Annotated in this window: 109 protein-coding genes, 2 tRNA genes and 1 pseudogene (1 of these 112 running past the window's edge); 65 read left to right on the forward strand and 47 right to left on the reverse strand. The window is 66.0% G+C overall.

The genetic code is table 11. The features are described from left to right. Positions 1-157: 157 nt before the first annotated feature. The 7 genes from miaB to AC1RDS_RS11320 all read right to left on the reverse strand — a co-directional run bounded on the left by miaB (position 158) and on the right by AC1RDS_RS11320 (position 6,946). The gene (gene miaB / locus AC1RDS_RS11290; RefSeq protein WP_092696938.1) at positions 158-1,492 is read right to left on the reverse strand and encodes a tRNA (N6-isopentenyl adenosine(37)-C2)-methylthiotransferase MiaB; all 1,335 of its coding nucleotides are present in this window, start codon (positions 1,490-1,492) and stop codon (positions 158-160) included. Between the two features lie 90 nt (positions 1,493-1,582). Beyond that, entirely contained in the window at positions 1,583-2,023 is a 441-nt protein-coding gene (locus tag AC1RDS_RS11295; RefSeq protein WP_167544058.1) for a hypothetical protein, read from the reverse strand. A gap of 109 nt (positions 2,024-2,132) precedes the next feature. Beyond that, positions 2,133-2,209: transfer RNA gene (locus tag AC1RDS_RS11300), tRNA-Met, on the reverse strand. A gap of 24 nt (positions 2,210-2,233) precedes the next feature. Continuing rightward, positions 2,234-3,013, reverse strand: a complete 780-nt coding sequence (locus tag AC1RDS_RS11305) for an enoyl-CoA hydratase (RefSeq protein WP_092696937.1) — start codon at positions 3,011-3,013, stop codon at positions 2,234-2,236. Between the two features lie 109 nt (positions 3,014-3,122). Beyond that, the gene (locus AC1RDS_RS11310; RefSeq protein ID WP_092696936.1) at positions 3,123-4,937 is read right to left on the reverse strand and encodes a M61 family metallopeptidase; all 1,815 of its coding nucleotides are present in this window, start codon (positions 4,935-4,937) and stop codon (positions 3,123-3,125) included. Positions 4,938-5,036: 99 nt separating this feature from the next. Then, positions 5,037-5,762: a DsbC family protein gene (locus AC1RDS_RS11315; protein ID WP_092697007.1), complete on the reverse strand. Its 726-nt coding sequence runs from the start codon at positions 5,760-5,762 to the stop codon at positions 5,037-5,039. A 50-nt stretch (positions 5,763-5,812) separates the two neighbouring features. Next, positions 5,813-6,946 carry an FAD-dependent monooxygenase gene (locus AC1RDS_RS11320; RefSeq protein WP_492227006.1) on the reverse strand — a complete coding sequence of 378 codons (1,134 nt, stop codon included), beginning with the start codon at positions 6,944-6,946 and terminating at the stop codon, positions 5,813-5,815. A 90-nt stretch (positions 6,947-7,036) separates the two neighbouring features. On the opposite strand from AC1RDS_RS11320, the gene AC1RDS_RS11325 reads away from it, so the two are divergent. The 8 genes from AC1RDS_RS11325 (at position 7,037) to AC1RDS_RS11360 (ending at position 17,275) form a co-directional block, all read left to right on the forward strand. Next, positions 7,037-7,906, forward strand: coding sequence for an MOSC domain-containing protein (locus tag AC1RDS_RS11325; RefSeq protein WP_092696935.1), 870 nt, complete (start codon positions 7,037-7,039; stop codon positions 7,904-7,906). A 94-nt stretch (positions 7,907-8,000) separates the two neighbouring features. After that, positions 8,001-9,095 (forward strand): redox-regulated ATPase YchF, encoded by a 1,095-nt coding sequence (ychF, locus tag AC1RDS_RS11330; protein WP_492227007.1) that lies wholly within the window; start codon positions 8,001-8,003, stop codon positions 9,093-9,095. Between the two features lie 152 nt (positions 9,096-9,247). Then, positions 9,248-9,964 carry an MgtC/SapB family protein gene (locus tag AC1RDS_RS11335; protein ID WP_092696933.1) on the forward strand — a complete coding sequence of 239 codons (717 nt, stop codon included), beginning with the start codon at positions 9,248-9,250 and terminating at the stop codon, positions 9,962-9,964. Positions 9,965-9,996: 32 nt separating this feature from the next. Further along, complete coding sequence (gene rarD / locus AC1RDS_RS11340) at positions 9,997-10,875, forward strand: EamA family transporter RarD (protein WP_092696932.1); 879 nt, start codon at positions 9,997-9,999, stop codon at positions 10,873-10,875. 278 nt (positions 10,876-11,153) lie between these two features. Continuing rightward, a complete protein-coding gene (locus AC1RDS_RS11345) occupies positions 11,154-11,903 on the forward strand; it encodes an ABC transporter ATP-binding protein (protein ID WP_092696931.1) in 750 nt (249 codons plus the stop codon). A 67-nt stretch (positions 11,904-11,970) separates the two neighbouring features. Then, positions 11,971-14,349 carry an ABC transporter permease gene (locus AC1RDS_RS11350; protein WP_492227008.1) on the forward strand — a complete coding sequence of 793 codons (2,379 nt, stop codon included), beginning with the start codon at positions 11,971-11,973 and terminating at the stop codon, positions 14,347-14,349. A 38-nt stretch (positions 14,350-14,387) separates the two neighbouring features. Beyond that, on the forward strand, positions 14,388-15,632 hold the full coding sequence (locus AC1RDS_RS11355; protein WP_287880405.1) for an efflux RND transporter periplasmic adaptor subunit: 1,245 nt from the start codon (positions 14,388-14,390) through the stop codon (positions 15,630-15,632). Between the two features lie 14 nt (positions 15,633-15,646). Further along, a complete protein-coding gene (locus AC1RDS_RS11360; protein ID WP_287880406.1) occupies positions 15,647-17,275 on the forward strand; it encodes a bifunctional aminoglycoside phosphotransferase/ATP-binding protein in 1,629 nt (542 codons plus the stop codon). Here the strand turns inward: AC1RDS_RS11360 and AC1RDS_RS11365 are convergent. Further along, a complete protein-coding gene (locus AC1RDS_RS11365) occupies positions 17,250-17,774 on the reverse strand; it encodes a YqaA family protein (protein WP_287880410.1) in 525 nt (174 codons plus the stop codon). The genes AC1RDS_RS11360 and AC1RDS_RS11365 overlap by 26 nt on opposite strands. 295 nt (positions 17,775-18,069) lie before the next feature. Here AC1RDS_RS11365 and AC1RDS_RS11370 point away from each other — a divergent pair, with 295 nt between their 5' ends. The 4 genes from AC1RDS_RS11370 to purH all read left to right on the forward strand — a co-directional run bounded on the left by AC1RDS_RS11370 (position 18,070) and on the right by purH (position 21,885). Continuing rightward, on the forward strand, positions 18,070-18,486 hold the full coding sequence (locus AC1RDS_RS11370) for a D-Ala-D-Ala dipeptidase (RefSeq protein WP_492227009.1): 417 nt from the start codon (positions 18,070-18,072) through the stop codon (positions 18,484-18,486). Positions 18,487-18,911: 425 nt separating this feature from the next. Next, positions 18,912-19,958, forward strand: coding sequence for a tRNA dihydrouridine synthase DusB (gene dusB, locus AC1RDS_RS11375; protein WP_092696927.1), 1,047 nt, complete (start codon positions 18,912-18,914; stop codon positions 19,956-19,958). After that, positions 19,955-20,188, forward strand: coding sequence for a Fis family transcriptional regulator (locus AC1RDS_RS11380; RefSeq protein WP_026437884.1), 234 nt, complete (start codon positions 19,955-19,957; stop codon positions 20,186-20,188). Before dusB ends, AC1RDS_RS11380 begins: the two co-directional genes overlap by 4 nt. Before the next feature lie 95 nt (positions 20,189-20,283). Then, positions 20,284-21,885 carry a bifunctional phosphoribosylaminoimidazolecarboxamide formyltransferase/IMP cyclohydrolase gene (gene purH / locus AC1RDS_RS11385; RefSeq protein WP_092696926.1) on the forward strand — a complete coding sequence of 534 codons (1,602 nt, stop codon included), beginning with the start codon at positions 20,284-20,286 and terminating at the stop codon, positions 21,883-21,885. Positions 21,886-21,964: 79 nt separating this feature from the next. Here purH and AC1RDS_RS11390 read toward each other — a convergent pair whose 3' ends face one another. From AC1RDS_RS11390 to thiD, 3 genes are all read right to left on the reverse strand, one after another. Next, positions 21,965-23,725 (reverse strand): alkaline phosphatase D family protein, encoded by a 1,761-nt coding sequence (locus AC1RDS_RS11390; RefSeq protein ID WP_092696925.1) that lies wholly within the window; start codon positions 23,723-23,725, stop codon positions 21,965-21,967. A 174-nt stretch (positions 23,726-23,899) separates the two neighbouring features. Further along, positions 23,900-25,210 carry a glutamate-1-semialdehyde 2,1-aminomutase gene (gene hemL, locus AC1RDS_RS11395; RefSeq protein ID WP_492227010.1) on the reverse strand — a complete coding sequence of 437 codons (1,311 nt, stop codon included), beginning with the start codon at positions 25,208-25,210 and terminating at the stop codon, positions 23,900-23,902. Beyond that, the gene (gene thiD / locus AC1RDS_RS11400; protein ID WP_492227011.1) at positions 25,194-26,141 is read right to left on the reverse strand and encodes a bifunctional hydroxymethylpyrimidine kinase/phosphomethylpyrimidine kinase; all 948 of its coding nucleotides are present in this window, start codon (positions 26,139-26,141) and stop codon (positions 25,194-25,196) included. Before thiD ends, hemL begins: the two co-directional genes overlap by 17 nt. Before the next feature lie 94 nt (positions 26,142-26,235). Here thiD and AC1RDS_RS11405 point away from each other — a divergent pair, with 94 nt between their 5' ends. The 7 genes from AC1RDS_RS11405 (at position 26,236) to AC1RDS_RS11435 (ending at position 37,403) form a co-directional block, all read left to right on the forward strand. Further along, on the forward strand, positions 26,236-26,409 hold the full coding sequence (locus tag AC1RDS_RS11405; protein ID WP_081679752.1) for a rubredoxin: 174 nt from the start codon (positions 26,236-26,238) through the stop codon (positions 26,407-26,409). A gap of 58 nt (positions 26,410-26,467) precedes the next feature. Next, positions 26,468-26,866: a response regulator gene (locus AC1RDS_RS11410; RefSeq protein WP_026437879.1), complete on the forward strand. Its 399-nt coding sequence runs from the start codon at positions 26,468-26,470 to the stop codon at positions 26,864-26,866. Further along, positions 26,866-27,231 (forward strand): response regulator, encoded by a 366-nt coding sequence (locus tag AC1RDS_RS11415; protein WP_492227012.1) that lies wholly within the window; start codon positions 26,866-26,868, stop codon positions 27,229-27,231. Before AC1RDS_RS11410 ends, AC1RDS_RS11415 begins: the two co-directional genes overlap by 1 nt. Before the next feature lie 14 nt (positions 27,232-27,245). Further along, on the forward strand, positions 27,246-27,773 hold the full coding sequence (locus tag AC1RDS_RS11420) for a chemotaxis protein CheW (protein WP_492227013.1): 528 nt from the start codon (positions 27,246-27,248) through the stop codon (positions 27,771-27,773). Between the two features lie 96 nt (positions 27,774-27,869). Beyond that, entirely contained in the window at positions 27,870-30,083 is a 2,214-nt protein-coding gene (locus AC1RDS_RS11425) for a methyl-accepting chemotaxis protein (protein WP_492227039.1), read from the forward strand. Between the two features lie 54 nt (positions 30,084-30,137). Continuing rightward, positions 30,138-36,149, forward strand: a complete 6,012-nt coding sequence (locus AC1RDS_RS11430; RefSeq protein ID WP_492227014.1) for a hybrid sensor histidine kinase/response regulator — start codon at positions 30,138-30,140, stop codon at positions 36,147-36,149. Positions 36,150-36,236: 87 nt separating this feature from the next. After that, entirely contained in the window at positions 36,237-37,403 is a 1,167-nt protein-coding gene (locus AC1RDS_RS11435) for a PilT/PilU family type 4a pilus ATPase (protein WP_092696918.1), read from the forward strand. Positions 37,404-37,436: 33 nt separating this feature from the next. Here the strand turns inward: AC1RDS_RS11435 and AC1RDS_RS11440 are convergent, their stop codons facing one another. Next, positions 37,437-38,915, reverse strand: a complete 1,479-nt coding sequence (locus AC1RDS_RS11440) for a cryptochrome/photolyase family protein (protein WP_492227015.1) — start codon at positions 38,913-38,915, stop codon at positions 37,437-37,439. A 21-nt stretch (positions 38,916-38,936) separates the two neighbouring features. Here AC1RDS_RS11440 and AC1RDS_RS11445 point away from each other — a divergent pair, with 21 nt between their 5' ends. From AC1RDS_RS11445 to AC1RDS_RS11470, 6 genes are all read left to right on the forward strand, one after another. Continuing rightward, positions 38,937-39,536: a YqgE/AlgH family protein gene (locus AC1RDS_RS11445; protein WP_092696916.1), complete on the forward strand. Its 600-nt coding sequence runs from the start codon at positions 38,937-38,939 to the stop codon at positions 39,534-39,536. Continuing rightward, entirely contained in the window at positions 39,533-39,952 is a 420-nt protein-coding gene (ruvX, locus tag AC1RDS_RS11450; RefSeq protein ID WP_092696915.1) for a Holliday junction resolvase RuvX, read from the forward strand. The genes AC1RDS_RS11445 and ruvX overlap by 4 nt, the downstream gene beginning before the upstream one ends. After that, positions 39,949-40,470, forward strand: a complete 522-nt coding sequence (gene pyrR, locus AC1RDS_RS11455; RefSeq protein WP_092696914.1) for a bifunctional pyr operon transcriptional regulator/uracil phosphoribosyltransferase PyrR — start codon at positions 39,949-39,951, stop codon at positions 40,468-40,470. Before ruvX ends, pyrR begins: the two co-directional genes overlap by 4 nt. A 2-nt stretch (positions 40,471-40,472) precedes the next feature. Beyond that, a complete protein-coding gene (locus AC1RDS_RS11460; protein WP_026437869.1) occupies positions 40,473-41,435 on the forward strand; it encodes an aspartate carbamoyltransferase catalytic subunit in 963 nt (320 codons plus the stop codon). Positions 41,436-41,514: 79 nt separating this feature from the next. Then, positions 41,515-42,810, forward strand: a complete 1,296-nt coding sequence (locus tag AC1RDS_RS11465; RefSeq protein WP_092696913.1) for a dihydroorotase — start codon at positions 41,515-41,517, stop codon at positions 42,808-42,810. Positions 42,811-42,816: 6 nt separating this feature from the next. Then, complete coding sequence (locus tag AC1RDS_RS11470; protein WP_092696912.1) at positions 42,817-43,554, forward strand: lysophospholipid acyltransferase family protein; 738 nt, start codon at positions 42,817-42,819, stop codon at positions 43,552-43,554. A gap of 115 nt (positions 43,555-43,669) precedes the next feature. Here AC1RDS_RS11470 and AC1RDS_RS11475 read toward each other — a convergent pair whose 3' ends face one another. Then, a complete protein-coding gene (locus AC1RDS_RS11475) occupies positions 43,670-44,734 on the reverse strand; it encodes an ABC transporter ATP-binding protein (RefSeq protein WP_492227016.1) in 1,065 nt (354 codons plus the stop codon). A 105-nt stretch (positions 44,735-44,839) separates the two neighbouring features. Between AC1RDS_RS11475 and AC1RDS_RS11480 the strand changes: the two genes are divergently transcribed. Further along, the gene (locus AC1RDS_RS11480; RefSeq protein WP_092696910.1) at positions 44,840-46,468 is read left to right on the forward strand and encodes an ABC transporter permease; all 1,629 of its coding nucleotides are present in this window, start codon (positions 44,840-44,842) and stop codon (positions 46,466-46,468) included. A gap of 162 nt (positions 46,469-46,630) precedes the next feature. Next, positions 46,631-48,043 (forward strand): phospholipase D-like domain-containing protein, encoded by a 1,413-nt coding sequence (locus AC1RDS_RS11485; RefSeq protein WP_287879770.1) that lies wholly within the window; start codon positions 46,631-46,633, stop codon positions 48,041-48,043. Between the two features lie 77 nt (positions 48,044-48,120). On the opposite strand, the gene AC1RDS_RS11490 is transcribed toward AC1RDS_RS11485, so the two are convergent. Beyond that, positions 48,121-48,984, reverse strand: a complete 864-nt coding sequence (locus tag AC1RDS_RS11490; RefSeq protein ID WP_287879773.1) for a patatin-like phospholipase family protein — start codon at positions 48,982-48,984, stop codon at positions 48,121-48,123. A gap of 135 nt (positions 48,985-49,119) precedes the next feature. Between AC1RDS_RS11490 and AC1RDS_RS11495 the strand changes: the two genes are divergently transcribed. Then, on the forward strand, positions 49,120-49,851 hold the full coding sequence (locus tag AC1RDS_RS11495; RefSeq protein ID WP_492227017.1) for a CDGSH iron-sulfur domain-containing protein: 732 nt from the start codon (positions 49,120-49,122) through the stop codon (positions 49,849-49,851). On the opposite strand, the pseudogene AC1RDS_RS11500 reads toward AC1RDS_RS11495, so the two are convergent. The 3 genes and pseudogenes from AC1RDS_RS11500 to AC1RDS_RS11510 form a co-directional block, all read right to left on the reverse strand. Then, a pseudogene (locus tag AC1RDS_RS11500) lies at positions 49,736-49,981 on the reverse strand (IS256 family transposase); the annotation flags it as partial. The gene AC1RDS_RS11495 and the pseudogene AC1RDS_RS11500 overlap by 116 nt on opposite strands. 27 nt (positions 49,982-50,008) lie before the next feature. Next, the gene (locus AC1RDS_RS11505) at positions 50,009-50,341 is read right to left on the reverse strand and encodes a hypothetical protein (RefSeq protein WP_492227018.1); all 333 of its coding nucleotides are present in this window, start codon (positions 50,339-50,341) and stop codon (positions 50,009-50,011) included. A 91-nt stretch (positions 50,342-50,432) separates the two neighbouring features. Further along, entirely contained in the window at positions 50,433-50,909 is a 477-nt protein-coding gene (locus AC1RDS_RS11510; RefSeq protein ID WP_492227019.1) for a hypothetical protein, read from the reverse strand. Between the two features lie 56 nt (positions 50,910-50,965). On the opposite strand from AC1RDS_RS11510, the gene AC1RDS_RS11515 reads away from it, so the two are divergent. Next, positions 50,966-51,040, forward strand: a tRNA-Arg gene (locus AC1RDS_RS11515). 369 nt (positions 51,041-51,409) lie between these two features. Here AC1RDS_RS11515 and AC1RDS_RS11520 read toward each other — a convergent pair. Genes AC1RDS_RS11520 through AC1RDS_RS11545 form a run of 6 tightly spaced genes read right to left on the reverse strand, consistent with a single transcriptional unit; the run spans position 51,410 to position 60,405 of the window. Then, a complete protein-coding gene (locus AC1RDS_RS11520) occupies positions 51,410-55,585 on the reverse strand; it encodes a translocation/assembly module TamB domain-containing protein (protein ID WP_492227020.1) in 4,176 nt (1,391 codons plus the stop codon). After that, a complete protein-coding gene (locus tag AC1RDS_RS11525; RefSeq protein WP_492227021.1) occupies positions 55,585-57,465 on the reverse strand; it encodes an autotransporter assembly complex protein TamA in 1,881 nt (626 codons plus the stop codon). Before AC1RDS_RS11525 ends, AC1RDS_RS11520 begins: the two co-directional genes overlap by 1 nt. A 4-nt stretch (positions 57,466-57,469) precedes the next feature. Further along, positions 57,470-58,657: a vWA domain-containing protein gene (locus tag AC1RDS_RS11530; RefSeq protein ID WP_092697003.1), complete on the reverse strand. Its 1,188-nt coding sequence runs from the start codon at positions 58,655-58,657 to the stop codon at positions 57,470-57,472. A gap of 18 nt (positions 58,658-58,675) precedes the next feature. Then, entirely contained in the window at positions 58,676-59,278 is a 603-nt protein-coding gene (locus tag AC1RDS_RS11535; protein WP_092696904.1) for a GNAT family N-acetyltransferase, read from the reverse strand. 2 nt (positions 59,279-59,280) lie between these two features. Continuing rightward, positions 59,281-59,511: a hypothetical protein gene (locus tag AC1RDS_RS11540; RefSeq protein ID WP_092696903.1), complete on the reverse strand. Its 231-nt coding sequence runs from the start codon at positions 59,509-59,511 to the stop codon at positions 59,281-59,283. Between the two features lie 39 nt (positions 59,512-59,550). After that, entirely contained in the window at positions 59,551-60,405 is an 855-nt protein-coding gene (locus tag AC1RDS_RS11545) for an AAA family ATPase (protein ID WP_026437852.1), read from the reverse strand. Between the two features lie 104 nt (positions 60,406-60,509). Between AC1RDS_RS11545 and AC1RDS_RS11550 the strand changes: the two genes are divergently transcribed. Beyond that, positions 60,510-61,172 carry a c-type cytochrome gene (locus AC1RDS_RS11550; RefSeq protein ID WP_092696902.1) on the forward strand — a complete coding sequence of 221 codons (663 nt, stop codon included), beginning with the start codon at positions 60,510-60,512 and terminating at the stop codon, positions 61,170-61,172. A 512-nt stretch (positions 61,173-61,684) separates the two neighbouring features. After that, positions 61,685-62,578, forward strand: a complete 894-nt coding sequence (locus tag AC1RDS_RS11555) for a universal stress protein (RefSeq protein WP_492227022.1) — start codon at positions 61,685-61,687, stop codon at positions 62,576-62,578. Positions 62,579-62,595: 17 nt separating this feature from the next. On the opposite strand, the gene AC1RDS_RS11560 is transcribed toward AC1RDS_RS11555, so the two are convergent. Then, the gene (locus AC1RDS_RS11560; protein ID WP_492227023.1) at positions 62,596-63,030 is read right to left on the reverse strand and encodes a DUF1841 family protein; all 435 of its coding nucleotides are present in this window, start codon (positions 63,028-63,030) and stop codon (positions 62,596-62,598) included. 174 nt (positions 63,031-63,204) lie between these two features. On the opposite strand from AC1RDS_RS11560, the gene AC1RDS_RS11565 reads away from it, so the two are divergent. Further along, complete coding sequence (locus AC1RDS_RS11565; protein ID WP_208859676.1) at positions 63,205-63,426, forward strand: hypothetical protein; 222 nt, start codon at positions 63,205-63,207, stop codon at positions 63,424-63,426. Positions 63,427-63,474: 48 nt separating this feature from the next. Here AC1RDS_RS11565 and AC1RDS_RS11570 read toward each other — a convergent pair whose 3' ends face one another. Then, positions 63,475-64,272 carry an IclR family transcriptional regulator domain-containing protein gene (locus AC1RDS_RS11570; RefSeq protein ID WP_092696899.1) on the reverse strand — a complete coding sequence of 266 codons (798 nt, stop codon included), beginning with the start codon at positions 64,270-64,272 and terminating at the stop codon, positions 63,475-63,477. A 92-nt stretch (positions 64,273-64,364) separates the two neighbouring features. Between AC1RDS_RS11570 and AC1RDS_RS11575 the strand changes: the two genes are divergently transcribed. The 6 genes from AC1RDS_RS11575 (at position 64,365) to AC1RDS_RS11600 (ending at position 69,751) form a co-directional block, all read left to right on the forward strand. Continuing rightward, entirely contained in the window at positions 64,365-65,066 is a 702-nt protein-coding gene (locus AC1RDS_RS11575) for a 3-oxoacid CoA-transferase subunit A (RefSeq protein ID WP_092696898.1), read from the forward strand. 29 nt (positions 65,067-65,095) lie between these two features. Next, the gene (locus AC1RDS_RS11580; RefSeq protein ID WP_092696897.1) at positions 65,096-65,740 is read left to right on the forward strand and encodes a 3-oxoacid CoA-transferase subunit B; all 645 of its coding nucleotides are present in this window, start codon (positions 65,096-65,098) and stop codon (positions 65,738-65,740) included. A 29-nt stretch (positions 65,741-65,769) separates the two neighbouring features. Then, positions 65,770-66,972, forward strand: a complete 1,203-nt coding sequence (pcaF, locus tag AC1RDS_RS11585) for a 3-oxoadipyl-CoA thiolase (protein ID WP_348682553.1) — start codon at positions 65,770-65,772, stop codon at positions 66,970-66,972. 10 nt (positions 66,973-66,982) lie between these two features. Next, positions 66,983-67,777, forward strand: coding sequence for a 3-oxoadipate enol-lactonase (gene pcaD, locus AC1RDS_RS11590; protein WP_492227024.1), 795 nt, complete (start codon positions 66,983-66,985; stop codon positions 67,775-67,777). A 32-nt stretch (positions 67,778-67,809) separates the two neighbouring features. Beyond that, positions 67,810-68,544, forward strand: coding sequence for an SDR family oxidoreductase (locus AC1RDS_RS11595; protein WP_492227025.1), 735 nt, complete (start codon positions 67,810-67,812; stop codon positions 68,542-68,544). Positions 68,545-68,740: 196 nt separating this feature from the next. Beyond that, positions 68,741-69,751 carry a Bug family tripartite tricarboxylate transporter substrate binding protein gene (locus AC1RDS_RS11600; RefSeq protein WP_092696893.1) on the forward strand — a complete coding sequence of 337 codons (1,011 nt, stop codon included), beginning with the start codon at positions 68,741-68,743 and terminating at the stop codon, positions 69,749-69,751. Between the two features lie 100 nt (positions 69,752-69,851). On the opposite strand, the gene AC1RDS_RS11605 is transcribed toward AC1RDS_RS11600, so the two are convergent. Continuing rightward, a complete protein-coding gene (locus tag AC1RDS_RS11605) occupies positions 69,852-70,493 on the reverse strand; it encodes a trimeric intracellular cation channel family protein (RefSeq protein ID WP_492227026.1) in 642 nt (213 codons plus the stop codon). Between the two features lie 80 nt (positions 70,494-70,573). Further along, positions 70,574-72,445: a glutathione-regulated potassium-efflux system protein KefC gene (gene kefC, locus AC1RDS_RS11610; protein WP_287876378.1), complete on the reverse strand. Its 1,872-nt coding sequence runs from the start codon at positions 72,443-72,445 to the stop codon at positions 70,574-70,576. Between the two features lie 186 nt (positions 72,446-72,631). On the opposite strand from kefC, the gene AC1RDS_RS11615 reads away from it, so the two are divergent. From AC1RDS_RS11615 to AC1RDS_RS11625, 3 genes are all read left to right on the forward strand, one after another. Then, complete coding sequence (locus AC1RDS_RS11615) at positions 72,632-73,270, forward strand: LysE family transporter (protein ID WP_092696890.1); 639 nt, start codon at positions 72,632-72,634, stop codon at positions 73,268-73,270. Positions 73,271-73,378: 108 nt separating this feature from the next. Beyond that, complete coding sequence (locus tag AC1RDS_RS11620) at positions 73,379-73,996, forward strand: nucleotide-binding protein (protein ID WP_092696889.1); 618 nt, start codon at positions 73,379-73,381, stop codon at positions 73,994-73,996. 78 nt (positions 73,997-74,074) lie between these two features. After that, positions 74,075-74,539 carry a MaoC family dehydratase gene (locus AC1RDS_RS11625; protein WP_287876384.1) on the forward strand — a complete coding sequence of 155 codons (465 nt, stop codon included), beginning with the start codon at positions 74,075-74,077 and terminating at the stop codon, positions 74,537-74,539. A 398-nt stretch (positions 74,540-74,937) separates the two neighbouring features. Here the strand turns inward: AC1RDS_RS11625 and AC1RDS_RS11630 are convergent, their stop codons facing one another. Next, positions 74,938-75,237: a DUF4148 domain-containing protein gene (locus tag AC1RDS_RS11630; protein ID WP_092696887.1), complete on the reverse strand. Its 300-nt coding sequence runs from the start codon at positions 75,235-75,237 to the stop codon at positions 74,938-74,940. Positions 75,238-75,247: 10 nt separating this feature from the next. After that, the gene (locus tag AC1RDS_RS11635; protein ID WP_167544055.1) at positions 75,248-75,466 is read right to left on the reverse strand and encodes a hypothetical protein; all 219 of its coding nucleotides are present in this window, start codon (positions 75,464-75,466) and stop codon (positions 75,248-75,250) included. On the opposite strand from AC1RDS_RS11635, the gene AC1RDS_RS11640 reads away from it, so the two are divergent. Further along, positions 75,447-76,400, forward strand: coding sequence for a LysR family transcriptional regulator (locus tag AC1RDS_RS11640; RefSeq protein WP_492227027.1), 954 nt, complete (start codon positions 75,447-75,449; stop codon positions 76,398-76,400). The genes AC1RDS_RS11635 and AC1RDS_RS11640 overlap by 20 nt on opposite strands. Here AC1RDS_RS11640 and trmL read toward each other — a convergent pair. Together trmL and AC1RDS_RS11650 are read right to left on the reverse strand one after the other, a co-directional pair. Beyond that, entirely contained in the window at positions 76,389-76,892 is a 504-nt protein-coding gene (trmL, locus tag AC1RDS_RS11645) for a tRNA (uridine(34)/cytosine(34)/5-carboxymethylaminomethyluridine(34)-2'-O)-methyltransferase TrmL (protein WP_092696885.1), read from the reverse strand. The two genes, AC1RDS_RS11640 and trmL, sit on opposite strands and share 12 nt — an antisense overlap. Before the next feature lie 57 nt (positions 76,893-76,949). Then, entirely contained in the window at positions 76,950-77,672 is a 723-nt protein-coding gene (locus AC1RDS_RS11650) for a phosphoribosyltransferase family protein (RefSeq protein ID WP_492227028.1), read from the reverse strand. Positions 77,673-77,707: 35 nt separating this feature from the next. On the opposite strand from AC1RDS_RS11650, the gene AC1RDS_RS11655 reads away from it, so the two are divergent. The 8 genes from AC1RDS_RS11655 (at position 77,708) to AC1RDS_RS11690 (ending at position 83,965) form a co-directional block, all read left to right on the forward strand. Next, a complete protein-coding gene (locus tag AC1RDS_RS11655; protein ID WP_287876393.1) occupies positions 77,708-78,610 on the forward strand; it encodes a class I SAM-dependent methyltransferase in 903 nt (300 codons plus the stop codon). A 69-nt stretch (positions 78,611-78,679) separates the two neighbouring features. After that, positions 78,680-79,186, forward strand: coding sequence for a DUF2244 domain-containing protein (locus AC1RDS_RS11660; RefSeq protein ID WP_348682433.1), 507 nt, complete (start codon positions 78,680-78,682; stop codon positions 79,184-79,186). 58 nt (positions 79,187-79,244) lie between these two features. Beyond that, positions 79,245-80,414, forward strand: a complete 1,170-nt coding sequence (gene coxB, locus AC1RDS_RS11665) for a cytochrome c oxidase subunit II (RefSeq protein WP_092696882.1) — start codon at positions 79,245-79,247, stop codon at positions 80,412-80,414. Between the two features lie 30 nt (positions 80,415-80,444). Further along, positions 80,445-82,064 carry a cytochrome c oxidase subunit I gene (gene ctaD / locus AC1RDS_RS11670; RefSeq protein WP_092696881.1) on the forward strand — a complete coding sequence of 540 codons (1,620 nt, stop codon included), beginning with the start codon at positions 80,445-80,447 and terminating at the stop codon, positions 82,062-82,064. An 11-nt stretch (positions 82,065-82,075) separates the two neighbouring features. Beyond that, a complete protein-coding gene (locus tag AC1RDS_RS11675) occupies positions 82,076-82,186 on the forward strand; it encodes a cytochrome oxidase small assembly protein (RefSeq protein WP_208859679.1) in 111 nt (36 codons plus the stop codon). 10 nt (positions 82,187-82,196) lie between these two features. Next, positions 82,197-82,814: a cytochrome c oxidase assembly protein gene (locus tag AC1RDS_RS11680; RefSeq protein WP_026434743.1), complete on the forward strand. Its 618-nt coding sequence runs from the start codon at positions 82,197-82,199 to the stop codon at positions 82,812-82,814. Further along, positions 82,811-83,029 carry a DUF2970 domain-containing protein gene (locus AC1RDS_RS11685; protein ID WP_287876399.1) on the forward strand — a complete coding sequence of 73 codons (219 nt, stop codon included), beginning with the start codon at positions 82,811-82,813 and terminating at the stop codon, positions 83,027-83,029. The genes AC1RDS_RS11680 and AC1RDS_RS11685 overlap by 4 nt, the downstream gene beginning before the upstream one ends. Positions 83,030-83,083: 54 nt before the next feature. After that, the gene (locus AC1RDS_RS11690; RefSeq protein ID WP_092696879.1) at positions 83,084-83,965 is read left to right on the forward strand and encodes a cytochrome c oxidase subunit 3; all 882 of its coding nucleotides are present in this window, start codon (positions 83,084-83,086) and stop codon (positions 83,963-83,965) included. Positions 83,966-84,031: 66 nt separating this feature from the next. Here the strand turns inward: AC1RDS_RS11690 and AC1RDS_RS11695 are convergent, their stop codons facing one another. Continuing rightward, a complete protein-coding gene (locus tag AC1RDS_RS11695) occupies positions 84,032-84,253 on the reverse strand; it encodes a twin transmembrane helix small protein (protein ID WP_287876402.1) in 222 nt (73 codons plus the stop codon). Positions 84,254-84,268: 15 nt separating this feature from the next. On the opposite strand from AC1RDS_RS11695, the gene AC1RDS_RS11700 reads away from it, so the two are divergent. From AC1RDS_RS11700 to AC1RDS_RS11720, 5 genes are read left to right on the forward strand one after another with little or no spacing between them, the layout of a single operon-like run. Beyond that, complete coding sequence (locus AC1RDS_RS11700) at positions 84,269-85,039, forward strand: SURF1 family protein (protein ID WP_287876404.1); 771 nt, start codon at positions 84,269-84,271, stop codon at positions 85,037-85,039. After that, a complete protein-coding gene (locus tag AC1RDS_RS11705) occupies positions 84,981-85,724 on the forward strand; it encodes a redox-active disulfide-containing membrane protein (protein ID WP_492227029.1) in 744 nt (247 codons plus the stop codon). Before AC1RDS_RS11700 ends, AC1RDS_RS11705 begins: the two co-directional genes overlap by 59 nt. After that, on the forward strand, positions 85,721-86,905 hold the full coding sequence (locus tag AC1RDS_RS11710; protein WP_492227040.1) for a COX15/CtaA family protein: 1,185 nt from the start codon (positions 85,721-85,723) through the stop codon (positions 86,903-86,905). The genes AC1RDS_RS11705 and AC1RDS_RS11710 overlap by 4 nt, the downstream gene beginning before the upstream one ends. Beyond that, a complete protein-coding gene (gene cyoE, locus AC1RDS_RS11715; protein WP_287876406.1) occupies positions 86,902-87,798 on the forward strand; it encodes a heme o synthase in 897 nt (298 codons plus the stop codon). The genes AC1RDS_RS11710 and cyoE overlap by 4 nt, the downstream gene beginning before the upstream one ends. A 5-nt stretch (positions 87,799-87,803) precedes the next feature. Further along, positions 87,804-88,415, forward strand: coding sequence for an SCO family protein (locus AC1RDS_RS11720; RefSeq protein WP_287876408.1), 612 nt, complete (start codon positions 87,804-87,806; stop codon positions 88,413-88,415). A 44-nt stretch (positions 88,416-88,459) separates the two neighbouring features. On the opposite strand, the gene AC1RDS_RS11725 is transcribed toward AC1RDS_RS11720, so the two are convergent. Next, positions 88,460-89,455: a Bug family tripartite tricarboxylate transporter substrate binding protein gene (locus tag AC1RDS_RS11725; RefSeq protein WP_492227030.1), complete on the reverse strand. Its 996-nt coding sequence runs from the start codon at positions 89,453-89,455 to the stop codon at positions 88,460-88,462. A 223-nt stretch (positions 89,456-89,678) separates the two neighbouring features. Then, positions 89,679-90,620 (reverse strand): RNA polymerase sigma factor RpoH, encoded by a 942-nt coding sequence (gene rpoH / locus AC1RDS_RS11730; protein ID WP_492227031.1) that lies wholly within the window; start codon positions 90,618-90,620, stop codon positions 89,679-89,681. A 218-nt stretch (positions 90,621-90,838) separates the two neighbouring features. On the opposite strand from rpoH, the gene cutA reads away from it, so the two are divergent. Next, a complete protein-coding gene (cutA, locus tag AC1RDS_RS11735) occupies positions 90,839-91,177 on the forward strand; it encodes a divalent-cation tolerance protein CutA (protein WP_492227032.1) in 339 nt (112 codons plus the stop codon). A 3-nt stretch (positions 91,178-91,180) separates the two neighbouring features. On the opposite strand, the gene ftsY is transcribed toward cutA, so the two are convergent. Next, positions 91,181-92,509, reverse strand: coding sequence for a signal recognition particle-docking protein FtsY (gene ftsY / locus AC1RDS_RS11740; protein WP_092696870.1), 1,329 nt, complete (start codon positions 92,507-92,509; stop codon positions 91,181-91,183). A 28-nt stretch (positions 92,510-92,537) separates the two neighbouring features. Here ftsY and AC1RDS_RS11745 point away from each other — a divergent pair, with 28 nt between their 5' ends. The 4 genes from AC1RDS_RS11745 (at position 92,538) to coaD (ending at position 96,775) form a co-directional block, all read left to right on the forward strand. Continuing rightward, a complete protein-coding gene (locus AC1RDS_RS11745; RefSeq protein WP_092696869.1) occupies positions 92,538-93,974 on the forward strand; it encodes a M16 family metallopeptidase in 1,437 nt (478 codons plus the stop codon). Positions 93,975-93,995: 21 nt separating this feature from the next. After that, complete coding sequence (locus AC1RDS_RS11750; protein WP_287876420.1) at positions 93,996-95,363, forward strand: M16 family metallopeptidase; 1,368 nt, start codon at positions 93,996-93,998, stop codon at positions 95,361-95,363. Then, on the forward strand, positions 95,360-96,073 hold the full coding sequence (gene rsmD, locus AC1RDS_RS11755) for a 16S rRNA (guanine(966)-N(2))-methyltransferase RsmD (RefSeq protein WP_287876422.1): 714 nt from the start codon (positions 95,360-95,362) through the stop codon (positions 96,071-96,073). Before AC1RDS_RS11750 ends, rsmD begins: the two co-directional genes overlap by 4 nt. A 201-nt stretch (positions 96,074-96,274) precedes the next feature. Continuing rightward, on the forward strand, positions 96,275-96,775 hold the full coding sequence (gene coaD, locus AC1RDS_RS11760; RefSeq protein ID WP_287876424.1) for a pantetheine-phosphate adenylyltransferase: 501 nt from the start codon (positions 96,275-96,277) through the stop codon (positions 96,773-96,775). Positions 96,776-96,788: 13 nt separating this feature from the next. Here coaD and AC1RDS_RS11765 read toward each other — a convergent pair whose 3' ends face one another. The 6 genes from AC1RDS_RS11765 to AC1RDS_RS11790 form a co-directional block, all read right to left on the reverse strand. Next, a complete protein-coding gene (locus tag AC1RDS_RS11765; RefSeq protein WP_287876426.1) occupies positions 96,789-97,871 on the reverse strand; it encodes a zinc-binding metallopeptidase family protein in 1,083 nt (360 codons plus the stop codon). A gap of 173 nt (positions 97,872-98,044) precedes the next feature. Then, a complete protein-coding gene (locus AC1RDS_RS11770; RefSeq protein WP_026434725.1) occupies positions 98,045-98,362 on the reverse strand; it encodes a BON domain-containing protein in 318 nt (105 codons plus the stop codon). Between the two features lie 105 nt (positions 98,363-98,467). Continuing rightward, a complete protein-coding gene (locus AC1RDS_RS11775; protein WP_287876429.1) occupies positions 98,468-99,022 on the reverse strand; it encodes a ferritin-like domain-containing protein in 555 nt (184 codons plus the stop codon). A gap of 38 nt (positions 99,023-99,060) precedes the next feature. Then, a complete protein-coding gene (locus AC1RDS_RS11780; RefSeq protein ID WP_287876431.1) occupies positions 99,061-99,450 on the reverse strand; it encodes a hypothetical protein in 390 nt (129 codons plus the stop codon). A 70-nt stretch (positions 99,451-99,520) separates the two neighbouring features. Beyond that, the gene (locus AC1RDS_RS11785; RefSeq protein ID WP_092696998.1) at positions 99,521-99,685 is read right to left on the reverse strand and encodes a DUF1328 domain-containing protein; all 165 of its coding nucleotides are present in this window, start codon (positions 99,683-99,685) and stop codon (positions 99,521-99,523) included. Positions 99,686-99,907: 222 nt separating this feature from the next. After that, entirely contained in the window at positions 99,908-101,272 is a 1,365-nt protein-coding gene (locus AC1RDS_RS11790) for a sensor histidine kinase (protein ID WP_287876433.1), read from the reverse strand. A 120-nt stretch (positions 101,273-101,392) separates the two neighbouring features. Between AC1RDS_RS11790 and AC1RDS_RS11795 the strand changes: the two genes are divergently transcribed. Then, on the forward strand, positions 101,393-102,025 hold the full coding sequence (locus tag AC1RDS_RS11795) for a response regulator (protein ID WP_092696861.1): 633 nt from the start codon (positions 101,393-101,395) through the stop codon (positions 102,023-102,025). Positions 102,026-102,129: 104 nt separating this feature from the next. Here the strand turns inward: AC1RDS_RS11795 and AC1RDS_RS11800 are convergent, their stop codons facing one another. From AC1RDS_RS11800 to gpmA, 4 genes are all read right to left on the reverse strand, one after another. Then, positions 102,130-102,546: a response regulator gene (locus AC1RDS_RS11800; protein ID WP_092696997.1), complete on the reverse strand. Its 417-nt coding sequence runs from the start codon at positions 102,544-102,546 to the stop codon at positions 102,130-102,132. Positions 102,547-102,661: 115 nt separating this feature from the next. Continuing rightward, positions 102,662-103,414 carry a HesA/MoeB/ThiF family protein gene (locus tag AC1RDS_RS11805; protein ID WP_287876437.1) on the reverse strand — a complete coding sequence of 251 codons (753 nt, stop codon included), beginning with the start codon at positions 103,412-103,414 and terminating at the stop codon, positions 102,662-102,664. A 76-nt stretch (positions 103,415-103,490) separates the two neighbouring features. Further along, complete coding sequence (locus tag AC1RDS_RS11810) at positions 103,491-104,933, reverse strand: S41 family peptidase (protein ID WP_492227033.1); 1,443 nt, start codon at positions 104,931-104,933, stop codon at positions 103,491-103,493. A gap of 120 nt (positions 104,934-105,053) precedes the next feature. After that, positions 105,054-105,797 carry a 2,3-diphosphoglycerate-dependent phosphoglycerate mutase gene (gene gpmA / locus AC1RDS_RS11815; RefSeq protein WP_287876439.1) on the reverse strand — a complete coding sequence of 248 codons (744 nt, stop codon included), beginning with the start codon at positions 105,795-105,797 and terminating at the stop codon, positions 105,054-105,056. A 72-nt stretch (positions 105,798-105,869) separates the two neighbouring features. Here gpmA and AC1RDS_RS11820 point away from each other — a divergent pair, with 72 nt between their 5' ends. The 4 genes from AC1RDS_RS11820 to AC1RDS_RS11835 all read left to right on the forward strand — a co-directional run bounded on the left by AC1RDS_RS11820 (position 105,870) and on the right by AC1RDS_RS11835 (position 108,251). Continuing rightward, on the forward strand, positions 105,870-106,277 hold the full coding sequence (locus AC1RDS_RS11820) for a rhodanese-like domain-containing protein (RefSeq protein WP_092696857.1): 408 nt from the start codon (positions 105,870-105,872) through the stop codon (positions 106,275-106,277). Positions 106,278-106,355: 78 nt separating this feature from the next. After that, the gene (gene grxC, locus AC1RDS_RS11825; RefSeq protein WP_092696856.1) at positions 106,356-106,616 is read left to right on the forward strand and encodes a glutaredoxin 3; all 261 of its coding nucleotides are present in this window, start codon (positions 106,356-106,358) and stop codon (positions 106,614-106,616) included. Between the two features lie 107 nt (positions 106,617-106,723). Beyond that, positions 106,724-107,182, forward strand: a complete 459-nt coding sequence (gene secB, locus AC1RDS_RS11830; RefSeq protein ID WP_026434713.1) for a protein-export chaperone SecB — start codon at positions 106,724-106,726, stop codon at positions 107,180-107,182. A 55-nt stretch (positions 107,183-107,237) separates the two neighbouring features. Continuing rightward, positions 107,238-108,251: an NAD(P)H-dependent glycerol-3-phosphate dehydrogenase gene (locus tag AC1RDS_RS11835; RefSeq protein WP_287876444.1), complete on the forward strand. Its 1,014-nt coding sequence runs from the start codon at positions 107,238-107,240 to the stop codon at positions 108,249-108,251. 245 nt (positions 108,252-108,496) lie between these two features. Here the strand turns inward: AC1RDS_RS11835 and lysA are convergent, their stop codons facing one another. Both lysA and panC read right to left on the reverse strand, forming a co-directional pair. Continuing rightward, positions 108,497-109,750, reverse strand: a complete 1,254-nt coding sequence (lysA, locus tag AC1RDS_RS11840; RefSeq protein WP_287876446.1) for a diaminopimelate decarboxylase — start codon at positions 109,748-109,750, stop codon at positions 108,497-108,499. Between the two features lie 255 nt (positions 109,751-110,005). Continuing rightward, positions 110,006-110,301, reverse strand: the end of a protein-coding gene (panC, locus tag AC1RDS_RS11845) for a pantoate--beta-alanine ligase (RefSeq protein ID WP_492227034.1). Its footprint extends 559 nt past the window's final position; only the last 296 of its 855 coding nucleotides appear in the window; its start codon lies off the right edge, out of view; it ends in the stop codon at positions 110,006-110,008.

Below are 110,301 nucleotides of genomic sequence, written 5' to 3' on the forward strand. Positions count from 1 at the left end.
GGTTCGGATATTTTTGGCCTCTGGCGCTTGTGCAATAAGCGCTTGCAGCTATCAAAAAAATCAAAAACCGGCGCGGCGCCGGTTTTTTTGTGCCTGTACGCAGGGTTCATGCTCTCTCATATCAAGAGCTGATGAACGATCGCAAGGTGTTCGCTTTTTAAGCAGTCTCGTGCGTCAGCACATCGCCACGCAGCGTGTAGGCCTTGGCCTCGGTGATGGTCACATCCACCATCTGGCCCACCAGGCGGGGTTGGCCCACGAAGTTGACCACACGGTTGCACTCGGTGCGGCCCATCAGCTCGGTGGCGTCGCGCTTGGAGGCCCCTTCCACCAGGATGCGCTGCACCGTGCCCACGCGGCTTTCGCTGATGGACTTGATGTTGGCGTTGATGACGCCCTGCAGGTGCTGCAGGCGGCGCAGCTTCACGTCGTGCGGCGTGTCGTCGTGCAGGCCGGCGGCGGGTGTGCCGGGACGCGGGCTGAAGATGAAGCTGAAGCTGTTGTCGAAGTGGATGTCGTCGATCAGCTTCATCATCTTGGCGAAGTCGTCTTCCGTCTCGCCGGGGAAGCCCACGATGAAGTCGCTGCTCATGGCCAGGTCGGGGCGGATGGCGCGCAGCTTGCGCACGGTGCTCTTGTATTCCATGGCCGTGTAGCCGCGCTTCATGGCCATCAGGATGCGGTCGCTGCCGTGCTGCACGGGCAGGTGCAGGTGGCTGGCCAGCTTGGGCAGCTTGGCGTAGGCCTCGATCAGCCGGGGCGTGAACTCGTTGGGGTGGCTGGTGGTGTAGCGGATGCGTTCGATGCCCGGAATGTCGGCTACGTATTCGAGCAGCAGGGCAAAGTCGGCAATCTCTGCCGTATCACCCATCTTGCCCAGGTAAGCGTTGACGTTCTGGCCCAGCAGGGTGATCTCTTTCACGCCCTGGTCGGCCAGGCCCGCCACTTCCACCAGCACATCGTCCAACGGGCGGCTGACTTCCTCGCCCCGGGTGTAGGGCACCACGCAGTAGCTGCAGTATTTGCTGCAGCCTTCCATGATCGACACAAAGGCGCTGGCGCCCTCGACGCGCGCGGGCGGCAGGTGGTCGAACTTCTCGATTTCGGGAAAGCTGATGTCCACCTGGGGCCGGTTCAGGCGCTCGCGCTGGTTCAGCATGTCGGGCAGGCGGTGCAGGGTCTGCGGGCCGAACACCACGTCCACATAGGGGGCGCGCTTGATGATTTCGGCGCCTTCCTGGCTGGCCACGCAGCCGCCCACGCCGATGAGCACGCCTTTCTCCTTGAGGTGCTTGATGCGCCCCAGGTCGCTGAACACCTTTTCCTGCGCCTTTTCGCGCACCGAGCAGGTGTTGAACAGGATCAGGTCGGCCTCGTCCACGTTCTGGGTAGGCTCGTAGCCCTGGGCGGCGCCCAGCACGTCGGCCATCTTGTCCGAGTCGTACTCGTTCATCTGGCAGCCGAAGGTTTTGATAAAGACTTTTTTGGACATGGCAATTTCACAAAAGGGAATGCACGCCACGGCACGCAGGGGCGCCAGGGCGTGGACTGCGCACCACCGGGCGGCCGGTGGGCACGGTGGCTATTTCGGGTCCGAATCGGCGCGGAAGTTGCGTTCGACGGTGTCGCTGCCCTTGCGTGGCTGGCTGGCCTCCGCCTTGGTGAGGATCCAGGCGGAAAGCAGCATGCCCGTGCTGGGCTCGATGGTGTAATTCACCTGGAAGCTCTGCCCCACCACCGTGTGGGCCATGACCAGCGTGTTCTGGGGGCTCAGCAGCCGCATGCCCGGCGCCATGCGGATGGCGCGCCCGTTCAGGGTGGCGTCGGATGTTCCATTGATCGTGAGATGGCCGCGCAGCGCAGCTTCAGGAAAGTTGCGCACCATGCCCACGCCCGCAGGCACCTGGGCCGTGGCAGGGGCCATGGCCAGCAGCAACGCAGTGCCCAGGGCACCCGCGAGGGCGCGGCCATTGCGGGGTGATCTGACTGAGGTGGACGGCGGATCGAAGCGGCAGCGGTTCATGGTGTGTATCCAGAGGCTGAATGGAAGAAGGAGCTGATTCTAGGCGGCCGCAAAGACCGCACGCCATGGAAAAAGCCCGCAACAGGTGACTGTTTGCGGGCTTTTGAATTGGTGGTGATAGGTGGATTTGAACCACCGACATCAGCATTATGAATGCTGCGCTCTAACCAACTGAGCTATATCACCGAAGAGCAATATTATAGAACAAATTTACTGGTGGGTGAAGTTTGCCGTGCGTTTGTTCACGAACGCATCCATGCCTTCCTTCTGGTCCTGGGTGGCAAACAAGGCATGGAACAGGCGGCGCTCGAACATCACGCCGTCCGACAGCGAGCCTTCGAAGGCCCGGTTCACCGACTCCTTGGCGGCCATCACCGCAATCTGCGAGAAGTTGGCAATGACCAGGGCCGCGCCCAGGGCTTCTTCCATCAGCTTGTCCAGGGCCACCACGCGGCTCACGAGGCCGGCGCGTTCTGCCTCCACGGCGTCCATCATGCGCCCGGTGAGGGCCATGTCCATGGCTTTGGACTTGCCCACCGCGCGTGGCAGGCGCTGCGTGCCGCCCGCGCCGGGAATGACGCCCAGCTTGATTTCGGGCTGGCCAAACCTGGCGTTGTCGGCGGCGATGATGAAGTCGCACATCATGGCCAGCTCGCAGCCGCCGCCCAGGGCAAAGCCGCTCACCGCTGCAATCACGGGTTTGCGGATGGCGCGGATTTCTTCCCAGTTGCGGGTGATGTAGTCGCCCTTGTAGGCGTCGGCAAAGCTGTATTTGGCCATGGCGCCAATGTCGGCGCCGGCGGCAAAGGCCTTTTCACTGCCCGTGAGGATGGTGCAGCCGATCTTTTCATCGGCATCAAAGGCCTTGAGCGCTGCGCCCAGCTCGTTCATGAGCTGGTCGTTCAGGGCATTGAGCTGCTTGGGGCGGTTGAGCGTGATGACGCCGACTTTGTCCGCTTCGGTGCGAACTTCAATGGTTTCGTAGGCCATGAAATCTCCTGAGTTGATGGGTTGTTCGGGCAATTCTGGAGGACTATACCGAAGCACGAAACCGTCAACAGGTACTCGGCAAAGGCGTTGCCCTGGACCTCCGCCAGCCTCAGCCCAGCCAGCGTCCCAGTGCGGCGTTGTCGGTTGCGGTGAGGCTGATCGTGTCTGGCGTTGTGGCAAGTGCTTTTCTGCCACGCAGGCCGGCTGGACCAGCCTTGGCAGAGGCAGGGGTCGGCAGTGCCAATGGCAGTTGCAGCAGGCGGCCATCGCGCGCCACCACGGCGGTGACCTGTGTCGCCGCACCGGCATAGAACGCCACATCCTCCAGCCGGGCGATGCGCCAGCCCTGGCCCTGCACCTCCAGGCCCAGCCATTCGTCGCCCGCAGCCAGCCCTGCCTTTTCGGCCGGCCCGCCACGCAGCACCGTCTTGACCTGCACGCTGTGGTTTTCCGTGACGCGCAGGCCCAGGCGTTGCGCCAGCTGGGGCTGTTCGGGCTTCAGCGCCACGCCGTGGACAGCCAGCAGGTCGGCGAGCGGCAGTTCGGCCGTGCCGTGCACCCACTGGTCGAGTTCCTGGTCCAAAGACCGCCCAGCCAGCGTGGCCAGCTCGGTGCGCAGGTCGGCCTCGGTCATGGGGCCGCCGGCGCAGCGCTGCCACAGGGCGCGCATCACATCGTCCAGCGTGGCCTTGCCTTCGCGGCGCAGCGTGAGGTCCAGGCACAGGGCGACCAGCGAGCCCTTGGTGTAGTAGCTCACGGTGGCGTTGGGGGTGTTTTCGTCCTGGCGGTAGTACTTGACCCAGGCATCGAAGCTGGCCTGCGCCACCGTCTGCACGCTGCGGCCGGGCGTCTGCAGGACCTGGTTGGTGGCCTTGGCCAGCAGCTTGAGGTAGGTGGCATCGTCGATCAGGCCCGCCCGGCGCAGCAGCATGTCGTCGTAATAGCTGGTGAAACCCTCGAAGAACCACAGCAGCTGGGTGTAGTTCTCCTGGCTGTAGTCGTAGCGCGCAAACTCTGCCGGGCGCAGGCGTTTGACGTTCCAGGTGTGGAAATATTCGTGGCTGATGAGCCCGAGCAGGGTGGTGTAGCCCTCGCTGGCACGGGCCTCGCCCGTGCGGGGCAGGTCGCGCCGGCCGCAGATCAGGGCCGTGGAGTTGCGGTGTTCCAGACCGCCGTAGCCGTCCTGCACGGCGTTGAGCATGAACAGGTAGCTCTTCATGGGCGGCTTGCCCTTGCCGTGCCAGAAGCGGATGGCGGTCTCGCAGATCTTCCGGGTGTCGGCCAGCAGGCGTTTTCCGTCGAACGATGGTGCGGCACCGGCCACCACGAAGCGGTGGGGCACACCACCGGCGGTGAAGCGTCCGCTCCAGAAAGTTCCCATTTCGACCGGGCAGTCCACCAGCTCGTCGTAGCCGCTGGCCACGTAAACGCCAAAGCCCTTCCTGTCGACAGCCTGCGGGGCGAGGCCCGTGGCCACGGACCAGTGGGCGGTGGCCGCATTGCTGGCGATATCGAGCGCATGGAGCGCATCTTCCTGGCCGTGCACGCGCAGGCACAGGCTGGTGCCGTTGAAGAAGCCGCGCGCGGCATCCAGCCACGCCGTGCGCACCGAGGCGTCGTAGGCGCATACCTCGTAGGTCACGACGAGGGGGCGGTCGGTGCGGCAGGTGGCTTGCCAGCGGTGTTTGTCGAGCTGGGCCAGGGGCACGGCGCGCCGGCCCTGTTGCGCATCGAGGCGCTGGAGATTCTTGGAGAATTCGCGCACCAGGTAGCTGCCCGGTATCCACACGGGGAGCGACAGCTCCTGCTGCGCCTGCGGATGCGCCACGGTGAGCGTGACGGTGAACAGGCGGGCATGCAGGTCGGTGGCTTCCACGCGGTAATGAACGGGGGCCTGCGTGGAGCGGGTGCGGGAGGTGGGCATGGGGGGGCGTCGCGGAAGGCGGGTGCCTGGCGTCGATGCGCGCGTCACCCGCAGGGGTTTCGGGGCTGGAGGGGCGCATGGGCGGCCCCTCGCGTGAACTCAGTTGCTGCTGGTGGCGCTGCCCGCCTCGGCCAGACGCTTTTCCACATCCTGGGCGCTGATCGCTCCGGGAACGCGCGCGCCGTTCGCGAAAATCAGGGTGGGGGTTCCGGTGATCTTGTACTTTTTGCCGAACGCAAGATTGCGCTGCAAGGCACTGGTGTCGCAACTGGCGGTGTTGGGTGTCTTGTCGCGCAGCATCAGGTCATGCCAGGTGGCCGCCTTGTCTTTGGCGCACCAGATGTTGCGGGATTTTTCTGCCGAGTCGGGGCTCAGGATGGGGTAGAGAAACAGGTAGATCGTGATGTTGTCCACGCTCTGCAGATCCCGCTCGAAACGCTTGCAGTAGCCGCAGTTGGGGTCTTCGAACACCGCCAGCTTGCGTTTGCCATCGCCACGCACGATGGTGAAGGCGTCCTTCAGGGGCAGGGCCGCAAAATCCACCGCCGTGAGTTTGTTGATGCGGTCTTCGGTCAGATTGCGGCGCGCCTTGGTGTCGATCAGCTCGCCCTGGATTAGGTAATTGCCCTTGGTGTCGGTGTAAAAAATGTCGGTGCCGATGCGCACTTCGTACAGGCCGGGCATGGCCGTGGTGCGGACCTCGTCGATTTTTTCCATTTGGGGAATGCGTTCCGCCAGTGTTTTGCGGATGGTGGCTTCCTGGGCGGAGGCTGTGAAACTCAGGGCGAAAGCGGCCGCGGCCAGCAGGGTGGGGATCAATTGCATCGTGTTCTCGGTCAGTGTTGTCGCGGCGGCTGCACGCGCAGCCACAGGTGTCAGTGGGTTCCCATGGCCTGGCGGGCCATCCATTCCTTCAAGGGGCCGCTGTGCTCGAAGCCCTTCATGCCCCAGTTGCGCAGTGCTTGCCACGGAGCCTCGGTGCGTGCAAAAAGCTGTTGCAGGCTGTCCGTGGCCAACCCCATGGGCAGCATCGTCGCCTTGCGCTCGCGTTCGTAGCTGCGCAGCAAGCGCAGGTCGGCCACGCTGCGCCAGTAGTCGCGCCCATGCAGCACGCGAGCCAAGGCCTGCGCATCCGCCAGCCCCATGTTCAGCCCCTGTCCTGCCAGCGGATGCACGTTGTGGGCCGCATCGCCGGCCAGCACCCAGCTGCGAGGCTGGCTGCCCTGGCCGGGCAATGCGCCGCACCAGCGGCTGGCACGCGCCTGCTGCAGGGGCCAGGCGGCCCGTTCACCCTGCAATTGCAGCGTTCCCAGTGCACCCTGGCTGGCGATTTCGAGGCGCTGGGTGAATTCCTGCGGCGCCAGTGCCAGCAACTGGGGTACCTGTTCCTTGAGGACAGACCACACCACCGCTACAGAGTTCCCCTGGGCACCGTCCAGTGGCAAAAAAGCCAGGATGCCGTCCGGCAGAAACCACTGGCGGGCGACCTGTCCGTGGGGGCGCTCGCAGCTCAGCCGCGTGGCGATGGCGTGCTGTTCGTAGGCGGTGACTTCGAATGCCACGCCAAACTCGCTGCGGGTGCGGCTGGCCCGGCCCTCGCACACCACGGTCAGGGTTGCGGGGACCGGCTCGGACACTATCTCGACCTGCGGCTGGTAGCGCACGGCTTCCGCCAGGCGGGCCTCCAGCGCCGGGACGTCCACGATCCAGGCCAGCGCCTCGACGCCCTGGGTGGCCGTATCAAAGTGCACTGCGCCACCCTGATCGCCAAAAACCTGCATCTGTGCAATCGCCGTGGCATGGGCCGGATCGGGCCAGCTGCGCAGGGAATCGAGCAGCTGGCGCGATGCCGCATTCAGCGCGTAGGCCCGCACGTCGCCCGGGGGCGCCACCGAAGGAGAGGGTGCAGCCACCAGCGCAACGCGCAGCCTCTCGCGGGCCAGCAGCAAGGCCAGGGTGCGGCCCACCACGCCGGCGCCACGGATACAGATGTCAAAGGTTTTCGCCATGGGGGCATTGTAGGAGGGGGCCATGGGCCAGACGGCGCGGCACAATGGCCCATCCCCGGCCCTTGGTGCTGCCGACTGGAGCCTGCTCGCGTGACTTCTCTCCCTGAATCCGATCTCTCCGGCACGATCTCGCGCCTGTTCGTTTACCCGGTCAAATCCTGCGCGGGCATAGCGGTGCAGGAGGCCTTGCTCACCGAGACGGGTCTGGACCTCGACCGCGCCTGGATGGTGGTCGATGCGCAGAGCATGTTCCTGACCCAGCGCACCGTGCCCCGCATGGCGCTGGTGCGCCCCCAGCTCAAGACCTTCGAACTGGTGCTGCGCGCGCCGGGTATGCTGGCGTTGCACCTGGCCCTGGATGCCGTGGACGGCCCCACCACCGTGAAGGTATGGAGCGATACCGTACCCGCCTGGGACATGGGCCCTGTGGCGGCGCAGTGGTTCAGCGATTTCCTGGGCCAGCCTTGCCGCCTGGTGCGCTTCGACCCGGATCACCGCCGCCTGTCGGGCATGGACTGGACCCAGGGGGTGGAAGCGCCCAACCAGTTTGCCGATGCATTCCCTTTGCTGGTCACCAGCGAGGCATCGCTGGCCGGGCTGAATGCGCGCCTGATGGCCGCCGGGCAGGCCAGCGTGGGCATGGAGCGTTTCCGGCCCAACGTGGTGCTGGCGGGGCTGGAAGCGCACGACGAAGACCGCGTGGACAGGGTGCGCGTGGCGGCGGAGCACGGCGAAGTGCATCTGCAGCCCGTCAAACCGTGCGCGCGCTGTCCCATACCCAACATCGATCCCGCCACCGCGCACAGCAGCCCGGCCGTGACCGACGCACTGCAGGCGTACCGCCAGGATGCGCGCGTCGGCGGCGCCATCACCTTCGGCATGAATGCCATCGTGCGCCAGGGGGCGGGGCAGGTGCTGCGCGTGGGGCAGCGCGTTGCCGCGGATCTGTGCTTCGAATGAGCGGCGCCCTCTGTCCACAGGGTATGCGCGGCAGGGCTTTGCCCCAGGCCCGTAAAATCCGGGGTTTGTCTCCAGAACACCAGAAAGCCCTGCCATGAGCCTCCAATGCGGCATCGTGGGCCTGCCCAACGTCGGCAAGTCCACCCTCTTCAACGCGCTGACCAAGGCTGGCATCGCCGCCGAGAACTACCCCTTCTGCACCATCGAGCCCAATGTGGGCGTGGTGGAGGTGCCCGATCCGCGCCTGCAGCAGCTCGCCGAGATCATCTCGCCTGAGCGCATCGTGCCGGCCATCGTCGAGTTCGTGGACATCGCCGGCCTGGTGGCGGGCGCCAGCCAGGGCGAGGGCCTGGGCAACCAGTTCCTGGCCCATATCCGTGAAACCGACGCCATCGTCAACGTGGTGCGCTGCTTCGAGGACGACAACGTGATCCACGTGGCAGGCCGGGTGGACCCGATCTCCGACATCGAAGTCATCCAGACCGAGCTGTGCCTGGCCGACCTGGGCACGGTCGAGAAGTCCCTCAACCGCTACACCAAGGCCGCCAAGTCGGGCAACGACAAGGACGCCGCCAAGCTGGTGGCGCTGCTCACGCGCATCCAGGCCGCGCTCAACGAAGGCAAGCCCGCCCGCAGCGTGGAGATCACCAAGGAAGAGCAGCCCCTGCTCAAGTCCCTGTGCCTGATCACGGCCAAGCCCGCCATGTTTGTCGGCAACGTGAGCGAAGATGGTTTCGAGAACAACCCGTTCCTCGATCGCCTCAAGGAATACGCCGCCAGCCAGAACGCTCCCGTGGTGGCGATTTGCGCCAAAATGGAAGCCGAAATGGCTGAGATGAGCGACGAAGATCGCGACATGTTCCTGGCCGAAATGGGCCAGAGCGAACCCGGCCTGGCCCGCCTGATCCGGGGTGCCTTCAAGCTGCTGGGTTTGCAGACCTATTTCACTGCCGGCGTGAAGGAAGTGCGCGCCTGGACCATCCACATCGGTGACACGGCACCGCAGGCCGCTGGCGTGATCCACGGCGACTTCGAGCGTGGCTTCATCCGTGCCCAGACCATCGCCTTTGACGACTTCATTGCCTACAAGGGCGAGCAAGGTGCCAAGGATGCAGGCAAGATGCGCGCCGAAGGCAAGGAATACGTGGTCAAAGACGGCGATGTGCTGAATTTCCTGTTCAACGTCTGATCCCCGGGCGCATGGCGCCCGCCTGGGTCACACGGCCTGACATGTTCCGGTGGCGGGTGGCTCGGATCATCCGCCCGGGCTCGGAGTTCGTCTGCGTATTTTTCAGGCAACCCGCCGGCGCTGCCGAACCACGATATGGAGGGGTGAGATTGATGGAGGCACTGCACAACATTCGCCTGGAGTCGCTGATCGATACGCTGGTGAGCCTGACGGCTGCGTTCGTGCTGGGAGGGCTGATTGGCCTGGAGCGCCAGTACCGCCAGCGCACGGCGGGGCTGCGCACCAATGTGCTGGTGGCCGTGGGGGCCGCCGTTTTTGTGGATATGGCCAACCGCCTGCATGGGCATGAGGGCGCTGTGCATGTGGCGGCCTACGTGGTGTCGGGCATCGGCTTCCTGGGGGCCGGCGTGATCATGCGTGAGGATGGCAATGTGCGCGGCCTTAACACCGCGGCCACGCTCTGGGGGTCTGCTGCCGTGGGGGCGGCGGCGGGTGCCGATCTGGTCCTGGAGGCCATGCTGGCGACCTGCTTCGTGCTGGCGGCCAACACCTTGCTGCGCCCCATCGTGAACACCATCAACCGCAAGCCGCTGGATGACGAATCCGTGGAGGTGACCAACACGGTGTATGTGATTGCCGCGCGGGCACACCAGAAAGTCGTGCTGGCCAGCCTGGAGGATGAGCTGGCCCACTGCAGCTACCCGGCACGGGACCTGGAGATCCACGCCTTCGGGCAGGAGGAGGTGGAAATCGAAGCCGTTCTGGCAGCCACTTCCGTGGATGGCGAGGTGATGGATGCCCTGGTGCAGCGTCTGACCGCCGTGCCGGCGGTGCGGCAGGCTTTCTGGAGCCCCAGCACCTCGGAATGAGCGGTGTGCTGCCTTGCAAGAAATGAAGTGACATGTCCTCTGGCGTGATATTTGCCGCCCTGGCGTATGTGGCCTGGGGCCTGTTTCCGCTGTATTTCCGGCAGGTGGCCCATGTGCCCGCGCTGGAGGTGGTGGTGCACCGCACCGTGTGGTCGCTGGTGTTCGTCTTCGCCGTGCTGGCCGTGCGCAGGCATTGGGGCTGGATGCGCGCCCTGTGGGGCCAGCCCAGGGTGCTGGGGGCGTTCGCGGTGTCGGCGCTGCTGCTGTCGGGCAACTGGCTCACCTATGTCTGGGCGGTGCAGAACCAGCATGTGGTGGATGCCAGCCTGGGCTATTTCATCCTGCCGCTGGTGAATGTGGCGCTGGGTTTTGTCTTCCTGCACGAACGGCCCCGCCCCGGGCAGTGGCTGGCCGTGGCGGTGGCGGCGGCCGGTGTGCTGTGGCTGGCGGTGCAGGCCGGGCGCGTGCCGTGGATTGCGCTGGTGCTGGCCCTGAGCTTTGGTTTTTATGGGCTGATGCGCAAGGTGGCCACGCTGGGCGCGCTGGAGGGTCTGGCGCTGGAGACCATGATGCTGGCGCCGGTGGCGGCGGCCGCGCTCGCCATCTGGTCTGCGCAGGGGCAGGGCGCGCTGGTGCAGGGGGATATACCCACCATGGCGTGGCTGCTGGTGGCCGGCCCCCTGACCGCTGTGCCGCTGCTGTTGTTTGCCGCGGGCGCGCGCCGGATTCCCCTGGCCACCATGGGCATCCTGCAGTACATCTCGCCCAGCCTGCAGTTTGCGCTGGGGGTCTGGCTGTTCAACGAGCCGCTCCAGCCGGCGCGTCTGGTGGGTTTTGTGCTGATCTGGGCGGCCCTGCTGGTGTACAGCGTGGAAGGGGCCTGGACGCGCCGGGGCCGTGCCGCACCCTGAGCACGGAACCAAAGCATGGGGCCCGAAATTCTGAATCGAATAAGCTTCTATCGCTTATGAAATAAGCGCTGGTAGCTGTTTTTTTCAGGAGTCAGGGTGCCGCCATCGCGGTGCTGTTGGCCACGGGCTGGTTGCGTGATGTTCGCTGTCCACAAGGCGAACCTGTGTGGCGGCTGCCGTTTTGTGCCCATCGCTTGACCCAGGGTGGTTGACACGCATCAAGCAGTGCCCACACTGTGCGGCATTGTCCTGATGCCCGGCGCGCAGCGCTGCCTTCCATGCCCGATGCCCTTGTCAATCCGCCCGTGGTGCCACCACCCGGTGCCGCCGTGGTGTTCCACGCGCGCAATCTGTGCAAGTCTTACCAGACGGGGGAGGTGCGGGTGCGGGCGCTGCACGACGTCAATCTCGACATCGTGCGCGGCGAGTTCGTCGTGCTGCTGGGCGCCTCGGGCAGCGGCAAGTCCACGCTGCTCAACATCCTGGGCGGGCTGGATGTGCCCACCAGCGGCGAGGTGCGGTTTGCCGACCACGCCCTGAGCGGCGCCAGCGAGAGCGAGCTCACCACCTACCGGCGCGAGCATGTGGGCTTCGTGTTCCAGTTCTACAACCTGATCCCCAGCCTGACGGTGCGCGAGAACGTGGCGCTGGTGACCGACATCGCACCGCACCCCATGCCCATCGACGAGGCCATTGCCCTCGTCGGGCTCACGCCGCGCCAGCACCACTTTCCGGCGCAGCTCTCGGGCGGCGAGCAGCAGCGCGTGGCCATTGCGCGCGCCATCGTCAAGCGCCCCGAGGTGCTGCTGTGCGACGAGCCCACCGGCGCGCTCGACTACCAGACCGGCAAGATGGTGCTGGAGGTGATCGCCCGCATCAACGCCGAGCTGGGCACCACGGCCGTGGTCATCACGCACAACGCCGCCATCGCCGCCATGGCCGACCGCGTGGTCTACCTGGTGGATGGCACCATTGCGCGCATCGAGCGCAATGCGCACCGGCGCTCGCCTTCGGAGCTGTCGTGGTGAGGGCCCGGAAGCCGTCCCCACGCTCGCCCACTGTGTGTGCGTGGCACCCCCTCGGCGGCAACACAGCATGAAAGCCCTCGACCGCAAGCTGCTGCGCGACCTGCGCCGCATGTGGAGCCAGGCTCTCACCATTGCGCTGGTGGTGGCCAGCGGGCTGGGGGGCTTCATTACCACCTTGTCGGCGGTGGATTCGCTGGCGCTGGCGCGCGACCAGTTCTATGCCCAGGGCCACTTTGCCGATGCGTTCGCCACCGTCAAGCGCGCGCCGCTGGCGCTGGCCGACGTGTTGCGCGGCGTGCCCGGCGTGGCCGATGTGCAGGTAACGGTGGAACAGGTGGTGCGCGTGGAGATCGCCGGGCTGGTCGATCCCATCATCGGCCAGCTCATCGGCGTGGACCTGCGCCAGCCGCCGCGCATGAACCGGGTCACGGTGCGCAGCGGCCAGGCGTTGGCCCCGCCCGGCGCGGGTCAGGGCCGCAGCGACAGCACCATCGATGCGCTGGTGTCCGAAGGTTTTGCCCGCGTGCGCGGCCTGCGCCCGGGCGATGAGGTGACGGCGCTGATCAATGGCAAGCGCCGCCAGCTGCGCATCGTGGGCACGGCGCTGTCGCCCGAGTACATCTTTGCAGGCATGGCTGGCATGCCCGACCTGCGCGGTTTCGGCGTTTTCTGGGTGGACCGTGAGGCGCTGGCCGCGGCCTACGACATGCAGGGCGCCTTCAACCGTGTGGCCGTCAAGCTGGCGCCGCAGGCGTCGGAGCCCGCCGTGCTCGATGGCCTCTCACGGCTGCTGGCGCCCTATGGCGGGCGCGATGCCCGGGGCCGCGAGGACCAGGCCTCGCACGCCATGCTCGACAACGAGATCAAGGAGCAGCGCGTGATGGGCACCCTGCTGCCCGCCATCTTCCTGGCCGTTGCGGCCTTTTTGCTGCATGTGGTGCTCTCGCGCCTGGTGGCCACGCAGCGCGAGCAGATCGCCGCGCTCAAGGCGCTGGGCTATCCCAACAGCACCATTGCCGGGCATTACCTCAAGCTGGTGGGCGTAATCGTGGCGGTGGGGCTGGCGCTGGGCGTGGCCCTGGGCAACGGGCTGGGCACGATGCTGACGGGCCTGTATGCCGAGTTCTTTTTCTTTCCGGTGTTCGAACATCGCATTGCGCCCTGGCTGATCCTGGTGGGGGCTGGCGTCACGGGCGGCACCGCGCTGCTGGGCACGCTCAGCGCAATCGGGGCCACCGTGCGCCTGGCCCCGGCCGAGGCCATGCGCCCGCCCGCCCCGGGCCAGTACCGCCGCACCACGCTGGAGCGCCTGGGGGTGCGCCGCATACCCGCTGGGCTGCGCATGATCCTGCGCAACATGGAGCGCAAGCCCCTGCGCACCACGCTCACCATCGGTGGCACGGCCGCTGCGGTGGCCATCGTGGTCATGGGCAATTTCTTTCGCGATGCCATCGATCACATCGTGGACACCACCTTCCACATCGCGATGCGCAGCGATGTGAATGTCTGGATGACCGAACCGGTGGATGCGCTGGCCCGCCTGCAGCTGGCGCGCTTGCCCGGTGTGACGGGTGTGGAGCCCGCGCGCAGTGTGGCGGTGCGCATGGCCTACGGCCACCGCAGCGAGCGGGTGGGGCTGCAGGGCGTGGCCCCGGATGCACAGCTGTTGCGCATGGTGGATGTGGAGGGCCGCCAGAGCACCGTGCCCGAGGCCGGACTGCTGCTCACCGACCGCCTGGCCGACAAGCTGGGCGTGCGCGTGGGCGACAGGGTGCGCGTGGAGGTGCTGGAAGGCCGGCAGCGCACGCTGTATGTGCCCGTGCAGGCCACCGTGCGCGAAATGATGGGCCTGAACGCCTACGTGCAGCGCGATGTGCTCAACCAGTGGCTGCAGGAAGGCGACGTGGCCTCGCAGTTCAATGTGGCGCTGGAGCCCGGCTCCGAGGCGCGCTTTCTGGAGGCCACCAAGGCCCTGCCGCGCGTGGCGGGCGCCTTCAGCAAGGCCACGCTGCTGCGCAACATGCAGGACGTGAGCGCACGCAATGTGCGCATCATGAGCACCATCCTCACGCTGTTCGCGGCCGTGATCGCCGTGGGCGTGGTCTACAACAATGCGCGCATCGCGCTGGCCGAGCGCACCTGGGAGCTGGCCAGCCTGCGCGTGCTGGGCTTCACGCGCGGCGAGGTGTCGGCGCTGCTGCTGGGCGAGCTGGCCATTGGCATTGCCCTGGCGCTGCCGTTGGGCATGGCCATGGGCTGGGGGCTGGTGCATCTGCTGGTGGAACTGCTCAAGAACGACCAGTTCCTGTTTCCGGTGGTCATCAGTGCGCGCACCTATGCCTGGGCAGGGCTGTGCGTGGTGGCGGCGGGGGTGGCCAGCGCCCTGGTGGTGCGCCGGCAGATCGACCGGCTGGACATGGTGGGTGCGCTCAAGACGCGGGAATGACACAGGCAACCAACAATGCAGGCAAGGGGAAGACGGCAATGCAGAAGAAAACGGTGATCTGGGGTGGCGGGACGCTGGTGGTGCTGGGCGCCTTGCTGGCCTGGGCATTTGCACCCCGGCCGCTGCCGGTGGAGACGGCGGCCGTGGTGCAGGGGCGCTTCGAGGCCGGTATCGACGAGGACGCGAAAACCCGCCTGCGCGACCGCTACAGCATCTCGGCCCCGCTGGCCGGTCGGCTGGCGCGCATTGCGCTGCGCGAGGGCGATGCCGTGCGGGCGGGTGACGTGGTGGCGCGCATCACCCCCGGCCTGCCGGCACTGCTGGACGAGCGCAGCCTGCGCGAACAGCAGGCCCGCGTGACGGCCGGCCAGGCCGGTGTGCAGCGCGCCGCCGTGCGCATCGAGCGCAGCCGCGTGGCGCTGGAGCAGGCCCGCCATGACCTGCGCCGCAGCGAGCAGCTGGCGCAGCAGGGCTTTGTGGCCCCCGCGCGGCTGGATACCGAGCGCCTGGCGGTGCAGGCGGCCGAGAAAGACGCCGACGCCGCGGTGCAGGACCAGCAGGTGGCCCGCGCCGACCTGGCCCAGGCCCGTGCGGCGCTCGACGTGGTGCAGCGGCCCGGCGGCACGCAGGTTGGCAAAGCCTTCGAGGTGCTGACCCCTGTGGCCGGCCGTGTGCTGCGCGTGGCGCAGGCCAGCGAGGGCGTGGTGGCGCTGGGCGCCGTGCTCATCGAGGTGGGTGACACCGCGCAGCTCGAAGTGGTGGCACCGCTGCTGTCCACCGATGCGCTGCAGGTACACCCCGGCAGCCCCGTGCGCATTGAGCGCTGGGGTGGCCCGGGCGTGTTGCAGGGGCGCGTGCGCAGCGTGGAGCCGGTGGCGTTCACCAAGGTCTCGGCGCTGGGAGTGGAGGAGCAACGGGTCAACGTGCTGATCGACCTGACCAGCCCCCCCGCGCAGTGGGCCGCGCTGGGCGACGGCTACCGCGTGGTGGCGCGCGTGCTCACGCGCGAGGCGCAGGACGCCACCCTGGTGCCGGTGAGCGCGCTGTTCCCGCTGCCCGCCAGCGCCGATGCCGCAGCGCCCCCCATCGCGGATTCCACGGAGTTCCGCATGGCGGTGTTTGTGGTCGATGGAGGCCGGGCGCGGCGCGTGCCGGTGGTGCTGGAGGCGCGCGGCAGCACCCATGCCTGGGTGAAAGAGGGGCTGCAGGCGGGTGCACAGCTGGTGGTGTACCCGCCCGCTGCGCTGGCCGATGGCGCCCGCGTCAAGGTGCGCACCCCCTGACGAAGGGTGGGCCCATGTACCCTGAATCCCTTGTGAAAGCCTATGCCGCCGCCGAGCAGCGCCTGCGCCAATTGCAGCGCAGCCCCGAGGCTTTTGGCCACCCCACCGGTACCGTGGAGTGGATCGAAACCCATATCTCCTGGCTGCTGCTGGCGGGTGATTTTGTCTACAAGTTCAAGAAGCCCCTGCAGCTGGATTTCCTGGACTTCAGCACCCCCGCGCTGCGGCGCGCCGCCTGCGAGGAAGAGCTGCGCATCAACCGCCGCACCGCGCCCGCCCTGTACCTGGGCCTGGTGGCGCTGAGTGGTGCCGCAGGCAGCCTGCGGTTGCACCCCGCCGAAGCAGCCCCGGCCGATGCCGAACCCGCCGTGCGCATGCGCCGCTTTGCGCAGGAGGCGCTGCTGAGCCACCTGCTGGAGCAGCAGCGCCTGCTGCCTGCCCATATCGACGCCCTGGCGCAGCAGGTGGCGCAATTCCACGCCAGTGCAGCCGTGGCCCTGCCGCAGCAGGGCTGGGGCACGGCCCGGGCGGTTACCGCGCCGGTGCACGACTGCCTGGCGGCGCTGCAGCCGCAGGTGGCGCAGTGGGTGCCCGACCTGGTCCTCGCGCTGGCGCAGGTGGCGCAGTGGTGTGCCGCACAGGGCGCCGCGCTGGAGCCAGTGTTTGCGCAGCGCCTGCAGGCCGGGCGGGTGCGCGAATGCCATGGCGACCTGCACCTGGCCAACCTGGTGCTGATCGACGGACAGCCGCAGCTGTTTGACGCGATCGAGTTCAACCCGGCGCTGCGCTGGATCGACTGCGTGGCCGACATCGCTTTCCTGGCCATGGACCTGGAGGCGCGCGGCCGCGCCGACCTGGCCTGGCGCTTTCTGAATGCCTGGCTGGAGCACACGGGCGACTATGCCGGCCTGCCGGTGCTGCCGTACTACCGCGTGTACCGTGCCCTGGTGCGCGCCCGCGTGGCGGGCATGCGGCTGGCGCAGGCGCAGGGTGAGGCGCGTGCCGCCAGCCTGCGCGAGGTGCAGCGCTATCTGGCGCTGGCGCAGCGTTTCGTCCAGCCCCTGGCGCCCGAGCTGTGGCTGGCGCATGGTTTTTCGGGTGCGGGCAAGAGCACGCAGTCGCAAGCCCTCATCGCCGAGCGCGGCGTGGTGCGCGTGCGCGCCGATGTGGAACGCAAGCGCCTGTTCGGCCTGGCGCCACAGGCATCGAGCGCGGCGGTGCCGGGCGGTATCTACACGGCCGAGGCCTCGCGGCGCACCCACGAGGCCCTGGCGCAGGCGGCCCGCTGGGCACTGGATGCGGGCCACACGGTGCTGGTGGACGCCACCTTCCTGAACCCCGCGATGCGCCAGCGCTTCATGGCCCTGGCGCGGCAGGCGCAGGTGCCCTGCCGCATCCTCGCGTTCGAGGCGCCCCTCGCGGTGCTGCGCGAGCGGGTGCGCCGCCGCCAGCAGACGGGGGGCGACGCCTCGGAGGCCTCGGTACAGGTGCTGGAGGCGCAATGGGCTGCCGCCCAACCGCTTTCGCCCGCCGAGGAAGCGATCACGGTGCATGTGGACACCACCAGGCCGGTGGATTGGAATGCGTTGCTGCCGCCCGCTGGTGCCTGCGCGGGCGCTAGAACGCCAGGTGGCCCGGCATGAAATACAGCAGCACGCTGGTCATGGCCAGGTAGCGAAAGAATTTGCCCACTGCCATGTAGGCCAGGCAGGGCCAGAACGGCAGCTTGAGCCAGCCCGCCACGGCGCACAGCGGGTCGCCCACCACGGGCAGCCAGCTCAGCAGGCAGGTCTTGGCCCCCCATTTGCGCAGCCAGATGCGCGCGCGGCGCTCGGTGCGGCTGAGCGCGCGCGCCGGTTGGGAGTCGGCGCTGGGGGGCTGGCCGGCGCGCCGGTGGCGCCGCGCCGCATCCCAGGTGCGGTGCGCGCCCAGGCCCATCCACCAGCTCACGCCGCCGCCCAGGGTATTGCCCAGCGTGGCCACGGCGATGGCGGGCCAGTACAGGTCGGGGTTGAGCTTGATCAGGCCGAACACCGCGGGCTCCGAGCCCATGGGCAGCAGCGTGGCCGAAACGAACGAGACGACAAACACCGTGCCCAGCCCGAACTGCGGCAGAGCCAGCCATTGCAGCAACTGGTGCATCCAGATTTCCATGGGGGCAAGTGTAGGGCGGCATTGCGCGCGCCGCAGGCCCTGGGGATTCCGTCCTACAAGGCGCTGCGCTGTTGGGCCACGGCGCGGGTGCGCCAGGGTTTGTATCGTGGGCTGACTCCCGCCCTTGGCAATCACCGGAAGGCTTGCGATGCATATCACCCCCACGACGCCCCTATTTCCCTGCCGTACGTACTGGCTGTCACTGGCCGCTGGCATCTCACTGGCGGCCTGTGTGCAGAGCCCGCAGTCCGCGGCGTCTGGGCAGACGCCGCCTCTGGCGCACATGGCCTGGAACGCCGCGGAGGAGGGCTGCGCGGGGGACGAGCGCCTGCGGGCCGCCGTGGCCAGTGCACGCAGCGAGTTGCAGGCCCAGGGGCTGGTGCTGAAGACCGTGTGCCAGGCGTCGCAAGGCGCGCTGGCCGTTCGGGTGGAGGTGGCGAACGGCCTGCTGGCCAGCAAGGTGGTGCGCGGCCCGCTGGCCGAGGGCGAAGCGGTGGACATGGGCACTCCCGCCGGCGTCGGCGGCGCAGCGGCCGCTAGCCACAGCGCAGATTTTTCACCCGACGTGCAGCACAACCGCCAGTGGCTGCGTGCGCTCATGGCGCGCCACCAGCTCGATAATCTGCCGGACGCCTGGTGGCGTTATGCCCGGAAAGCGGCGCCATCGGCCGTGGCCGAGGTGGACCTGGCCGCGCGCTGAGAGCCTGTTCACGATCTCCCAGGGGTCGCGCAGCGGTCTTTGCGCGATGGGATGCAAGGCGCGGTGTGCAGTGGATAGCCCGGCTATCCACAAGCGCCGCAACGCCGCAGACCGCCCGCAAAGACCACTGCCCGATGGGTTGGAGCGAAATCGGGCGACAAGGCCGCCCCGGCCGCTTGCATGGGCACGAGCCCATGCGGCGCACCCGAAGCATCCACTCATCCCGATTGCGCTCCAACGCGATCCCCTGCGAGATCGTGAACAGGCTCTGAGTCCGCTGGCGCCAGAAGGCGCGGATGGAGGGCGGCACCGGCCATTTATTTCCGCTATCTGGCGGGGGCGTGCATTTCATTTGCTGAAAATTTGAGCAGCTACAATGCTGCCTCCTTTTTCAGCATCCGCTGCACGCCCATTCCTTCCCCTTCATGCAGATCGGCCACATCCCTTTGGCGAACCGTTTGTTCGTCGCCCCCATGGCGGGCGTCACGGACCGGCCGTTTCGCCAGCTGTGCAAGCAGCTCGGCGCGGGCTACGCGGTGAGCGAGATGGTGACCTCGCGCAAGGACCTGTGGAACAGCCTCAAGACCTCGCGCCGGGCCAACCATGAAGGCGAGCCCGGGCCGATTGCCGTGCAGATTGCCGGCACCGAGGCGCAGATGATGGCCGAGGCCGCGCTCTACAACGTGGACCGGGGCGCGCAGATCATCGACATCAACATGGGCTGCCCGGCCAAGAAGGTGTGCAACAAATGGGCGGGCTCGGCGCTGATGCAGGACGAGGCGCTGGCCGTGGAAATCGCCGCCGCCGTGGTGGAGGCCTGCGCCCCGCGCAACGTGCCCGTCACGCTCAAGATGCGCACTGGCTGGTGCCAGCAGCACAAGAACGCCGTGGCATTGGCGCGGCAGTTTGAAAAGGTGGGCATCCAGATGCTCACCGTGCACGGCCGCACGCGCGAGCAGGGTTACAAGGGCCAGGCCGAATACGACACCATTGCCGCAGTGAAGGCCGCCGTGCGCGTGCCCGTGGTGGCCAACGGCGACATCACCACGCCGGAAAAGGCCCGCGCCGTGCTGGCCGCCACCGGGGCTGACGCCCTCATGATCGGCCGCGCAGCGCAAGGCCGGCCCTGGATCTTCCGCGAGGTGGGCCACTTCCTGGCCACGGGCGAGCACCTGGCACCGCCGCTGGTGGCCGAGCTGCGGCGCCTGCTGCTGGAGCACCTGCAGGACCACTACCGCCTGTATGGCGAACTGACCGGTGTGCGCAGCGCGCGCAAGCACATTGCCTGGTACCTGCGCGCGCTGCCGGGCGGCGAGGCCTTGCGGCAGCACATCAATACGATAGAAGACTGCACCACGCAGTGGCAGGCGGTGGCCGACTACCTGGATGCCCTGGCGCAACAGATGGACCGGCTGCCGGCCGCCACCGATGTGGATGCGAATACACAAGAACAAGAGGGAATGGCTGCATGAGCAAGAAAAACATTGAAGAATCCGTGCGCGAAAGCCTGCAAGGCTACTTTCGCGACCTGGGCGGCGAGACGCCCGATGGCATGTACGACATGGTGGTTCGCCTGGTCGAGCGCCCGCTGCTGGAGGTGGTGATGCTCCAGGCCGACAACAACCAGTCGCGGGCCGCCGAATGGCTGGGCCTGAACCGCAACACCCTGCGCAAGAAGCTGGTCGAGCACAAGATGCTCTGATGCCAGGGTGTCATTTGCTATTTAATTTATAGCTTCTGGCGCTTGTTGAGTAAGCGCCAGTGCCTGTTTTTATTCAAACTCTATCCATCCACACCATGAACGCACTTCTCTCCGTCTCCGACAAGACCGGTATCGTCGAATTCGCCCAGGCCTTGCACGCGCTCGGCATCAAGCTCTTGTCCACCGGCGGCACCGCCAAACTGCTGGCCGACAAGGGCCTGCCCGTGACCGAGGTGGCCGAAGTCACCCAGTTCCCCGAGATGCTCGACGGCCGCGTCAAGACCCTGCACCCCAAGGTGCATGGCGGCCTGCTGGCCCGCCGCGAGTTGCCCGAGCACATGGCCGCTCTCAAGGAGCACGGTATCGACACCATCGACCTGCTGGTGGTCAATCTCTACCCCTTTGAAGCCACGGTGGCCAAGGCCGGTTGCACGCTGGCCGATGCCATCGAGAACATCGACATCGGGGGCCCCGCCATGGTGCGCAGCGCCGCCAAGAACTGGAAAGACGTGGGCGTGATCACCTCGGCGGACCAGTACGAGGCCGTGCTGGCTGAACTGAAGGCGGGCGGCAAGCTGTCTGACAAGCTGCGCTTTGCGCTGTCGGTGGCCGCGTTCAACCGCATCGCCCAGTACGACGGCGCCATCAGCGACTACCTGTCGTCGGTCGCGTTCGAAGCCGAAAAGCTGTCTGAAACCTACGTGCCCGCCCGCACCCAGTTCCCCGGCCAGAGCAATGGCATCTTCACCAAGGTGCAGGACCTGCGCTACGGCGAAAACAGCCACCAGCAGGCCGCGCTGTACCGCGACCTCTACCCCGCGCCCGGCTCGCTGGTCACCGGCGTGCAGCTGCAGGGCAAGGAGCTCTCCTACAACAACATCGCCGACGCCGATGCCGCCTGGGAATGCGTCAAGAGCTTCGAGGCCGCCGCCTGCGTGATCGTCAAGCACGCCAACCCCTGCGGCGTGGCCGTGGGCCTGGATGCCCTGAGCGCCTACAGCAAGGCCTTCCAGACCGACCCCACCAGCGCCTTTGGCGGCATCATCGCGTTCAACCGCGTGGTCGATGGCGCGGCCGCAGCCCAGGTCAGCAAGCAGTTTGTCGAGGTGCTGATGGCGCCCGACTTCACGGCGGAAGCGCTGGAAATCTTCAAGGCCAAGGCCAATGTGCGCCTGATGAAAATCGCGCTGCCAGCCCATGGTGGCCAAACCGACTGGGAACGCGGCCGCAACGCCATGGACGCCAAGCGCATCGGTTCGGGCCTGCTGCTGCAGACCGCCGACAACCACGAGCTGGCCCTGGCCGACCTGAAGGTGGTGACCACCAAGCAGCCCTCGAACGAAGAAATGCAAGACCTGTTGTTTGCGTGGAAGGTGGCCAAGTACGTCAAGAGCAACGCCATCGTCTTCTGCAAGGGCGGCATGACCATGGGCGTGGGTGCCGGCCAGATGAGCCGCCTGGATTCGGCCCGCATCGCCAGCATTAAGGCCCAGCATGCCGGCCTGACCCTGCAGGGCACGGCCGTGGCGAGCGACGCCTTCTTCCCCTTCCGCGACGGCCTGGATGTGGTGGTCGATGCAGGCGCCACCTGCGTGATCCAGCCCGGCGGCAGCATGCGCGACCAGGAGGTGATTGACGCCGCCAACGAGCGCGGCGTGGCCATGGTGTTCAGCGGCGTGCGGCACTTCCGCCACTGATCGGTTTCGATCAGAGCAACAAAAAAGCGGCCTCGGCCGCTTTTTTGTTGTCTGCGTTCCTGCCCGGAGCGCGGGGCGGTCAGGCCGCCACGATGTGCCCGCGTCCGCTGGCGCCGGCCAGCACCTTGAGTGACTTGTCGGTGCTGGCGGTGTAGTTGCGGCTGGTGATGGTGTTCACATACACCCAGTCGGCACGGCACTCGGTGGCCGTGGCGGTGAGCAGCATGTAGCCGCGGCGCGCGGTGTCGCAGTATTTCAGCGTCTTGATCAACTGCTGGAAGGCGCCCGCCAGCATGGCCGGGTTTTCCTTGGGCAGGTATTCCTCGAAGCCGGGCGACGACACCGACGAGGTGGCGAACTCCACGCCCACGGCGTTGCCGTTCATGTCGGCCAGTTCGTTGGCCCAGGCGTTGTGCGTGTCGCCCGACAGCACCACCAGGTTCTTGCCCAGGCTGCGGGCCGTGCCCAGCACGGTTTCGCGCGCGGCCTGGTAGCCGTCCCAGGCGTCGAGGTTGTAGGGGATGCTGGGCTGGGCCAGGATGGCCTGCTCGGCGGGGGTCAGCGTGGCGGGCGCAGTCTGGGCCTTGGCCACGAGGGCCGAGTATTGCGACAGCGACACCCCCGTGGCCGGGTTGTTGAAATGGAGCAGCAGGGGGGCGGGCACGTTCATGCGCCCCATCAGCACCTGCTGGCCCAGCACCTGCCAGGTGGCGCTGGAGGCAGCCATCTGCTGCTGCAGCCATTGGGTCTGTGTGCTGCCCATCAGCTGGCGCGCGGGGTTGCCCACGGCGGCGGTAAAGCCAGCGGCATCGATGCCGCTGGCGGTGATGTAGTTGTTGTAGTCGAGCTGCTCTTCGCGTCCGATGGCGCGCGTGTCCAGCATGTGCAGCGCCACCAGGTCGCCAAATTGAAAACTGCGGTAGATCAGCTCGGGCTGCGCGTTGCGGGTGGGCATCCACTCGTGGTAGGCCTGCATGGCGGCGGCCTTGCGTGTGGCAAAGCTGCCTTCGGTGGCGCTCTGGTGGTTTTCGGCGCCGTTGGCCCAGGTGTCATTGGCGATCTCATGGTCGTCCCAGATGGCGATCATGGGCGCCACGGCGTGCAGGGCCTGCAGGTCGGGGTCGGTCCGGTACTGCGCGTGGCGCGCGCGGTAGTCTGCCAGCGAGAGGATTTCGCCTGCGGGCTGTACCAGGCGGCCCAGCTGTTCGGCATTGGCCGAGGCATAGCCGCCGCGCGCGTATTCGTACAGGTAGTCGCCCAGGTGCACCGTGGCGTCCAGGTCGCTGCGGCGTGCGGCTTCGGCATACACATTGAAGTAGCCTGCCGGATAGTTGGCGCACGAGAACACGGCCAGCCTGACCTGCGCGACACTGCCCGTGGGCAAGGTGCGCGTGCGTCCCAAGGGGGAGCTGGCCGCGTAGGCGGTGAAACGGTAGTGGTAGGCCGTGGCGGGCTTCAGGCCGGTGGCATCGACCTTGACGGTGAAGTCGCGGGCTGCGGTGGCGGTGGCCTGTCCCTTGGCCACCACGGTGGTGAAGGCGGCATCGCTGGCCAGCTCCCATTGCACGGGGATGTCTGCTGTGGCACCCGCAGCCGGCGTCACGCGCGTCCACAGGATCACACGGTCGCTCAGCGGGTCGCCGCTGGCCACGCCGTGGACAAAGCGCACTTCCGGGTCGTCGCCGCCACCGCAGGCCGCCAGCGGCAAGGTGCCGAGCGCCGTGGCGCCCCAGGCCATCTGGCGCACGAAGCGGCGCCGGCCCGTGTCCGTGGCTGCCTCCGTGGCGGTAGCAGGCTGCAACAAGTTGGTCAGGGGCTTCTTGTCGTGGGGGCTGTGCATGGTGGAACGCTCGGGTTAAAGCCACCAAGGCTGACAGGCGCTTGTGACGGGGCTGTGAACGCCTGCACCATGCAAAAACCCCGTGGCAACGGGGTGCGTTGCCACGGGGTTGGTGGGAGAAAGCCAATGAGCGTTTTTGACTTGTGGCGCTTATCTGGGAAGCGCTATGCGCCCTTATTTTGTGAGCGTTCTGAAGACGTCGCGCGCAATGGACACGGTGTCGGCAATGTCCTGCGCCGTATGGGCGGCGCTCACAAAGCCGGCTTCGTAGAGCGCGGGCGCGATGTACACGCCGCGGCCGAGCAGGCCATGGAACAGCTGGTTGAAGCGCGCGCCGTCGGTCTTCAGCACTTGCGCGTAGTTCTGCGGCAACTCGGGCAGCAGGAAGAAGCCGAACATGCCGCCCTCGCAGTCGGCGCTGAAAGGCACGCCTTCGGCCGCCGCCGCTGCGGCCAGCCCATCGACCAGCGAGCGGGTACTGGCGCCCAGGGTGTCAAAGAAGCCGGGCTTCCTGATCTCGCGCAGCGTGGCCAGGCCGCAGGCCGTGGCCACGGGGTTGCCCGACAGGGTGCCGGCCTGGTACACCGCGCCCAGGGGTGCCAGGTGCTCCATGATGGCGCGCGAGGCGCCAAAGGCCGCCAGCGGCATGCCCCCACCGATCACCTTGCCCAGCACCGTGATGTCGGGCCGGAAGCCCGGGATGCTTTTGGCGTACACGCTTTGCGCGCTGCCCAGGGCCACGCGAAAGCCGGTCATCACTTCGTCCAGCACCAGCAATGCGCCATATTCGGTGCACAGCTCGCGGCAGCGGCGCATGAAGGGCACGCTGGCGCGCACGAAGTTCATGTTGCCGGCAATGGGCTCGATCATCAGACAGGCCAGGTCCTTGCCGTGCAGGGCGAAGGCCTCTTCGAGCCGGGCCACGTTGTTGTATTCGAGCACCAGCGTGTGCTGCACCACTTCGGGCGGCACGCCGGCGCTGGTGGCGTTGCCAAAGGTCGCCAGACCCGAGCCGGCCTTGACCAGCAGTGCATCGGCATGGCCGTGGTAGCAGCCCTCGAACTTGATGAGCTTGCTGCGCCCCGTGGCGCCGCGTGCCAGGCGGATGGCGCTCATGCCGGCTTCGGTGCCCGAGCTGACCAGGCGGATCATCTCCATGGAGGGCACCAGGCCCAGGATTTCTTCGGCCAGCTCGATCTCGCGCTCGGTCGGGGCACCAAAGCTGAAGCCTTCCAGCGCGGCTTTCTGCACGGCTTCGAGCACGGCCGGGTGGCCATGGCCCAGGATCATCGGACCCCAGGAGCCGATGTAGTCGATGAAGCGCTGGTCATTGGCGTCCCAGAAGTAGGCGCCCTGCGCGCGCTTGACAAAGCGGGGCGTTCCGCCCACGGCCTTGAAGGCCCGCACGGGCGAGTTCACGCCACCGGGGATGAGCGCCTTGGCGCGTTCGAACAGGGGGATGTTGAGGTCAGTGCTTGGTGTCATGGGGTGGCATCACAAAGCCTTCGAGGGCCTGTGTTTCGTCAATGGGTTCTTCTTCATCGCCATCGTCCTCATCGGGCTGGGCCCAGAACATGCGATCGGGAATGATGTGCCCCATTCCGGGGCGAAATCCGGCGTCCAGGCAGCGGTCAAGGTAGCTCAGTGCTTCGCTGGTGGCTTCGCCCAGATCGTTGCCACTGGCTACCAGCGCTGTGAGGGCGGCCGAAAGGGTGTCGCCTGCACCGGCAAAGGTGGCGTCGAACAGCTCGAACTTGCCGCTGCCCAGCACGGTCTGGGGCGAGGCCAGCACGTTCTCGACGAACTGCTCGGGCAGCGGTATGCCCGTGACCAGGGTGTAAGGCACGCCCATTTCGGCGGCGGCCCGGGCGATGTCGCGGGCGGTGGGGCTGCGGTCGCTTCGCCACTCGGGTAGCAGCCAGCGCCACAGCGTGCTGTGGTTTCCGACCAATACGGATGTCTGTGGCAGCAGCAGTTCGCGAAAAGCATCCAGGTACTGGTCGATCAGGTCGTCCTGCCACCACGACAGGTTGGGCATGTAGGCGATGACGGGGACCTCGTCATAGTCCGTGGTGATCTCGGTAATGGCGCTGATGTTCTCGGGGCTGCCCACAAAACCGATCTTGATGGCCTGCACCGGCAAGTCTTCCAGCACGGTGCGCGCTTGCTCGGACACGGCCTCGTCGTCAAAACTGAAGTGGTCGAAGATCTCGGCGGTGTCGCGAACGTAAGCGCCTGTAACGACGGCAATGGGGTGTCCTCCCACCGAAGCAATGGTGCTGATATCGGCGGTAAGACCACCCGCACCGCTGGGATCGCTGGCATTGAACACCAGGACGCAGGCAGGGCTGGCATCGTCCGCTGCCTGGTCGGAAATGTCCGCTATATCAGAAGAAGGGGGGGTATTTGTTGTCATGGGCCGGATTCGGCAGTGAGGGTGGCACAGAAGCAGCAACCCGGTGTGATGACTAGATACAATCGTTGCATTCTATGTGAAGGCCCAGTAAGCTGTGACTGACTTTAAAACTTGGATGTGTCTGATCTGTGGATGGATATATGACGAGGCGCAAGGTTCACCCGAGCACGGCATTGCGCCCAACACGCCGTGGGACCAGGTCCCCATGAATTGGACCTGTCCCGAGTGTGGTGCCCGCAAAGAAGATTTCGAGTTGGTTCAGATTTGAGACGCTTCAGCACCATCTGCTGCGGCGTTGTTTTTTTCTCCATCGGGAGCAGTGACAATTGACTACAGCAGGCGCAACTTTCAAAGTGCTCGTGGTGGATGACAGCAATACCATTCGCCGAAGCGCCGAGATTTTTCTCAAGCAGGGAGGGCACGAGGTCTTGCTGGCAGACGATGGGTTCGATGCCTTGGCCAAGGTGAATGACTACCAACCGCAGCTCATTTTCTGCGACATTCTGATGCCCAAGCTTGATGGATATCAGACATGCGCCATCATCAAGCGCAATGCGCGTTTTGCAGATACTCCTGTGGTCATGCTGTCCTCCAAGGATGGCGTGTTTGACAAAGCGCGTGGCCGCATGGTCGGTTGCCAGGAATATCTCACCAAACCCTTTACCAAAGACCAGTTGTTGCAGGCGGTGCAGCAATTCGGTAATTCCCAACAAGGAGCCATGTAATGCCTATTCAGAAAGTGCTGGTCGTTGACGACTCGAAGACCGAGTTAATGTTTCTGACCGACTTGCTGCAGAAAAAAGGCATGCAAGTGCGTACCGCTGAAAATGCCGAAGAGGCGTTTCGCCGATTGGCGGAAGAAAAGCCCGATTTGATTTTGATGGACGTGGTGATGCCGGGGCAAAATGGTTTCCAGCTGACCCGTTCCATTACGCGTGATCCCCTCTATGCGGATGTGCCCATCATCATGTGCACCAGCAAAAACCAGGAAACAGATCGTGTCTGGGGAATGCGCCAAGGCGCACGTGGCTACATCACGAAACCGGTAGATTCAGCCGAGCTGCAGGCCAAGATCGATGCGCTGAACTGAGGCGGTTCGCGTTCATGGCCAATCGCGAAGCACTGCGAGAACTCCAGACCCGTCTCGCCAGCCGTCTTCAGGCGGCAAGGGGTGAGGGAGTATCTGTTTCCTCCTGGCTGGCGGTCGAGGCTGCCGGGCAGGCTTATCTGTTGCCGCTGGGTCAATCGGGTGAAATTTTTCCCTGGATCGCGGTTCAGCGTGTCCCTTACACCCAGAAATGGTTTCTGGGTGTGGCCAATCTGCGGGGTGGTCTTGTGGGGGTGGTGGATCTGGCGGGGCTGCTGGGATCGACCATCGCGCGCAATGAGCAGGCCCTGTCGGAGGCCAGTCTGCTTGCTTTCAATGCTGCACTGGAAGTCAACGCGGCCCTCTTGGTGGATCGGCTTGCCGGGCTGCGGGGCACGGATGCCTTTGTCTCGTCGGAGCCACCGGCCCCGGACGCCCCCGCCTTTTTTGGCACCATCTATGTGGATTCGAATGGGACCCGCTGGCAGGAGATCAATCTTCAGATGCTGTCCCAAAATCCTGCTTTCCTGAGTATCAGTGCTTGAGTTTTTCTGTAAGGCTGCACCATGTCCGTCGTGAATCAATTTGGAAAACTGTTCAATCGCAAGCCCGAGGAGTCGGACAAGGTGCTGGGTGCCGGCATGGTGGATGGCCGGCACAATGCTTTGGAAGCGGGAACTGTCGAGGCCAGCGTGGTGCGGGAGTCTTACCAGACCGATGCCATGAACAGTGTGCAAGGTGATCCAGGTGGCGAGTCGCTGGAATCATCGGCGAACGAAACGGACGAAGACTTCATTTCCTTGCCGCTGCTGGGCCGTTCCACGGCGGCTGGCCACCAGCGGCGCTTGCTGGCGTTGTTGGCCATTGGCGTTGTGGCGCTGGCACTGATTGCGGGTTGGGTGCTGCGGCAGGCAGATCGCTCTGCCCAGCAGTTGGCTGCTACCGGTCAGTCGCTGATGCAGTCCCAGCGGCTTGCCAAATCTGTTTCGCAGGCGCTGGTGGGGAGTCCGCAGGCCTTCCCGGACGTGGTGGAAAGCTCTGGTGTTCTGGCCCGCAACGTGCGCGCACTGGGCACTGGCGACAGTGAGCTGGGCGTGCAGTCCCTGGGCGAACAGCTCCGGCCGGATCTGGAGGCCGTGAACCCGCTCATGGAGCGCGCGGAACGCAACGCCAGCGTGGTGATGGGGCAGCAGAAAATCCTTATGCAGGTGGGCGACGCACTGCGCACCATCAATCGCCAGTCGTCGGATCTGCTGGAAATCGCAGAAACCGTGTCGTCTCTCAAGCTGCAGCAAAACGCTCCGGCGGCCGAGATTTCCGCCGCCGGTCAATTGGTGATGCTGACCCAGCGTATTGGCAAGTCGGCCAATGAATTCCAGACCATGGAAGGCGTAAGCCCCGAAGCCGTGTTCCTGCTGGGCAAGGACTTGAATTCCTTCAAGGAAATTGCCCAAGGCCTGCTCAATGGAAGTCCGGAGTTGCGGCTGGCTGCAACCAAGGATGCGCAGACACGCGAACAGCTCGAAGCCCTGATCAAACTCTACGAAGAGACCCGTACGCAAGCCAGTGCCATTCTGGGCAACCTGCAAGGTCTGGTTTCTGCCCGGGAGGCCCAGTCGTCGATCATTGCCGATAGCGAGCCGCTGCGTCGCCAGTTGGAAGGCTTGCAGGACAAGCTTTCTTCGCAGACGGGCCTGGGGGCCGGGCAGTTTGCTGCCCTGGCGTTGGCGGGTTTGTTCGTGCTGCTTTGCGGTATCGGAATTTCCCGCGTTCAGCTGCTGGACAGCCGGGGTCGCCAGGTGGCCGCTGAAGTACAGCAAAAGGATGCAAAACGCCAGGAGCAGGAGGCCAAGCGCGTCAACGACGCCAACCAGGCCGCCATTTTGCGTTTGATGAACGAACTGCAATCCGTTGCTGAAGGTGATCTGACGCAGGAAGCCACGGTGACGGAAGACATCACCGGTGCTATCGCTGACTCTGTGAACTACACGGTGGAAGAGTTGCGCCAGCTGGTGGGCAGCGTGCAGAACACCGCCACCCGTGTGGCGCAGACGACGGCCCAGGTGGACAGCACCTCCACTGAGCTGCTGGCTGCTTCCAACGAGCAGCTGCGCGAAATTCGTGAAACCGGCCGGTCCGTTCTGGATATGGCAACCCGAATCAACGAAGTGTCCACCCAGGCGCAAGAGTCCGCTACGGTGGCGCGTCAGTCGCTGCAGGCGGCCGACTCGGGCTTGCAGGCTGTGCAGAACGCCATCGGTGGTATGAACTCGATTCGTGACCAGATCCAGGATACGTCCAAGCGGATCAAGCGTCTTGGTGAGTCGTCGCAGGAAATCGGTGAAATCACCGAGCTGATCTCGGACATTACGGAGCAGACGAACGTGCTGGCCCTGAACGCTGCCATTCAGGCCGCATCTGCGGGTGATGCCGGTCGCGGCTTCTCGGTGGTTGCCGAAGAAGTGCAACGACTGGCTGAGCGGTCCGCCGATGCAACCCGGCAGATTTCGGCCCTGGTGAAAGCCATTCAGACCGATACCCAGGATGCGGTGGCCGCCATGGAGCGTTCCACGCAAGGTGTGGTGGAAGGGGCTCGCCTGTCTGACAGTGCAGGTACCGCACTGACTGAAATTGACCGTGTGTCGCGCCGCCTGGCGGAGCTGATCGAGCAAATTTCGTCGTCCACGTCCCGGGAAGCTGTTCTGGCCAATGAAGTGGCAGACAACATCCAGCACATTTTTGCGGTGACCGAGCAGACGGGTGAGGGCACACGTACCACGGCACAACAGGTGCGCGAGCTCTCGCACATGGCTGAAGAACTGCGCCAGTCGGTGGCACGTTTCAAGATCGCCTGACGCAACCATCCAGCAGTCATCAACCAGCGGCTCACTGCAGCCGGGGACGAATTCATGCCATCTATTGATGTCAACAATGCACCGGCCGCGGATGAAATCCAGGGCGTTCAGGATCTGGGGCCTCTGGCATGGGTGCTTGACGAACTGCGCAAATCACTGGATGGAGCTGTCAAGGCAATGCGCCGTTTTGTGCGGGACGCAGAGCTGGCGCGAGAGTCCGATCTGGCCTCGTTGGATGCCGGAGCCTTGCGTATTGCGCGCCAGCAGCTCCATCAGGCCAGCGGAGCGCTTGAAATGGTGGGCATGGGTTCGCCGGCCCTGGTCTTGCGAGCCATGGAGTCGGCCGTACAAAAGTTTGTGCAACGCCCTGAGCAATGCACAGACGATGCTGCTGCGGTGATCGAGCGTGCCAGCTTCGCCCTCATCGAATATCTCGAAAACGTGCTGGGAGGCAAGGCTGTTTCTGCGGTCGCCCTTTTTCCTCAGTACCGAGACGCCCAGGCGCTGGCAGGGGCCGAGCGTGCGCACCCCGCAGATCTGTGGCCGGCGGAGCGTCGTTTCCGTGAGCCGGAAGATTCCGTGGCAGCCACGCCGTTGCCATACGGCCCCGAGGCACGGGCGCGCCTAGATTCTGCAGTATTGAAAATCGTCAAATCGGGCGATCAGTCGGCCGCGACAAGCATGCGCGAAATCTGCCTGGGTTTTGCTGCGGCCCAGTCCGACCGCCAGTCGCGGGCTTTCTGGAAGATCTGTGCCGGTTTCTTCGAAGCACTTGGCGCAGGGCTGCTGGCGCCCGACGTCTACGTGAAGCGGGTGGCGTCGCGCGTGCTGATGCAGTACGCCACCTTGGCCAAGGGCGACGATGCCATTGCTGATCGCTTGGTCCAGGATCTGCTTTTCTTCTGTTCACAGGCGAATCTCGCGGGCGGTGAGGCGGATAAGGCGCCGGCTCTCGAAGCCGTCAGAAAATCCTTTGGTCTGGAGCGATTCAAGCCGGTGGATTATGAAATCGCGCGTTTTGGCCGGTTTGACCCGGCCTTGCTGGCGCAGGCGCGCAAGCGCATCGCATCTGCCACCGAAACCTGGTCCGCGCTGGCAGGTGGAGACCGCAACAAGCTCAAGCCGGCAGCGGATCAGTTCAGTCTGGTTTGCGACTCGCTGCGCAAGCTGCATCCGGGAAGCGAAAGTCTCGCCGCAGGCCTGACGCGGGCCCTTGAGTCCACAACCCGCTCGGGGGAACCGCCGTCACCAGCGCTGGCAATGGAGGTGGCAACTTCAGTGCTTTACCTGCAGGCCGCGTTTGAGGAGCTGGATGCGGATGACGGACTGATGGAGTCGCGTGCAGAGCGCCTGGCGCAGCGGCTGGACGCTGTGGTCGCGGGCGCGGAGCCAGAGCCGCTTGAACTCTGGATGGAAGAGCTGTACCGCCGGGTCAGCGACAACCAGACAATGGGCAGTGTGGTGGATGAATTGCGTTCCACACTGGGTGAAGCCGAGAAAGCGCTGGACCAGTTTTTCCGGAATTCCCAGGATACGGAGGTGTTGGCGGCAGTGCCGGGCCACCTGGCGCAGATGCGTGGCGTCTTGTCCGTTCTGGGACTGGAGCAGGCATCGCTGGCGGTGGTGCGCATGCGTGACACCGTGGAGCACTTGCTCATCAATGACATTCCTGAAGAAGATCGACAGCCAGCGTTTGAAAAGCTGGGCAACAGCCTGGGAGCGCTCGGATTTCTGATTGACATGCTGAGCTACCAGCGCACGATGGCGCGCAAGCTCTTTGTTTACGATGAAGAGCTCGGGGAGTTGCGTATCCTGGTGGGCAAAACCCGCGCCCGTGCCACCGATGATGTGGCAGAAGCACCGGCCAAGATGGAGGAGCGTGCGGCTCCGTCTCTGCCGGATGTGGTACCACGTTTTCCTGCGCAGGAGCAGGCTGCGGTGGCAGCGGCGTTGGCCCAGATACCTGATGCCGGTCCCCAGCCAGAGGCGGCAACGGAAGTGCTGTCAGCGGATATTTTCTTTGATCTCCCGTTGCCGGAGGATCTTCCTTCTGCTGCATCCGTCCCTCCCTCCGTCGCAACCCCTGCATCAGCGACCGCGTCAGAGCCTGGATTGGACGATGAGTTGCTGGGCGTTTTCCTGGAGGAGGCCCGTGAGGTGGTGGCTACAGGTCTGGCAGCCATTGAAGTGCTGTCCGAAGAGCCAGCCAATCTGAGCGAGCAAACCACCTTGCGTCGTGCGTTTCATACCCTCAAGGGCAGCTCGCGCATGGTGGGGCTCCATGATTTCGGCGAGGCGGCCTGGTCCATGGAGCAATTGCTGAACGCCTGGCTGGCCGAGCAAAAGCCCATGCAGCCCAATTTGCTGCAGTTGTCGTCGGATGGCTTGCAGGCGTTTGGCCGCTGGGCCGATGATATCTCTGCAGGATCTGCGTTGGTCTGGGGGGCTGAAGCATTCCGCCGTTCCGCCGATGCCATGCGCCTTGACGGCACTTTGCTGCCGCTCATGGCGCGGGGGGCGGCCGTGGCGCCAGTCGAAACAGACGCTGTCGCGACAGCCGTCCTGCCCGAACCGCAGGCTGGCGTGGACGCGGTGGACGCAGCGCTTGCCGTCGCCGCCGTGCCTGAGCCATTGCTGGCGGATGGCGCCGAAGCGGAGACGGAAGCGGAATCGGCTGCAGAAAGTCTGGCGTTGGATGCTTCTGCGGCGACCGTGACGGAAGACATCGATTTCTCCGTGTTCTCCGAGGCCCTGAACGAAACTGGGGCCACGGCGGAGGTGGTGAGTGAGTCCATCCCTCTGGACCTGGAGTTGCCCGATTGGGTGCCAGCGCCTGATGTGGCCATGGATGCCGCCTCCGGCGATCTGCCTGCCACGGTTGCAGGCCCGGACGATGGGGGCGCATCTTCGTTGTTGTCCGGCGATGTGCCGGAGTTCCTGGCGGACGCTGCACAGGATGCCAGCCTCGCTGGCACGGGTGTGGATGTGAGCTTGCCAGAGGCTGGGCTTGAGCCTTGCGTCGTGCCAGCCTCGGAGCCCGAGGAAGAAACGCCGACGGATGAGGCGGTCAAGGTGATCGAGACCTTGCGAATCGGTATCCCCCTGTACAACGTGTACCTCAATGAGGCTGACGAGTGGTCGCGGCGACTGGTTACCTGTATGCAAGAGTGGGCGCTCGAGTTGCATGAGCCTTTGCCGGACATGGCAGTGGCTCTGGCCCATTCGCTCGCTGGCAGTTCGTCTACCGTGGGGTTCTCGGCACTGTCCGACCTGGCCAGGGTGGTCGAGCACGCGATGCAGCATGTCCAACTGCAGTCTGGTGGTACCGTCGAACAGGCCGAAGCGTTCATGGCCGCCGCGGACGATATTCGCCGTCTTCTGCACCAGTTTGCGGCAGGGTTCCTCAAAGAGCCGAACGAAGCAGTATTGCAGCAGCTGCGCCAGATACTCGAAACCGAGGTGGCCAATACCCTGCCACCTCCGGAAGATGAGTTCGATGACATCGCTCTTCCGAAGGATGGCGTACCGGCTGCCAGCGTCGGTCCTGACTTCGTTGTACCGGAGCTGCCGATTGCGAAGGCGGCGGAAGTGGCCGCTGCTGGATATGTGGCCCCGGCGCTCTCCGTGGTGGGAAGTGACCATGACCAGCCCATCGACGATGCCATGGCCCATGGCGTCTCCGAGCGGTCGGATGTGGATGATGACATTGACGCCATTGACGTCATTGATCCCGATCTGTTCCCCATCTTTGAAGAAGAAGCCGCGGAACTGCTGCCCCAACTGGGTGGCGCATTGCGACAGTGGGCATCCCGTCCGGACAATCTCGGTGCGCGCAACGAGGTACTGCGGGCCTTGCACACCCTCAAGGGCAGTTCCCGCCTTGCCGGTGCCATGCGCCTGGGAGAGATGTCCCACCGACTCGAATCGGCCATCGAACAGCTGGACATGGAGTCTGTCACGACGGACCAGATTGAACCGTTGCTTGCGAGTTTTGATGGATTGCAGGCGAACCTCGAGTTCCTGCGCGCCGTCGGTGCGCACGGGGCAGCTGGCGCTGACGGCTCTTCCCCTGCGGTTCCGAGCGATCTGGGTACCGCTGCGAATGGTTCAGGTGCCATCTTGGCAGCTGTGTCGCCTCCAAAGCCCTCGGTAAGGCTTCCAGGGCCCTCGCAGCTGGCCCCTGTGCGCGTGGCGGCCAACCAGTCGGTGCGTGTGCGTGCGCAATTGCTGGACCGCCTGGTGAATCAGGCGGGCGAGGTCATGATCAGCCGCTCGCGTCTGGACGCGCGTCTGGGTCAGTTCCGCAGTTCACTGGCGGATCTTTCGGGCAACCTGGACCGCCTGCGTCAGCAGCTGCGTGACATCGAGGTGCAGTCCGAGTCGCAGATGCAGTCGCGACTGGCACTCTCGAAGGATTCCGCCGCCGGATTTGACCCGCTGGAGTTCGACCGTTTTACGCGGGTACAGGAACTCACGCGCATGATGGCCGAGTCGGTGAACGACGTTGCCACCGTGCAACGCAACCTGCAGCGTGCCATGGAAGGCGCCGAGGACGACCTGATCGCTCAGGGCCGCCAGGCGCGTGAGTTGCAACGCGATCTCTTGCGCACACGCATGGTGGAGTTCGAGGGCATCGCCGAGCGTCTGTATGCAGTGGTGCGCCAGGCATCCAAGGAAACCGGCAAGCAGATCAAACTCGACATCACGGGTGGTTCCATCGAAATGGACCGTGGCGTGCTCGATCGCATGACGCCCGCCTTCGAGCATTTGCTGCGCAATTGCGTGGTGCATGGCATTGAAGCATCCGAGGTCCGTGTGGCTGCGGGCAAGCCTGCATCGGGCACTATCACCGTGGATTTGCGCCATGAAGGCAATGACGTATCGGTTGAGTTCCGGGACGATGGCGCCGGTCTGGATCTGCAGCGCATCCGAGCAAAGGCCATGGCCCAAGGGCTCGTGCCGGTCGACGCGGACATCAGTGATGCCGAAGCGGCCAACCTGATCTTCATGCCAGGCTTTTCCACTGCATCCGAGGTGACAGGCCTGGCGGGACGCGGCATCGGGATGGACGTCGTGCGTTCGGAAATCAATGCCCTGGGTGGCCGGATTGAAACCTCGACCGAATCGGGCAAGGGTGCCGCCTTCCGCATGGTGCTGCCTTTGACCACTGCAGTGACGCAGGTGGTGATGTTGCGTGCGGGAGATCTGGTCATCGGCGTGCCGGCCAACGTGGTTGAAATCGTGCGGCGTACTACTGCTGCAGATCTTGAGGAAGCGTATCGCACAGGTTACTTTGACGATGGTTTCGAACCATTGCCATTTTTCTGGGTCGGTGCCTTGCTTCAGGCTTCAGCGCGCAGCAGTGAAGCCGCCGGCAAGACGCGGCCTGTGGTGATTTTCCGCAGTGCGTCGCAGCGCATCGCCATGCATGTGGATGAAGTGCTGGGCAACCAGGAAGTCGTGGTGAAGAACCTGGGCGCCCAACTGTCGCGCCTGCCAGGCCTGGCCGGCATGTCGGTGCTGGTTTCTGGTGCCGTGGTGCTGATCTACAACCCGGTGGCGCTGTCCACGGTGTATGGCGACCAGGTTCGTGCAGCCAGTGCCGGCCTGCCCGCCATACTGGAAGCCGAAAGTCCTGACGCCGGCAAACCGCCCGCTTCGATGCTCGCAGGCCCCACCCAGGTGCCTTTGGTGCTGGTGGTGGATGATTCCATCACCGTTCGCCGTGTCACGCAGCGATTGCTGCAACGTGAGGGCTATCGGGTGGCGCTCGCTGCCGATGGCCTGCAGGCCCTGGAGCGCTTGCAGGAAGAGCGTCCGACGGTGGTGTTGTCCGACATTGAAATGCCGCGCATGGACGGATTTGACCTGGCACGCAACATCCGGGCAGACAGTGCATTGAAGGGGTTGCCGATCATCATGATCACATCCCGCATCGCAGAAAAGCACCGCGAGCATGCGATGGAACTGGGAGTCAACCACTATCTGGGCAAGCCGTACTCGGATGAAGAGCTGCTCAGCCTCATCCAGCACTACGCTCGGCTGGAGGCGACTGCAGAGGCATGATCTGGGTTGACTGGCCCGCAGGGGCCGGTCAATCGGTGCAGCCTTGCTGGCAGCGCCGATAAGATGCCAGCATGATCAGGAGACCCCATGGATTCGGTAACACCTGAGGCGGACAGCCGTCTGTTGTCCTGCCTTGCACTGATGGTGCGCGAAAGCGCTTCGGACCTGTTTCTCCTGGCAGGTGCGCCGCCCACACTCAAGCGGCAGGGGACATTCCTGCCCATCACCAAGGGTTCGGTGACGGCAGAGGATGTCCGGGCGATGGTCTATTCGATCATGGGCAAGGCGCAGATCGAAGAATTTGAAGCGTCGAAGGAGTGTGATTTCTCGTTCCAGACGCAGGACCAGGCCCGCTTTCGGGTGAATGTGCATCTACAGCGCGGCAATGTGGGCGTGGTCGTGCGCCATGTCACGGCCAGGATTCCCAGCCTTGACGAGTTGGGGCTGCCCCCCGTGCTCAAACAGCTGGCGTTTCTGAAAAGCGGGCTGGTGCTTGCCGTGGGGGCGGCAGGCTCGGGCAAGACCACCACGCTGGCCGCCATGCTCGACTACCGCAATGAGCACACTGCGGGCCATATCCTCACGGTGGAAGACCCCATCGAATACCTGCACACGCACAAGAAATCGCTGGTGACGCAGCGCGAGGTGGGGCTGGATACCGCGTCTTACGACGAGGCCTTGCGGCGCGCCATGCGGGAGGCGCCGAACGTGATCATGATCGGCGAGATCCGCGACCGGGCCACCATGCAGCATGCCCTGCACTACGCCGAGTCGGGGCATCTGTGCGTGTCCACCCTGCATGCCAGCAACGCCAACCAGGCGGTGCAGCGCATCCTCAATTTCTTTCCCGAGCCAGCCCACCGCCAATTGCTGATGGATTTGTCCTTGAACCTGCAGGCGGTGGCGGCACAGCGGCTGGTCAAGAGCGTGCAGGGCTCGGTGGTGCCTGCCATGGAGGTGATGCTGCTCACCCCCTATGTGTCGGAGCTGATCCAGAAAGGCCAGGTGGACGAGCTCAAAACTGCCATTGTGCGCAGTGGTGAGCAGGGCATGTGCACCTTTGACCAGTCGCTGTTCGAGCTGTATGAACGCGGCATCATTTCGCCGGACGAAGCCGTGGCCCATGCCGACAACCGTACCGATGTCACGCTGCGCCTGCGCCTGGCCTCGGGCACGCCCCTGGAGATGGACGGGATGCGCATGAGCGAGCAGAAGATCGAGGATGCGCCCCAACGCACCCGAGGCCCATTGTGATGGCCCCGGCCACGGTGGGCCCACGATGGGCAATCATCCCGTCTTGACGACTGCATAGCGCTGCAGCGTGCGCAGTCTGGCCGTGTCATGGTCGATCACCGGTTGCGGGTAGGTCTGGCCCAGCACCACGCCGGCCTCCGCCAGTTCCAGCGGGCGGGCCAGCCAGGGGGCATGCAAGGCCGCGTTCGGCAGCCGTGCCAGCTGCGGCAGGTAGCGGCGGATGAACTTGCCCTCCGGGTCGAACTTCTCGCTCTGGCTGACCGGGTTGAAGATGCGAAAGTAGGGCTGCGCATCGCAGCCGCTGGAACTGGCCCATTGCCAGCCACCGTTGTTGGCGGCCAGGTCAAAGTCATTGAGTCGCGCGGCAAAGTAGGCCTCACCCCGGCGCCAGTCCAGCCCCAAGTCCTTGACCAGAAAACTCGCCACCACCATGCGCAGTCGGTTGTGCATGTAGCCCGTCTGGTTGAGCTGGGCCATGGCCGCATCCACCAGCGGGTAGCCGGTGCGGCCCTCGCACCAGGCGGCAAACAGGGTGTCTGCCTCGGGGCCTGATTCCCACTGGATGGCGTCGTAGGCCGGCTTGAAGCTGTGGCCCGCCACATGGGGATGGTGGTGCAGGATCTGAAAGTAGAAGTCGCGCCAGATCAGCTCACTCAGCCAGGTGGTGGCGCCCGGGTTGCCTTCCTGCATCAAGCGGTGCGCGGTGCGCGCCAGCAGCCGGGGCGAGATGGTGCCAAAACGCAGGTGCACGCTGAGATAGCTGGGGCCCTTGATGGCCGGGAAGTTGCGCGTGTCGTCGTACCGCTCCATGCGCTCCAGAAAGTCGTCGAACAACTGCTGCGCGCCGCTGGCACCCGGGGGCAGTTGGCGCTGTGACAAGGCGGTGGTCTCGAACCCCAGTGACGCCAGCGTGGGGACAGGTTGGCCGTGTTCCAGCGGGCGAGCTGCTAGGCGGTGCGCATGGCGCTCCACAGGGTAGCTTTTCAGCTGGAAAGCGTCGATTTTCTTGAGCCAGGCATTTTTGTAGGGCGTGAACACGCTGTACGGCTTGCCGGTCTGTGTCAGCACCTCGCTGCGCTCCAGCAGGGTGTGGTCCTTGAAGGTGTGGAAAGCCCGTCCGGCAGCGGCCAGCCGCGTGCGTACGAGGCTGTCGCGTTCCAGGGCCTGGGGCTCGTCATCGTGGTTCGCAAACACGGCCTGCACGCCCAGGCTTTCGGCCAAGGCCGGAATGGCGTCACTGGCCACTGCGTGCAGCACGATCAGGCCCCCCTGCGTGTGGCCAGAGAGCGCGCGCAGTGATGCATCGAGTTCGACCAGTGACGCGCGGATGAACTCGACCCGCCGGTCCGCCCGCGGGAGGGTATCCAGGATCTCGGGGTCAAAAACAAAGGTGCAATACACCTGCTGGCACTGCGTGAGAGCGCGGTACAGTGCCGCCTGGTCGTGCGCGCGCAGGTCGCGCCGGAACCAGACAAGACCGCTGGGGTAAGAAGGCTCGGAGGAGGGCGCCATGTTCGCCGTTAAAATTGGAATATGTCTTTCGATTCTGCGCCCATCAACCTGACGCATCACTTCCTGATCGCGATGCCCGGTCTGGAGGATGAGTCTTTCTCGCGCAGCGTCATTTACCTGTGCGAGCACAGCGCACGCGGTGCGCTGGGCCTCATCATCAACAAGCCCTCGGACATCACGCTCAAGAGCCTTTTTGACAAGGTGGATCTGTCGCTGCGGCGCGAAGATCTCACCCGGGAACCGGTGTTCCAGGGCGGGCCGGTGCAGACCGAGCGCGGCTTTGTGCTGCATGAGCCCATGCTCATGGACAAGGCCGAAACCGACGAGTCGGCCTATGCCTCCACCATGACCATTCCTGGCGGCCTGGAGATGACCACTTCCAAGGATGTGCTCGAAGCCCTGTCCACCGGCGCAGGCCCCCGCCGCGTGCTCATCACGCTCGGCTATTCGTCGTGGGGTGAGGGCCAGCTCGAGTCGGAGTTGGCCGAAAACGCCTGGCTCACCGTGGCGGCCGATCTGTCGGTGATCTTCGACACCCCCGTGCCCGAGCGCTACGACCGGGCCCTGTCGCTGCTGGGCCTGCAGGCCTGGATGCTGTCGCCCGAGGCGGGGCACGCATGACCGGCTTGCCCGTTCAGCCCGCTGTTCCTGCGCATTTTCAGACCTTTCTTGCTTTCGATTTCGGCCTCAAGCGCACGGGCGTGGCCACGGGCAACCGGATGCTCAAGAGCGCCACGCCGCAGGCCACCATCAAGGCCGAGGGCGATGCCCGCTTTGTGCAGGTGGCGCAGCGCATCAAGGAATGGCAACCCGACGCCCTGGTGATCGGCGTGCCGTACCACCCTGATGGCGCGAGCCACGAAAACACCGAGCGCGCGCTCAAGTTCGGCCGCCAGCTGCGCGGGCGATTCGGTTTGCAGGTGTTCGAGGTGGACGAGCGCTACAGCACCACCGAGGCCATCGCGGGCGGTGCCAAGGACGCCGACGCTGCTTCGGCCTGCATCATCCTGGAACAGTTTTTGAGGAATCTTCCATGACCACTCCCTCCCAAGCCAGCGGGGGCAGCCTCGTGCTCGACGCCGAGGCGCTGTACCGCGAGCTGCTGCGCGGCGTGCGCAGCATGCTCACTCCCACCACGCGCCTGGCAGGCATCGCATCGGGCGGTGCCTGGCTGGCCGAGCGTCTGCAGAAAGACCTGGGCCTGGAAGGCCCGCACGGCGTGCTGTCCTCGGTCATGCACCGCGACGACTTTGCCCAGCGCGGCCTGTCGGCCAGTGCGCAGACCGCGCTGCCCTTCGACGTGAACGGCTCTGATGTGCTGGTGCTCGACGACGTGCTCTACACCGGCCGCACCATCCGCGCTGTCCTCAACGAGCTGTTCGACTACGGCCGCCCTGCCAGCGTGCGCCTGGCCGTGCTGGTGGACCGGGGCGGACGCGAGCTGCCCGTGCAGGCCGACTTTGCTGCCGCGCGCGTGGCCCTGCCCGCAGCCCAGTCGCTGGCCCTGGCGCGCGACGACAGCGGCACCTTCCAATTCCAAGTCAAAGAGGCCTGACCGTGCTGCACAAGCGCAACCCCCAACTCAACGACAACGGCGAACTCATCCACCTGCTGTCCATCGAAGGCCTGCCGCGCGACATCGTCACGCACATCCTCGATACGGCCGCCAACTTCGTCAGCGTGAACGACCGCGAGGTCAAGAAGGTGCCGCTATTGCGCGGCAAGAGCGTGTTCAACCTGTTCTTCGAGAACAGCACGCGCACGCGCACCACCTTCGAGATCGCGGCCAAGCGCCTGTCGGCCGACGTGCTCAACCTCGACATCGCGCGCAGCTCGGCAGCCAAGGGCGAGTCGCTGCTCGACACCATCGCCAACCTCTCGGCCATGGCGGCCGACCTGTTTGTGGTGCGGCACAGCGAATCGGGCGCGCCCTACCTCATTGCCCAGCATGTGGCGCCCCATGTGCATGTGATCAATGCGGGCGATGGCCGGCATGCCCACCCCACGCAGGGGCTGCTGGACATGTACACCATCCGCCACTACAAAAAGGATTTCAGCAACCTCACCGTGGCCATTGTTGGCGATGTGCTGCACTCGCGCGTGGCGCGCTCGGACATCCATGGCCTGACCACGCTGGGCTGCCCCGAGGTGCGCGTGGTGGGCCCGCGCACGCTGGTGCCGTCCGACATGGCGCAGATGGGCGTGCGCGTATGCCACACGCTCGAAGAAGGCATCAAGGACGCCGACGTGGTCATCATGCTGCGCCTGCAGAACGAGCGCATGAGCGGCGCGATGCTGCCCTCCAGCCAGGAGTATTTCAAGAGCTTCGGCCTCACGCCCGAAAAGCTGCAACTGGCCAAGCCCGATGCCATCGTGATGCACCCCGGCCCCATCAACCGGGGCGTCGAGATCGACTCCGCCGTGGTCGATGGCAAGCAGAGCGTGATCCTGCCGCAGGTCACCTTCGGCATTGCGGTGCGCATGGCGGTCATGTCCATCGTCGCGGGGAACGAAGCGTGACGCGTGGAATGAATACTCCTGTTTTCATAGCTGCTAGCGCTTGCCCTCTGAGAATTAGCAGCCAATTTGGCTTGAAATCATGAAAATCCTGATCCAGAACGGCCGGGTGATCGACCCCGCCTCGGGCTTCGACCAGACCTGCGACATCGCGCTGGCAGCGGGCCGCATCGTCGGGGTGAACCGCGTGCCACCCGACTTTGCGCCCAACCGCACCATCCATGCCGCAGGCTGCATCGTCTTGCCCGGCCTGGTGGACTTGGCCGCGCGCCTGCGCGAGCCCGGCCACGAGCACGAAGGCATGCTCGAATCCGAAATGGCGGCGGCCGTGGCCGGTGGCGTGACCAGCCTGGTCTGCCCGCCCGACACCGACCCCGTGCTCGACGAGCCCGGCCTGGTGGAAATGCTCAAGTTCCGCGCCGAGAAGCTGCACCAGTCGCGCCTGTTCCCGCTGGGCGCGCTCACGCGCGGCCTGGCGGGCGAGGTGCTGACCGAGATGGCCGAGCTCACCGAATCGGGCTGCGTGGGCTTTGGCCAGGCCGAGGTGCCGCTGGCCAGCACGCAGGTGCTGCAGCGCGCGCTGCAATACGCCGCCACCTTTGGCTACACCGTGTGGCTGCGCCCGCAAGAGATGCACCTGGGCAAGGGCGTGGCCGCCAGCGGCCCACTGGCCACGCGCCTGGGCCTGTCGGGTGTGCCCGTGGCGGCCGAGACCATTGCGCTGCACACCATCTTCGAGCTGCTCAAGACCACCGGCGCCCGCGTGCACCTGTGCCGCATCAGCAGCGCCGCCGGCGTGGAACTGCTGCGCCGCGCCAAGGCCGAGGGCCTCAAGGTCACGGCCGACGTGAGCATCAACTCGCTGCACCTCACGGATGTGGATATCGGCTTCTTCGACAGCCGCGCCCGCCTGTCGCCCCCGCTGCGCCAGCAGCGCGACCGCGATGCGCTCAACGCGGCGCTGGCCGACGGCACCATCGATGCGCTGGTGTCCGACCACACGCCCGTCGATGAAGACGCCAAGACCCTGCCGTTTGCCGAGGCGGAGCCCGGCGCCACCGGACTGGAGCTGCTGCTGAGCCTGGCGCTCAAGTGGTCGCAGGACAGCGGCGTGCCGTTCGTGCGCGCCCTGGCCACGGTCACCTCCGAGCCGGCGCGGGTGCTGGGCAGCGCTTTAGGCACCTTGCAGGCCAGCGTGGGCCAGATCGTCGAAGGTGGCGTGGGTGACCTGTGCATCTTCGATCCCCAGGCCGCGTGGACGGTGCAGGACGACGCGCTGCGCAGCCAGGGCAAGCACACGCCGTTCTCCGGCTACGAGCTGCCGGGCCAGGTGCGCGCCACGCTGGTGGGCGGGCAAGTCGCATTTGAACGGAGCTGAGGTGACATGAGGGATCTGCGCGCCTGCTGGCGCCTGCTGCGTGTGCTGGGCCACATTCTCAAGGGCCTGGTGATCGTGGCGGTGCGCTTTCCGGCGCTGTCGCCCGACCAGCAGCATGCCCGGGTGCAGGCCTGGTCCATGCAGTTGCTGGCCCGTGCGGGCGTGTCGCTGCGCATTCTGGGCACACCGCCCGTGGGCGGGCCGGTGATGCTGGTGGCCAATCACCTCTCATGGCTCGACATCCCGGTCATGCACGCGGCGCGGCATTGCCGTTTTGTCTCCAAATCGGATGTGCAGGCCTGGCCGCTGGTCGGCACGCTGGCCACCGCCGCGGGCACCCTGTACATCGAACGCAACTCGCGCCGCGATGCGCTGCGCATGGTGCGCTCCATGCACGAGGCGCTGGGGCGCGGGGAGGTGCTGGCGGTGTTTCCGGAAGGCACCACGGGCGACGGGCGGGCCATGCTGCCGTTCCATGCCAATCTGCTGCAGGCGGCGGTGACGGCCAACGCCTTCGTGCAGCCGGTGGGCCTGCGCTTTGTCGACAAGGTGCGGGGTGCGACCAGTTTCGCGCCCAGCTACATCGGCGATGAAACCCTGGTGGGTTCCATCTGGCGCACCCTGCGTGCGCCCGCCATCGAGGCGGTGGTGCACTACGGCGTGCCCGAGCAGGCCGGCGGCCGGGACCGGCGCGAGTGGACGCAGCACCTGCACGACACCGTGGACCGCCTGCGCCAGGCTTGAGGCGGATTCACCATTCTCACGCTCGCCGTGTTGTCGCGGTGTAATTCGCTGCTATTTTGATAGCTGCTGGCGCTTTCCAGATAGGCGCTATCTGCCTATTTGATCCAAAAGCTCATCAGTCGCGCGCAAACGTGACCACGTGATCGACCTGCGCCCGGATGCCAATCCACTCGCCCACGGCGTGGTTGTGGTGGCTGGGCACATGGGCCATCAGGGTCTGGCCGCTGGCCAGGCGCAGCGTGTACAGAAACTCCGAGCCGCGAAACGACTTGCGCAGGATCTGCGCCTGCACGGGCGCATGGTCGTCGTGCACCACGTCATCCGCCCGCAGCAGCACATCGCATTCGCCGCCGGGGTAGCTGGCGGGCAGAGGGCATTCGGCCAGATCGGTCAGATCGCCCAGCGGGGTCTGCGCCACCACGTTGTTGCCGCGCTGCACCAGCGTGGCGGGGGTGAAGACGCCGTGGCCGATGAAGTCGGCCACAAAGCGCGTGGCCGGCCGGTGGTAGAGGGTGTAGGCATCGTCCCATTGGTGCAGATGGCCTTCGTGCATCACGCCAATCACATCGCCGATCGCAAAGGCCTCGAACTGGTCGTGCGTGACGAACAGCGCCGTGGCCCCGGCGGCCTTGAGGATGTCGCGCACCTCGTGCGCCAGGCGCTCGCGCAGATCGACATCGAGGTTGGAAAACGGCTCGTCCAGCAGCATGAGCTGCGGGCGCGGGGCCAGGGCCCGCGCCAGCGCCACGCGCTGCTGCTGTCCGCCCGAAAGCTCGTGCGGAAAGCGCGCGCCGCTGCCTTCCAGCCCCACCAGTTGCAGGGCCTCGGCCACGCGGGCGGCCTGCTCGGCCCGGGGCAGCTGGTGGATGCCGAAGGCCACGTTGCGCTCCACGCTCAGGTGCGGAAACAGGGCGTAGTCCTGGAACACCATGCCGATGCGCCGCGATTCGGGCGGCACGTTCAGGTGCGCGCTGCCCACCAGCTGTTGCTTCAGGCGGATCTCGCCGGCCGATACCGGCTCCAGCCCCGCCACGGCGCGCAGCAGCGTGGTCTTGCCGCAGCCCGAGGGGCCGATCAGCACGCCGATATCGCCCGCATGCAGCCCCAGCGTGACGCCCTGGACAGCCGCCTGGGAACGGCCTGCGTAACGCACTTCCAGTTGGGAAACCTCAAGAAACATGGCTTGATTCTAGTGGGGCGGGGCGAATGCTTAAAATTCGCATTTGCATTCCTGGACGCCCCTGTGGGTCGGTAGTGCCATTCCTTCATCTGCCGAGCCCCTGCCTTGCCCCGCACCCGCTTTTCTTTATCGACCCTGCCGCTGATCCTGCTGGTGGGCCTGCTGGCCTTGCCCGTCTTGGCGCTGCTGGCATCGTGGCTGCCCTGGGGCGGGGTGCAGGCCGATACCGGCGCCATCCTGCGCGAGATGGCCAGCACCGTGCTGCCCCGCTACCTGTGGACCACGCTGTGGCTGGGCCTGTGGGTGGGGGTGGGCGCGGCCGTGGTGGGCACCGCGGCGGCGGCGGCGGTCACGCTGTTTGATTTTCCGGGCCGGCGCACGTTCGAGTGGCTGCTGCTGCTGCCGCTGGCCATGCCGGCCTATGTCACGGCCTATGCCTACACCGACTTTCTGCAGTTCAGCGGGCCGTTGCAGGTGGCGCTGCGCGAGACCTTCGGGCTGGAGGGGCGCCTGCTGCCAGAGGTGCGCAGCCTGTGGGGCGCCATCTGGGTCTTCACCTTCTCGCTCTATCCCTATGTCTATCTGCTGGCGCGCACGGCGCTGGGCGAGCGCGCGGCGCACCTGATGGAGGCGGCACGCCTGCTGGGCGCGCCGCTGTCCCGGCGCATCGCCACCATTGCGCTGCCGCTGGCCCGCCCGGCCGTGGCGGCTGGCGTGGCACTGGCGCTGATGGAAACCCTGGCCGATTTTGGCGTGACCAGCTACTTCGGCATCCAGACCTTCACCACCGGCATCATCAAGGCCTGGCTGTCCATGGACAACCGCATTGCCGCTGCCCAGCTGTCCACCATGCTGCTGGCCCTGGTGCTGCTGCTGCTGTGGCTGGAGCACCGCGCCGAGCGGCGCATGCGCTTCACCGCCAAGGGCACCGGCCACGCGGGCGCCACCGAGGCCCAGCCCGTGCCACTGCGCGGCCTGGCGCGCGGCCTGGCCTGGGGCGTGTGCACGCTGCCCGTGTTCATGGGCTTTGTGGCACCGGTGGCCTTCATGCTGCGGCCGCTGGCGTCCGACTGGTCGGTGCTGCCCTGGGACCGCTTTCTCGAATGGGCCTGGAACAGCGTGTGGCTGGGGGGCATCACCGCCGGTCTGGCCGTGGCCGTGGCCCTGGCGCTGGCCTTTGCCGTGCGCCGCAAGCCCGATCTGCTGACACGCGGCGTGGTGCGGCTGGCCAGCGTGGGCTACGCCGTGCCGGGCGCGGTCATCGTGGTGGGCCTGCTGCTGCCGGTGGGCTGGCTGCAGGCGCGCGTGCCGCAGTGGGGCGTGGGCGCGCTGGTCACCACCACGGCGGTGGGCATTGTGTGGGCGTATCTGGTGCGCTTTTGCGCGGTGGCGCTGCAGTCGGTGCAAAGCGGCTATGCGCGCATTCCCCCCAGCCTGGACGACTCTGCGCGCATGCTGGGCGCGGGCAGCGCCCGCCTGATGGCCCGCGTGCACTGGCCGCTGCTGCGGCGCTCCACCGCCGCTGCGGCGCTGCTGGTGTTCGTGGACGTGATGAAAGAGCTGCCCGCCACCATGGTGCTGCGCCCCTTCAACAGCGACACCCTGGCCGTGGTGGCTTACCAGCTGGCGCGCGATGAACGCCTGGGCGAGGCGGCCCTGCCTTCGCTGGCGCTGGTGGCCGTGGGGCTGGTGCCGGTGATTCTGCTCAGCCGCACGCTGCGCGCCCGCACCTGAAGCACGCCGGGAGCCGGGGCATGGCGCCCGCCCTGCGCGCCCACTATGCTCGGGTGCCATGGGATTGCTTGCATCCGATGATTTTTCGCGCAGCGTCGCAAGGGGCCACTGGCTGCGTTTCGCCTGCGTTGCCACATGGGCCCGCGGGCTCCTGGGTGTTGCATGACCGGCCTGGTGCTGCTGTCGGGTCTGGGGCACGCCATCGTGGTGGCTGCGGGCCTGCTGGTGTATGTGATGCTGACCCGCATCGACCACCAGCGGCGCCATCCTTCGGCGGCGCTGGCGTGGGTGGTGGGCATCGTGGCTTTTCCCTATGTGGCGCTGCCCCTGTTCCTGCTGGTGGGTTCGCGCAAGTTTGCGCGGCCCTTGCGCCTGCCCCATCGGCCTGGCGATGGGGCGGTGGCCGGCCCTGCGGCGACGGGTGAGGGCCCGGCCTGGGCCACGCGCCTGCTGGCGGGCATGGACCTGGCGCCCGCCGTGCGCAATGCCCGTGTCCACTTCCACGAAGACGGCCCCGAGGCGCTGCAAGCCCTGCTGGCGCTCATCGATTCCGCCCAGCACAGCCTGGATGTGTGCACCTTTGTCTTCGGCCACGATGCGGTGGGCGCGCGCGTGGCCCAGGCCCTGACGCGGTGCGCCCAGCGCGGCGTGGCCACGCGGCTGCTGCTGGATGCCGTGGGCAGCTGGCGCACCCCAGCCGCCATGCTGCGCCAGCTCAGCCGCCAGGGCGTGCAGGTGCGCCGCTTCATGCCCATGCTGCACAACCCCATGCGCGGGCGCACCAACTTGCGCAACCACCGCAAGATGGCCGTGGCCGACGGGGCACGCCTGTGGAGCGGTGGACGCAACCTGGCCAGCGAATACTTTGTGGACCGCCCGGACAGGCCCGCCTGGCTGGACCTGAGCTTCGATGTCGAAGGCCCGCTGGCCGCGCTGGCCCAGGCGCAGTTCCGGGCCGACTGGCGCGCGGCCACGGGCCGCGTGCGCTTTACCCGCCACCTGCCGCCTCCGCGCCATGCGCTGGTCGGCCCGCCCGGCGGTGCGCTGGCCCAGTGGGTGCCCAGCGGCCCCGACCAGCCCGATGACACCGCCTATGCCCTGCTGCTCACGGCGGCCTACCACGCGCAGCGGCGCATCGTGGCGATCACCCCGTATTTCGTGCCCGACGAGGCCTTGCTCGACGCCTGGTGCATTGCCTGCCGGCGCGGGGTGCAGGTGCACCTGATCGTGCCCGCCCGCTCCAACCACCGCCTTGCCGACTGGGCCCGCGAACGCGCCCTGCGCCAGCTGGCCGCCGCGGGCGCGCAGGTGTGGCTGGCCCCCGGCATGGTGCATGCCAAGGCGGTGCTCATCGACGACAGCATGGCGCTCACCGGTTCGCTGAATCTGGATGCGCGCAGCCTGTTCCTCAACTACGAAAGCATGACGGCCTTTTACGAGCGTGCACAGGTGCAATGGCTGTCCGACTGGTGCGCCCGCCAGATCGCGGGTGCCCGCCGACACCCGGCGCGCCAGCCATCGTGGCTGCGCGACATCGCCGAAGGCGTGGTGCGGGCGGTGGGTTTTCAGCTGTAGTACTCCTGAAACAAGAGCTGCCAGTGCTTTATGGGCGGGCAGTTTGAGCCGAAATACCCCAAATTTCTTTCATTCACTCAATGCCCGTGCGCCAGCAATGCCGGCGCGAACTGCGAACGTTGCAGCCCACCGGTTTCCAGCCAGCGCCGGGTCTGCGCGGTGGCGCGTTCGATCAATGTGGCGGCCTGGGAAAAATCGTAGGGCGAGGCCGACAACGGGCACAGCGGTGGCACGACGATGATCTCTGCCTGCGTGTGGTACTGCTCGAATTCGTCGGCCAGCTGGTGTGCAATGACCAGGGTGACGGCATGCAAGGCATTGGCGATGGCGCTGCGCGGCGGCGTCTGGAGCGCGCAGGCAAAGCCCGTGGGCAGCACGATCACGCGCCGCGCGCCCAGTCCGACGGCCACGCTGATCGGCGTATTGCTGGCAATTGCGCCGTCGATAAGAAACTGCCCCTCGATGCGCACCGCGGGGAATACGGCGGGGATCGCACTGCTGGCCAGTACGGCTGCGACAGCCGGGCCGCGCGAAAGCGCCACCGTTCCACCGCCTAGCTGGTCGGTGGCGACCACATGCACCGGCACGCGCGCCTGCTCCAGCAACCGAAAAGGCAGGCATTGTTCGAGCAGGCCGCTCAGCCCCGACGGATCGACCGCGAACCCGCCGCTGCCGGTGCGGGCCAGCAGATTGCGCCACGCGATCGGAAACACCATGCTGCGGCGCAGCCCGCACCAGATGGCGGCCAGTCGCTGCAGGCCGTCCGCATCGGGCGCTCCGGCAAAGTAGGCGCCATTGATCGCGCCGACCGACGAGCCCACCACCAGATCGGGCCTCAGCCCATGCGCGACGAGCGCGTGCAGCATGCCGACCTGGATCGCGCCGAAGCTGCCGCCGCCGGCAAGCACCCAGGCAGTCGTGGGGGGGGATGAATCAGCCATGGCGACCTCCAGGATGGCGTCGGCCCGGCCCGTAACAGGGGCACGACTTGTGCTGGCGCCGCGAATGGCTACAGTAGCAGCACGGCGCCGATCCGTCATCCTCTGCCGGACGCACATGCCACAAGGAGGCCACCGATGGATTCCGAAAAACCCGCGGGCGCGCAGGTGCGCATCACCAGCAATGGTCCCTATCTCGTCGCGGGCAAGCTGCCGTTGCGCAAGCAGACCATAGGCACTAATACCGAAGGCGAGTCGGTCGAATGGGTCGCGGCGGTGGCCTACCCCGAACAGATGCAATACGCGCTGTGCCGCTGCGGGCACAGCGGCAACAAGCCGTTTTGCGACGGCAGCCATGCCAGGGTGGGCTTCGACGGCACGGAAACCGCCAGCCGTCGCCCCTATCTGGAACAGGCCCGGCGCATACCAGGCCCGGCCATGTCGCTGACCGATGTCGAGGCACTGTGTGCATCGGCCCGCTTTTGCGATCCCCATGGCAAGGTGTGGCAGCTGGTACGCGAATCGCAGGCGCCGGCAGCGCGCGCGCATTTTGCGCGCCAGTGCGGCGATTGCCCCTCGGGGCGGCTCGTGGCCTGGGACAACGCCACCGGCCAGCCGGTGGAGCCGCAGTACGCGCCGTCGGTGGTGTTGATCGAAGACCCGGCCATGGCCTGCTCGGGGCCCATAGGGCTGCGTGGCGGCGTGCAACTGGTCGGCGCAGACGGTTTTGCATACGAGGTGCGCAACCGCATGGCGCTTTGCCGTTGCGGTGATTGGCCGCAGCCCCTTCGGGCTTGGCCTGGCCGGGGGCGTAGCCCAGGTGGTGACTCATCTCCGCGCCCAGCGCGCGCTCAAGCACCGACTTCTTGAACTGCTGGAAGATGCCCTCAAGCTCGGCTGGCGTGACTGGCCCGGGAATGAGTTGCTCAAGCAGCTCGGCTGAGAATTGCGGCTGCGCCGCCTTGTCCGCTGATGCGGTGGTCTTCGTCTTGCGTGGCATTCATGCTCCTTGTTGACATGCTATGCCTCACACACAAACTTTCTGACAGGCTCCTGAGAAATTATCTTTGTAGATTTGAAGCTTGCCTCCCGGTGTTGCTGCATTTTCTCGCTTGGGCTTGGGTAGCAAAAGAATTGCTGCCAAGATCAGATAGGCATGTGAATCACTGTACTGGTCAAGAAGTCTAATTCGAGGCTTGCCTTGGGTATGGCGAACAAAATTGTTCGTAGAAAATCTAACCCCTGGAAGAAGCTCTAAAACTATCTGACGGTCAAAAACGTCATGAACGTGAATGGATTCATGGCTCCCTGCCACTTCATATTCGCCTCTGCCTCCACTTGTCCTCAGTGCGATTCGCATCCGTCACCACCGTATCTGTAAGGGTTGTTGTCTACTTGTAATGGTACGGCAACTGTTGCGGCCGTTGCCACTGTTGTGCAGAGGTGTAGTGTCAATGTTTCACTACGGGCTCATTTAAACCCTTTGGTGGGAACTTCTTGCTGAAGCTCTCCATCATTTCTTTCTTGTTGGCATAGTCTTTCACGTTCTCTGCCAAAGAAAGCATTGCTGTAGCCCGTTCTTCCAAAGACTGTGCAAAAGCTCTCAGCATGAAGATATGGGACAAGTCCTGAACCTCTGAAAAAGTCTTCTTGGCAGGCTTTTTCTTGGGTAGTGGTGTGGCTTCTGGCTCTGCAATGGGGTTGGTTGGTGCTGTTTCACCATTGAGCAGGAAATCAGCCGTATCATAGACGGAGTAGTAGATCAGCCTTCCTATGTTTTTGAAGGGGACAGGAAACCTGCCTTCTTTCCTGAGCTTTGATCGCTGTTTAGAAGGTATGCCAATTTTTTCAGCCAGTTGTTCGGGAGACATGAGCAAACTGCCTTTGGTTCTTTCCTTCAAATAATCAATCAGTTGCTGATCAACCATCTCTTATCCGTTTTCTTGTCTAAGGCCCTGTGCTGCTGCTATAGTAGCGGGCTTGCGTCCCTGTAGTTCAATGGATAGAACAGGTTCCTCCTAAGAATCAGATCCAGGTTCGATTCCTGGTGGGGACGCCACTATCACCATTTGCTTTGTGATAGCTAAGCCATATCAAGCACCATATAGAAAAACAGGTAGCCATGTGCTACCTGTTGTCGTTTCTGGCCTACCGTTTTGCCTCTATCCTGTGCCAAATTTGTTCCAAGAGTAGGTTGGAATAAGGTAGATTTTAGAGGATTGGGTAGGACTATTTTCTATAAAAATCAACAACTTAGAGTGGCTGTTGACTGCCCTTTCTTGGCTTAGGAGGCACTCGTTCTATCCATTGAACTATGAGGAGCAAGCAGGCGCGGATTGTACGCGTTCCGGTGCTTCTGTATTGATAGCTGGTAGCGGTTCCCGCATGGGCGTCAAGAGCGTATTGGGCTTGTAAAGCGGCGCCCGGATCAGTCGTAGCGCACGGTGTAGATGATGTCCACCGCGCTTTTTTCGCCCGTCTGGCCGCGCAGGGTGAGGCGGCGCGAGAGGTCGTAGAAGATGTACAGCGTGCCCAGCGTGCCCGACAGGCTGCGCTCGTAGGTCACGTACATGTCCTTGGACAGGCGCTTGCCGAAGGTCAGGGCGGCGGTGGCGGCGTCTTCGCCGGCACCTGGGCCCTTGAAACCGATCTCGTCCAGCCCCAGGCGGCTGGCCACCTGGGCGGTGGGGTTGCCGCTACCTCCGCCGCGGCCCAGCAGGGCGAGGGCCGCCTGCTGCAGCACGGCGGCCTCGGCACCGCCGTTGGCCGCGTCGCGGCCCAGCACCACCCAGGAGAGCTTTTCGGCGTCGGGCAGTTCGGGGTCGGAATACAGCCGCACGCGTGGCGCCAGGGCCGTGCCGGTGACCTGCACCCCGGCGCGCACGCTGATGTTGGGGCGCAGCGCCAGGATGTCGAGCGCGGGGTTGTTGTAGGGGCCGTTGAAGCGGATCAGGCCCGTCTCCACGTCCAGCATCTGGCCCCAGGCGCGGTAGCGGCCTGCGTCGGTGCGCACCTCGCCGGTCACGCGGGGCGGGGCGCCGGGCACGGTGCTGCTGCGGATGTCCAGCTCGCCGGTGAGGCGGGTGGTGATGCCCTGGCCCTGCAGTGCGAAGTCGCGGCCCAGGTTGAGGGTGATGGCCACGGCGGGCGGCCGGGTGGTTTCGGCCTGCGCCGCTTTCTGGTGGGCGCGGCCGGCTGCCTGGGCCTTGGCCTGGGCTTCGCGGTCTTTCGCGGCCGAGCGCACCACCACGTCCGAGCCCAGGCGGGGCGCCGATTCGTCGGGCAGGATGACGGTCGCGCGGTCGGTGGTGAGCTTGCCGCGCAGGCTGAACTGGCCTTGCTGCAACTGCGCCTGCACCTGGCCTGACACGCTGACCTGGCGGTCGGCGCGCACCAGCACCTGCAGCGCGCGGGCCTCGGCGGTGATGTCCATGGCCATGCCCGACAGGCCTGCGCCGGGCTCACCCCAGGTAAGGCGGCCCGAGCCGGTGAGGGTGCCGCCGTCTTGCGGCGCGGGCGTGCGGTTGCCGCTGAAACCCGCAATGCGCGCGTTGCTGCCGCGCCCGCCCTGCAGGCGCAATTCGGTCAGCTCCAGCTGGTTGCCCCGCAGCGTGGCGCGCAACTGGCCGTTTTGCAGATCCACCCCATCGACGACGGAGCGCACGGCCAGGCCATCGGCGCCCAGCGTGCCAGCCCAGTGGGGGGCGTTGCGCGTGCCCGACAGGGTGGCGTTGGCATCCAGGGTGCCGCGCACGCGCCAGCCTGGCGGGGCCAGGGCCGACCACACGCCCACGTCGGGCAGTCGGGCGCGCACGCTGGCGGCCAGCGGTGCGTCGGGCGCCCAGGTGGCATCCGCCAGTGACTCGCCCAGGGTGAGGCGGGTGCTGGCGCTGGCGTCGATCTCGCCGGCGCGCTCGCTGGCCCAGAGCAGGCGTGCGCGCAGGGCCTGGTCCTCGGCCTCCAGCGTCAGCTCGGCCTGGTACACGCCAGCGCGGTTGCCGGGCGGGGGGGCGGTGATGGCAGTGGGGCTGCCCGCGCCGGTACCCTGGCCGCTGCTTTGCAGCACCGTGACCGGGGTGGCTTCGCCCGTGAGGATGTGCAGGTCGCCGCTGGTGCGCCGCAGGCTGGCCTGGGCGCGCAGGGTGGTGCCGGCATCCACGTTCCATTGGCCTTCCAGCAGCATGTCGCCGCCCAGGCCCAGGCGGGCCAGCAGCGGCTGCACCGGCTGGCCGGCCACGGCCGGCGCGCCTTCCAGCCCGAGGGCATCCAGCCAGGCAAAGGGCAGGCCTTGCAGGCGGCCCTGGCTTTGCAGGCGCATTGCCGGGCCGGGCCCTGACTGGTAACGCAGGGGCTGCCATTGCAGCGCCACGCTGCCGGGCAGCGGGCCGGTGAGGCGGGCCAGACCGGCCGCCGCCTGCAGTGCCACCCTGCCGGGTGCGCCGGCGACGGGGCCGAACTGCGCCGTCAGTTCCAGGGGCTCGGCAAGCGCCAGGGTCCAGGGGCCGGGGCGTCGGGTGTCTTGCACCTGCACCCGCAGCGTGTGCACCTGCGCCTTCCATGGCCCGGCGGATGCCAGCCCGCCCGCCACGCGGGCGTGCAGTGTGGTCTGCAGCGGGCCCGTGCGCAGCTGGCCGTCCAGTGCCAGCGTGGCCTGCGCCAGCGAGCCCGACAGCTGCGCCTGCAGCGATTGCATCTGCACGGAGGTGGGCACTGCGGTGGTGCCGTTGCCTGGCGGCAGGGCCAGGTCGAATTGCGGGGCTGACAGCGTGGCCTGCAGCGTGAACGGGGCTTTGTCCGCAGGCGGCGACTTGCCCTCCCGGGCGGCCTGCAGTTGCTCTGCCAGGCTTTGCCAGCCGCCCGTCCAGCGGCCGGCCAGTTGCGCCTGGCCCTTGAGCGCAACGCCTGGCAGCGCGGCGGCCAGGCCCGGCAACTGGGCCAGCCAGCGCTGGGTGCGGTCGGCGTCGGTCCACTGCAGCTGCAGCTCGCCGGCGCCGGTGCGGGGTGCGAGAGCCCCCTGGGCGTGGGCGCTGGCGCCGGGCACCGTGAGCTGCATTTGCCCTTGCACGGCGATGGCGCCCAGCGCCACCTGCAACCCGGTGGCTTGCAGCCGCGCCTGCATGGCATCGACCAGCAGGCGATCCAGCCGCACGGTGCCGCCGCCTTCCTGTGCCTGCCATTGCCCCCTGGCCTGCAGGGTGTTGATGCGCAGTGCAGGGCCACGCGGCGCGCGGGCCTGGCCGGCCCCGATGTCGGCCGTGAAGGCCATGCCGCCCTTGCCCTGGGTTTGCGCCACCACGCTGCCGGACAGGGGCGCGGCGGCCAGTGCCGAGTGCAGTGCCTCGGGGGGCAGTTGGCGCAGCTGGGCTTGCGCGTCGATGGCGCCGGTGGCGGGTGTGTAGTGGCCCTGCAGGGTGGCCGTGCCCTGGCCCACGCTGGCCGTGGCGCCGGGAACACTCCAGCGCGTGCCATCCCAGGTGGCGCTGGCCGCGAGGGCAGTGAGCGGCAGGCGCGATTGGTCCCACGGGCCTGCCAGCGCATTCTGGATCTGCGCTTGCACGGCCCAGCCCGAGGCCGCCGGCGCCACCGTGGGGCCGGCCTGCAGCGTGCCGTGCAGCCGCGTGGCGGGGGCCTGGGGCCACAGCGTGGCCAGGTTGACGGCATGCAGCGTGGCGCGCGCCTGTCGCACCGGCTGGGGCGCCCACGGGGCCAGGGTGGCCTGCAGGTCGGCCTGCATGGCTTCGGGCGTGGCGGCTTCGGCGGGCTGTGGTGGCTGTGCTGTCTGCGTGAGGGGACGCAGGCGGGCCTCCAGCTGCAATTGCGCCGCCGGGCCGGACAGCGTGCCCTTGAGCGTGGCGTGGGCCTGCACCTGCACGCAGGTGCCGCTGCCGGGGACGGCTTGGTACACATTGCCATCCACCGTGGCGTCGAGCGCCATGGGGGCCTGGGCGTCCAGGGTGGCGCGGGCGGTGTAGCGGCCCTGGGCCAGCGCCACCTCGCCTATCGCCAGGTGGTGCTGGCGCCCGTCAAAGCGGTAGTCGCCCACCAGCCCCGTTGCATCGACGGCCGGTGTGCCAGCCCACTGCAGGCGGTCGATGCGAAAGGGCAGGCCGATCTGCAGCGGCAGCAGCAGTGTGTCGAGCGGGGTCGGGGGTTCAGCGCTCGGCGGGCCCAGCGGGGTGATCGCCAGGTGGGCGGCATGCACCTCGCCCAGTTCCAGGCGGCGCTGCAGCAAGGGCGCCAGTTGCCAGCCCACGCGGGCATCGCTGACTTCCACGCGCAGTGCGGGGCTGCTCCAGCGCAGCCAGCCGATGCGGCCACCGCTGCGCAGCGAGCCGCTCACCTCGCGGCTTTCCAGCGTCTGGCCGGCGGGCAGGTACAGGGCTGCGCGTGCCAGCAGGGTCGCCAGGGAACTGTCGCGGCCCGACCACCACCAGGCCAGCGTGCCGGCTGCCAGCACCAGGGCGCACAGGCACACCAGCAGCCAGCCCGTGAGGCGCAGTGCCTGGTGCGCCCACAGGCCACGCGCGGGCGCAGTGGATGGCGTGGCACCGCCCGCCGAAAAGTCTGCCGGGGGTGCGCGCCGGGCTGGTGGCTTGTGGCGCATCAGAAGCTGAACCCCAGGCGCAGATGCAGCCGCAGCTGCTTTGCCTGCACGCCATAGGCCAGGTCGGCCTGCAGCGGGCCCACCGGGCTGCGCCAGCGCACACCGGCGCCCACGCCGACGCGGGGGGCCATGTCGCCCACGCGGTCTGCCACGGCGCCGGCATCGATGAACAGCGCGCTCTCCCAGTCGGTCATGGCGCCGTTGTAAACAATGGGGCGTTGCCATTCGGCGCTGGCCAGGGCCAGGTAGCGGCCGCCAAAGAGCTGTTTGTTCTCGGTGCGGGCGCCGATGGCGCGGTAGCCATAGCCGCGCACGGTGGTGTCGCCGCCGGTCAGGAAAAGCTGGGTCACCGGGATCTGCGCGGCCTGGCGTGCCAGCACGGCGCCGGCTTCGGCACGCAGGGCAACGCGGGCATTGCGTGCGCCACCGGTTTCGGCCTGCACGCGGCCCGCTGCAAGGAACGCTTGCCAGCGCAGCAGCGTGCGCACAAAGGGGTCGCGCTCCGGGGTGAACGTGGTGCCCGCCCCCAGCTCCACCGCCAGCCCGTGCCCGCGCGTGGGTGCCACGGTGCTGTTGAAATAGCGGCCCGTCCAGCCGTAGTTCAGGGTCAGCGCCGTGGCCGAGGACGGAGCGTTCAGGCCCTGGCTGTTGGCGTAGTCGTATTGCAGAAAATAGTTGCGGTCGATGCGTGTGCTGCTTTTGCTGCGGCCGGTGCGCAGGCGCGCGCTGTTGACCTCGTAGTCGCCCGTGGTTTCGCGCTGCCCCTGGGCCGAGGCAAACCAGCGCCAGCCGTTCTCGTCGGGCAGATCGGTCCACTCGGTGCCTGCCAGCTTGGTCTTGCGGTCCAGCGACAGCTTGCTGACCGCACGCCAGCCCACGCCGGGCAGCTGGTTGTGGATGTGGTCCATCGAAAGGCGCGGGCCGCTGTCGGTGGACAGGCCGGCGCCAAACACCAGTTTTTGCAGCCGCGCCTCGCGCACCTGCGCCACCACGGGGGCTGATTGCGGGTCGGCGCCTTCGGTGTCGAGGGTGAGGAACACGGCGTCGTAATAACCGCTGCTGGCCAGGCGCAACTGCGTGTCCATCAGCGCGGCCTCGTCATAGAAAGCGCCGGTGGGCAGGCGGGCCAGGCGCCGTGCGCCATCGGGGTCGTAGCGTTCGCTGCCCTCAACCACCAGCGGGCCGAAGCGGTAGGCCGGGCCGGTGTCGTAGGTCACGCTCAGCGCCGCCTGGTGGGTGTCGGCATCCACCTCTGCCCGGCTTTGTGCAATGCGGGCCGTGGGGTAGCGCCGCACCTGCAGCTGGCGCAGGCCGTCGGTCTTGGCGCTGTCCCAGGCCGACTGGGTGAAGGGCTCGCCGGGCTGGAGCGACCAGTTGCGCTGCAACCTCTCTTGCCGGCGTGCGCGGTTGTCGGTGTCTTCGTCGGTGCGCTCGGCCACGGTGATGCGGGTGCTGGCAATGCGGGTCTGCGGGCCGGGCTCTACCGTTACCGCCACGGCGTGCAAGGCGGCGCTGCTGGCCGGGGTGTCGGTCATCACCACCGTGATGGTGGGCGCAAAGTAGCCCAGCGTGCCCAGCAGTTCGCGCGCGTTGGCGTCGGCGGCGGCCAGCAGGCGCTGCAGCTCGCCGTCCTGCAGGTCGGTGAGGTTGCGAAAACGCTGCAGCTCCAGATGGCGCTCCAGGGTCTCGCGCACACCATCGGGTGCGTTCACTTCGAGCGTGAAGGCAGACAAGGCGGAGCTGTCAGTGACCGGAATGGCGGCAGCATCTGCGGCGGCATCTGGTTCGCCCCGGGGCAGGAGACTGCAGCCTTGCAGGCACACCACGCAGAAAAACAGCAACGCCGGCCATCGGGCCGGCGTTGGAGGCGCAATGGGCATGTGCTTATTTTGACAGCAGCCGCATGGTTTCTTCCAGCCCCTTGAGTGACAAAGGGTACATGCGGTTGCCGATGAGCTGCTGGATGATGCTGATGCTCTGGCGGTACTGCCACACACCCTGGGGTTCGGGGTTGATCCAGGCAAACTTGGGGAAAGCGTGCGTGAGGCGCTGGATCCACTCGGCGCCGGCTTCCTCGTTGTTGTATTCCACGCTGCCGCCGGGCTGCAGGATCTCGTAGGGGCTCATGGTCGCGTCGCCCACGAAGATCAGCTTGTAGTCCTTGTTGTACTTGCGGATGATGTCCCAGGTCGGGAATTTTTCGGCAAACCTGCGGCGGTTGTTCTTCCACATGAAGTCGTACACGCAGTTGTGGAAGTAATAGAACTCCAGGTGCTTGAACTCGGTCTTCACGGCACTGAACAGTTCTTCCACGCGCTGGATATGTTCGTCCATGGTGCCGCCCACGTCCATGAGCAGCAGCACCTTCACGTTGTTGTGGCGCTCGGGCACCATCTTGATGTCCAGGTATCCGGCGTTGGCTGCCGTGCTGCGGATGGTGTCGGGCAGGTCCAGCTCCAGCTCATGCCCCTCGCGCGCGAACTTGCGCAGGCGGCGCAGGGCCACCTTGATGTTGCGCGTACCCAGTTCCTGCTGGTCGTCGTAGTCCTTGTAGGCGCGCTGCTCCCATACCTTCACGGCGCTCTTGTTCTTGCCAGCACCGCCAATCCGGATGCCCTGGGGGTTGTAGCCGCCGTGGCCAAAGGGCGAGGTGCCACCCGTGCCGATCCATTTGCTGCCGCCCTCGTGGCGCTCTTTCTGTTCTTCGAGGCGCTTCTTGAGCGTCTCCATGAGTTCGTCCCAGCCCATCTTTTCGATGGCGGCCTTTTGCTCGGGCGTGAGTTCGTTCTCCAGGATCTTGCGCAGCCAATCGGCGGGGATCTCCTTGGTGAAGTCGGCCACCATTTCGACGCCCTTGAAGTAGGCGCCGAACGCCCGGTCGAACTTGTCGTAGTGCTTCTCGTCCTTGACCAGCGTGAGGCGCGAGAGGTTGTAGAAGTCGTCCAGGCTCCACGCATCGTCCGACTTGGGGCCCACCACGCCGGCCTGCAGGGCTTCGAGCAGGGTGAGGTATTCCTTGACCGAAACCGGCAGCTTGGCAGCGCGCAGGGTGTAGAAGAAGTCGATCAGCATGATTCTGGCCTCCGGCACTTACCGGGTAAGCGCATGACGCTCTAAAAGATATAGCAACTGTGCCCGGGCCTCGGGCCACTCGCCCGCGCGCATGCTGTACATCACCGTGTCGCGGATGGTGCCGTCGCGGCGCAGCGCGTGGCCGCGCAGCACGCCATCCTTTCTGGCGCCCAGGCGCTCGATGGCGCGTTGCGAGGCAAAGTTGTAGTTGTCGGTGCGCCAGCCCACCACATGGCAGCCCAGCGTGTCGAAGGCGTGGCCCATCATGAGCAGTTTGCAGGTGGTGTTGACATGGGTGCGCTGCACGCTTTGGCAGTACCAAGTCCAGCCGATCTCCACGCGGCGCACCGCAGGCACGATGTCGTGGTAGCTGGTGGAGCCCAGGACCTTGCCCGTGGCGTCTTCGACCACGGCAAAGGCAAAACGGTTGCCCTGCTCGCGCATGGCGAGCGCGCTTTCGATGTAGGCGCGCGTGCCCTCGGGCTCGGGCACCGAGGTGATGCGCAGCTTCCACAGCTCGCCATCGGCCGCCGCAGCGGCCAGGCCCGCTGCGTGGACGAGTGCCAGCGGCTCCAGGCGCACGCCACGGTCGCGCAGGATGACGGGTTCCACCAGCGCCATGGTCACTGCTCCGATTTCGTGCGGCGGCTGGCGCGCCAGCGCCGCGCCGCATGCAGGCCCAGGCCCCCGCCCAGGCCCACCAGCGCGATGCCCGCCAGGCTGGCGGTGCCGTAGCCTGCGGCAAAGATGTCGAAACCCAGCCACCGGCCCAGCCAGAAGCCTGCCAGCGCGCCGCCGACAAAGCCCACGGCGTCGGATGCGCCTTCCATCAGCAGTCGTTTGGTGTCAGTCATGCAATAAATTGAGTAGGGGGTGGCTGTGGTGCGCGAAGCTCATCGGTTTCGCTGGTTCATGAACACCAGCTTCTCGAACAGGCTCACGTCCTGCTCGTTCTTGAGCAGCGCGCCCACCAGCGGGGGCACAGCCACCTTGTTGTCGGCGCTTTGCAGCGCCGACAGCGGTATGTCTTCGGCCACCAGCAGCTTGAGCCAGTCGAGCAGCTCGCTGGTGGAGGGTTTCTTTTTCAGGCCCGGCAGATTGCGCACGTCGTAGAACGTCTTCATCGCCACGCCGAGCAACTCGCTCTTGAGCGTGGGGAAGTGCACGTTGACGATCTGGCGCATCGTGTCGGCTTCGGGGAACTTGATGAAGTGGAAGAAGCAGCGGCGCAAAAACGCGTCGGGCAGCTCCTTTTCGTTGTTGGAGGTGATGAACACCAGCGGGCGGTGCTTGGCCTTGATGAGCTCGCGCGTTTCGTAGCAGTAGAACTCCATGCGGTCGATTTCGCGCAGCAGGTCGTTCGGAAACTCGATGTCGGCCTTGTCGATCTCGTCGATCAGCAGCGCCACGGGCCGGTCGGCCGTGAAGGCCTGCCAGAGCACGCCCTGCACGATGTAGTTGCGGATGTTCTTCACGCGCTCGGCGCTGTCGCCATCATTGAGCTGGCTGTCGCGCAGGCGGCTCACGGCGTCGTATTCATACAGGCCCTGCTGCGCCTTGGTGGTGGACTTGATGTGCCACTGCAGCAGCGGCATGTCGAGCGCCTGGGCCACCTCCTCGGCCAGCATGGTCTTGCCGGTGCCGGGCTCGCCCTTGATGAGCAGGGGGCGCTGCAGCGTGATGGCGGCGTTCACCGCGAGCATCAGGTCCTGGGTGGCGACGTAGTTCTGGGAGCCTTGAAATTTCATGAACGAAACACCGGAATGTTGATGGATGGGCTTGACAAGCGCTGGCTATAATCGCCGACTGATCAGAGCCCCGAGCTGAACCTTCACACGATTGTGCGCGCAAAATGAACAAGACGTTGACCACGATATTCGCCCTGGCTGTCGCTTCCGTGACGGCGATTGCCCAAGCCCAGGAAACCAAAGGCGATGTCGAAGCCGGCAAGCAGAAAATTGCGATGTGTATCGGGTGCCACGGCATTCCGGGTTACCAGTCCAGCTTTCCCGAAGTGCACAAGGTGCCCATGATCTCGGGCCAGAGCGGCAAGTACATTGCTGCCGCGCTCACCGCCTACAAGAAGGGCGAGCGCAAGCACCCCACCATGCGCGGCATTGCCGATTCGCTGACCGAGCAGGACATTGCCGATGTGTCGGCCTACTATGAGCAGCACGGCAAGACCGGCGCCGAAGTGGCCGCCAAGCCAGGCCGCGAACCCAGCGTGCAAGTGGCCGAGCTGCTGAAAAAGGGCGCCTGCGTGTCCTGCCACGGCGACAACTTCGCCAAGCCCATCGACCCGTCCTATCCCAAGATCGCGGGCCAGCATGCCGACTATCTGTTTGTGGCGCTCAAGTCGTACAAGGTGGAAAAGAACGCCCATGTGGGCCGTGGCAACGCCATCATGGGCGGCATCGCCAAGCAGTTCACCAACGCCGAACTGAAGGCGCTGGCAAGCTATGTGGGTTCGCTGGATGGCGACCTGCACACCGTGCCGCAATCGCGCTTCCGTTGAGCTGAGCACCTCAGGGTCTGGCTCCGCCGACCCACGCCATTCGCCAAGAGCCCGCAGCCAGCGGGCTCTTTTGTTTCTGCCGGCAGGCAGGGTGCCGGCAATCGCAGCTGCCGGTTTATCTGGCACGCTGCGCAGGGGCTTGGTTGCCCATTGGGGGTCTCGTTGGTAAAGTGACCCTATGCATATTCTGGTTTTTCCCGCCTGTGTCCGTGCCGCCGAGTCGTCCAAGACGGCTGCGCTGCCCGCACGCGCCGTGCAAAGGACGGGTGTTCAGAAACCAGCTTCGCCGGCCGCAGATTCCTAGGCCCGGCGGTTTCTTCTTCCCAAGAGCGTCATCGAACCACCGCCGGGCAGTGTTGCCGGACCAGCGCGCGCGCATGTCGTGCTGCCGCGATGGAGCTTCCGGCTTCCCTCCGCTCACGTTCCGTGGTTTTTCGTGGCGTGGGCGCATGGATGGCGCAACCCAGCGCGGCGCCCTGCGCCGGCCGTTCGTACGCTTACCGGGAAGTTTCATGCACCTCCGATCCATTGTCGCCCTCACCGATTTTTCTGCCGCCGCCGAACAGGCGATGGACCGTGCCGCCATGGTCGCAGCCAGCCACCATGCGCGCTTGCGCATCCTCTACGGCACCGACATGCCCGACCCCAAGTTCACCGATCCGCACGCGCGGCTGGAGCAGCGGGCGCGCCAACTGGCCCGGCGCCATGGCATTGCCGTCGTTGCAGGAGGGCGGGGCACCGGCGACGTGGTGACCGATGCGCTGGCCGCAGCGGCGGGCGCTGACTTGCTGGTGATGGACCGGCGTGCGCATTGCAGCTGGATGCACCTGCTGCGGAGCTCGCCATGGGCGCGGGTGCTGCGCGGCAGCCGCTGTCCGGTGCTGATCGTGCAGAACACGCCCAAGGGTGCCTACCAGCATGTGCTGGTTGCGGTGGATTTCTCCGAGGCCGCAGGGGCGTTGGTGCGGTATGCCGGGGGGGTGCAAGCCGAGGCGCGGCTGGAGCTCTACCACGCCATTGACCGCCGCGACGAGGCCAGGCTGCGCAGCGCCGAGGCATCGATGCAAGCCATTCAGAGCTATCGCGCAGAAGTGCGGGAGCACGCACGCCGCAAGATGCTGCCGCTGGCCACCGCTTTTGACACCCGCCGCAACCGGGTCGCCACGGTCATCGGGGCTGGCGATCCTGCGTGCCAGCTGGCGGTGCAGCACCAGGCTTCTGGTGCCGATCTGATTGCCGTCGGCCATACACGCCGCTGGGCAGCCTTTGCGTGGTTGATGGGCAGCGTTGCGGTGCGGCTGGTGGGCGGCGTGCAATGCGATGTCCTGGTGTTTCCCCGCGACTATGCGCTGCAGCAAGGGCGCATGGCGGCGCCCAGGCGCGCGGTTTCCGGTGTGTCTGCCTGACGCCTTCGCTGGCGCGCTCAGTCCCGTGTGGCGCGGCGCTGCACGCAGGCGATGTAGGCATCGCCGTCCGGCGGGCGGCCTGCGCGCTGGCTCTCCCACAGCATCTGGCCCAGGCAGTCCATGGTGGCGTGGTGGGCGTCGTGCAGGGAGTCCAGCCGTGCCGTGAGCAGCTCGACCGCCTGGCGGATCCCGCGCGGCTGGTCGATGCTGCACTGCTCGCTGATCGACAGGTGCATCGACAGGTGCAGGAACGGGTTGGTCTGCTCTGGTGTTTCGTCGTAGTTGCGCGCCACGGCGGCGTCGGCATCGGACAGCTCGGCGTGGTATTCGGGGTGCTCGGCGATCCACAGGCTGGCCAGGGTTTCGATGGCCTCCATGGGCTGGCCGCTCAGGGTCTTGGCGTGCACCGCGCAGAGGAAGCGGCGCACGTCGGCTTGGGACGGGTTGAACATGGCGCTGAGCGTAGCACGCAGATAGGCCGGCGCAGCAGGGCGCCGGCGCGCGCCCTTGCGGTGGCGTCCTACACGCGCCGCTGCTGCGCGGGCCTACAGTGGCCGGGCACAGGCGGGGAAACCGGGGGCAATGCCGTGCCTTTGTCCAACAGCCCCGGATGTGGGAGATAGGCCATGAATGCACTGCGCCTGACCGGAGTGGTCCTGATCGTGCTGGGGCTGGCCGGCTTTTTTACCGGCGGTTTCAGCTTTACCAAAGAGACCACCCAGGCCAAGCTCGGCCCGCTGGAACTGACCGTGAAGGACAAAGAGACGGTGAACGTGCCCCAGTGGCTGAGCCTGGGCGCGATTGCGCTGGGCGCGGTGGTGCTGGTGCTGGGCTTTCGCAAGCCTTGAGCGGGCGTTCTGCGGGCCTGTCTCGTGCTCCCGCTGCACGCAGGGCGGTCAGCCGTGCTGGGTGCCCAGCATGCGCGAGATGGACTGCGCGGCCCGCAGCAGGGCGGGCAGCATGGTGGCCTGCATGACCTCGGCACTGGAGCGGTTGGCCTGGCCGCTGATATTGAGGGCGGCCACGGTCTGGCCCGCGCGGTTGGTCAGCGGTGCGGCAATCGAAATCAACCCTTCTTCGAGTTCCTGATTGATCAGGCACCAGCCCTGCGTGCGTGCCTGGCGGATGCGCTCCAGCAGGGTGGGCATGTCCATCACGGTGTGCTGGGTGAAGCGCTGCGGGATCAGGCCCTGCAGCCGCGCCTGCAATGCGTCGTCGGGCAGGCCGGCCAGCAGCACCCGCCCCATCGATGTCCAGGCGGCAGGCAGGCGCGAACCCACGCCCAGATTGGTGCGCATGATCTTGTGGGTGGGCAGTCGCAGCACATAGACGATGTCGAGGCCGTCGAGCACGGCCGCCGAGCACGACTCGCGTACCTGCTCCACCAGTTCTTCCATCACCGGCTCGGCCAGGTCCCAGATGGGCATGGACGACAGGTAGGCAAACCCGAGATCGAGGATGCGCGGGGTGAGGCGAAACAGCCGGCCATCGCTTTCCACATAACCCAGCGTCTGCAGCGTGAGCAGGATGCGCCGGGCGCCCGCGCGGGTCAGCCCGGTCTGTGCGGCCACCTCGCTCAGGGTCTGCTGCGGCGCGCTAGCGCTGAACGAGCGGATCACTTCCAGTCCGCGCGCGAAGGACTGCACGTAGCTGTCGCCTGGTCTGGGGCTGGCAGGAGGGGTATTGGTGTTCATGGAGTGCTCGGCATATAATTCTTTATGCGAACATTTGTTCATTATAAGAACAAATGCGGGCGATTTTTTTGCTACTTCCCGGAAGACTTTCCATGATCAACAAGATAGCGGACTCGGTGGCGCAAGCCCTCTCGGGTGTGAAGGACGGGGCCACCGTGCTGATTGGCGGCTTTGGCACGGCGGGCATTCCCGACGAGCTGATCGAGGGGCTGATTGCCCATGGCGCACGCGACCTGACCATCGTCAACAACAACGCCGGCAACGCCGAACAGGGCGTGGCGGCGCTGCTCAAGGCGGGCCAGGTGCGCAAGGTCATCTGCAGCTTTCCGCGCCAGGCCGACAGCTATGTGTTCGATGGCCTCTACCGCAGCGGCAAGCTCGAACTGGAGCTGGTGCCGCAGGGCAACCTGGCTGAGCGCATTCGCGCCGCCGGTGCTGGCATTGGTGCATTTTTCTGCCCCACGGCCTATGGCACGGAATTGGCCAAGGGCAAGGAAACCCGCGAAATCAACGGCAAGCACTACGTGCTGGAGTACCCCATTTACGGCGACGTGGCCCTGATCAAGGCCGAAAGAGGCGACCGCTGGGGCAACCTCACCTACCGCATGTCGGCACGCAACTTCGGCCCGGTGATGGCCACCGCCGCCAAGACCACGATCGCCACGGTGCACGAGGTGGTGGAGCTGGGCGCGCTCGACCCCGAAGCCATCGTCACGCCGGGCATCTATGTGAGCCACGTCGTGAAGATCGCCCGCGTTGCCACGCAGGCCGGTGGTTTCAAGAAATCTGCATGAATCAGGCCTCTGGCGCAAAAGGAGCGAGCGTGAGCAGCTATCAAAAACGTAGTAAAGAAGAGTTGGCCCAACGGGTGGCGCAAGACATCCACGACGGCGCCTATGTCAACCTGGGCATCGGCCAGCCGACCCTGGTGGCCAACCACATCCCCGAGGGCCGCGAGGTCATCCTGCAAAGCGAGAACGGTATCCTGGGCATGGGCCCGGCGCCGGCAGCGGGCAGTGAAGACTACGACCTCATCAACGCCGGCAAGCAGCCCGTCACCCTGCTGTCGGGCGGAGCGTTCTTCCACCATGCCGACAGCTTTGCCATGATGCGCGGCGGCCACCTCGACATCTGTGTGCTGGGCGCCTTCCAGGTGTCAGCCACGGGCGACCTGGCCAATTGGAGCACGGGCGAGCCCGGCGCCATTCCCGCCGTGGGCGGCGCCATGGACCTGGCCATCGGCGCCAAGCAGACCTGGGTCATGATGGACCTGCTCACCAAGCAGGGCGCCAGCAAGATCGTCGAGCGCTGCACCTACCCGCTCACCGGCATCGGCTGCGTCAAGCGCATCTATTCCGACCTGGCCACGCTGGCCTGCACGCCGCAGGGGCTCCAGCTCATCGACAAGGTCGAGGGGCTGGAACACGCCGAACTCGAACGCCTGGTCGGTCTGCCCATCCAGGCCTGAATCTTCCCTCCACACCACCGAACACACCCATGACCCAAGCCTTCATCTGTGACGCCATCCGCACCCCCTTTGGCCGCTACGGCGGCGCGCTGTCGAGCGTGCGCACCGACGACCTCGGCGCCATCCCCCTCAAGGCGCTGATGGAGCGCAACCCCGGCGTGGACTGGGCCGCCGTGACCGATGTGCTCTATGGCAACGCCAACCAGGCCGGCGAGGACAACCGCAACGTCGCCCGCATGTCCAGCCTGCTGGCGGGCCTGCCCATTGAGGTGCCGGGCGCCACCATCAACCGCCTGTGCGGTTCGGGCCTGGATGCCGTGGGCACGGCCGCGCGCGCCATCAAGTCGGGCGAAGCCGGCCTGATGATTGCAGGTGGCGTGGAAAGCATGAGCCGCGCCCCGTTCGTGATGCCCAAGGCCGAGACTGCCTTCAGCCGCAACAACGCGGTGTATGACACCACGATCGGCTGGCGCTTCGTCAACAAGCTGATGAAGGCGCAGTACGGCGTGGATTCCATGCCCGAAACCGCCGAGAACGTGGCCACCGACTTCGGCATCGAGCGCGAGGCGCAGGACCGCATGGCGCTGCGCAGCCAGCTCAACGCCGTGGCTGCCATCCAGGCCGGCCACCTGGCGCGCGAGATCGTGTCCGTGACCATTCCCCAGAAGAAGGGCGACGCCATCGTCGTCAGCCAGGACGAGCACCCGCGCGAGACCAGCCTGGAAGCGCTGGCCAGGCTCAAGGGTGTGGTGCGGCCTGACGGCACCGTCACCGCCGGCAACGCATCGGGTGTGAACGACGGTGCCTGCGCGCTGCTGCTGGCCGATGAAGCCAATGCCGCCAAGTATGGCCTCAAGCCCCGCGCCCGCGTGGTGGGCATGGCCACGGCCGGCGTGGCGCCGCGCATCATGGGCTTCGGCCCCACGCCCGCCACGCAGAAGGTGCTGGCCCAGACCGGCCTGACCATCGACCACATGGACGTCATCGAGCTCAACGAAGCCTTTGCCGCCCAGGGCCTGGCCGTGCTGCGCGCCCTCGGCCTGAAGGACGAAGACGCCCGCGTGAACGCCTGGGGCGGCGCCATTGCGCTGGGCCACCCGCTGGGTGCCAGCGGCGCCCGCCTGGTGACCACCGCCGTGAACCGCCTGCACGAGCACGGCGGCAAATACGCGCTGTGCACGATGTGCATTGGCGTGGGGCAGGGCATTGCCGTCATCCTCGAACGGGTCTGAAGCCATGTCGATGCAAACCATTGACACTGCGGCTGGCCGCTTTCGCGTTGCCCTGGACGGCCCGGCCGATGCACCCGTGCTGGTGTTTTCCAACTCGCTGGGCACCACGCTGGAGATGTGGGATGCACAGGCACAGCGCTTTGCCCAGACGCACCGCGTGCTGCGCTATGACACGCGCGGCCACGGTGGCAGCGTGGTATCGCCCGGCCCCTACAGCTTCGACCAGCTCGGCGGCGATGTGGTGGCGCTGCTGGATGCGCTGGGCATTGCCAAGGCCAGCTTTTGCGGCATCTCCATGGGCGGCCTCACCGGCCTGTGGCTGGGCGTGCATGCAGGCGAGCGCCTGAACCATCTGGTGGTGTGCAACAGCGCCGCCAAGATTGGCACGGCCGAAGGCTGGCAAACCCGCGCCGTGCTGGTGCGCGACCAGGGAACGGCGGCCATGGCCGAGCTGGCCGCCTCGTCGCCCGGCCGCTGGTTCACCGAGCCCTTCATCGCGGCCCAGCCCGCGCTGGTGGCCCGTGCGCAAGGCTGGATTGCCGGCATCGCGCCCGAGGGCTACGCCGCCTGCTGCGAAGCCCTGGCGCAGGCCGATCTGCGGGGTGCCATCAGCGCCATCCGCGTGCCCACCCTGCTGATTGCCGGCGCCAGCGACCCGGTCACCACCGTGGCCGACGCCCAGGCCATGCAGCGCGCCATCGCCGGCGCGCGCCTGGCCGAGCTGTCTGCCTCGCACCTGTCCAACCTGGAAGCTCCCGCCGCGTTCGACGATGCGCTGGCGGCCTTTCTGGCCACGGGGGCCTGAGCCACCCGCGCGCGCAACGTACCGGAACTCGCATGAGCTACCCCCACACCAGCCCCGCAGGCGCGCCGGAGCGCGTGCTGATCACCGGTGGCGCCGCCGGCATCGGCGCCGCCATTGCCGAGCGCTGCCGCGCCGAAGGCTACCTGCCGGTTGTCATCGACCGCATGGTGGATGGCGTGCACGGCGGCTTGCGCGCCGACCTGTCGGATGCGGCAGACACCGCGCGGGCCCTGCAAGAGGCACTGGCCGGCGGCCCCATCACCCGCCTGGTCAACAACGTGGGCGTGGTGGTGCCAGCCGATGCCGAGCACCAGACCATGGCCGAGTTCGACCTGGCCGTGTCGCTGAACCTGCGCTGCGCCTTCCAGTGCATGCAGGCACTGCTGCCGGGCATGAAAGCGGCCGGCTTCGGGCGCATCGTCAACATGTCCTCGCGCGCTGCGCTGGGAAAGGAGCTGCGCACCGCCTACGCCGCCACCAAGGCCGGCCTGATCGGCATGACCCGCGTGTGGGCGCTGGAGCTGGGCCAGCATGGCATCACGTCCAACGCCATCGGTCCCGGCCCCATCCGCACCGAACTGTTCGACCGCGCCAATCCGCCCGACGCACCGCGCGCCATCGTCGAGTCCGTGCCCGTCAGGCGCATCGGCACGCCCGCGGATGTGGCCCATGCCGCCAGCTACCTGCTGGACGCGCGCAGCGGCTTCGTCACGGGGCAGGTCCTGTACGTCTGCGGTGGCATGACCGTCGGCGTGGCAGGGGTCTGACCGCATGGCAGCGCCTGCTGTCGAAGAACACCATGGGCTGCACCCTGGTGAACCCGTTCCTGGTGGACGCGATCTGCATCGCGGCCATCCTGATCCGGCCCCATCTGTGAGGCCTTGACCCTGCCTGTTGCGCCGGGGCGCGCACACGCCCTTTGCAGCAGGCCCCATTCTCCCGAGCAAGACAGAGGAAATCACCATGACCCATTCCACCCGCCGCACCTTCCTGGCCGGCCGCCGCCAGGCCCTGGCTGTCCTGGCCAGCCTGGCCGCCGGCACGGCCGCCCTGCCGGGCGCCGCCCTGGCACAGGCCTACCCCACCAAGCCCATCTCTATCGTTGTGCCTTTCTCGGCCGGCGGCACGACCGATATCCTGGCACGACTGGTGGGTCAATACCTTTCGACTGAGCTGGGCCAGCCAGTGGTGGTGGAAAACAAGGCCGGTGCAGGTGGCAACATCGGCGGACAATATGCTGCCAAGGCCGCAGCCGATGGCTACACCCTGTTCATGGGCACCGTGGGCACGCACGCCATCAACGCCAGCCTGTACAAGAAGATGCCCTTTGATCCCATCAAGGACTTCGCACCGCTGACGCGCGTGGCCAATGTGCCCAACCTGCTGGTGGTCAACCCCAAGCAACCGTTCAAGACGGTGCCCGAAATGATCGCCTATGCCAAGGCCAACCCCGGCAAGATCAACTTCGGCTCCCCCGGAAACGGCGCTTCGCCACACCTCTCGGGTGAGCTGTTCAAGTCGTTGGCCAAGGTGGATCTCACGCACATCCCCTACAAGGGCAGCGCACCGGCTGTGACCGATCTGCTGGGTAACCAGATCGCCATCATGTTTGACAACATGCCATCGGTGATCCCTCATGTGCGTTCGGGCAAGCTGCGCGCCATTGCCATCACCACTTCCAAGCGCTCGGCGGAGTTGCCCGATGTACCGACCATCGCCGAAGCCGGTGTGCCAGGCTATGAGGCCATGTCGTGGTTTGGCATGTTTGCGCCAGCCGCCACGCCCAAGCCGGTGCTGGACAAGCTCACCGGCGCGCTGGCCAAGGTGCTGGCCAACCCCGAGGTGAAGAAAAAGATTGCTGACCAGGGTGGCGAGCCCGTCAATGAGACCCCGGCCCAGTTTGCCACCTTCATCAAGTCGGAATCGGCGAAGTGGGGCAAGGTGGTCAAGGAGTCGGGCGCAAGTCTGGACTGACCGCAACCCGGTTGCTTTGAAATGGATAGCTGCTGGCGCACATGCATGGTGCGCCAGCAGCTATTCTTGTTTCAAAACGCCTGGCGCACGCGCCGCGCGCTCATACCCGCCACGCCGGCAGCTGCCAGTTGCGCCACAGCGCCAGCCCGCGCAGCCCGGCCGTCACCAGCACGCAGGCCAAGAGCGCGGCCCATTCGGGCGCCTGGAACTGGCGCAGCACCACATCGACCCAGCCGCCGGCAAAGGCGCACAGCGCATAGGGGCGGTGGTCGCTGAAGGCCTGGGGCACCTTGTTGCACAGCACGTCACGCAGCACGCCGCCGAACACCCCGGTGATCAGGCCCATCATGACGGCAATGAGCGGCGGCATGCCCAACGCCATGGCCGCATCCACACCGATGGCAGCAAACAGGCCCAGGCCAATCGCGTCGGGCAGCAGCATGGCGCGCTCGGTGGGCTGGAAGTGGCGCTGGCGCATGAACAGCATGGTGCCCACGCACAGTGCCAGGATGCCCCAGACATAGCCCGTGTGGCGCACCCAGAAGAAGGGCCGCTGGTCCAGCAGCAGGTCGCGCAGCGTGCCGCCGCCAAAGGCGGCCACGAAGGCCACCACGCACACCCCTACCGCATCCATGCGCTGGCGCGCGGCGGCGATCACGCCCGACAGCGCAAAAGCGACGGTGGCCGCGACTTCCAGCACAAAGCGCAGGGTGTGTATCCACGGGGTTTCTGGCAGGTCCATGGGGGGGGGGGATGGTGCGGTGGCGGTTCTGAGTGAATTAGCTATTGAATATATAGCTGTCGGCGCTTTTTTCTAAAGCATCAGAGGCCATCCTGGCTTGACTCCCGTGGCAAGCCCTCGGGGGCGGGGCCTTTGGCCGGGGCGGCATCGGGCGTGCGGCGCTCTTGGCGCTCCTTGGCCATCTGATCGGCCAGCTGGCTGCGCCCTTCGCGGGCCACGGCGATGTATTTGGTGCGGTCCTTGTGGTGGGGGTACATGCGGTCGACCAGTGCGATGTTGTGGGTGCGAAAGCGCTGGGTGATGGCCGTGGCCTCTGCGGGCGGCAGGCCCATCAGCTCCAGCACCGTGTGGGCGCTTTGCAGGCTCGACTCGAACAGCTCGCGCTGCACCAGCGTCACGCCTGCGTCGCGCAGATTGTTCCAATGGGTGATGTCGCGTGCGCGAGCCACGATTTGAAGGTGTGGGAAGTGCCCGCGCGCCAGCTTGGCGATCTTGAGGGATTGCTCGGGGTCGTCCACCGCCACCACCAGGATGCGTGCGTGCTCGGCGCCGGCAATGCGCAGCAAATCAAGGCGTGTGGCGTCGCCATAGAACACGCGGTAGCCAAAGGTGCGTGCCACTTCCAGCATCTCCACGCTGTGGTCCAGCACGGTGGTGGGAATGCCCTGGGCCAGCAGCACGCGCGAGACGATCTGCCCGTAGCGGCCAAAGCCCGCGATGATGATGGGCGCTTCCTGCGGTTCGGAGATTTCCTCTGCCGCCGGGGCCTTGACATGTGCATGGCGGCGCAGCAGCGCGCGGTCCAGCAGCACCAGCAGCAGCGGGCTGATCAGCATCGACAGCGCCACGGCGCCAATGAGCAGCGAGGCGGTTTCGGCCGCGAAGACCTTGGCACCCGCAGCGGCCTGGAACACCACGAACGCAAACTCGCCGCCCTGCGCCAGCAGCAGCGTGAACACCGGGCGCTCCTGGTAGGGAATGTTGACGAGCTTGGCCAGCGTGTAGATGACGATGGCCTTGGCCGCCAGAAAGCCGGCCAGGATGGCCGCCATGAGCCCGGGTGAGCGCAGGATCACGCCGAAGTCGATGCCCATGCCCACGGCGATGAAGAACAGCCCCAGCAGCAGGCCCTTGAAGGGCTTGATGTCGGCCTCCAGCTCGCGCCGGTATTCGCTGTCGGCCAGCAGCACGCCCGCCAGAAATGCGCCCAGCGCCATCGACAAGCCCACCAGCACCATCAGGTAGGCCATGCCCACCACCAGCAGCAGCGCGGCGGCGGTGAAGATCTCGGGCGTCTTGCTCTTGGCGATCCAGCGCAGCACGGGGCGCAGCAGCAGGCGCCCGCCGAGGATGATGGCGCCGATCACGCCGACGATCTTGAGGGCCTCCAGCGCCAGATCGCCGGGAGAGTGTGTGGCGCCGGCAGCCCCGGCCGCGCCCAGCAGCGGCAGCAGGGCCAGGATGGGGATGGCCGCCACGTCCTGGAACAGCAGGATGGAAAACCCTGCCTGCCCTCCGGGTGTGCGCAACAGGTTGCGTTCGGCCAGCGACTGCAGCGCAATCGCCGTGGACGACAGCGCCAGGCCCAAGGCGCCCACCAGGCTCACGCGCCAGGGCAGGCCGGCCAGCGCACCCAGCGCAAACAGCAAGGCCGCACAGCCCAGCACCTGCGCGCTGCCCATGCCAAAGATGGGGCGGCGCAGCGCCCACAGCCGGCTGGGTTGCAGCTCCAGACCCACCAGAAAGAGCATCAGCACCACGCCGAACTCGGCAAAGTGCAGGATGTCCTGCACATTGCTGACCAGCGCCAGGCCCCAGGGGCCGATGGCGATGCCCGCCGCCAGGTAGCCAATGATGGTGCCCAGCCCGAGCGCCTTGGCGATGGGAACGGCCAGCACCGCAGCGCCCAGGTACAGAAAGCCGTAGGTGAGCCAGGTGGGTGCGTGTTCCATGGGGTGTGTGCGGTGGCGGCCTGTCAGCGCAGAGTCTGGCACTGATTCTGGCACCTGTGTTGATTGCTATTTTTATAGTAGCTTGTAGCGCTTGTGGGGTAAGCTTTGGTGGGTATTTTCGTTCATATCCATGGGGCCGTGCAGCCGGTTGCTAAGATGCTTGCCATTCTTGTGTAGGGCTTCTTCATGGACTTGCAGATCTGGTTGGCATTTTTTGCGGCATCGTGCCTGATTGCGGTGTCCCCGGGCTCGGGGGCTGTGCTGTCGATGAGCCATGGCCTGTCGTATGGCGTGCGCAAGACGGGCGCCACCATCGCCGGGCTGCAGGCCGGACTGCTGATGATCTTGCTGATTGCCGGTGCGGGCGTGGGCTCGCTGCTGCTGGCGTCCGAGCTGGCTTTCAGCGTGGTGAAGGTGCTGGGCGCCTGCTATCTGATCTATGTGGGCTGGAGCCAGTGGCGCGCGGGCGAGGCCTCGCCACTGCACGGGGACGAGGCGGCACCTGCCGGCCCGTGGCAAAAGCGTTTTCTGACGGGTTTTCTGACCAACGCCACCAACCCCAAGGGCATCATCTTCATGGTGGCCGTGCTGCCCCAGTTCATGACCGATGGCCGCCCGCTGTGGATGCAGCTGCTGGTCATGGCCGCCACCACCGTGGCGGTGGACGTGACGGTGATGCACGGCTACGCTGCCGGGGCCAGCGCGCTGCGCCGCCTGATGCGCAGCGCCAGCGCGGTGCGCACCCAGAACCGCGTGTTTGGCGGGCTGCTGATGGCGGTGGGTGCGGGGCTGTTCTTCGTCAAGCGCGGCGGACAGCATGCCTGAGCGGAGCGGTTGCTTTTATTTGGATCGCTGTGCGCGCTGGATGCATGAGCGCCAGAGGAATTTTTCGCTCCAATTGTTTTTCAACCTGTGATCCCGGGAGGATGTGCCATGCCAGTGGTCGTTGTCGCCAATCCCAAGGGCGGCGTGGGCAAGTCCACGCTGTCCACCAATGTGGCCGGCTATTACGCCCGACAGGGGCATCCGGTGATCCTGGGCGACACCGATCGCCAGCAGTCCGCCCGCCTGTGGCTGGGCCTGCGCCCGCCCGCCGCACGCCCCATAGGCGCCTGGGACGCCAGCGCCGACGAGATCACCAAGCCGCCCAAGGGCAGCACGCACGCGGTGCTCGACACCCCGGCGGGCCTGCATGGCCGGCGGCTGAGCGATGTGCTCAAGCTGGCCGACCGCATCATTGTGCCGCTGCAGCCCAGCGTGTTCGACATCTTCGCCACGCGCGCTTTCCTGGACCAGCTGGCCGAGCACCGCCATGGCGCGGGCGTGCAGGTGGGCATTGTCGGCATGCGGGTGGACGCCCGCACCAAGGCCGCGGAGCAGTTGCACCACTTTGTCGACAGCCTGGGCTTTCCCGTGCTGGGCTATCTGCGCGACACGCAGAACTATGTGCACCTGGCGGCGCACGGGCTCACGCTGTTCGATGTGGCGCCCGCACGCGTGGCGCGCGACCTGGAGCAGTGGCAAGGGATTTGTTCCTGGCTGGACGCCTGAAAGCCAGCCCGCAGCGGCGGTGCCTTGCTGTCGCTTGTCCGACACGCCCTGCGCGGGCCGCAGCGCTACATTGGCTGCATGAAAACCTTTCGCTCCTACTCTGAAGTCAGCGCCTGCGTGGGCCAGGAGGTCGCCGTGACCGACTGGATCACCATCACGCAGGAACAGGTCAACCTGTTTGCCCAGGCCACGGGCGACCACCAGTGGATCCATGTGGACCCCGAGCGTGCCCGGGCCGGGCCGTTTGGCGCGCCGATCGCACATGGTTTTCTCACGCTGTCGCTGATTCCGCGTTTTTTTGAGCAGGGGCTGCGCATCGAAGGTGCACGCATGGGGGTGAACTACGGGCTGAACCGGGTACGCTTCACGGCGCCCGTGCCTGTGGGCAGCCGCCTGCGTGCGCGCCTGGTGCTGCAGGCCACCGAAGCCCTGGCGCCCGACGGGCTGCAGATGACCTGGCTGGTGACCGTGGAGCGCGAGGGCGGGGACAAGCCGGCGTGCGTGGCCGAATCATTGGCGCGCAGTTACGGCGCAGCGCCTTGAGGTGGTTTCACCTCCGGTCATTTGGAGCGGCCCTCAGAGCCTGTTCACGATCTCCCAGGGGTCGCGCAGCGGTCTTTGCGCGATGGGATGCAAGGCGCGGTGTGCAGTGGATAGCCCGGCTATCCACAAGCGCCGCAACGCCGCAGACCGCCCGCAAAGACCACTGCCCGATGGGTTGGAGCGAAATCGGGCGACAAGGCCGCCCCGGCCGCTTGCATGGGCACGAGCCCATGCGGCGCACCCGAAGCATCCACTCATCCCGATTGCGCTCCAACGCGATCCCCTGCGAGATCGTGAACAGGCTCTCAAAGCACAAGGCCTGCCGGTGCGCGCCGGCAGGCCTTGTCGTTGCGGGGTGCAGCGCGGCAGACGGCCGGCAGTCTTGCCGCGCCACGGCATCACTGGTTACCGGTGACAACGGAGTTGGTCGTCGCTGCGGGCATCGCCTCTGCCTGCACGGGGCCCGGGGTGTTGCCCAGTGGCGCCGGTATGTTGTACCACTCGCGGTCGCTGGGCATCGTGCCTGCCTTGCGGGCTGCCACCAGCTCGGCAATCACGGTCTCACGGGTCAGCGTGCTCGTGGTGGTCAAGGGATAGTTGGACCATTCGCTATCGCCGGGCAGTGCGGAGTCCGCCTGGGCGGCCAGCGCGCCGACGGCCAGGGCGGCGGCGATGGGCAGGGTGGGGTATGCATTCATGACGTTTCCTTCAAAAATGGAGCCATTTGCTGCGGGCCAGGCCGGGTTTTGCCCCGGTCTTGTCCGGCCTCGGTGAGCGCCCGCGCATGTGCAACCCATCGATGAAAGCCACTGTATAGAGGGGTATCCCTTGGTGAAATGGCAATGCGGGCAATGAATGGTTCTTAAAAATGAAATAATCAATGCTCGAATAACACTTTGTTGCCAAAATGGACAGATTGTTGACCATGCGTGTGTTTCAGGCCGTCGTCGAAGAGGGGGGCTTTGCTGCTGCGGCACGGTTGATGGAGTTGTCGCCCCCCGTCGTGACCAGGCTGGTGGCCGATCTGGAGCAGCACCTGGGCACGCGGCTGTTGCAGCGCACCACCCGCAAGCTGGCCTTGACCGATGCCGGCGAGGCCTATCTGCAGCGCGTGCGCGCCATCCTGCACGAAATCGACGACGCAGAGGCCGCCGCCGCGTCGAGCACCCGCGACTTGCGCGGCACCATTCGCGTGCTGGCGGCCCCCTTGCTGGCCACGCACTTTCTTGCACCGCTGCTGGCGTCGTGGCATGTGCTGTATCCCACGCTCATGCTCGATATCCTGGTGGATGCGTTGCCTGCGTCGCGGGTGGACGAGTTTGATGTCACTTTCATGGTGGCTGGGGAGGACTACGATGGCAATATCGTGGCCCGGCCCATGGCCCATTGGGAGGCCATCGTCATTGCTGCACCTGCCTATCTGCAGCGCATGGGTGTGCCTGCCGAGCCCGGCGATCTGCAGCACCACGAATACCTGCGTTATTCAGGCCAGCTGGTTCGCTCCCGGAGCGGCATCGCGCAACGGTTGCGGTTGCGGCCCGTGCAGGGCGCGGGCGCGGCGCAGGAGGTGAAGGTGCCGGTGGTGCTGCAGTCCGTCAGCGCAGGCGTGCTGCTGCGCGCCGCGGTGGACGGCATGGGCGTTGCCGTGATGTCGCGGTTGCTGGCGGGCCCCCATCTGGCCAGCGGTGCGCTCGTGCATGTGTTGCCTGACTGGATTTTTTCCCGCTACGCCGTGTATGCCGCGCTGCCGTCGCGCCGCATGGTGCCGGCCCGCACCAAGGTGTTTCTTGATTTTGTCAGCGAGCACGCGCAGCATCTGGCGTCCTCGCGCCCTGAAGGCGGCAGGGTGTCAGAGCAATGATTCCAGCGCGGCTGCGGCCGTCACGCGGGGCATGCCGAAGCTGTTCTGGCGCCAGGCTTCGAACACGGTCACTGCGACGGCGTTGGAGAGATTCAGGCTGCGTTGCCCGGCCACCATGGGCAGGCGCACGCGCTGCGCGGGCGGGAAGGTTTCGCGCAACGCGGTGGGCAGGCCCCGCGTTTCCGCACCGAACACCAGCCAGTCGCCGGGGAGAAAGCAGGTGTCAAAGGCGCTCTGGCTGCCGTGCGTGGTCAGGGCGAACATGCGCGTGGGGTCGGGCTGGGCGCTGCGCAGGAAGGCGGTCCACCCCGGATGCCGTTGCACCTGGGTGTATTCGTGGTAATCCAGCCCGGCGCGGCGCATCAGCCGGTCTTCCATCGAAAAACCCAGGGGCTCGATCAGATGCAGCGTGCAACCCGTGTTGGCCGCCAGGCGAATCACATTGCCGGTATTGGGCGGTATCTCGGGTTCGACCAGGACGATATGGAACATGGCCTGTATTGTCCTGCGGACGCACGGATCTGCGCAGCGCCCTCGTAAACAAAGGTTTCAGGCCTGTTCGGTGCGCGCCACCACCAGGGCCGTGATGTGTGCCGCACCCGCCTGGCGCAGTGCGTGGGTGGCCGCATTCAGCGTGGCACCGGTCGTCATCACATCGTCGAGCAGAACAATGCGCTGTCCTTGCAGGGTGGCCGCGCGGGTGGACTCGACGGCAAACGCGCCCTGCAGGTTGCGCAGGCGCTGGCTGCGTGGCAGCCCACTTTGCGCCTCGGTGGCGCGCAGCCGCAACAGCAGCGTGGCGTCCATCTTTGGGGCGGCGAGGTGATGGGCCAGCAGGGCGGCCTGGTTGAAGCCACGTTCTTGCAGGCGCGCTCGCGACAGGGGCACCGGCAATACCCGGTCGGCAGCTTCCAGCGCCGGCTCCACCCAGGGCGTGCTGCGCAGCAGCGTGGCCAGCGCCGCAGCCCAGCCGGGATCGCCGCGGAACTTGAATTCGGCGATGGCGCCGGCCCAGGGGTAGGCATAGTCCACTGCGGCCAAACAGGCATCCAGCGCTGGTGGCTCGCGCAGGCAGGCACCGCATTCCGACACGCCATCGGGCACCGGCAAGGCGCAGCGCGTGCAGCGTGCGCGGGGCTGCGCAAACCGGGCGGCACAGCCATCGCACACGCGCCGGGCCGGCCAGGCGTGGCACACGGCGCACTGGCTGGGCAGGTGCCCGACCAGCGCGCCGATACGCCGTGATGTCCCTGCCAGCATCTTGTGAAGCATGGGGTCAATATACTCGTCTGCCCATCTTTGCCACCATGTCCACCGAGCATCCTCCCACCATCGATCCCGTTGCGGCCGCCCGCTGGCACGCCGCAGCGCCGGCCCAATCTCCCTGGCTGCATGAAGAGGTGGCCCGGCGCATGGACGACCGCTTGCAGTGGATTCGCCTGGCTCCCGCCGCCTGGTGCCATTGGGATGCGGTGCGCGGGGGGCTGCAAGGCCATGCCCTGGTCAGTGCCCGTTATCCCCAGGCGCTTTGCCAGGTGACGGAAACATCGCCGCACTGCGTTCCTGCCGCAATGCAGGCACTGGCCCGGCCCTGGTGGAGTCCGACGCGGTGGAGTGCGGGGCGCCCGCGTTTCGGCCTGCCGCAGGAGGGGGGCGTGCAGATGCTCTGGGCCAACATGGCACTGCACATGGCGAGCGATCCGCAGGCCCTCATCGCCCAATGGCATCGCGCGCTGGCCGTGGACGGCTATCTGATGTTCTCGTGCCTGGGACCGGACACGGCCAAGGAGCTGCACGCGGTGTATGCCGCTCTCGGCTGGCCGCCCGCCGGCCATGCCTTCACCGACATGCACGACTGGGGCGACATGCTGGTGCAGGCCGGCTTTGCCGAGCCGGTGATGGACATGGAACGCATCCGGCTGACCTTTGCGACGCCGCAGCGCCTGTTGCAGGAGCTGGCGGAACTGGGGTGCAACCTGCATCCTCAGCGTTTCCCTGCGTTGCGCGGACGCCACTGGCGCAGCCGCCTGCATGAAGTCTTGCAGGACCAGCTGGGGGATGCGGAACACGACGGGCAACTGGCGCTGACGTTCGAAATCATCTATGGCCATGCCTACAAACCCAGGCCCCGGGTGCGGGTGAGTGCCAGCAGCGCAGTCTCCCTGGAGGACATGCGCTCCATGCTGCGTGAAGGCGGCATGAGGAGTTGATTCGTCGCGTCTTGTCAATGATCTGGCGCAAGGGGCGCTACAATTCTCGACGTTTGAGGATTGATGTCCTTGGCGCGCCGTATCGGTGCAGTGGCCATTTGCGAGGCAGTTGCGTTGACAAGTCTGATTTTTCGTTTTGCTACGGTGTCTGGTCAACGAATTGACTGGCAACTGGCCCGCAATGGCTTGGCGGAACGTGAACGGATGTGGCAGGGCACCTTGCTGCTGGCAATGGTCCTGCTTTTCTGGATGGTTGGCAACCGGTGGGACATGCCTTTGGATTGGTTGGCCGCTGTTGCGGCAGGGGCGGTGTTCGTCCGGTACGGCCGCCATGCAGCGGATGGCGACAGAATTTGGCTGCAAGGCTCGCGCCTGGTGGTGGAGAGGGAGACAGCAGGCAGGCTGGAGCGCGCCGAGTTTGACCGGAGCCGGGTTCGGGTCGAGCCCAAAACCGCAGACCGTTCGCTGATCCGGCTGTCTGCGCAGGGTCGGTCGGTCGATGTGGGGCGCTTCGTGCGCCCCGAGCTTCGCCAGGCCCTGGCATCGGAGATCCGCATGGCCTTGCGCGCTGCCTGACCTCAAGCAGGTGCGCCAAGTGATTGGTTAAATTGAGGCTTAGAAGTAAGTGAGAACTATGAAGAGCATTTCCAACAAGCTGGCTTCTCTGCTGCTGACTGCCGGTGCATGGATGGGCACCGCTGCCCATGCCGTTCAAGACCTGCCCGGCGGCCCTGCGGTCAATCAGCTGAACCTGCATCCTCCTGTCACCAAGATCGCCGAAGAGCAGCATTTCCTGCACTGGATGATGCTGATCATCTGCACGGTGATCTTCATTGCGGTGTTTGCCGTGATGTTCTATTCGATCTGGAAGCACCGCAAATCCCGGGGCGCCAAGTCGGCCAATTTCCACGAGTCCGTCACGGTGGAAGTGGTCTGGACCGTCATCCCTTTCATCATCGTGATCCTCATGGCCCTGCCGGCCACGAAGGTCCTGGTGGCGCAGAAGGACACCACCAATGCCGACCTGACCATCAAGGCCACCGGATACCAGTGGAAATGGGGCTACGACTACATCACGGGCGAAGGTGAGGGCCTGGCTTTCATCTCCACGCTGGACAGCAGCCACCGCGCCATGTCCGACAGCGGCAACGTGAGCGAAGCACCTGCCAACTACCTGTTCAAGGTGGATAACCCGATGGTGGTGCCGGTGGGCAAGAAGATCCGCATCATCACCACCGCCAACGATGTGATCCATGCCTTCATGGTTCCGGCTTTCGGTATCAAGCAGGATGCGATCCCCGGTTTCGTGCGCGACACCTGGTTCCGCGCCGAGAAGGTGGGTGACTACTACGGCCAGTGCGCCGAGCTGTGTGGCAAGGAGCATGCCTACATGCCCATCCATGTGAAGGTGTTGTCTACTGAGGACTACAGCCAGTGGGTGGCCGACCAGAAGAAGAAGGCGGCCTCCAAGCTGGACGACCCTGCGAAGGTGTGGGCACTGGACGACATGCTCAAGCGTGGTGAAAAGATCTATGCCGCCAACTGCGCAGCCTGCCACCAGGCCAACGGCAAGGGCGCTGGCGCCATCAAGCCGCTGGATGGTTCCGCCATCGTGCTGGATGCCGACCATGCCAAACAGATCCAGGTGCTGCTCAAGGGGGCGAACAACGGTGCCATGCCCTCATGGGCGCAACTGAGCGACACCGATATCGCTGCAGTGGTCACCTACACCAAGAACAATTGGTCCAACAAGACCGGACAGCTGGTGCAGCCAGCGGAAATCGTGGCCCAGCGTGGCAAGTAATCACCGCCCCAGAGCATTGAGGAATTCAAAATGAGCGCAGTTCTCGACAACCACGGGCACGCACACGACAGCCACGACCACCATGCACCGTCCGGCTGGCGCCGGTGGGTGTATGCCACCAACCACAAGGACATCGGTACGCTGTACCTGCTGTTCTCGTTCACCATGCTGATGATCGGTGGCGTTCTCGCGCTGCTGATCCGTGCCGAGCTGTTCCAGCCAGGCCTGCAGCTGGTCAACCCCGAGCTGTTCAACCAGCTCACCACCATGCATGGCCTGATCATGGTGTTCGGCGCCATCATGCCGGCCTTCGTGGGCTTCGCGAACTGGATGATCCCGCTGCAGATCGGAGCGTCGGACATGGCCTTCGCGCGCATGAACAACTTCAGCTTCTGGCTGATGATTCCTGCCGCGCTGATGCTGGTCAGCTCTTTCTTCATGCCCGGCGGCGCACCCGCTGCCGGCTGGACGCTGTATGCGCCGCTGACGCTGCAGATGGGCCCCTCCATGGACGCCGGCATTTTCGCCATGCACATCCTGGGCGCCAGCTCCATCATGGGCTCGATCAACATCATCGTGACCATCCTGAACATGCGCGCCCCCGGCATGACACTGATGAAGATGCCCATGTTCGCCTGGACCTGGCTCATCACCGCCTACCTGCTGATCGCCGTGATGCCCGTGCTCGCTGGCGCCATCACCATGACGCTGACCGACCGCCACTTCGGCACCAGCTTCTTCAACCCCGCCGGCGGCGGCGACCCGGTGATGTACCAGCACATCTTCTGGTTCTTCGGGCATCCCGAGGTGTACATCATGATCTTGCCGGCCTTCGGCATCATCAGCCAGATCGTGCCCGCTTTTGCGCGCAAGAAGCTGTTTGGTTACGCCTCCATGGTGTATGCCACCTCGTCGATTGCCATCCTGTCGTTCATCGTCTGGGCGCACCACATGTTCACGACCGGCATGCCCGTGACCGGCCAGCTGTTCTTCATGTACGCCACCATGCTGATCTCCGTGCCCACGGCCGTGAAGATCTTCAACTGGGTGGCCACCATGTGGCGCGGTTCCATGACTTTTGAAACCCCCATGCTGTTTGCCGTGGGTTTCATCTTCGTGTTCACCATGGGCGGTTTCACCGGCCTCATCCTGGCCATGGCGCCTATCGACATCCAGCTGCAGGACACCTACTACGTGGTGGCCCACTTCCACTATGTGCTGGTGGCCGGTTCGCTGTTCTCCATGTTTGCCGGCGTGTACTACTGGCTGCCCAAGTGGACTGGCGTGATGTATTCCGAAACCCGTGGCCAGATCCACTTCTGGGCTTCGCTGATTTTCTTCAACATCACTTTCTTCCCCATGCACTTCCTGGGCCTGGCCGGCATGCCACGCCGTTACGCCGACTACCCCATGCAGTTTGCTGATTTCAACGCCATCGCATCGGTGGGTGCCCTGGGTTTCGGCCTGGCGCAGGTGTATTTCTTCCTGGCGGTGGTCGTTCCTGCGATGCGTGGCAAGGGTGCCAAGGCGCCGCAAAAGCCCTGGGACGGCGCGGAAGGTCTGGAGTGGGAAGTTCCTTCGCCAGCACCGTTCCACACCTTTGAAAACCCACCCAAGCTGGACGCCACGGCAACCCGCGTGATCGGCTGAAAGGCATGTCCATGACACCCGAGCAAAAAAAGAGCAATCTGCGCATGGCGCTGATCCTGGCGTCCGTGGTTGCCGTCTTCTTCGTCGGGTTCATGGTCAAAGTCGTTCTGCTGTCCCGCTGAGCACCACGCCATGAGCATTCACCGCGAAAACGCCAAGATGGTGGGCAAGCTGGCCGTGATAGCGGCGGGCATGTTCGCCTTCGGCTACGCGCTGATTCCGATCTACAAGCACATCTGCGAGCTGACCGGCATCAATATCCTGTCGCTGTCCGAGCGGCAGGTGCCGGGCAACGGCGTGGCTGGCAAGGACGTGAAGGTGCCCGCCAACACGCAGGTGGACACGAGCCGCACCATCACCGTGGAGTTCGACGCCAATGCACGCGGGCCTTGGGATTTCAAGCCGGCCCAGCGTTCGGTGAAAGTGCATCCCGGCGAGCTGACGACGGTGATGTACGAGTTCCAGAACGTGCAGAACCGCCGCATGGCCGCGCAGGCGATTCCCAGCTATGCGCCCCGGCAGGCGGCGGCGCACTTCAACAAGCTCGAGTGCTTCTGCTTCAACCAGTACATCCTGGAACCGGGCGAGAAGAAACAGTGGCCTGTGGCCTTCGTGATCGATCCGCGGCTGTCCAAGGATGTGACGACCATCACGCTGTCCTATACCTTCTTCGAGGTGGGCGGAAAAACCCCGCAGGCTCCCGAGTCCACGGCTGCCGTCTCCCTTCAATCCGTGCAGGAGGGTTCATGAGTTCCGTCCATCCCTCGGATTCCGGCGTGCAGCGCAAGGGTTCCCTGTTGCGCACGGTGCGTGCGGTGGCCTGGTCACTGATCGGTCTGCGCAAAGGCAGTGAATACCAGCAGGACCTGCAAAAGATCAACCCCCTGCACATCATCGTGGTGGGGTTGCTGGCGATCTTCCTGCTGGTGCTGTCGCTGATCGCGGTGGTGAACTGGGTGGTCTGAGCCATCGCCTGCCTGCCAACCCCATAACAAAGATTTTGAGATTCAGGAGCTGAAATGAGTGCATCAACCCACGGTACAACACCGTACTACTATGTGCCCGCAGAGTCGCGCCATCCCGTGATGGCGGCCGCAGGCCTGTTTTTTGTGATCCTGGGCGCAGCCCAGTGGATCAACGGCCACAACTGGGGCAAGTATTCCCTGGCCGCTGGCCTGGTGTGGTGGCTGTTTGTGCTCTACCAATGGTTCCGCGATGCCGCCCGTGAAAGCGAAGGCGGCCTCTACGGCCACAAGATCGACCTGTCGTACCGCTGGAGCATGAGCTGGTTCATCTTTTCGGAGGTGATGTTCTTCGGCGCCTTCTTCACGGCCTTGTGGTGGGCGCGTTCGCACTCGGTGCCGGCGCTGGGCAGCCTGGACAATGCCATGCTGTGGCCCGACTTCAAGGCGGTGTGGCCCAGCATTGCGGCAGGTGCCACGGCATCCCCTGCCGGCATCGTCGAGCCCTTCCAGACCGTGGGCCCTTTCTGGCTGCCCACGATCAACACGGCATTGCTGCTGAGTTCGGGTGTGACACTGACGATTGCCCACCATGCACTGCGTGAAAACCACCGTGGCAAGACCATTGCGTTCATGTGGGCCACCGTGCTGCTGGGCTTTGTCTTCCTGTGCGTGCAGGGTTATGAGTATTTCCACCTCTACACCGATCTGAACCTCAAGCTCAGTTCGGGCGTGTTCGGCTCCACGTTCTTCATGCTGACCGGTTTCCACGGTTTCCACGTGTTCCTGGGCATGCTGATGCTGCTGGTCATCACCTTGCGCCTGCAAAAGGGGCACTTCACGGCCGACAAGCATTTCGGCTTTGAGGGCGCTGCCTGGTACTGGCACTTTGTCGATGTGGTGTGGCTGGGCCTGTACATCCTGGTGTACTGGATGTAAGACGGCCATGCAGTATCCAAGAAAGCGCCGCAAGGCGCTTTTTTGTTGAATGCAATGGTGTCTGTCTTACCGCGTGGCGGGCAGTCCCGTCGGCTGGATGTAGCCCAGTTGCCATGCGAGCAGGATGCAGATGAACAGAACGATAGAGAGCCCCACCCGAAATGCGAGGGCCTTGGCCATATGGCTGCCCTTGGTCTTGTCGTTGCGCCCGTTACGCATCATGAAGAAAAGGGCAGAGGCCAGACTGGCGAGAATGGCAAGAAACGCCACAGCGACAAGATATTTCATGGAGCACATTATCCCGTGACCCCCGATCCACGCACCTGGGGCCTGCGCTTCTGGCTGATCACCGTGGCTGCCGTGGCCGCCATCCTGGTGACCGCCTCCTTGGGGCGCTGGCAGCTGTCGCGCGCCGCGCAAAAACAGGACCTGCAGTCGCTGCTGGACCAGCGGGCCGCCTTGCCCCCCATCGACAACCAGCAGCTGCGTGGGCATGCTGGCGAGGCGGATGGCGCGCAGGACCTGATCCATCGGGCGGTGCTGCTGCAGGGGCGCTGGGTGCCGGAGCACACGGTGTACCTCGACAACCGGCAGATGCAGGGCCGCCCCGGATTTTTTGTGCTGACACCGCTGCGGCTGGAGGGCAGCGATGCGGTGGTGCTGGTCCAGCGCGGCTGGGTGCCTCGCAACTTCCAGGACCGCCAGCAGCTGTCCCTGGTCCAGACAGCGCCAGGTGTGGTGCAGTTGGCCGGGCGCATCGCACCGCCGCCGTCGCGCCTGTACGAGTTCCAGGGTGCCGACAGTTCGCAGGGGTCTTCCCGCATCCGGCAAAATCTCGACCTCACCGCCTTTCGCACCGAGACAGGCCTTGCGCTGATGAATCTGTCGGTGCTGCAGGCTGGCCCCGCCAGCGAGGGCCTGCAGCGGGACTGGCCCGTGATCGGTGCCGGCGTCGATAAACACTACGGTTACGCATTCCAATGGTTCGGGCTCAGCGGCCTGATTGCAATTCTCTATGTCTGGTTCCAACTCGTCCGACGCTTCCTTCGCCCGCGCCCCCGGCCTCTCGCCTGAGGCAGGAGGGGACCATCCCCTGGGCCTCACGGTGCACACGCTTCCCGAGGCGGGCAGCGCCGTGGCCCACGCCCAGAACACCCGCCACGGGCGCTGGAAGATGCTGGCGGTGCTGCTGGTCTGCGCCGCCCCGGTGATCGCCTCGTACTTCACGTACTACGTGGTGCGCCCCGACGGCCGCCGCAATTACGGAGAACTGGTGCAGCCGCAACGCCCCTTGCCCGACCTGGCCACGGCCACGCTCGATGGCGCGCTCGGCCAGCTGCCGGCGCTCAAGGGCCAATGGCTGCTGGTGAGCGTGGCAGGAGGGGCCTGCGATGCCCAGTGCCAGCAGCACCTGTATCTGCAGCGGCAACTGCGCGAAAGCGTGGGCAAGGAGAAGGACCGTGTGGATTGGGTCTGGCTGGTGACCGATGCCGCCCCCCTGCCGGCGGACCTTTCTGCGGCCCTGCAAAAAGCCACGGTGCTGCGGGTCGATGGCGGGGCGCTGGCCCAGTGGCTCGAACCCGCAGCGGGACATGCGCTGGCCGAGCACCTCTACCTCGTGGACCCCATGGGCAACTGGATGATGCGTTTTCCGGCCGGCATGGATGCTGCCGGGGCCGCCAAGGCCAAGCGCGACCTGGAGCGCCTGCTGCGCGCGTCGTCCTCCTGGGATGAGGCCGGACGGCCAGGGCAACCCTGATGGATTCCCAACCGCTCTACGACCTGGCGCCGCTGGCGCAGGTGATGCTGCTGGGCACCATGATCGCGCTCGGACCCCTGGCGTGGGTGGCCTGGCGCAACCGGGGTGGCAATCTGGGGCGCCGTCTGCAGGCCTTGACGGTGCTGACGCTGTTCCTGACCTTTGATCTGGTGCTGTTTGGCGCCTTCACCCGGCTCACCGACTCCGGCCTCGGCTGCCCCGACTGGCCGGGTTGCTATGGCAGTGCCAGCCCGGTGGGTGCGCGGGCGGACATCGCGGCCGCACAGCAGGCCATGCCCACCGGACCGGTGACGCACGGCAAGGCCTGGGTCGAAATGATCCACCGCTACCTCGCCACGGGCGTCGGGGTCTTGATCATCGTGCTCACCGTATCTGTCTGGGTGCAGTGGCGGCGGGCCAGGGCCGGTGGCGGTGCGCAACAGCCCGTGATGGGCCCGTGGTGGCCTACCTTCACCCTGATCTGGGTGTGCCTGCAGGGTGCGTTTGGTGCGCTCACGGTCACGATGAAGCTGTTTCCCGCCATCGTCACACTGCATCTGATAGGTGGCCTGGTTCTGCTGGCATTGCTGTGCGTGCAGGCGGTGCGCCACACGCAGGTGGCCAGAGGCGTGCAGCCCGCCGTGCTGGCCACACCGCTGCGCGTTGGCGTGCTCGTCACTGGCATCCTGGTGGCGCTGCAGATCGTGCTGGGGGGCTGGGTCAGCACCAACTATGCGGTGCTGGCCTGCACGGCCTTTCCCACCTGCCAGGGCAGCTGGTGGCCGGCGATGGATTTCGCGCAGGGCTTCCAGATCTGGCGGCCGCTGGGGCTGCTGCAGGACGGTAGCCACATCAGCTTTGCCGGCCTCACGGCCATCCACTATGCGCACCGCCTGATGGCCTATGTGGTGCTGCTGGCGCTGGCCTGGCTGGCCTGGCGCCTGCACCGTGCCGCTGCGCTGCGCATGCAGGCGCGGTGGCTGGCGGGCCTGGCCCTGCTGCAGCTGGCCACCGGCCTGAGCAATGTGGTGCTGGGATGGCCCCTGCTGGCGGCCGTGCTGCACACGGGGGGCGCCGCTGCCCTGGTGGTGGTGTTGACCTGGACGGCCGCGTCCAGCCGGACGGCCCGCACACCCCTTGAGTCTTTGGCACCCTCGCGTGCATCGAGAGTTTCCGCATGAGCATCGCCTCCACCCTTTCAGCGCCCTCGCGCTTTTCTCAGTTCTACGCGCTGACCAAGCCGCGCGTGGTGCAACTCATCGTGTTCTGCGCGCTGATCGGCATGGTGCTGGCCGTGCCGGGCCTGCCCACGCTGCGGCAGCTCTCGCAGATGGCGCTGGCCTGTGCCGGCGTGTGGCTGGTGGCGGGCGCTGCCGCGGCCTTCAACTGCATCGTCGAGCAGGGCATCGATGCCCGGATGAAGCGCACCTCCTGGCGGCCCACGGCCAAGGGCGAGCTGTCCAACACGCAGACCCTGCTGTTCTCGGCCTTGCTGTGTGGGGCCGGCTCGGCCTTGCTGTATTTCTGGGTCAACCCGCTGACCATGTGGCTCACCTTCGCCACCTTCGTGGGCTATGCGGTGGTGTACACGGTGATCCTCAAGCCGCTGACGCCGCAAAACATCGTGATCGGCGGTGCATCGGGCGCCATGCCTCCCGTGCTGGGCTGGGCGGCCATGACGGGCGATGTGGGCCCCGAGGCTTTGATCCTGTTCCTCATCATCTTCCTGTGGACGCCGCCGCATTTCTGGGCGCTGGCCCTGTACCGGGTGGAGGACTACCGCAAGTCGGGCCTGCCCATGCTGCCGGTGACGCACGGCAACGAGTTCACGCGCCTGCAGGTGTTTCTGTACACGCTGATCCTCTTTGCGGGCTGCCTGATGCCTTTCATCTACGGCATGAGTTCGTGGATCTACCTCGTTGCCGCCGTGCTGCTGAGCGCCGGATTCTGTGGCTACGGCTTTGCCCTGTGGCGCAATTACTCGGACGCCCTGGCGCGCAAGACCTTTCGTTTTTCCCTCATCCACCTGAGCGTGCTGTTTGCCGCGCTGCTGGTGGACCACTATGCGCTGTGAACACCATGCACAAAAGAAATGCCCTTCAATTCATCGCTATCAGCGCTTTATCCATAGGCGCTGGTGCCCTGTTGACTGCCTGTTCTGAAAAGAAGACGGAGTTTCGCGGGGTGGACATCACCGGGGCTGACTACGCACGCGATATTCCGCTCACCGACCATAACGGCCAAAAGCGCAGCCTGCAGGACTTCCGGGGCAAGGTGGTGGTGGTGTTCTTTGGCTATACCCAATGCCCCGACGTGTGCCCCACCTCCATGCAGGAGCTGGCCGAGGTCAAGCAGATGCTGGGCAAGGACGGCGATCGCCTGCAGGGCATCTTTGTCACCGTGGACCCCGCGCGCGACACACCCGAGGTGCTGAAGGCCTACATGGCCAACTTTGATCCCAGCTTCCTGGCGCTGTCCGGCACGCCCGAGCAGATCGCCGCCGTGGCCAAGGACTTCAAGATCTACTTCAAGCAGGTCGATGGCAAGACCCCCACCAGCTACACCATGGACCATTCGGCCGGCAGCTACGTGTACGACACGGCAGGCCGCCTGCGCGTTTACAACCGCTACGGCAGCGGCGCGCAGGCGCTGGGCGCCGACGTGAAGGCCCTGCTGCAGGAAGCCGGGTAAAAGCGCCAGGCGCGCCGCCCGCGCCAATTCCCTTGGCTGGCGCCTTATTCGGCCTTGATGCCTTGTGATTTGATCACTGCGCCCAGCACGCGCGCATCGGTCTGTATGCGTTGGGCCAGACCTTCGGCGGTGGTGCCGGTCACCTGCCAGCCTTGCTGGAACAGCTTGGCGCGCACGTCCGGGCTGCGGGCGATTTCGCTGAACAGCGCCGACAGGCGCGCCACCACCGGCCGGGGCAGAGACCGCGGGGCGGCCACCGCGTTCCAGATTTCGAGGTTGAAGTCCTTCACGCCCGCTTCGGCCAGGCTGGGATATTCAGGCACCAGCGTGCTGCGCCCGCTGGAGGTGATGCCAATCACGCGCAGTTTGCCCGCGCGGGCCTGCGCGGCCGCCATGGCCGGGGGCAGCAGGGCCAGCTGGATCTGGCCGCCGATGATGGCGTTGATGACCTGCGGATTGCCCGGGTAGGGCACATGCACCGGCTGGAGGCCGGCCTTGCCTTTGAGCAGTTCCATGCCGATGTGGGCCACCGTGCCCACGCCCGGAGTGCCATAGCTCCAGCGGTCGCCGCTGGCGCGTGCGGCCTCAAAAAACTCCTGCGCTGTGGCGCCCGGCGCGTTGGCCGGTGCGGCCAGGGCCAGTGGGGCCGTGGCAATCAGGCTGATCGGGGCCAGGTCCTTGAGCGGGTCGTAGTGGATCTTGGGGTTGATCAGTTTGGCAATCGTCAGGTTGCCGTTGATCATGATCCCCAGGGTGTGGTCATCGCTGGCCTTGGCCACGGCATCGGCGGCGATGTTGCCGCCAGCGCCCACCTTGTTTTCCACAATCACCGGCTGCCCCAGGGCCTTGGCCAGCGGCTCGGCCAGGGTACGCGCCACCAGGTCGGGGGATGATCCGCCCGGAAAACCTACCACCAGCTTGACGGGCTTGCTGGGCCAGCCCGGTGTCGCCGGGGCCGCGCTGGATTGTGCAAGGGCGGGGCTGCAGGCCGCGGCAAGGGCCAGTGCCAGCGCGGCGCGGCGCAGGGGGGACGGGGTCATCGAGAAATCTCCGGTCAGGGGCGGGTATCAAGCGCGTTGCCGACACCTCAAAAAAAACGCGCAACCAGGTTGCGCGTCCAATTATCCTTGCCGTCCGCATCTGCGAGCAGCCACCGCTCATACGGTCTTGCATTCAAGCGGATAACTAGGCGGGAAGCCGCAGACAGTGCTCTAGCACGGCAAGGCGAACCAACGAAGTTATACGTTTGAAGGCAAAACCGTATCAGGCGTATTCGGCCAGCGCGGCCTTCATCTTCTTCATGGCGGCCACTTCGATCTGGCGGATGCGCTCGGCGCTCACGCCATACACGGCGGCCAGCTCGTGCAGCGTCATGCCGCCCGAACCATCGTCGTTGACCTTGAGCCAGCGCTCTTCCACGATGCGGCGGCTGCGCTCGTCCAGGCTGGCCAGGGCGGCAGCAATGCCATCGGTGGCCAGCGCATCGCGCTGGCGCGACTCGATCATGGCCGTGGGCTCATGCGAGGCATCGGCCAGGTAGGCAATGGGGCCAAAGGCCTGCTCGCCATCGTCCGACGGAGCGGGGTCCAGCAGCACATCGCCACCCGACAGGCGGGTTTCCATCTCGATGACTTCTTCGCGCTTGACATTGAGCTGCGCCGCCACCGAGTCGATTTCACGGTCCGACAGGGTGTCGCGGTGCGTGCTGGCATCGGTTGCCGCCGCGTCGGCCTTGAAACCCTGTTTCATGGACCGCAGATTGAAGAACAGCTTGCGCTGCGCCTTGGTGGTGGCCACCTTCACCATGCGCCAGTTCTTCAGGATGTATTCGTGGATCTCGGCCTTGATCCAGTGCATGGCGTAGCTCACCAGGCGCACGCCCTGGTCGGGGTCGAAGCGCTTGACGGCCTTCATCAGGCCCACGTTGCCTTCCTGGATCAGATCGCCATGGGGCAGGCCGTAGCCGAGGTACTGGCGTGCAATCGACACCACCAGGCGCAGGTGCGACATCACCAGCCGGCCAGCGGCGTCCACATCGTTGTGATCGCGCAGCTGGCGGGCGTAGATTTGCTCTTCTTCATGGGTGAGCAGGGGCAGGCGGTTGACGGCCGAAATATAGGCGTCCAGGTTGCCCAAGGGCGGCACCAGCGCCCAGGGATTGGCGGGCGCCAGGGTCGTCGTTGCGGTTCCAGATGGCAGTGTCATTCCGGGAATCCTTTCCTCTAAGCCTTCATGTTAGCACTCTGTTGGAGGGAGTGCTAAGTCCGGAGTTCCCGTCTGGTTGTTACAAATTTTCTGATTCTGAAATCTTCATTAAATTGGCATTGAGCGCAATAAAATACAGCGCTAATAGCTATGAATAGATGAGCATTTGAAGACCTGTTTACACTGCCCTCTGTTCCTTTTGCAGGCAGGAGAGTTCCATGGCAACAGGCGTTGATCCGGCGGATATCAGCATGGTCACCACCACGGTGGCCAGCGCGGCAGACGCGCGCCGGCTGGCGCAGGCCGTCATGCAGGCGCGGCTGGCGGCCTGTGTGCAGGTGCAGGCCATCACCTCGCACTACCACTGGCAGGGCGCCCTGCAGGAAGCATCGGAGTGGCGGCTGGACTGCAAGACCATGCCGCGCGCCACCGCCGCATTGCTGGCGCTGCTGCAGGCGCTGCACCCCTATGCGCTGCCGCAGCTGGTGGTGCAGGCGCTGCAGGCCACGCCGGCCTATGTGCGCTGGGTGGATGGCGAGGTGGCCTCCGGGGTGTGAGGTTCAGGTCAGCAGAGCCTGCGCGAATTCGCGCGCGTTGAAGGTTTCCAGGTCTTCGAGCTTTTCGCCCACACCGATGAAGTACACGGGAATGGGGCGCTCCTGCGCGATGGCGGCCAGCACACCGCCCTTGGCCGTGCCGTCGAGCTTGGTCACGACGAGGCCGGTGAGCTGCAGCGCATCGTCGAACGAGCGCACTTGGGCCAGCGCGTTCTGGCCGGTGTTGCCGTCAATCACCAGCAGCACCTCGTGGGGCGCCGTGGCGTCGGCCTTGGTGACCACGCGGCGGATCTTCTTCAGCTCTTCCATCAGGTGCAGTTGCGTGGGCAGGCGGCCGGCCGTATCCACCAGCACCACGTCCTTGCCGCGCGCCTTGCCGGCGGTGACGGCATCAAAGCTCACGGCGGCCGGGTCGCCGCCTTCCTGGCTGACGATCTCGACGGTGTTGCGGTCGGCCCATACCCCGAGCTGTTCGCGCGCGGCGGCGCGGAAGGTATCGGCCGCCGCCAGCAGCACGCTGGCCCCTTCGCTGGCCAGGTGCTTGGTGAGCTTGCCGATCGAGGTGGTCTTGCCCGCGCCGTTGACACCCGCCACCATGATCACGGTGGGCTGGTGCTCGCCAATCACCAGGGCCTTTTCGAGCGGGCGCAGCAGATCGGCCAGCGCATCGGCCAGCAGGCCCTTGACGGCGGCGGGGTCGGTGGTCTTGCTGTCTTTCACGCGGCGCTTGAGGTCTTCCAGCAGGTGCTGCGTGGCCTTGACGCCGGTGTCGGCCATCAGCAGGGCTTCTTCCAGCTCTTCATACAGGGCATCGTCGATCTGGGTGCCGGTGAAAACGGTGGCGATGCTGGAGCCGGTCTTGCGCAGGCCGGCCTTGAGGCGGTCGAGCCAGCCCTTGCGTTCGGCGGGCGTGGGCGGCGGCTCGGTGGCCATGGGCGCCAAAGGCAGGGGCGGCACGGCGACGGCGATGGGTGCGGCCGCCACCATGGGCGAAACGGGGGTGGACACGGGCGCCGGCACCGGCAGCTCGGCCGGCGGCGGTGCGGCCACAGGGGCTGCTTTCGTTGCGGGGGCAGGTGGTTTGGCGGCAAACGGGTTGCGCAGCCAGCCAAGGCCACCGCTGGCCGCCGGCGGGGCCGGTGGGGGCAGGGTGGTTGCGGAGGGCGTTGGCAATGGCGCGGACTGCGTGACCGGGGCGGCGGGTGCCTGTCCGGCGGGTGGCATCACCGGCGGTGGCGCGGGCACGGCAGCCGGTGCAGCAGGGGTTGCAGGCGCAGCCGCAGCGGGCTGCGCGGGCGTGGGGGCGGGTTTTTTCTTGAAAAAACTGAACATTGGCGGGTACTTAGAATCACTCCATTCTATGAAACGTGCTTTCACCCTTCTGGGCCTGCTGGCCTGCCTGAGTGCCGGGGCGCAATCCCCGGTATCCACCACCCCTGCCGCGCACTTGCCAGCGGCCCCCACGGCCACGGCTTCCGGGGCGCAGCAATTCACGCTGGCCAACGGCATGCAGCTCATCGTGCAGCCCGACCGGCGGGCGCCCACGGCGATGCACATGGTGTGGCTGCGCGTGGGTTCCATGGACGAGGTCGATGGCACCTCGGGCGTGGCCCATGTGCTCGAACACATGATGTTCAAGGGCAGCAAGACCGTGCCGCCGGGCGAATTTTCGCGCCGCGTGGCGGCCTTGGGGGGACAGGAAAACGCCTTCACCAGCCGCGACTACACGGGCTACTACCAGCAGATTCCCTCCAGCCGGCTCGAAGACGTGATGCGCCTGGAGGCCGACCGCTTCGCCCACAACCAGTGGCCCGACGCCGAGTTCAAGAAAGAGATCGAGGTGGTCAAGGAAGAGCGCCGCATGCGCACCGAAGACCAGCCCCGCGCCGTGCTGGCCGAGCAGCTTTTTGCGACCACTTTCATCGCCTCGCCCTACCGCCGCCCGGTGGTGGGCTGGATGAGCGACCTCGATGCCCTGACGCCCGAGGATGTGCGCAATTTCCACCGCCAGTGGTATGTGCCCGGCAACGCGGCCGTGGTGGTGGCCGGTGATGTGGACGTGGCCCGGGTGCGTGCCCTGGCCGAAAAATACTATGGCCGCCTGCCCGCCCGCGCCGTGCCGGCGCGCAAGCCGCGCGTCGAGCCCGTGCAGCAGGGGCTTCGCCGCATTGCCGTCAAGGCACCTGCCGAGCAGGCCTACGTGGCCCTGGCGTTTCGCGTGCCCGGCATGGAGCGCGTCGAGGCGCTCACCGACGGCGACCGCGATGCCCTGGCGCTGATGGTGTTGTCGGCCGTGCTCAGTGGCTACGACGGCGCCCGCCTGGAGCGCGCCCTCAGCCAGGGCCCGCAGCGCGTGGCCGACAGCGCCAGCAGCTCGGCCATGGTGACCGGGCGCGGCCCCAGCCTGTTCCTGCTCAGCGGCGTGCCAGCCGAGGACAAGACGGCGCAGCAGGTCGAAGACGCCCTGCGCGCCGAAGTCGCCCGCGTGGCCCGCGAGGGCGTGAGCGAGGCCGAGCTGTCACGCGTCAAGACCCAGTGGATTGCCTCGACCGTGTACCAGCGCGACTCGGTGCACGGGCAGGCCCAGGACCTGGGCAGCAACTGGGTGCAGGGGCTGCCGCTTGATGCGGAAGAGCGCCTGCTGGCCCTGCTGCGCACCGTGACACCCGAGCAGGTGCAGCAGGTGGCGGCCCGGTATTTTGGTGACGACCAGCTCACGGTGGCTACGCTGCTGCCGCAGCCGCTGGATACCAAGCCCCGGCGCGCCGCACCGGCCGCGGGTGCCCCACGCCACTGAATCCGCACCCCGAGGCATTGCATGATGACTATGAAAAAAATAGCTGCCCGCGCTTTAATGAGCGCGGGAGCCCTTCTTGTGGCCAATTCAGCCTGGGCGCTGCTGCCCATCCAGCACTGGACCGAGGCCAACGGCGCACAGGTCTGGCTGGTGGAAAGCCCCGTCATCCCCATGGTGGATGTGCAGCTCGACTTTGATGGTGGCAGCCGCCGCGACCCGGCCGATCAGGCGGGCCTGGCCGGTGCCGTGGCTTCCATGGCCTCCAAAGGCGTTCTGGGCATGGCCGCAGGTTCCGGTGTTGCCGAGGGTGCGCCGCTGGATGAAAACGCGCTGGGCGAGGCCTGGGCCGACCTGGGAGCCAGCTTTGACGCCAGCGCCGGCAGCGATGGACTGCATTATTCGCTGCGCTCGCTGACCGACCCCGCGCTGCTGCAGCGCGCCGCTTTGCTGGCCGCCCGCCAGATGGGCGAGCCCAGCTGGCCGGCCGATATCTGGCAGCGCGAACGCGCCCGCTGGAGCGCCAGCATCAAGGAATCCCGCACCCGCCCCGCCACCGTGGCGGGCGAAGCCTTTGCCGCCGCCGTGTATGGCAGCCACCCCTACGGCTACCGCGCCACCGAAGACACGCTGGCGCGCATCGAGGTGGCCGACATGCAGGCCTTCCATGCGCGCACCGTGGCCGCCTGCCGCGCGCGCGTGAGCATCGTGGGCGCCGTCAACCGCGCGCAGGCGCAGACCCTGGTGGCTACGCTGCTGTCGCGCCTGCCGGCGCGCACGGCTGCAGAATGCGCGCCGCTGCCGGACGTGCCTGAGGTGGCCGCGCTCAGCGCGCCGGCCGAGCAGCGCATTCCCTTTGCCTCGGCCCAGGCCCATGTGCTGATCGGCCAGCCCGGCTTTGCGCGCCGCGACCCCGACTTTCTGGCGCTGCTGGTGGGCAACCACATCCTGGGCGGCGGGGGCTTCACTTCGCGCCTGACCAACGAGGTGCGCGAGAAGCGCGGCCTGAGCTACAGTGTGTACAGCAGCTTTGCGCCCGGCCTGCATGCGGGCGCGTTCAGCATCGGCCTGCAGACCCGGCCCGACCAGGCAGCGCAGGCCGTGCAGGTCTCGCGCGATGTGCTGGCGCGCTTCGTGCGCGAAGGACCCACCGAGACCGAGCTGCGCGCCGCCAAGGACAACCTGATCGGCGGCTTTGCGCTGCGCATCGACAGCAACAAGAAGCTGCTGGGCAACGTGGCCAACATCGCCTGGAACGGGCTGCCGCTCGACTACCTGGAGCACTGGACGGCACGCGTCGAGGCGCTCACCGTGGCCGATATCCGCGCCGCCATGGCACGCAAGCTGCAACCCGAGCGCATGGTCACCGTGGTCGTGGGAGGCCAGCCATGAGCCGCTCCAGCCTGCGCCTGGAAACCCTGCCCGGTGGCCGCCTGGCCCGTCCGGCCAGGAACGTCCCCGCGGCCGAGCCCGACGACGCCAAGGAGTCCAAGAACACCAAGGCAGCCAAGAGCAGCGCCCGGAAAGACGCAGCCCCCCAGGCTGCGGGCGAAATCCGCATCATCGGCGGCCAGTGGAAGCGCACCCGCCTGCCCGTGGCCCAGCGCCCGGGCCTGCGCCCCACGCCCGATCGCGTGCGCGAAACCCTGTTCAACTGGCTGGGCCAGGACCTGACCGGTTGGCATTGCCTGGATGCATTTGCCGGCACTGGCGCGCTGGGGCTGGAGGCGGCTTCGCGCGGCGCTGCCGCCGTGCAGCTGGTGGAAAACGACGCCACCCTGGTGGCCCAGCTGCACAAGCTGCAGGCCCGCCTGGCGGCCACGGCCGTGCGTGTGCAGCGCGGCGACGGCATTGCCGCGCTCCGGCAGGTAGCGCCGGCCAGCCTGCACCTGGTGCTGCTCGACCCGCCGTTTGACGGCGCCTGGTTCGAGCCGGCCCTGCAGGCCGCCGCCAAGGCCGTGGCGGCAGACGGCTTCGTTTACCTGGAGGCGCCGCAGGCCTGGACCGACGAGGCACTGGCCCCGTTCGGGCTGGTGGTGCACCGCCACCTGAAGGCGGGTGCGGTGCATGCGCACCTGCTCCAGCAGCGCCTGGCGGGCTGACGGTACAGTACTCGATAGCTATAAAAATAGTAGCCTATTGCGCTTTCTGTATAAACGCCAGAGTCTTATTTTCTTGAAAAAAAGGGGGCATGCACTGCGCCTCCTGCGCGTTGCAGTGCGCTGCATAATCCGCCCAGGCGGCCCGGCCGGCCCCTGTGGGCCGGGCCCCAAATCCATCTGCCCACCAGGAGACCCTAGCCCATGACCCACAACGTGCTCGCCATCTACCCCGGAACCTTCGATCCCATCACGCTGGGCCATGAAGACCTGGTGCGCCGCGCGGCGAAACTGTTCGACCGGGTGATCGTTGCCGTGGCCATTGCCCACCACAAAAAGACCCTGTTCAGCCTGGACGAGCGCATGGACATGGCGCGCGAGGCGCTGCGCGACTGCCCGCAGGTGAGCGTCGAGCCCTTTGACGGCCTGGTGACCGAGTTCACCGCTGCGCGCGGCGGCACGGCCATGCTGCGCGGCCTGCGCTCGGGCACCGATTTCGACTACGAATTCCAGCTGGCAGGCATGAATCGCGCACTGGTGCCGCACATCGAGACGGTGTTCCTCACCCCCAGCAGCCGGCACCAGTTCATCAGCAGCACGCTGGTGCGCGAAATCGCCACGCTGGGCGGCGACGTGGCGCAGTTCGTCTCGCCCGGGGTGCATGCGCAACTGATGCGCAAGCTGAACCGTGCAGCGTCGGCCTGAGAGGCTGAGACTTTCAGCCTGCGCAGGTCTGCATCAGCAAGTCGTGCACAAAGCGCAGTTTGCGCAGCGCGCCGGGCGACAGGGCAAAGGGGTAGGCATCGCTCTGCCCCAGGCTGCGGTTCAGGCTGTTGAGCAGCAGGGTCAGGGGCACCCACTGGCGCACCATGTTGTCAAACGCGGGTCGCGGGCTGGCAAAGGGGTCGGTCACCTGGTGGTGCTGGGCGGCATGCGGGTCGGGCACGGACAGGCTGGTCTGGTAGCTGGCCGCCGTTTCGAGCAGGTCCACCATATGCAGGTAATGCGCCCAGGTTTCGGCCCAGTCCTCCCAGGGGTGCGAGGCTGCGTAGCTGCTCACATGGTGCGGGCGCCAGTCGCCCGTGTCGCTGCCTTTGGCGTAGTGGGCACGCAGGGCGGCGGCGTAATCGAGGCGCTCATCGCCAAACAGACTGCGAAAGGCCTCCAGGCAATGGCCGTCGCGCACCAGCTGGTCCCAGTAGAAATGGCCCGATTCATGGCGCAGGTGGCCAATCAGGGTGCGGTAGGGCTCGCCCAGCGCCACGCGCCGCCGCGCGCGCTCGCCGTCGTCGGCTTCGGCCACGTTGAGGGTGATGGTGCCGCCATGGTGACCGGTGAGAACGGGTGGCCCGCCGGGCCAGTCCGCCAGAAACTCGAACACCGGTCCGGACCGGCCCGGCGCGGGCTCCAGCCCCAGGCGGGCCAACGTGTAGAAAAGCTGGCGCTTGGCCGCTTCGATCTGCTTCCATCGGCCCAGGTTGGCGGGTTCGGAGAGATCGGGCAGCACGCGCGTCTGGCGGCACGACACACACAGCGGGGAGAAATCGTGCGCCGGCAGGGCGAAATTGCAGGCGTCGTAGGCGGCGTGGTTGGCGCACAGGCGATAGAGCCGCCCGCTGCAGTCCGCACTGCCGCGCAGCCCCATGCGGCGCCACAGGTCTGGCCCGTCCTGCGGGGCCGGGGCCAACGCCGCCATGCAGAGCAGCTCGGGCACAAAGGCGAGCGTGCTGCCGCAATGCATGCACTGCACGCTGTCAAAAAAAACCAGATGACCGCAATGGTCGCAATTGAATACCCGCATGGTGTGGCAGCTTAACCCCCTGCGGTCGGGCGCGCCGCGGGCAGAAGAGAAAGCGTGGCGGCCAGTCAAAAAGGGCACCAGCACCGAACCAGATGGTTCGGTGCTGGCGCCCTTTTCCTGCCACGCCCCGCCGCACGGCTTGCGCCGCTACCGGCGGGATCGGGCGCGCACGCTTAGGGGCGCACAACAATGCTGTTGCGCACTTCCTTGACGTTCTTGGTGTTGCGGGCAATGGCTTCCGCCTGGTTCTTCTCGGCCTGCGACTTGGCAAAACCCGACAGCTGAACCGTGCCGTTGAGCGTTTCGACGCTGATGGCGGTAGCGGACACCGTTTTGTCTTCCGCCATCTTGGCCTTGACGGCGGTGGTGATGCCCGCATCGTCGATGTAGGCGCCAGCGGTTTGCTGGTTGCGCGCCACTGCGCAGCCCGTGGCGGTGACGACGGTGATGGCTGTGGCTGCGGCAAAGGCAAGGGCACGTGCGTATTTCATGGTGTATTCCTTCAAAGAGTGGAGACGCGGGTGCGAGGGAAAATCACAGCTTGCCGGCTTGTTGCACCCTCCGTGACCGGCTGGCTGTCGTGGCGCTGGAACGGGCTAGGTTTCCAGCAAATCCTTGAGTTCGTCGGCATGTTCTTCTTCGTCGGCCAGTATGCCTTCGAGCATGCGTTTGGTGGTGGGGTCTTTGTCACCAATCAATGCAATCATCTGGCGGTAGGCCTCCACGGCAATGCGTTCAGCCACCAGGTTGGCTTTCACCATGGCCTGGAGGTCCGACGAGGTGTCGTAGTCGGCATGGCTGCGGGCGAGCAGGGTGTCGGGCGCAAAGTCGGGCTTGCCCCCCAGCTGCACGATGCGCCGGGCGATCAGGTCGGCGTGGGCCGCTTCTTCGGTGGCGTGCACCATGAGCTCCGCCGCAATGGCGGGTGAGGCCATGCCGTGGGCGGTGAAGTGGTGGCGCTTGTAGCGCAGCACGCAGACCAGCTCGGTCGCCAGGGCGTCGTTGAGCAGGCGCACGATGTCGTCGCGATGCGGGCTGAAGGCGGGTGTGACCGCACCCTCATCCAGATGGCTGGTGGCCGCGGCTTTCAGGGCTGCTTCGTCCAGTTCCATGCCGGCCGCATGGGAGGGCAGAGGGCTGAGTTTGTTCATGGAGACACTTTCAATGGGGCGAAAAGCTCCGTGGTCGTTCAGGGGTTGCGGCGGCGTGACATCAGCAGCACAGCGGCGGTCACGGCGGCGCCAGCAGCGGCGGCAATGGCCACGGACTTGCCCGGCTGCTGCGTGACATAGCGTGTGGTGGCGTCAGCAGCCTGCTGGACCTGGTGGCGTGCGCGGGCACTGCTCTCGGCGCAGAAGTCGATGCTGCGCGTGGCCAGGTCGTGGGCGCGGGCGGCCAGATCATCGATGACCGGGCTGGCTTCACGGCGCAGTTCGCGCACACCGGATTCGGCCTTGTCCAGGGATTCCCTGGCTTTGTCGCGTGTCGTCTGTACGGCGTCCTGGGCGCTTTGCAGCACGTTATCGGCGAGACTGCGCGCCCCGTCTGCAACTTTGGTCGTGGTGGATTCGGTATTCATGGGTACTCTCCGAAGATGTAAAGGGTTGGGGAACGCAAGGGCTGTCGCAGGGCGGTGGGGTGCGAGGGGATCAGCCTTTTTTCAGCAGGCCCAGCACGAACGTCACGATGGCCATGATCACGAACACAAAGAACAGGATCTTGGCGATGCCTACGGCGCCTGCCGCAATGCCGCCAAAACCGAACACAGCGGCGATGAGCGCGATAACCAGAAAGACAACGGCGTAGTGCAGCATTTCCATCTCCTTGAAGGTCGGTGTTGCCGTAAGTGAGGTGGCGCCAGGAATTGAGCGCCTGAGATGTACTGTAGGCAGAGCGGGCCGCCACGCATGCCGGTGGCTGGCGCTCCCCCTTGTCGGCGCCAGGAGGGCTGCCTTGTAGGACACAGCCGACGGTGCCATCCCGCCTGAACGCTCCGCGCAGGCCGGGGCACGCAGCGGTGCCGGGGTGCGGGTGATTCAGCGGGCCTTGGGCAGAACGGCCGACACCAGGGTGCCGTTGCCCGGGCGGGAGGTGATGGTCAGCCGCCCGCCGGCGGCCTCCACCCGGTGGCGCATGCCGGCCAGTCCATGCGACGCAATGCCCACGCTGGCCGGGTCGAAGCCTGCGCCATCGTCGCGCACCTGCACCGTCACATGGGTAGGGTGGTTGTGCACGGTCACCAGCACCTTGGTGGCCTTGGCGTACTTGCTGATGTTGGTGAGGGCTTCCTGCACCAGCCGGTAGACCGTCAGCTGGGTGGCCTCTGTCAGCTGCACGGACTCCAGACTGGTCTCGATCTCGATCCCGGCGGTCTCGGCATGTTCACGGGTCAGGATTTCAAGGGCCGTCGCCAGCCCCAGGTTGGACAGCGAGGACGGGCGCAGGTCTTCGATGATGCGGCGCTTGAGGGCAATGCCGCTGTTGAGCGTCTCGGTCAGGTGCCGGAGGCGTTCGGCAACTTCGGGGGCCTGGTGGTCGATCTTCGACTTGAGCCGGGCGACGTCGAGCTTGGCGGCGGTCAGCAAGGCGCCCAGTTCGTCGTGCAGCTCGCGCGCCAGGTAGCCACGTTCGTCCTCGCGCACCTGCTGCAGGTGGCTGGCCAGCTCGGACAGCGAGGCGGTGCGCGCGCGGACCAGGCCTTCGAGCCGCTCGCGCTCACGCTCCAGCACTTCCTGTTCGCGCTGGTTCACCTGTTGCAGGGTGCGGGCCTGGCGCAGGTACATGTAGAACGCCAGCAGGCCGACGGCGGTCACGGTCGCAATGCCGATGCGCGACAGCATCAGCGATTGCACAATCTGGCGGCGGCTCTCCTGCACCCTCTGGGCACTGCGATCGATCAGCACATGGGCCTGTTTGCGGATCGACTCCATGTGCTCCTTGCCCACGTCGGTGAACAGGATGAATTTCCAGGCATCCTCGTTGCCCTGCCGGCGCAGGCGCAGGCTCAGCTCCATCTCGGCCAGCTTGCGCGAAACCTCGCGCGACAGATGGGCAAACTGCTGCAGTTCATCGGGCGACTTCAGATACCGGTTGCGCAACTCGTCCAGATTGGTCTGCACCGTGACAACCGCCTTGTCGTAGGGTTCGAGGTAGGTTTCGTTGCCGGTCAGCAGGTAGCCGCGCTGGCCGGTTTCGGCGTCCAGCATGCTTTGCAGCAGGCGGTTGACCGCATTGCGGGTCTGCTGTCCCTCGTTCATGGCTTCCACGGCTTCCTGCGAGCGCATGTGCCCGGCTTCGTTGATGCCGATCAGCACCAGCGCAGCCAGCAAGGCAAAAGGCAGGCTGAAGGCCATCGTGCGGCTTTTTCTGAGCCAGTGCCGGGAGTTTTCTTTGAACGTCATGCGGGGTGCTCGGATAATCGCGGGGAACTGCTACGCTGTCGCCTGCGGTGCAGGTGGCGGCGCAAGCCTGTGCAACAACAACGACCTGGACGTGGCATGGCCGCTCCCTGAAAGAAGCTCATGATCAAGATCGGTATTGTGGATGACCATGCGATTGTTCGTACCGGGCTGCGGCAGTTTCTGTCGGAGCATGTCGACTTTCGCGTGGAGGGCGAGGCGGGCAACGGCCGCGAAGCCATCGATCTCGTGCGCAACCATGAAATCGACGTGTTGCTGATGGACCTGTCCATGCCGGGCCAGAGCGGGCTGGATGCGCTGGCCATGCTGCGTGCGAAGGCGCCCGACATGGGCATTCTCATCCTGAGTGGCTATCCCGAAGAGCATTACGCCATCAACCTGATCCGCCAGGGTGCCAGCGGTTACCTCAACAAGGAGTGCGAGCCTTCCGAGATCGTCGAGGCCATTCGCACCATTGCGCTGGGGCGGCGCTATCTCACGCCCGCCGTTGCCGAGCTGCTGGCGCAGCAACTGAACCGCAAGGACGATGCGCCGCCGCATGAGCAGTTGTCGGAGCGGGAATTCCAGGTGTTCCTGAAACTGGCCAAGGGCGAAACCGCCGGAGACATCGCCAAGGACTTGTCGCTGAGCGTGAAGACCGTGAGCACCTACCGCACGCGGCTCATGGAAAAGATGGCGCTCTCGTCCAACAGCGATCTGACCTATTACGCGCTGAAAAACCGGCTGATCGACTGAAGGGCGGGTCCCCCGGCCCCGTTGGCTGCGCGGGCAGCGCTGGTCCCGCGGTGGCCGTGCCTTGTCAACGCCGCCCCGGCACGGTTTGCGCAGGGCAAGGGGCTTCACGGCATGTCCGGCCGGGGCTGCTGATCCGCTGCGCTGTGTGCCTTGCTGCTGTGCTCGATGCAGTAGTCCACCAGGGCGTCGATTTCGTTGGACTTGTCGAACACCGCATCCACGCCAAGCTGCGCGCAGCGCATGCGCACATCGGGGGTGGCGTAGTTGCTCAGAACCACCATTTTCTGGCCCGGCTGGCGGGCCCGGCATGCCGCCAGCACACCGAGGCCACTGCCCTGGCGCAGGAACAGATCCACGATCGCCAGATCCCACTGAGCGCTGTGGGCGGTCAGCCACTCCTTGCCTTCGTCTTCGGTGGCGCTGGCGCCGACCGCCTCCACGCAGGCGAGTTCCTCCAGCGTTCCGATCAGATTTTCCCGAATCGTGGCGTTGTCTTCAACAATGTAGGTACGCAGTTTCACAGCCTGATCCATGGGGGTGCGACCGGTGCGGATGTGCTGGGGTCGAGCCGTTAATTTAACGGGGGCGGTGCGGCAATTCTGCCAGCCACCACAGGCTGAGGGCGTAGGACGTTTCTTACTTCAACGCCGCGCACACCGGGCAGTGGGGGTGCCGGTTCAGGTGCATGGTGCTCCACTCCATGGCGCGACCATCGAGCATGAGCAGGCGCCCCGCCAGCGAGGGCCCCGCGCCGGACAGCAGTTTCAGCGCCTCGGCGGCCTGCATGGCCCCCACCACGCCAACCAGCGGCGCAAACACCCCCATGGTCGAGCATTGCACCTCTTCGAAAGCGGCTTCGGGCGGGAACACGCATGCATAGCATGGCGAGGCCGCATCGCGCGGGTCCACCACGGTGATCTGGCCATCAAAGCGAATCACCGCACCGGCCACCAGGGGCTTGCCATGCCGCACGCAGGCGGCGTTGACCGCGTGGCGCGTGGCGTAGTTGTCGCTGCAGTCCAGCACCACGGTGGCCTGTGGCACCAGCGTGTCGAGCAGGGCGGCGTCCGCGCGTGCCTGCAGCGCCGTGATCCGAACCTCCGGGTTGATGGCCGTGACGGCCTGCGCCGCCGACGCCACCTTGGGCTGCCCTACGCGGGCGGTGGTGTGGGCAATCTGGCGCTGCAGGTTGGTCCGGTCCACCACATCGTTATCGACCAGCGTGATGTGTCCGACACCGGCCGATCCCAGGAACAGCGCCGCTGGCGAGCCCAGGCCCCCCGCGCCGATGATCAGGACATGGCTGGCCAGGATGCGCTCCTGTCCCTCGATGCCCACCTCGTCGAGCAGGATGTGGCGGGAGTAGCGCAGGAGCTGGTCATCGGTCATGGTGTAGGCAGGAGCGTGGCGCGTGAAAAAGGCCGGGCTCCGTGGGAAGCCCGGCCCCGGTGGCAGCAGAACTGTCTCAGTTCTCTTTCTTTTCTTCCTTGCGCTCGGTCAGCGTCTTGCTGACCAGCACGGGGCGGCCCTTGAACTGGTTCAGGGCCTGCGTCAGCTGGAAGTCCTTGTCGGTGCCGAACTCGGGGATCTTGCGTTCCGCCACCGGCTTCTTCGCTTCTTCCTCCAGGCGCTTGCGGGCTGCTTCGCGGGCCTTTTCGCGGGCCTCGTCCTTTTGTTCCTCGCCCTGGCCGCTGCCCAGGTGCTTGTCGAGATCGGCCTCGCGCATGCGCAGCGCCGCAAACACATTGCCTTCTTCCGACTCATCGATCATCACGTCGGGCACGATGCCCTTGGCCTGGATCGACTTGCCGCTCGGTGTGTAGTAGCGGGCCGTGGTGAGCTTGAGGCCGGTGTCCGGACCCAGGGGGCGCACGGTCTGCACCGAGCCCTTGCCGAAGGTCTGGCTGCCCATGATGGTGGCACGCTTGTGGTCCTGCAGCGCGCCGGCCACGATCTCGCTGGCCGAGGCAGAGCCTTCGTTCACCAGCACGATCAGCGGCACCGTCTTGAGCGCTGCGGGCAGCCGCTTGAGCGGATCGCTGCTGCCGCTGCCGCGGCGCTGGTAGAACTCGGGCGTGGCCTTGTAGGTGGCCTTGCTCTCGGCCAGCTGGCCGTCGGTGCTGACCACGGTGACGTTGGCCGGCAGGAACGCTGCCGAGATGGCGACGGCCGCATCGAGCAGGCCCCCGGGGTCGTTGCGCAGATCGAGCACCAGGCCCTTGAGCTGCGGGTCCTGCTTGTAGATTTCCTCGACCTTGCGCACGAAGTCATCCACCGTGCGTTCCTGGAACTGCGACAGCCGCACCCAGCCGTAGCCCGGCTCGATGAGCTTGCCCTTGACCGACTGGGTCTTGATTTCTTCGCGCGTGATGGTCACGGGAAAGGTGCGGCTTTCGTCCTTGCGGAAGATGGTGAGCGTGACCTTGGTGGCGGGCTCGCCGCGCATCTTCTTGACGGCGTCGTTGAGCGACAAGCCCTTGACGGCGGTTTCGTCGATCTTGGTGATCAGGTCGTTGGTCTTGAGCCCGGCGCGAAAGGCGGGAGAGCCCTCGATGGGCGAGACGATCTTGATCAGTCCGTCTTCCTGCGTGATCTCGATGCCCACGCCCACAAAACGGCCCGAGGTGCCTTCGCGGAATTCCTTGAAGGACTTCTTGTCGAAATACTGCGAGTGCGGGTCCAGGCTGGCGACCATGCCCGAGATGGCGTCGGTGATGAGCTTTTTGTCATCCACCGGCTCGACGTAATCGGTCTTGACCAGGCCGAACACAGCGGACAGCTGCTGGATTTCTTCCAGCGGCAGAGGCGCCATGGCGCCGCGCGCCACCGTCTGCAGGGACACCGTGGTCAGCGCTCCAGCCACCACGCCGATCGACACCCACCCTGCAATTTTGAGTTTGTGGCCCATAGAACACCTTTACCGCTTCGTTTCAATATACAACTTTGGAAGGGCCGCGCCCGCTGCAGTTCCGCGCGGGTACTTGCTTTCGCAGGATTTTTCGGGTTTTTGCCCGGCTTTACGCCGACTTTACGCCTTGCCCTGTGAAGCCACGGCGGCCGCGGCCCTGGCAGCGGCCTCGGCATCGCCCAGATAGTAGTGGCGGATGGGTTGGAGGTCGGCGTCCAGCTCATATACCAGCGGAATCCCGTTGGGAATGTTCAGGCCCACGATGTCGGTCTCGGAGATGTTGTCCAGGTACTTCACCAGCGCGCGGATGGAGTTGCCGTGCGCCGCCACCACCACCCGTTTGCCCGAGCGGATGGCGGGCGCCATGGCCTCGTTCCAGAACGGCAGCACGCGGGCCACGGTGTCTTTCAGGCACTCGGTCAGGGGCACGCTCTCGGCCGCCACACCGGCATAGCGGCGGTCGCTGCGCTCGCTGCGGGGGTCGGTGGCTTCCAGTGCTGGCGGGGGCGTGTCATAGCTGCGGCGCCACACCAGCACCTGCTCGTCGCCGTACTGCTTGGCCATGTCGGCCTTGTTCAGGCCCTGCAGGGCGCCATAGTGGCGCTCGTTCAGGCGCCAGTCCTTCACCACGGGCAGCCAGGTGCAGTTCATTTCATCGAGCGCGTACCACAGGGTGTGGATGGCGCGCTTGAGCACGCTGGTGAAAGCCAGGTCGAATTCGTAGCCTTCGGCCTTGAGCAGTTTGCCGGCCGACATGGCCTGCGACACCCCGGTGGGCGTCAGGTCAACGTCTGTCCAGCCGGTGAAGCGGTTTTCAAGGTTCCAGGTGGATTCGCCGTGTCGGATCAGAACGAGTTTGTGCATGGTGTCCCTAGGGAAAGCGGGTCAAAACCATACATTTTAGAATTACGCGGTTTGCCAACCCAAGGAATCTTCGTGAAATTCGTTATCGACAACTGGTATCTGGTCCTCGTGGCACTCGCTTCGGGCAGCATGTTGCTGTGGCCGCTGCTCAAGAACGCCAGTGGTGGATCGCTCACGCCCGCGCGGGCCGTGCAGCTCATCAACCGGGAGAAAGCCGTGGTCATCGACGTGTGCGAGACCGAAGAGTTCGCTGCCGGCCATGTGGGCGGCGCCAAGAATGTGCCGCTGGGCCAGCTCGAAGAGCGCCTGCCCACGCTGGTGAAGAACAAGGCCCTGCCGCTGGTGCTGGTGTGTGCCAGCGGCGCCCGCGCCAACCGTGCCGTGGCCATGGCCAAGAAGCTCGGCTACGACAACGCCCAGGCCATGGCCGGTGGCCTCAAGGCCTGGCGCGAGGCCAGCCTGCCGGTAGAAAAATCCTGAATTGCCCCCAGTTATGCGATAGCCGACAGGCTTTTGACTGGTTTTGTTGCCCTACAGGAAAAAACAGGAAGGACCGCCATGCAACCCGTAAAGATGTACACCACCGCCGTCTGCCCCTATTGCGTCCGCGCCAAGCAGATACTCAAGGCCAAGGGCGTCGAGCAGATCGAAGAGGTCCGCATCGACACCGACCCCGCAGCACGCAGCCACATGATGGAGATCACCGGCCGCCGCACGGTGCCCCAGATCTTCATCGGTGACACCCATGTGGGTGGGCACGACGATCTGGTGGCGCTCGACGGCCGCGGCGGGCTGATGCCCCTGCTGGGCGCCGCCTGATCGGTTACCCGGGCGCTGCATAATGCAAGCCCATGTGCCCGCTGCGGGAGCTGCTCCCCGGCGGGTTTTGTTTTGCTGAAATTTTGTTAGAGCAGAGAGACTTCACCATGGCCGATCAAGAAAACCCCGTGTTCCAGATCCAGCGCGTCTACCTCAAGGACATGTCCCTGGAGCAGCCCAATTCGCCCGGCATCCTGCTCGAACAGGAGCAGCCCAGCGTGGACATCCAGCTCGGCGTGGAAGCCACCCCCGTGGCCGAAGGCATCTTTGAAGTCGCCGTCACCGCCACGGTGCAGACCAAGGTCAAGGACAAGACCGTGTTCCTGGTCGAGGCCAAGCAGGCCGGAATTTTCGAGATCCGCAACATCCCCGAAGACCAGATGGGCCCCATCATGGGCATCGCTTGCCCGCAGATCGTGTACCCCTACCTGCGCGGCAACGTGGCCGACATCGTGAACCGCGCGGGCTTCCCGCCCGTGCACCTGGCAGAAATCAACTTCCAGGCCATGTACGAGCAGCAGCAGGCCCAGGCCGCCGGCGAACCTTCGCCCATCATCACCCAGTGATGCGGTTCAGAGGCCATTTTGGCCTCTGGCGCTTGATGCATAAGCGCAAGCAGCTATGAACATAGTCGTACTTGGTGCAGGTGCCTGGGGCACGGCACTGGCCATGGGGGCTGCCCAGCAAGCGGTCGATCACACCGTCACGCTGTGGGCGCGCGATGGCCAGCAGGTGGCCGACATGCAGGCGCAGCGCCAGAATGCACGCTACCTGCCGGGCATTGCTTTTCCCCCCGCGCTCGCGGTATCGGGTGCCGACCCGCTGGCGCTGGCGCGCTCGGCCGATCTGGTCATCGTGGCCACGCCCATGGCGGCGCTGCGCGCCATGCTGCGTGCCCTGCGCGGCTGCACGGCCCCCGTGGCCTGGCTGTGCAAGGGTTTCGAAGCGGTGGCATCCACCGATGCAGGGGCTTTTGGGCTGCTGGCGCACGAGGTGTGTGCGCAGGTTGCTCCTGGTTTGATAGCTGGCGTGCTCAGCGGCCCCAGCTTTGCACAAGAGGTGGCGCGCGGTCAGCCCACGGCGCTGGTGGCGGCCAGCCGGCACGCCGTGGTGCGCGATGCGCTGGTGGCCGCCTTTCACAGCCCCAGCCTGCGGGTGTATGCCAACGACGACATCGTGGGCGTGGAGGTGGGCGGTGCGGTGAAAAACGTGCTGGCCATTGCCACCGGCCTGTGCGATGGGCTGAACCTGGGATTGAATGCGCGCGCGGCCCTCATCACGCGCGGCCTGGCCGAAATGACCCGCCTGGGCGTGGCGCTGGGCGCGCGGCCCGACACCTTCATGGGGCTGTCGGGCATGGGCGACCTGGTACTCACTGCCACGGGCGACCTGTCGCGCAACCGCCGTGTGGGCTTGCTGCTGGCGCAGGGCCAAAGCCTGCAGCAGGCGGTGGATTCACTGGGCCATGTGGCCGAGGGCGTGTACTGCGCCCGCACCGTGGCCCAGCGTGCGGCCGGGCTCGGTGTGGACATGCCCATCACCCAGGCGGTGGTGGCGCTGCTCGATGGCCGCCTGGCCCCGACCGATGCCGTAGGCCTGCTGATGGGGCGCGATCCGGGTTCCGAACTGCGCTGATCGGGCGGGGCGCTGCTGACCGGCGCCCCCGGTGCGTTTTCAGAATACGCCAAACAGCATCAGCAACAGCAGCACAGACAGCGGTACTCCGAGCAACCACAGAATGACAGGCATCACCATCTCCTCGACAAAGTGATGCCTTGACCTTACCGGCGTGCGCCCGCGCCCCGTGTGCGCCTGGGTTGCGCCGTGGCGCAGGGCTTGGCCTACCCGCTGGCTGACCGGTGGTCAGCGCGCCGGCGGATTTACAGCCCCAACTCCAGCGCCAGCAGTTCTTCCACCGTCTGGCGACGGCGGATCAGGCGGGCCTGGCCGCCATCGACCAGTACCTCGGCGGTCAAAGGCCGGGTGTTGTAGTTGGAGGACATCGAGGCGCCATAGGCGCCCGCGTCGTGAATGACCAGCAGATCGCCCACCTGGGCATCCGGCAGGTTGCGCGGCAGCACCACGCCGCCGTCGCCCTGCGTGAACACGTCGCCCGACTCGCACAGCGGCCCTGCCACCACGCTGGGGCGGTGCGCAACTGTGCTGCCGTCGCGGCGCAGCACGTTCATGGTGTGGTAGCTGCCATACATGCTGGGGCGCATCAGCTCGTTGAAGCCGGTGTCGAGCAGCATGAAATGGTTGTTGCCGGCATCCTTGGTGGCACGCACTTCGCCCAGCAGCACGCCCGACTCGGCCACCAGAAAGCGGCCGGGCTCGATCTCCAGGCCCAGCGGGTGGCGCACGATGGCTTCGGCCTGCTGGCGTGCGGAATCCCACAGGCCGTGGTAATGCTGGGTGTCGATCACCGGATCGCCATCGCGGTAAGGGATGGACAGGCCGCCGCCGGCCGAGATGGCGTGCAGGTCGTGCCCCGCGGAGTGCGTGGTGCGCACCAGCTCCACCATGGCGCCGCACACCTGTTCGAGGTGGCGGTAGTCCACGCCCGAGCCGATGTGCATGTGCAGCCCTGCCAGCTTCAGGCCATGTTGGCGGATGGCGGCCAGCGCGTCCGGCAGGTCGGTGTGCCAGATGCCGTGCTTGCTGTGCTCGCCGCCGGTGTTGGTCTTGTTGCTGTGGCCATGGCCAAAGCCGGGGTTGATGCGCAGCCACACGGCATGCCCTGGCGATGCCGCGCCCAGCTGGTGCAGCATGTCGATGGAGCCGGCGTTCACCGGCACGCCATGCTCGACCACGCAGGCCAGCGTGGCCGCATCGAACAGGTCGGCGGTGAACACGATCTCCGACGGCCCGTCGCCTTGCTGGCCGGCCTGGTAGCCGGCGGCCAGCGCGCGCAGGATCTCACCGCGCGAGACCGCGTCCACCTTCACGCCCTGCGCGCGCATCAGCGCCAGGATGTGGATGTTGGAGCAGGCCTTCTGCGCAAAGCGGATGGTGTCGAAGTTGGACAGCTGCGCAATGCGCTGGCGGATGGTGGCCGCGTCATACACCCACAGCGGGGTGCCAAACTGGTCGGCCAGGGACCACAGTTGTGCAGGCGAGAAGGGGTTGGACATGGGGTGATCCGGGTGCAGGGAAAAGGCGCAGGGGTGCGGTGGATCAGGCAATTGATCCGGGTCGTGGAAGTTTACCGGGCATTCGTGGTGGCCGGCGCCCCATGCCCTGATGGCCGACGGCGCCCGCACCACCTGCCGCAGGTGCTGGCTGGCAAGGTTGGATGTCTTGACTCCAGTCTGTTTCTATCCCTTGTTCTGTCAGCGCCAGCAGCGGCGCCCGCTGGGCGGTGTGCCACCCCAAGGGCCGGGCGTTGTTTAGAACTCCCGGTTGTCGATCAGCCGCGTGGCCCCCAGCCGGGCGGCGCCCAGGGCCACCAGCGTCCCGGGTGCATCACCTGGCGTGGCCGGCTGCAGGTCCAGGCGGCGGCGCACCGCCAGGTAGTCGGGCAGCCAGCCGCGCGCGCGCAGCTGGTCCAGCGCCTGCTGCTCCAGCTCGGCCGGGTGCAGCGTTCCGGCGGCCTGCGCCGCGACCCAGCGGTCGCACAGCTGGTGCAGCGCCTGCGACAGCGCCACGGCTTCCTGGCGCTCCTGCGGGCTGAGGTAGCCGTTGC

This window comes from Acidovorax sp. GW823-FHT02H02, assembly GCF_058797075.1.

Bases quoted from the DNA above. Each gene is read 5' to 3' on its own strand.
- AC1RDS_RS11570 (WP_092696899.1), bottom strand. From the start codon at position 64,272: ATGAACACCAATACCCCTCCTGCCAGCCCCAGACCAGGCGACAGCTAC.
- coaD (WP_287876424.1), top strand. From the start codon at position 96,275: ATGACCCACAACGTGCTCGCCATCTACCCCGGAACCTTCGATCCCATC.
- AC1RDS_RS11315 (WP_092697007.1), bottom strand. From the start codon at position 5,762: ATGCAATTGATCCCCACCCTGCTGGCCGCGGCCGCTTTCGCCCTGAGT.
- AC1RDS_RS11605 (WP_492227026.1), bottom strand. From the start codon at position 70,493: ATGGACCTGCCAGAAACCCCGTGGATACACACCCTGCGCTTTGTGCTG.
- AC1RDS_RS11600 (WP_092696893.1), top strand. From the start codon at position 68,741: ATGACCCATTCCACCCGCCGCACCTTCCTGGCCGGCCGCCGCCAGGCC.
- pcaD (WP_492227024.1), top strand. From the start codon at position 66,983: ATGCAAACCATTGACACTGCGGCTGGCCGCTTTCGCGTTGCCCTGGAC.
- AC1RDS_RS11685 (WP_287876399.1), top strand. From the start codon at position 82,811: ATGAGTTCCGTCCATCCCTCGGATTCCGGCGTGCAGCGCAAGGGTTCC.
- lysA (WP_287876446.1), bottom strand. From the start codon at position 109,750: ATGTCCAACCCCTTCTCGCCTGCACAACTGTGGTCCCTGGCCGACCAG.
- AC1RDS_RS11635 (WP_167544055.1), bottom strand. From the start codon at position 75,466: ATGGTCAACAATCTGTCCATTTTGGCAACAAAGTGTTATTCGAGCATT.
- AC1RDS_RS11785 (WP_092696998.1), bottom strand. From the start codon at position 99,685: ATGCTGCACTACGCCGTTGTCTTTCTGGTTATCGCGCTCATCGCCGCT.
- AC1RDS_RS11305 (WP_092696937.1), bottom strand. From the start codon at position 3,013: ATGGCCTACGAAACCATTGAAGTTCGCACCGAAGCGGACAAAGTCGGC.
- AC1RDS_RS11485 (WP_287879770.1), top strand. From the start codon at position 46,631: ATGACCGGCCTGGTGCTGCTGTCGGGTCTGGGGCACGCCATCGTGGTG.
- dusB (WP_092696927.1), top strand. From the start codon at position 18,912: ATGCAGATCGGCCACATCCCTTTGGCGAACCGTTTGTTCGTCGCCCCC.
- AC1RDS_RS11555 (WP_492227022.1), top strand. From the start codon at position 61,685: ATGCACCTCCGATCCATTGTCGCCCTCACCGATTTTTCTGCCGCCGCC.
- purH (WP_092696926.1), top strand. From the start codon at position 20,284: ATGAACGCACTTCTCTCCGTCTCCGACAAGACCGGTATCGTCGAATTC.
- AC1RDS_RS11465 (WP_092696913.1), top strand. From the start codon at position 41,515: ATGAAAATCCTGATCCAGAACGGCCGGGTGATCGACCCCGCCTCGGGC.
- AC1RDS_RS11560 (WP_492227023.1), bottom strand. From the start codon at position 63,030: ATGTTCAACCCGTCCCAAGCCGACGTGCGCCGCTTCCTCTGCGCGGTG.
- AC1RDS_RS11620 (WP_092696889.1), top strand. From the start codon at position 73,379: ATGCCAGTGGTCGTTGTCGCCAATCCCAAGGGCGGCGTGGGCAAGTCC.
- secB (WP_026434713.1), top strand. From the start codon at position 106,724: ATGGCCGATCAAGAAAACCCCGTGTTCCAGATCCAGCGCGTCTACCTC.
- AC1RDS_RS11720 (WP_287876408.1), top strand. From the start codon at position 87,804: ATGCACAAAAGAAATGCCCTTCAATTCATCGCTATCAGCGCTTTATCC.
- AC1RDS_RS11370 (WP_492227009.1), top strand. From the start codon at position 18,070: ATGGCCTGGAACGCCGCGGAGGAGGGCTGCGCGGGGGACGAGCGCCTG.
- AC1RDS_RS11690 (WP_092696879.1), top strand. From the start codon at position 83,084: ATGAGTGCATCAACCCACGGTACAACACCGTACTACTATGTGCCCGCA.
- AC1RDS_RS11380 (WP_026437884.1), top strand. From the start codon at position 19,955: ATGAGCAAGAAAAACATTGAAGAATCCGTGCGCGAAAGCCTGCAAGGC.
- AC1RDS_RS11545 (WP_026437852.1), bottom strand. From the start codon at position 60,405: ATGAAATTTCAAGGCTCCCAGAACTACGTCGCCACCCAGGACCTGATG.
- AC1RDS_RS11745 (WP_092696869.1), top strand. From the start codon at position 92,538: ATGAAACGTGCTTTCACCCTTCTGGGCCTGCTGGCCTGCCTGAGTGCC.
- AC1RDS_RS11520 (WP_492227020.1), bottom strand. From the start codon at position 55,585: ATGCGCCACAAGCCACCAGCCCGGCGCGCACCCCCGGCAGACTTTTCG.
- AC1RDS_RS11650 (WP_492227028.1), bottom strand. From the start codon at position 77,672: ATGCTTCACAAGATGCTGGCAGGGACATCACGGCGTATCGGCGCGCTG.
- AC1RDS_RS11535 (WP_092696904.1), bottom strand. From the start codon at position 59,278: ATGGCGCTGGTGGAACCCGTCATCCTGCGCGACCGTGGCGTGCGCCTG.
- pyrR (WP_092696914.1), top strand. From the start codon at position 39,949: ATGACCACTCCCTCCCAAGCCAGCGGGGGCAGCCTCGTGCTCGACGCC.
- AC1RDS_RS11795 (WP_092696861.1), top strand. From the start codon at position 101,393: ATGATCAAGATCGGTATTGTGGATGACCATGCGATTGTTCGTACCGGG.
- AC1RDS_RS11365 (WP_287880410.1), bottom strand. From the start codon at position 17,774: ATGCACCAGTTGCTGCAATGGCTGGCTCTGCCGCAGTTCGGGCTGGGC.
- pcaF (WP_348682553.1), top strand. From the start codon at position 65,770: ATGACCCAAGCCTTCATCTGTGACGCCATCCGCACCCCCTTTGGCCGC.
- AC1RDS_RS11430 (WP_492227014.1), top strand. From the start codon at position 30,138: ATGCCATCTATTGATGTCAACAATGCACCGGCCGCGGATGAAATCCAG.
- AC1RDS_RS11805 (WP_287876437.1), bottom strand. From the start codon at position 103,414: ATGACCGATGACCAGCTCCTGCGCTACTCCCGCCACATCCTGCTCGAC.
- AC1RDS_RS11680 (WP_026434743.1), top strand. From the start codon at position 82,197: ATGAGCATTCACCGCGAAAACGCCAAGATGGTGGGCAAGCTGGCCGTG.
- ctaD (WP_092696881.1), top strand. From the start codon at position 80,445: ATGAGCGCAGTTCTCGACAACCACGGGCACGCACACGACAGCCACGAC.
- AC1RDS_RS11765 (WP_287876426.1), bottom strand. From the start codon at position 97,871: ATGCGGGTATTCAATTGCGACCATTGCGGTCATCTGGTTTTTTTTGAC.
- AC1RDS_RS11495 (WP_492227017.1), top strand. From the start codon at position 49,120: ATGGATTCCGAAAAACCCGCGGGCGCGCAGGTGCGCATCACCAGCAAT.
- AC1RDS_RS11835 (WP_287876444.1), top strand. From the start codon at position 107,238: ATGAACATAGTCGTACTTGGTGCAGGTGCCTGGGGCACGGCACTGGCC.
- AC1RDS_RS11505 (WP_492227018.1), bottom strand. From the start codon at position 50,341: ATGCGAATCGCACTGAGGACAAGTGGAGGCAGAGGCGAATATGAAGTG.
- AC1RDS_RS11435 (WP_092696918.1), top strand. From the start codon at position 36,237: ATGGATTCGGTAACACCTGAGGCGGACAGCCGTCTGTTGTCCTGCCTT.
- AC1RDS_RS11750 (WP_287876420.1), top strand. From the start codon at position 93,996: ATGATGACTATGAAAAAAATAGCTGCCCGCGCTTTAATGAGCGCGGGA.
- AC1RDS_RS11655 (WP_287876393.1), top strand. From the start codon at position 77,708: ATGTCCACCGAGCATCCTCCCACCATCGATCCCGTTGCGGCCGCCCGC.
- AC1RDS_RS11695 (WP_287876402.1), bottom strand. From the start codon at position 84,253: ATGAAATATCTTGTCGCTGTGGCGTTTCTTGCCATTCTCGCCAGTCTG.
- grxC (WP_092696856.1), top strand. From the start codon at position 106,356: ATGCAACCCGTAAAGATGTACACCACCGCCGTCTGCCCCTATTGCGTC.
- miaB (WP_092696938.1), bottom strand. From the start codon at position 1,492: ATGTCCAAAAAAGTCTTTATCAAAACCTTCGGCTGCCAGATGAACGAG.
- AC1RDS_RS11595 (WP_492227025.1), top strand. From the start codon at position 67,810: ATGAGCTACCCCCACACCAGCCCCGCAGGCGCGCCGGAGCGCGTGCTG.
- hemL (WP_492227010.1), bottom strand. From the start codon at position 25,210: ATGACACCAAGCACTGACCTCAACATCCCCCTGTTCGAACGCGCCAAG.
- AC1RDS_RS11790 (WP_287876433.1), bottom strand. From the start codon at position 101,272: ATGACGTTCAAAGAAAACTCCCGGCACTGGCTCAGAAAAAGCCGCACG.
- AC1RDS_RS11355 (WP_287880405.1), top strand. From the start codon at position 14,388: ATGCAGAAGAAAACGGTGATCTGGGGTGGCGGGACGCTGGTGGTGCTG.
- AC1RDS_RS11510 (WP_492227019.1), bottom strand. From the start codon at position 50,909: ATGGTTGATCAGCAACTGATTGATTATTTGAAGGAAAGAACCAAAGGC.
- AC1RDS_RS11415 (WP_492227012.1), top strand. From the start codon at position 26,866: ATGCCTATTCAGAAAGTGCTGGTCGTTGACGACTCGAAGACCGAGTTA.
- cyoE (WP_287876406.1), top strand. From the start codon at position 86,902: ATGAGCATCGCCTCCACCCTTTCAGCGCCCTCGCGCTTTTCTCAGTTC.
- AC1RDS_RS11345 (WP_092696931.1), top strand. From the start codon at position 11,154: ATGCCCGATGCCCTTGTCAATCCGCCCGTGGTGCCACCACCCGGTGCC.
- AC1RDS_RS11310 (WP_092696936.1), bottom strand. From the start codon at position 4,937: ATGCCCACCTCCCGCACCCGCTCCACGCAGGCCCCCGTTCATTACCGC.
- AC1RDS_RS11775 (WP_287876429.1), bottom strand. From the start codon at position 99,022: ATGAACAAACTCAGCCCTCTGCCCTCCCATGCGGCCGGCATGGAACTG.
- AC1RDS_RS11420 (WP_492227013.1), top strand. From the start codon at position 27,246: ATGGCCAATCGCGAAGCACTGCGAGAACTCCAGACCCGTCTCGCCAGC.
- thiD (WP_492227011.1), bottom strand. From the start codon at position 26,141: ATGACAACAAATACCCCCCCTTCTTCTGATATAGCGGACATTTCCGAC.
- AC1RDS_RS11350 (WP_492227008.1), top strand. From the start codon at position 11,971: ATGAAAGCCCTCGACCGCAAGCTGCTGCGCGACCTGCGCCGCATGTGG.
- AC1RDS_RS11770 (WP_026434725.1), bottom strand. From the start codon at position 98,362: ATGAAATACGCACGTGCCCTTGCCTTTGCCGCAGCCACAGCCATCACC.
- AC1RDS_RS11530 (WP_092697003.1), bottom strand. From the start codon at position 58,657: ATGCTGATCGACTTCTTCTACACCCTGCGCGCTGCCAAGCTGCCGGTT.
- AC1RDS_RS11390 (WP_092696925.1), bottom strand. From the start codon at position 23,725: ATGCACAGCCCCCACGACAAGAAGCCCCTGACCAACTTGTTGCAGCCT.
- coxB (WP_092696882.1), top strand. From the start codon at position 79,245: ATGAAGAGCATTTCCAACAAGCTGGCTTCTCTGCTGCTGACTGCCGGT.
- AC1RDS_RS11320 (WP_492227006.1), bottom strand. From the start codon at position 6,946: ATGGCGAAAACCTTTGACATCTGTATCCGTGGCGCCGGCGTGGTGGGC.
- AC1RDS_RS11525 (WP_492227021.1), bottom strand. From the start codon at position 57,465: ATGCCCATTGCGCCTCCAACGCCGGCCCGATGGCCGGCGTTGCTGTTT.
- AC1RDS_RS11475 (WP_492227016.1), bottom strand. From the start codon at position 44,734: ATGTTTCTTGAGGTTTCCCAACTGGAAGTGCGTTACGCAGGCCGTTCC.
- AC1RDS_RS11550 (WP_092696902.1), top strand. From the start codon at position 60,510: ATGAACAAGACGTTGACCACGATATTCGCCCTGGCTGTCGCTTCCGTG.
- AC1RDS_RS11540 (WP_092696903.1), bottom strand. From the start codon at position 59,511: ATGACTGACACCAAACGACTGCTGATGGAAGGCGCATCCGACGCCGTG.
- kefC (WP_287876378.1), bottom strand. From the start codon at position 72,445: ATGGAACACGCACCCACCTGGCTCACCTACGGCTTTCTGTACCTGGGC.
- AC1RDS_RS11360 (WP_287880406.1), top strand. From the start codon at position 15,647: ATGTACCCTGAATCCCTTGTGAAAGCCTATGCCGCCGCCGAGCAGCGC.
- AC1RDS_RS11705 (WP_492227029.1), top strand. From the start codon at position 84,981: ATGTCTGGTTCCAACTCGTCCGACGCTTCCTTCGCCCGCGCCCCCGGC.
- AC1RDS_RS11615 (WP_092696890.1), top strand. From the start codon at position 72,632: ATGGACTTGCAGATCTGGTTGGCATTTTTTGCGGCATCGTGCCTGATT.
- rarD (WP_092696932.1), top strand. From the start codon at position 9,997: ATGTCCTCTGGCGTGATATTTGCCGCCCTGGCGTATGTGGCCTGGGGC.
- cutA (WP_492227032.1), top strand. From the start codon at position 90,839: ATGGCAACAGGCGTTGATCCGGCGGATATCAGCATGGTCACCACCACG.
- AC1RDS_RS11575 (WP_092696898.1), top strand. From the start codon at position 64,365: ATGATCAACAAGATAGCGGACTCGGTGGCGCAAGCCCTCTCGGGTGTG.
- AC1RDS_RS11810 (WP_492227033.1), bottom strand. From the start codon at position 104,933: ATGGGCCACAAACTCAAAATTGCAGGGTGGGTGTCGATCGGCGTGGTG.
- AC1RDS_RS11675 (WP_208859679.1), top strand. From the start codon at position 82,076: ATGACACCCGAGCAAAAAAAGAGCAATCTGCGCATGGCGCTGATCCTG.
- ychF (WP_492227007.1), top strand. From the start codon at position 8,001: ATGAGCCTCCAATGCGGCATCGTGGGCCTGCCCAACGTCGGCAAGTCC.
- trmL (WP_092696885.1), bottom strand. From the start codon at position 76,892: ATGTTCCATATCGTCCTGGTCGAACCCGAGATACCGCCCAATACCGGC.
- AC1RDS_RS11440 (WP_492227015.1), bottom strand. From the start codon at position 38,915: ATGGCGCCCTCCTCCGAGCCTTCTTACCCCAGCGGTCTTGTCTGGTTC.
- AC1RDS_RS11335 (WP_092696933.1), top strand. From the start codon at position 9,248: ATGGAGGCACTGCACAACATTCGCCTGGAGTCGCTGATCGATACGCTG.
- AC1RDS_RS11625 (WP_287876384.1), top strand. From the start codon at position 74,075: ATGAAAACCTTTCGCTCCTACTCTGAAGTCAGCGCCTGCGTGGGCCAG.
- AC1RDS_RS11445 (WP_092696916.1), top strand. From the start codon at position 38,937: ATGTCTTTCGATTCTGCGCCCATCAACCTGACGCATCACTTCCTGATC.
- ftsY (WP_092696870.1), bottom strand. From the start codon at position 92,509: ATGTTCAGTTTTTTCAAGAAAAAACCCGCCCCCACGCCCGCGCAGCCC.
- AC1RDS_RS11630 (WP_092696887.1), bottom strand. From the start codon at position 75,237: ATGAATGCATACCCCACCCTGCCCATCGCCGCCGCCCTGGCCGTCGGC.
- AC1RDS_RS11470 (WP_092696912.1), top strand. From the start codon at position 42,817: ATGAGGGATCTGCGCGCCTGCTGGCGCCTGCTGCGTGTGCTGGGCCAC.
- AC1RDS_RS11425 (WP_492227039.1), top strand. From the start codon at position 27,870: ATGGTGGATGGCCGGCACAATGCTTTGGAAGCGGGAACTGTCGAGGCC.
- AC1RDS_RS11295 (WP_167544058.1), bottom strand. From the start codon at position 2,023: ATGAACCGCTGCCGCTTCGATCCGCCGTCCACCTCAGTCAGATCACCC.
- AC1RDS_RS11490 (WP_287879773.1), bottom strand. From the start codon at position 48,984: ATGGCTGATTCATCCCCCCCCACGACTGCCTGGGTGCTTGCCGGCGGC.
- AC1RDS_RS11565 (WP_208859676.1), top strand. From the start codon at position 63,205: ATGAATGCACTGCGCCTGACCGGAGTGGTCCTGATCGTGCTGGGGCTG.
- AC1RDS_RS11640 (WP_492227027.1), top strand. From the start codon at position 75,447: ATGGACAGATTGTTGACCATGCGTGTGTTTCAGGCCGTCGTCGAAGAG.
- gpmA (WP_287876439.1), bottom strand. From the start codon at position 105,797: ATGCACAAACTCGTTCTGATCCGACACGGCGAATCCACCTGGAACCTT.
- AC1RDS_RS11725 (WP_492227030.1), bottom strand. From the start codon at position 89,455: ATGACCCCGTCCCCCCTGCGCCGCGCCGCGCTGGCACTGGCCCTTGCC.
- rpoH (WP_492227031.1), bottom strand. From the start codon at position 90,620: ATGACACTGCCATCTGGAACCGCAACGACGACCCTGGCGCCCGCCAAT.
- rsmD (WP_287876422.1), top strand. From the start codon at position 95,360: ATGAGCCGCTCCAGCCTGCGCCTGGAAACCCTGCCCGGTGGCCGCCTG.
- ruvX (WP_092696915.1), top strand. From the start codon at position 39,533: ATGACCGGCTTGCCCGTTCAGCCCGCTGTTCCTGCGCATTTTCAGACC.
- AC1RDS_RS11780 (WP_287876431.1), bottom strand. From the start codon at position 99,450: ATGAATACCGAATCCACCACGACCAAAGTTGCAGACGGGGCGCGCAGT.